93 protein-coding genes, 4 tRNA genes and 2 pseudogenes (1 of these 99 only partly in view) are annotated in these 89,259 nt (G+C 57.8%); 41 read left to right on the forward strand and 58 right to left on the reverse strand.

All coding sequences use genetic code 11. The features are described 5' to 3' along the window. Nucleotides 1-313, reverse strand: partial view of a toxin-activating lysine-acyltransferase gene (locus ABJD00_RS20730; protein WP_413830740.1) — the 5' portion only. 203 nt of this gene lie to the left of the window's left edge; the window shows 313 of its 516 coding nt (coding positions 1-313); it begins with the start codon at nucleotides 311-313; the stop codon falls past the left edge of the window. Between the two features lie 552 nt (nucleotides 314-865). Between ABJD00_RS20730 and ABJD00_RS20735 the strand changes: the two genes are divergently transcribed. Continuing rightward, nucleotides 866-1,837: a hypothetical protein gene (locus ABJD00_RS20735; protein WP_413830742.1), complete on the forward strand. Its 972-nt coding sequence runs from the start codon at nucleotides 866-868 to the stop codon at nucleotides 1,835-1,837. Between the two features lie 167 nt (nucleotides 1,838-2,004). Here the strand turns inward: ABJD00_RS20735 and ABJD00_RS20740 are convergent, their stop codons facing one another. The 3 genes from ABJD00_RS20740 to ABJD00_RS20750 form a co-directional block, all read right to left on the reverse strand. After that, nucleotides 2,005-2,847 carry an alpha/beta fold hydrolase gene (locus ABJD00_RS20740; protein ID WP_413830744.1) on the reverse strand — a complete coding sequence of 281 codons (843 nt, stop codon included), beginning with the start codon at nucleotides 2,845-2,847 and terminating at the stop codon, nucleotides 2,005-2,007. A 136-nt stretch (nucleotides 2,848-2,983) separates the two neighbouring features. Then, nucleotides 2,984-3,253, reverse strand: coding sequence for a DksA/TraR family C4-type zinc finger protein (locus tag ABJD00_RS20745; protein ID WP_413830746.1), 270 nt, complete (start codon nucleotides 3,251-3,253; stop codon nucleotides 2,984-2,986). Between the two features lie 45 nt (nucleotides 3,254-3,298). After that, nucleotides 3,299-4,291 carry a Gfo/Idh/MocA family protein gene (locus tag ABJD00_RS20750; RefSeq protein WP_413830748.1) on the reverse strand — a complete coding sequence of 331 codons (993 nt, stop codon included), beginning with the start codon at nucleotides 4,289-4,291 and terminating at the stop codon, nucleotides 3,299-3,301. A 144-nt stretch (nucleotides 4,292-4,435) separates the two neighbouring features. Here ABJD00_RS20750 and ABJD00_RS20755 point away from each other — a divergent pair, with 144 nt between their 5' ends. Further along, complete coding sequence (locus ABJD00_RS20755) at nucleotides 4,436-4,975, forward strand: hypothetical protein (RefSeq protein WP_413830750.1); 540 nt, start codon at nucleotides 4,436-4,438, stop codon at nucleotides 4,973-4,975. Nucleotides 4,976-5,044: 69 nt separating this feature from the next. Here ABJD00_RS20755 and rpoH read toward each other — a convergent pair whose 3' ends face one another. Together rpoH and ABJD00_RS20765 are read right to left on the reverse strand one after the other, a co-directional pair. Beyond that, nucleotides 5,045-5,941 carry an RNA polymerase sigma factor RpoH gene (gene rpoH, locus ABJD00_RS20760; protein WP_413830752.1) on the reverse strand — a complete coding sequence of 299 codons (897 nt, stop codon included), beginning with the start codon at nucleotides 5,939-5,941 and terminating at the stop codon, nucleotides 5,045-5,047. 255 nt (nucleotides 5,942-6,196) lie between these two features. Beyond that, entirely contained in the window at nucleotides 6,197-7,219 is a 1,023-nt protein-coding gene (locus ABJD00_RS20765; RefSeq protein ID WP_413830754.1) for an RluA family pseudouridine synthase, read from the reverse strand. Between ABJD00_RS20765 and ABJD00_RS20770 the strand changes: the two genes are divergently transcribed. After that, nucleotides 7,209-7,508 carry a DUF6476 family protein gene (locus ABJD00_RS20770; protein WP_413830756.1) on the forward strand — a complete coding sequence of 100 codons (300 nt, stop codon included), beginning with the start codon at nucleotides 7,209-7,211 and terminating at the stop codon, nucleotides 7,506-7,508. The two genes, ABJD00_RS20765 and ABJD00_RS20770, sit on opposite strands and share 11 nt — an antisense overlap. A 236-nt stretch (nucleotides 7,509-7,744) precedes the next feature. Here the strand turns inward: ABJD00_RS20770 and ABJD00_RS20775 are convergent. Beyond that, a tRNA-His gene (locus tag ABJD00_RS20775) sits at nucleotides 7,745-7,821 on the reverse strand. Nucleotides 7,822-7,864: 43 nt separating this feature from the next. Next, a complete protein-coding gene (locus ABJD00_RS20780; protein ID WP_413830917.1) occupies nucleotides 7,865-8,347 on the reverse strand; it encodes a GNAT family N-acetyltransferase in 483 nt (160 codons plus the stop codon). A gap of 78 nt (nucleotides 8,348-8,425) precedes the next feature. Here ABJD00_RS20780 and ABJD00_RS20785 point away from each other — a divergent pair, with 78 nt between their 5' ends. Then, nucleotides 8,426-8,614 carry a DUF6324 family protein gene (locus ABJD00_RS20785; protein ID WP_413830758.1) on the forward strand — a complete coding sequence of 63 codons (189 nt, stop codon included), beginning with the start codon at nucleotides 8,426-8,428 and terminating at the stop codon, nucleotides 8,612-8,614. 26 nt (nucleotides 8,615-8,640) lie between these two features. Here the strand turns inward: ABJD00_RS20785 and ABJD00_RS20790 are convergent, their stop codons facing one another. Both ABJD00_RS20790 and ABJD00_RS20795 read right to left on the reverse strand, forming a co-directional pair. Next, entirely contained in the window at nucleotides 8,641-9,432 is a 792-nt protein-coding gene (locus tag ABJD00_RS20790) for a hypothetical protein (protein WP_413830760.1), read from the reverse strand. Between the two features lie 163 nt (nucleotides 9,433-9,595). Further along, a complete protein-coding gene (locus ABJD00_RS20795; protein WP_413830919.1) occupies nucleotides 9,596-10,039 on the reverse strand; it encodes an MmcB family DNA repair protein in 444 nt (147 codons plus the stop codon). Nucleotides 10,040-10,172: 133 nt separating this feature from the next. On the opposite strand from ABJD00_RS20795, the pseudogene ABJD00_RS20800 reads away from it, so the two are divergent. From ABJD00_RS20800 to ABJD00_RS20820, 5 genes and pseudogenes are all read left to right on the forward strand, one after another. Next, nucleotides 10,173-11,448 (forward strand): annotated as a pseudogene (locus ABJD00_RS20800) (hypothetical protein). Continuing rightward, nucleotides 11,445-12,200: a hypothetical protein gene (locus tag ABJD00_RS20805; RefSeq protein WP_413830762.1), complete on the forward strand. Its 756-nt coding sequence runs from the start codon at nucleotides 11,445-11,447 to the stop codon at nucleotides 12,198-12,200. Before ABJD00_RS20800 ends, ABJD00_RS20805 begins: the two are co-directional and overlap by 4 nt. Before the next feature lie 97 nt (nucleotides 12,201-12,297). Further along, nucleotides 12,298-12,618, forward strand: coding sequence for an ArsR/SmtB family transcription factor (locus ABJD00_RS20810; protein ID WP_413830764.1), 321 nt, complete (start codon nucleotides 12,298-12,300; stop codon nucleotides 12,616-12,618). Beyond that, nucleotides 12,615-13,034 carry an SRPBCC family protein gene (locus ABJD00_RS20815; protein ID WP_413830766.1) on the forward strand — a complete coding sequence of 140 codons (420 nt, stop codon included), beginning with the start codon at nucleotides 12,615-12,617 and terminating at the stop codon, nucleotides 13,032-13,034. Before ABJD00_RS20810 ends, ABJD00_RS20815 begins: the two co-directional genes overlap by 4 nt. Beyond that, complete coding sequence (locus ABJD00_RS20820; protein WP_413830768.1) at nucleotides 13,034-13,462, forward strand: hypothetical protein; 429 nt, start codon at nucleotides 13,034-13,036, stop codon at nucleotides 13,460-13,462. Before ABJD00_RS20815 ends, ABJD00_RS20820 begins: the two co-directional genes overlap by 1 nt. Before the next feature lie 328 nt (nucleotides 13,463-13,790). Here ABJD00_RS20820 and ABJD00_RS20825 read toward each other — a convergent pair whose 3' ends face one another. Continuing rightward, on the reverse strand, nucleotides 13,791-14,387 hold the full coding sequence (locus ABJD00_RS20825; protein WP_413830770.1) for a TetR/AcrR family transcriptional regulator: 597 nt from the start codon (nucleotides 14,385-14,387) through the stop codon (nucleotides 13,791-13,793). 107 nt (nucleotides 14,388-14,494) lie between these two features. On the opposite strand from ABJD00_RS20825, the gene ABJD00_RS20830 reads away from it, so the two are divergent. The 7 genes from ABJD00_RS20830 (at nucleotide 14,495) to ABJD00_RS20860 (ending at nucleotide 20,622) form a co-directional block, all read left to right on the forward strand. Further along, entirely contained in the window at nucleotides 14,495-14,782 is a 288-nt protein-coding gene (locus ABJD00_RS20830) for a hypothetical protein (protein WP_413830772.1), read from the forward strand. Nucleotides 14,783-14,879: 97 nt separating this feature from the next. Next, the gene (locus ABJD00_RS20835; protein WP_413830774.1) at nucleotides 14,880-16,166 is read left to right on the forward strand and encodes a homoserine dehydrogenase; all 1,287 of its coding nucleotides are present in this window, start codon (nucleotides 14,880-14,882) and stop codon (nucleotides 16,164-16,166) included. Between the two features lie 33 nt (nucleotides 16,167-16,199). Next, the gene (glpX, locus tag ABJD00_RS20840; protein WP_413830776.1) at nucleotides 16,200-17,168 is read left to right on the forward strand and encodes a class II fructose-bisphosphatase; all 969 of its coding nucleotides are present in this window, start codon (nucleotides 16,200-16,202) and stop codon (nucleotides 17,166-17,168) included. Between the two features lie 106 nt (nucleotides 17,169-17,274). Beyond that, nucleotides 17,275-19,014: a single-stranded-DNA-specific exonuclease RecJ gene (recJ, locus tag ABJD00_RS20845; RefSeq protein ID WP_413830778.1), complete on the forward strand. Its 1,740-nt coding sequence runs from the start codon at nucleotides 17,275-17,277 to the stop codon at nucleotides 19,012-19,014. Nucleotides 19,015-19,102: 88 nt separating this feature from the next. Continuing rightward, nucleotides 19,103-19,177: transfer RNA gene (locus tag ABJD00_RS20850), tRNA-Glu, on the forward strand. Nucleotides 19,178-19,253: 76 nt separating this feature from the next. Then, a complete protein-coding gene (locus ABJD00_RS20855; RefSeq protein ID WP_413830780.1) occupies nucleotides 19,254-19,421 on the forward strand; it encodes a DUF6538 domain-containing protein in 168 nt (55 codons plus the stop codon). Between the two features lie 958 nt (nucleotides 19,422-20,379). Beyond that, nucleotides 20,380-20,622: a hypothetical protein gene (locus tag ABJD00_RS20860; RefSeq protein WP_413830782.1), complete on the forward strand. Its 243-nt coding sequence runs from the start codon at nucleotides 20,380-20,382 to the stop codon at nucleotides 20,620-20,622. Between the two features lie 197 nt (nucleotides 20,623-20,819). On the opposite strand, the gene ABJD00_RS20865 is transcribed toward ABJD00_RS20860, so the two are convergent. The 8 genes from ABJD00_RS20865 to ABJD00_RS20900 form a co-directional block, all read right to left on the reverse strand. Then, nucleotides 20,820-22,238, reverse strand: coding sequence for a PucC family protein (locus ABJD00_RS20865; RefSeq protein WP_413830784.1), 1,419 nt, complete (start codon nucleotides 22,236-22,238; stop codon nucleotides 20,820-20,822). 104 nt (nucleotides 22,239-22,342) lie between these two features. Then, nucleotides 22,343-22,669 carry a light-harvesting protein gene (locus ABJD00_RS20870; protein WP_413830786.1) on the reverse strand — a complete coding sequence of 109 codons (327 nt, stop codon included), beginning with the start codon at nucleotides 22,667-22,669 and terminating at the stop codon, nucleotides 22,343-22,345. A gap of 12 nt (nucleotides 22,670-22,681) precedes the next feature. Then, nucleotides 22,682-22,837, reverse strand: a complete 156-nt coding sequence (gene pufB, locus ABJD00_RS20875) for a light-harvesting antenna LH1, beta subunit (protein WP_413830788.1) — start codon at nucleotides 22,835-22,837, stop codon at nucleotides 22,682-22,684. A 395-nt stretch (nucleotides 22,838-23,232) separates the two neighbouring features. After that, nucleotides 23,233-24,051 carry a diguanylate cyclase domain-containing protein gene (locus tag ABJD00_RS20880; protein WP_413830790.1) on the reverse strand — a complete coding sequence of 273 codons (819 nt, stop codon included), beginning with the start codon at nucleotides 24,049-24,051 and terminating at the stop codon, nucleotides 23,233-23,235. Nucleotides 24,052-24,266: 215 nt separating this feature from the next. Beyond that, the gene (locus ABJD00_RS20885) at nucleotides 24,267-24,854 is read right to left on the reverse strand and encodes a heme NO-binding domain-containing protein (RefSeq protein ID WP_413830792.1); all 588 of its coding nucleotides are present in this window, start codon (nucleotides 24,852-24,854) and stop codon (nucleotides 24,267-24,269) included. Nucleotides 24,855-24,958: 104 nt separating this feature from the next. Continuing rightward, on the reverse strand, nucleotides 24,959-26,521 hold the full coding sequence (locus tag ABJD00_RS20890) for a trimethylamine methyltransferase family protein (protein ID WP_413830794.1): 1,563 nt from the start codon (nucleotides 26,519-26,521) through the stop codon (nucleotides 24,959-24,961). A gap of 86 nt (nucleotides 26,522-26,607) precedes the next feature. Continuing rightward, nucleotides 26,608-27,348, reverse strand: coding sequence for an HAD family hydrolase (locus ABJD00_RS20895; protein WP_413830796.1), 741 nt, complete (start codon nucleotides 27,346-27,348; stop codon nucleotides 26,608-26,610). Further along, nucleotides 27,345-27,623, reverse strand: coding sequence for a DUF3572 domain-containing protein (locus ABJD00_RS20900; RefSeq protein ID WP_413830798.1), 279 nt, complete (start codon nucleotides 27,621-27,623; stop codon nucleotides 27,345-27,347). Before ABJD00_RS20900 ends, ABJD00_RS20895 begins: the two co-directional genes overlap by 4 nt. A 101-nt stretch (nucleotides 27,624-27,724) precedes the next feature. Here ABJD00_RS20900 and ABJD00_RS20905 point away from each other — a divergent pair, with 101 nt between their 5' ends. Next, on the forward strand, nucleotides 27,725-29,122 hold the full coding sequence (locus ABJD00_RS20905) for a diguanylate cyclase (protein WP_413830800.1): 1,398 nt from the start codon (nucleotides 27,725-27,727) through the stop codon (nucleotides 29,120-29,122). An 88-nt stretch (nucleotides 29,123-29,210) separates the two neighbouring features. On the opposite strand, the gene ABJD00_RS20910 is transcribed toward ABJD00_RS20905, so the two are convergent. From ABJD00_RS20910 to ABJD00_RS20925, 4 genes are read right to left on the reverse strand one after another with little or no spacing between them, the layout of a single operon-like run. Further along, nucleotides 29,211-29,693, reverse strand: coding sequence for a periplasmic heavy metal sensor (locus ABJD00_RS20910; RefSeq protein ID WP_413830802.1), 483 nt, complete (start codon nucleotides 29,691-29,693; stop codon nucleotides 29,211-29,213). A gap of 2 nt (nucleotides 29,694-29,695) precedes the next feature. Next, nucleotides 29,696-30,064 carry a hypothetical protein gene (locus ABJD00_RS20915; protein ID WP_413830804.1) on the reverse strand — a complete coding sequence of 123 codons (369 nt, stop codon included), beginning with the start codon at nucleotides 30,062-30,064 and terminating at the stop codon, nucleotides 29,696-29,698. A gap of 5 nt (nucleotides 30,065-30,069) precedes the next feature. Beyond that, nucleotides 30,070-30,660 carry an RNA polymerase sigma factor gene (locus tag ABJD00_RS20920; protein ID WP_413830806.1) on the reverse strand — a complete coding sequence of 197 codons (591 nt, stop codon included), beginning with the start codon at nucleotides 30,658-30,660 and terminating at the stop codon, nucleotides 30,070-30,072. Between the two features lie 56 nt (nucleotides 30,661-30,716). Further along, nucleotides 30,717-31,166: an EF-hand domain-containing protein gene (locus ABJD00_RS20925; RefSeq protein WP_413830808.1), complete on the reverse strand. Its 450-nt coding sequence runs from the start codon at nucleotides 31,164-31,166 to the stop codon at nucleotides 30,717-30,719. Between the two features lie 218 nt (nucleotides 31,167-31,384). Between ABJD00_RS20925 and ABJD00_RS20930 the strand changes: the two genes are divergently transcribed. Both ABJD00_RS20930 and ABJD00_RS20935 read left to right on the forward strand, forming a co-directional pair. After that, the gene (locus tag ABJD00_RS20930; RefSeq protein ID WP_413830921.1) at nucleotides 31,385-31,777 is read left to right on the forward strand and encodes a DUF983 domain-containing protein; all 393 of its coding nucleotides are present in this window, start codon (nucleotides 31,385-31,387) and stop codon (nucleotides 31,775-31,777) included. 52 nt (nucleotides 31,778-31,829) lie between these two features. Beyond that, nucleotides 31,830-32,528, forward strand: coding sequence for an NUDIX hydrolase (locus tag ABJD00_RS20935; RefSeq protein ID WP_413830810.1), 699 nt, complete (start codon nucleotides 31,830-31,832; stop codon nucleotides 32,526-32,528). Nucleotides 32,529-32,530: 2 nt separating this feature from the next. Here the strand turns inward: ABJD00_RS20935 and ABJD00_RS20940 are convergent, their stop codons facing one another. Both ABJD00_RS20940 and ABJD00_RS20945 read right to left on the reverse strand, forming a co-directional pair. Next, nucleotides 32,531-33,433 (reverse strand): EamA family transporter, encoded by a 903-nt coding sequence (locus tag ABJD00_RS20940; RefSeq protein WP_413830812.1) that lies wholly within the window; start codon nucleotides 33,431-33,433, stop codon nucleotides 32,531-32,533. A gap of 16 nt (nucleotides 33,434-33,449) precedes the next feature. After that, nucleotides 33,450-34,379, reverse strand: coding sequence for a fatty acid desaturase (locus tag ABJD00_RS20945; protein WP_413830814.1), 930 nt, complete (start codon nucleotides 34,377-34,379; stop codon nucleotides 33,450-33,452). 110 nt (nucleotides 34,380-34,489) lie between these two features. Here ABJD00_RS20945 and ABJD00_RS20950 point away from each other — a divergent pair, with 110 nt between their 5' ends. After that, complete coding sequence (locus ABJD00_RS20950) at nucleotides 34,490-35,350, forward strand: helix-turn-helix domain-containing protein (protein WP_413830816.1); 861 nt, start codon at nucleotides 34,490-34,492, stop codon at nucleotides 35,348-35,350. Between the two features lie 64 nt (nucleotides 35,351-35,414). On the opposite strand, the gene ABJD00_RS20955 is transcribed toward ABJD00_RS20950, so the two are convergent. The 5 genes from ABJD00_RS20955 to ABJD00_RS20975 all read right to left on the reverse strand — a co-directional run bounded on the left by ABJD00_RS20955 (nucleotide 35,415) and on the right by ABJD00_RS20975 (nucleotide 40,292). Further along, on the reverse strand, nucleotides 35,415-36,161 hold the full coding sequence (locus ABJD00_RS20955) for an SDR family oxidoreductase (protein WP_413830818.1): 747 nt from the start codon (nucleotides 36,159-36,161) through the stop codon (nucleotides 35,415-35,417). Beyond that, the gene (locus ABJD00_RS20960; protein ID WP_413830820.1) at nucleotides 36,158-37,630 is read right to left on the reverse strand and encodes a carnitine 3-dehydrogenase; all 1,473 of its coding nucleotides are present in this window, start codon (nucleotides 37,628-37,630) and stop codon (nucleotides 36,158-36,160) included. Before ABJD00_RS20960 ends, ABJD00_RS20955 begins: the two co-directional genes overlap by 4 nt. After that, a complete protein-coding gene (locus ABJD00_RS20965) occupies nucleotides 37,627-38,145 on the reverse strand; it encodes a hypothetical protein (RefSeq protein ID WP_413830822.1) in 519 nt (172 codons plus the stop codon). Before ABJD00_RS20965 ends, ABJD00_RS20960 begins: the two co-directional genes overlap by 4 nt. An 8-nt stretch (nucleotides 38,146-38,153) precedes the next feature. Continuing rightward, nucleotides 38,154-39,065, reverse strand: a complete 912-nt coding sequence (locus ABJD00_RS20970; RefSeq protein ID WP_413830824.1) for a 3-keto-5-aminohexanoate cleavage protein — start codon at nucleotides 39,063-39,065, stop codon at nucleotides 38,154-38,156. A 183-nt stretch (nucleotides 39,066-39,248) separates the two neighbouring features. Next, nucleotides 39,249-40,292 carry an aldo/keto reductase gene (locus tag ABJD00_RS20975; protein WP_413830826.1) on the reverse strand — a complete coding sequence of 348 codons (1,044 nt, stop codon included), beginning with the start codon at nucleotides 40,290-40,292 and terminating at the stop codon, nucleotides 39,249-39,251. Nucleotides 40,293-40,473: 181 nt separating this feature from the next. On the opposite strand from ABJD00_RS20975, the gene ABJD00_RS20980 reads away from it, so the two are divergent. The 4 genes from ABJD00_RS20980 to metG all read left to right on the forward strand — a co-directional run bounded on the left by ABJD00_RS20980 (nucleotide 40,474) and on the right by metG (nucleotide 44,780). Next, on the forward strand, nucleotides 40,474-41,061 hold the full coding sequence (locus ABJD00_RS20980; RefSeq protein WP_413830828.1) for an ImuA family protein: 588 nt from the start codon (nucleotides 40,474-40,476) through the stop codon (nucleotides 41,059-41,061). 64 nt (nucleotides 41,062-41,125) lie between these two features. Then, entirely contained in the window at nucleotides 41,126-41,710 is a 585-nt protein-coding gene (locus ABJD00_RS20985; protein ID WP_413830830.1) for a YceI family protein, read from the forward strand. Nucleotides 41,711-41,772: 62 nt separating this feature from the next. Then, a complete protein-coding gene (locus tag ABJD00_RS20990) occupies nucleotides 41,773-42,996 on the forward strand; it encodes an MFS transporter (RefSeq protein WP_413830832.1) in 1,224 nt (407 codons plus the stop codon). Nucleotides 42,997-43,067: 71 nt separating this feature from the next. Then, on the forward strand, nucleotides 43,068-44,780 hold the full coding sequence (gene metG / locus ABJD00_RS20995) for a methionine--tRNA ligase (protein WP_413830834.1): 1,713 nt from the start codon (nucleotides 43,068-43,070) through the stop codon (nucleotides 44,778-44,780). 1,082 nt (nucleotides 44,781-45,862) lie between these two features. On the opposite strand, the gene ABJD00_RS21000 is transcribed toward metG, so the two are convergent. From ABJD00_RS21000 to ABJD00_RS21010, 3 genes are all read right to left on the reverse strand, one after another. Then, nucleotides 45,863-45,948, reverse strand: a tRNA-Leu gene (locus ABJD00_RS21000). A gap of 44 nt (nucleotides 45,949-45,992) precedes the next feature. Continuing rightward, a complete protein-coding gene (locus ABJD00_RS21005) occupies nucleotides 45,993-46,547 on the reverse strand; it encodes a tetratricopeptide repeat protein (protein WP_413830836.1) in 555 nt (184 codons plus the stop codon). A 51-nt stretch (nucleotides 46,548-46,598) separates the two neighbouring features. Continuing rightward, nucleotides 46,599-47,099 carry an Lrp/AsnC family transcriptional regulator gene (locus ABJD00_RS21010; RefSeq protein WP_413830838.1) on the reverse strand — a complete coding sequence of 167 codons (501 nt, stop codon included), beginning with the start codon at nucleotides 47,097-47,099 and terminating at the stop codon, nucleotides 46,599-46,601. Between the two features lie 82 nt (nucleotides 47,100-47,181). Between ABJD00_RS21010 and putA the strand changes: the two genes are divergently transcribed. The 3 genes from putA (at nucleotide 47,182) to ABJD00_RS21025 (ending at nucleotide 51,764) form a co-directional block, all read left to right on the forward strand. Then, nucleotides 47,182-50,592 carry a bifunctional proline dehydrogenase/L-glutamate gamma-semialdehyde dehydrogenase PutA gene (putA, locus tag ABJD00_RS21015; protein WP_413830840.1) on the forward strand — a complete coding sequence of 1,137 codons (3,411 nt, stop codon included), beginning with the start codon at nucleotides 47,182-47,184 and terminating at the stop codon, nucleotides 50,590-50,592. Between the two features lie 78 nt (nucleotides 50,593-50,670). Beyond that, a complete protein-coding gene (locus tag ABJD00_RS21020; RefSeq protein WP_413830842.1) occupies nucleotides 50,671-51,405 on the forward strand; it encodes a rhomboid family intramembrane serine protease in 735 nt (244 codons plus the stop codon). Further along, nucleotides 51,402-51,764, forward strand: coding sequence for a GFA family protein (locus ABJD00_RS21025; RefSeq protein WP_413830844.1), 363 nt, complete (start codon nucleotides 51,402-51,404; stop codon nucleotides 51,762-51,764). The genes ABJD00_RS21020 and ABJD00_RS21025 overlap by 4 nt, the downstream gene beginning before the upstream one ends. Here ABJD00_RS21025 and ABJD00_RS21030 read toward each other — a convergent pair. Then, the gene (locus ABJD00_RS21030) at nucleotides 51,761-52,546 is read right to left on the reverse strand and encodes an inositol monophosphatase family protein (RefSeq protein ID WP_413830923.1); all 786 of its coding nucleotides are present in this window, start codon (nucleotides 52,544-52,546) and stop codon (nucleotides 51,761-51,763) included. The genes ABJD00_RS21025 and ABJD00_RS21030 overlap by 4 nt on opposite strands. 127 nt (nucleotides 52,547-52,673) lie before the next feature. Here ABJD00_RS21030 and ABJD00_RS21035 point away from each other — a divergent pair, with 127 nt between their 5' ends. Next, nucleotides 52,674-53,711 carry an NADP-dependent oxidoreductase gene (locus ABJD00_RS21035; RefSeq protein WP_413830846.1) on the forward strand — a complete coding sequence of 346 codons (1,038 nt, stop codon included), beginning with the start codon at nucleotides 52,674-52,676 and terminating at the stop codon, nucleotides 53,709-53,711. 2 nt (nucleotides 53,712-53,713) lie between these two features. Here ABJD00_RS21035 and ABJD00_RS21040 read toward each other — a convergent pair whose 3' ends face one another. Next, nucleotides 53,714-54,619 carry a LysR family transcriptional regulator gene (locus tag ABJD00_RS21040; protein ID WP_413830848.1) on the reverse strand — a complete coding sequence of 302 codons (906 nt, stop codon included), beginning with the start codon at nucleotides 54,617-54,619 and terminating at the stop codon, nucleotides 53,714-53,716. Nucleotides 54,620-54,709: 90 nt separating this feature from the next. Between ABJD00_RS21040 and metF the strand changes: the two genes are divergently transcribed. Together metF and ABJD00_RS21050 are read left to right on the forward strand one after the other, a co-directional pair. Further along, complete coding sequence (gene metF / locus ABJD00_RS21045) at nucleotides 54,710-55,567, forward strand: methylenetetrahydrofolate reductase [NAD(P)H] (protein ID WP_413830850.1); 858 nt, start codon at nucleotides 54,710-54,712, stop codon at nucleotides 55,565-55,567. Between the two features lie 136 nt (nucleotides 55,568-55,703). Next, nucleotides 55,704-56,183, forward strand: coding sequence for a PaaI family thioesterase (locus ABJD00_RS21050; RefSeq protein WP_413830852.1), 480 nt, complete (start codon nucleotides 55,704-55,706; stop codon nucleotides 56,181-56,183). Nucleotides 56,184-56,226: 43 nt separating this feature from the next. Here ABJD00_RS21050 and ABJD00_RS21055 read toward each other — a convergent pair whose 3' ends face one another. The 3 genes from ABJD00_RS21055 to ABJD00_RS21065 form a co-directional block, all read right to left on the reverse strand. Then, nucleotides 56,227-57,318 (reverse strand): DUF2235 domain-containing protein, encoded by a 1,092-nt coding sequence (locus ABJD00_RS21055; RefSeq protein WP_413830854.1) that lies wholly within the window; start codon nucleotides 57,316-57,318, stop codon nucleotides 56,227-56,229. Beyond that, nucleotides 57,296-59,593: a xanthine dehydrogenase family protein molybdopterin-binding subunit gene (locus ABJD00_RS21060; protein WP_413830856.1), complete on the reverse strand. Its 2,298-nt coding sequence runs from the start codon at nucleotides 59,591-59,593 to the stop codon at nucleotides 57,296-57,298. Before ABJD00_RS21060 ends, ABJD00_RS21055 begins: the two co-directional genes overlap by 23 nt. 81 nt (nucleotides 59,594-59,674) lie before the next feature. Beyond that, nucleotides 59,675-60,433, reverse strand: a complete 759-nt coding sequence (locus ABJD00_RS21065; RefSeq protein WP_413830858.1) for a DUF3592 domain-containing protein — start codon at nucleotides 60,431-60,433, stop codon at nucleotides 59,675-59,677. A gap of 101 nt (nucleotides 60,434-60,534) precedes the next feature. Here ABJD00_RS21065 and ABJD00_RS21070 point away from each other — a divergent pair, with 101 nt between their 5' ends. Beyond that, entirely contained in the window at nucleotides 60,535-63,582 is a 3,048-nt protein-coding gene (locus ABJD00_RS21070; protein WP_413830860.1) for a valine--tRNA ligase, read from the forward strand. Between the two features lie 115 nt (nucleotides 63,583-63,697). Here the strand turns inward: ABJD00_RS21070 and ABJD00_RS21075 are convergent, their stop codons facing one another. Next, nucleotides 63,698-64,495: a crotonase/enoyl-CoA hydratase family protein gene (locus ABJD00_RS21075; RefSeq protein ID WP_413830862.1), complete on the reverse strand. Its 798-nt coding sequence runs from the start codon at nucleotides 64,493-64,495 to the stop codon at nucleotides 63,698-63,700. A 125-nt stretch (nucleotides 64,496-64,620) separates the two neighbouring features. Between ABJD00_RS21075 and ABJD00_RS21080 the strand changes: the two genes are divergently transcribed. Both ABJD00_RS21080 and ABJD00_RS21085 read left to right on the forward strand, forming a co-directional pair. Continuing rightward, the gene (locus ABJD00_RS21080; protein ID WP_413830864.1) at nucleotides 64,621-65,724 is read left to right on the forward strand and encodes a pyridoxal phosphate-dependent aminotransferase; all 1,104 of its coding nucleotides are present in this window, start codon (nucleotides 64,621-64,623) and stop codon (nucleotides 65,722-65,724) included. A 40-nt stretch (nucleotides 65,725-65,764) separates the two neighbouring features. Continuing rightward, a complete protein-coding gene (locus ABJD00_RS21085) occupies nucleotides 65,765-65,998 on the forward strand; it encodes a hypothetical protein (protein ID WP_413830866.1) in 234 nt (77 codons plus the stop codon). 329 nt (nucleotides 65,999-66,327) lie between these two features. Here ABJD00_RS21085 and ABJD00_RS21090 read toward each other — a convergent pair whose 3' ends face one another. From ABJD00_RS21090 to ABJD00_RS21125, 8 genes are all read right to left on the reverse strand, one after another. Beyond that, nucleotides 66,328-66,861 (reverse strand): hypothetical protein, encoded by a 534-nt coding sequence (locus tag ABJD00_RS21090; protein ID WP_413830868.1) that lies wholly within the window; start codon nucleotides 66,859-66,861, stop codon nucleotides 66,328-66,330. A gap of 351 nt (nucleotides 66,862-67,212) precedes the next feature. Next, complete coding sequence (locus ABJD00_RS21095) at nucleotides 67,213-67,398, reverse strand: DUF3237 family protein (RefSeq protein WP_413830870.1); 186 nt, start codon at nucleotides 67,396-67,398, stop codon at nucleotides 67,213-67,215. 345 nt (nucleotides 67,399-67,743) lie between these two features. Next, on the reverse strand, nucleotides 67,744-68,802 hold the full coding sequence (dctP, locus tag ABJD00_RS21100; protein WP_413830872.1) for a TRAP transporter substrate-binding protein DctP: 1,059 nt from the start codon (nucleotides 68,800-68,802) through the stop codon (nucleotides 67,744-67,746). Between the two features lie 32 nt (nucleotides 68,803-68,834). Further along, on the reverse strand, nucleotides 68,835-70,307 hold the full coding sequence (locus ABJD00_RS21105) for a TRAP transporter large permease (RefSeq protein ID WP_413830874.1): 1,473 nt from the start codon (nucleotides 70,305-70,307) through the stop codon (nucleotides 68,835-68,837). A gap of 1 nt (nucleotide 70,308) precedes the next feature. Further along, nucleotides 70,309-70,893, reverse strand: a complete 585-nt coding sequence (locus ABJD00_RS21110) for a TRAP transporter small permease (RefSeq protein ID WP_413830876.1) — start codon at nucleotides 70,891-70,893, stop codon at nucleotides 70,309-70,311. 125 nt (nucleotides 70,894-71,018) lie between these two features. Further along, nucleotides 71,019-71,531 carry a flavin reductase family protein gene (locus ABJD00_RS21115; RefSeq protein ID WP_413848712.1) on the reverse strand — a complete coding sequence of 171 codons (513 nt, stop codon included), beginning with the start codon at nucleotides 71,529-71,531 and terminating at the stop codon, nucleotides 71,019-71,021. Next, on the reverse strand, nucleotides 71,531-72,421 hold the full coding sequence (locus ABJD00_RS21120; protein WP_413830880.1) for an aldo/keto reductase: 891 nt from the start codon (nucleotides 72,419-72,421) through the stop codon (nucleotides 71,531-71,533). Before ABJD00_RS21120 ends, ABJD00_RS21115 begins: the two co-directional genes overlap by 1 nt. After that, the gene (locus ABJD00_RS21125; RefSeq protein ID WP_413830882.1) at nucleotides 72,421-73,575 is read right to left on the reverse strand and encodes an LLM class flavin-dependent oxidoreductase; all 1,155 of its coding nucleotides are present in this window, start codon (nucleotides 73,573-73,575) and stop codon (nucleotides 72,421-72,423) included. Before ABJD00_RS21125 ends, ABJD00_RS21120 begins: the two co-directional genes overlap by 1 nt. Before the next feature lie 106 nt (nucleotides 73,576-73,681). Here ABJD00_RS21125 and ABJD00_RS21130 point away from each other — a divergent pair, with 106 nt between their 5' ends. The 4 genes from ABJD00_RS21130 (at nucleotide 73,682) to ABJD00_RS21145 (ending at nucleotide 76,287) form a co-directional block, all read left to right on the forward strand. Beyond that, the gene (locus tag ABJD00_RS21130) at nucleotides 73,682-74,392 is read left to right on the forward strand and encodes a GntR family transcriptional regulator (RefSeq protein WP_413830884.1); all 711 of its coding nucleotides are present in this window, start codon (nucleotides 73,682-73,684) and stop codon (nucleotides 74,390-74,392) included. An 11-nt stretch (nucleotides 74,393-74,403) separates the two neighbouring features. After that, nucleotides 74,404-75,510: a Gfo/Idh/MocA family protein gene (locus ABJD00_RS21135; protein ID WP_413830886.1), complete on the forward strand. Its 1,107-nt coding sequence runs from the start codon at nucleotides 74,404-74,406 to the stop codon at nucleotides 75,508-75,510. A 170-nt stretch (nucleotides 75,511-75,680) separates the two neighbouring features. Beyond that, nucleotides 75,681-75,926, forward strand: coding sequence for a glycine zipper 2TM domain-containing protein (locus ABJD00_RS21140; RefSeq protein WP_413830925.1), 246 nt, complete (start codon nucleotides 75,681-75,683; stop codon nucleotides 75,924-75,926). Further along, nucleotides 75,832-76,287 carry an EF-hand domain-containing protein gene (locus ABJD00_RS21145; RefSeq protein WP_413830888.1) on the forward strand — a complete coding sequence of 152 codons (456 nt, stop codon included), beginning with the start codon at nucleotides 75,832-75,834 and terminating at the stop codon, nucleotides 76,285-76,287. Before ABJD00_RS21140 ends, ABJD00_RS21145 begins: the two co-directional genes overlap by 95 nt. Before the next feature lie 119 nt (nucleotides 76,288-76,406). Here ABJD00_RS21145 and ABJD00_RS21150 read toward each other — a convergent pair whose 3' ends face one another. The 4 genes and pseudogenes from ABJD00_RS21150 to ABJD00_RS21165 all read right to left on the reverse strand — a co-directional run bounded on the left by ABJD00_RS21150 (nucleotide 76,407) and on the right by ABJD00_RS21165 (nucleotide 79,195). After that, nucleotides 76,407-77,018: an MliC family protein gene (locus ABJD00_RS21150; protein WP_413830890.1), complete on the reverse strand. Its 612-nt coding sequence runs from the start codon at nucleotides 77,016-77,018 to the stop codon at nucleotides 76,407-76,409. Nucleotides 77,019-77,110: 92 nt separating this feature from the next. Beyond that, nucleotides 77,111-77,539, reverse strand: coding sequence for a GFA family protein (locus ABJD00_RS21155; protein ID WP_413830892.1), 429 nt, complete (start codon nucleotides 77,537-77,539; stop codon nucleotides 77,111-77,113). A 72-nt stretch (nucleotides 77,540-77,611) separates the two neighbouring features. Continuing rightward, a pseudogene (locus ABJD00_RS21160) lies at nucleotides 77,612-77,887 on the reverse strand (family 1 glycosylhydrolase); the annotation flags it as partial. 99 nt (nucleotides 77,888-77,986) lie between these two features. Next, on the reverse strand, nucleotides 77,987-79,195 hold the full coding sequence (locus ABJD00_RS21165; RefSeq protein WP_413830894.1) for a pyridoxal-phosphate-dependent aminotransferase family protein: 1,209 nt from the start codon (nucleotides 79,193-79,195) through the stop codon (nucleotides 77,987-77,989). Nucleotides 79,196-79,444: 249 nt separating this feature from the next. Between ABJD00_RS21165 and ABJD00_RS21170 the strand changes: the two genes are divergently transcribed. Continuing rightward, nucleotides 79,445-81,226 (forward strand): ABC transporter ATP-binding protein, encoded by a 1,782-nt coding sequence (locus tag ABJD00_RS21170; protein WP_413848704.1) that lies wholly within the window; start codon nucleotides 79,445-79,447, stop codon nucleotides 81,224-81,226. Here the strand turns inward: ABJD00_RS21170 and ABJD00_RS21175 are convergent. Then, entirely contained in the window at nucleotides 81,223-81,891 is a 669-nt protein-coding gene (locus tag ABJD00_RS21175) for a TIGR04283 family arsenosugar biosynthesis glycosyltransferase (protein WP_413830898.1), read from the reverse strand. The genes ABJD00_RS21170 and ABJD00_RS21175 overlap by 4 nt on opposite strands. Before the next feature lie 66 nt (nucleotides 81,892-81,957). Here ABJD00_RS21175 and ABJD00_RS21180 point away from each other — a divergent pair, with 66 nt between their 5' ends. Further along, nucleotides 81,958-82,704, forward strand: a complete 747-nt coding sequence (locus tag ABJD00_RS21180; RefSeq protein WP_413830900.1) for a YgfZ/GcvT domain-containing protein — start codon at nucleotides 81,958-81,960, stop codon at nucleotides 82,702-82,704. Between the two features lie 46 nt (nucleotides 82,705-82,750). On the opposite strand, the gene efp is transcribed toward ABJD00_RS21180, so the two are convergent. After that, the gene (efp, locus tag ABJD00_RS21185) at nucleotides 82,751-83,314 is read right to left on the reverse strand and encodes an elongation factor P (RefSeq protein ID WP_108838302.1); all 564 of its coding nucleotides are present in this window, start codon (nucleotides 83,312-83,314) and stop codon (nucleotides 82,751-82,753) included. A 221-nt stretch (nucleotides 83,315-83,535) separates the two neighbouring features. Here efp and ABJD00_RS21190 point away from each other — a divergent pair, with 221 nt between their 5' ends. Further along, complete coding sequence (locus ABJD00_RS21190; protein ID WP_008228933.1) at nucleotides 83,536-83,856, forward strand: DUF6280 family protein; 321 nt, start codon at nucleotides 83,536-83,538, stop codon at nucleotides 83,854-83,856. A gap of 78 nt (nucleotides 83,857-83,934) precedes the next feature. Here the strand turns inward: ABJD00_RS21190 and ABJD00_RS21195 are convergent, their stop codons facing one another. The 4 genes from ABJD00_RS21195 to ABJD00_RS21210 form a co-directional block, all read right to left on the reverse strand. Continuing rightward, nucleotides 83,935-84,513 (reverse strand): cobalamin biosynthesis protein CobQ, encoded by a 579-nt coding sequence (locus ABJD00_RS21195; protein WP_413830903.1) that lies wholly within the window; start codon nucleotides 84,511-84,513, stop codon nucleotides 83,935-83,937. 46 nt (nucleotides 84,514-84,559) lie between these two features. Beyond that, the gene (locus tag ABJD00_RS21200) at nucleotides 84,560-85,846 is read right to left on the reverse strand and encodes a hypothetical protein (protein ID WP_413848702.1); all 1,287 of its coding nucleotides are present in this window, start codon (nucleotides 85,844-85,846) and stop codon (nucleotides 84,560-84,562) included. Nucleotides 85,847-85,920: 74 nt separating this feature from the next. Then, nucleotides 85,921-87,351 (reverse strand): TolC family outer membrane protein, encoded by a 1,431-nt coding sequence (locus tag ABJD00_RS21205; protein ID WP_413830907.1) that lies wholly within the window; start codon nucleotides 87,349-87,351, stop codon nucleotides 85,921-85,923. Nucleotides 87,352-87,399: 48 nt separating this feature from the next. Continuing rightward, entirely contained in the window at nucleotides 87,400-88,053 is a 654-nt protein-coding gene (locus ABJD00_RS21210; protein WP_413830909.1) for a protein-L-isoaspartate O-methyltransferase family protein, read from the reverse strand. A 155-nt stretch (nucleotides 88,054-88,208) separates the two neighbouring features. On the opposite strand from ABJD00_RS21210, the gene ABJD00_RS21215 reads away from it, so the two are divergent. After that, nucleotides 88,209-88,282 (forward strand) — tRNA-Cys (locus tag ABJD00_RS21215). A 68-nt stretch (nucleotides 88,283-88,350) separates the two neighbouring features. On the opposite strand, the gene xerC is transcribed toward ABJD00_RS21215, so the two are convergent. Beyond that, a complete protein-coding gene (xerC, locus tag ABJD00_RS21220) occupies nucleotides 88,351-88,986 on the reverse strand; it encodes a site-specific integrase (protein WP_413830911.1) in 636 nt (211 codons plus the stop codon). Nucleotides 88,987-89,259: the final 273 nt, after the last annotated feature.

The following is an 89,259-nucleotide window of genomic DNA, read 5'->3' on the forward strand; positions in this document are numbered from 1 at the left end:
ACCATAGATGCTCCCCGGAATTCCACTCCTTGGCCCTCGGGGGGCGGTGGTCGGTAAACATTCTGGATGAAACGCGCTGCGACAGGCGGGCCCAGATGAGTGCGGCACACGGCTGGTTGTTCGACGTGCGAAAAATGCGGACAGATTTATGTTCTATGGCTGGCAGGAATAATCGGTTTAGAAGCTCTGCCGAATAGGATTTGTGAAGCGGACAATGCGCCGCCAATAGCGACAACGCACCATAAGTCGCCATGCTCTCAGGCAATGGCGTGTCGGGGAAATCTCCCTTTTTATTAACGTCTTGGATGAGCATTGATGCCCTCCGTAGATGTAAACAGGTGATCTATGGCGATGTGACCACGAGTGCGCTCAACGGAAGTCATAGGTGCCATTGGAGGCTTCAATTGGGCAAAGCCGTGTCCATTGTTTGCGATTTGGAAACAGACAATGTGCGCAAGGCGGGGAGATCCAAACATTTTCAAGGAACCGCTTGCTCCCTTCGGGCTCGACGCGTCGGACCCTAAATTCTGGGACAAAGGGTTGTCGAATATCTCCGGCTTCATTGACGAACTGGAGGCGATGGGAGACTAAGCGGCGTTCAGCGCCTTGCATTCGAACGATTTAAGAATGCGGCGCCCGGCTTGTACGTAGCTCGCAGGACAGCAGTAAAAATCGGGGGATAGTTCAAAAATCCCTTCCTGCGCATGTTCTCCAAATCGATACAGACCCTCGCGCGCCGCGAATGTGCTTTCGCTGTGCTCTCCATGTTCGTTCTCGTCGCACATCTCCTTTGGCAAAATCAGTTGACCTAGGGTCAGGCATTTGCTGACACTAGCCGTTACATTGCCGATGGAGTTCCAAAACCATGGATTTGAAAAAGCTGTTGAAGGGCGAGTCGCCAAAAGACAGTCTCAAAGCGTTGCCGAAAAAACTGAAAGAGGGCGCGCCGATGCATTTCGCTTATATCGAGGCAAAGGCATCAGACTTGCCCGTTCTGATTTACAGCAAGATGAACTTGAATGTTAAAGATGCGACGATGGGCGTGATCGAAAGAAAAGGCGACGTGATCATTCTTGACCCCACCAAGGGGCGACTTACCCAATCTGACCTGAAATCGCTTAATGCTGGTTTAAAAAAGGCGAGTGTTAACAGTGTGACGTTTTCTTTGCCCGATCCGATCTACAACACGACGGATGCCGTGTCCGACAGCAACTACCAGACTACGGACATCCCAGCCGACGACAATTACCAGACAACCGACATACCAGCCGACAACAACTACCAAACAACCGAAATACCAGCCGACAACAACTACCAGACAACGGACATTCCGGCGGATGAAAACCCCTACGGCACAGCGATACCGGCAGAAAACGATGACGACGCAGCTGCGCGAAATGAAGCAACTGCCAAGGCTAAGCAAATCGCAATAGCCTGGCAGGGTTTGGTGGCCTATGAACTTTCAGAATTGAAACTGAACAAGGCAGAGACCGCTTTTGTAACGCGTATGGAGCAAAGCCTGTCTTCAGACCCGCCAAATATTGACCAGGCGACAAAAATTCTTCGCTACTTCAATGCACGCGTTAAAGATGACAAACCAAGGCAACTCAAACAAGCATTCGACAAAACCATTCGACCTCAACTGCCTGTTATGCTGCCAAAAATTGCGCAATTCCGCGGATTTGAAGATGGTAGTTCGCGTTACAAGGACCTCATGGAATTGGAACAAAAATTCGATGAAAGCCTCGCAGCAAGCCCTCCGGATTTGAAATCCGCGAAATCAATCAGCGCCTTTCTGTCGTCCAACTTCCAAACAGTTAAGAAAACAGACGACTAGGTTTTGTCGCGAGGTCGCTTTGCCTCGTTGCCTGTACCTTCAGAAATAGACCGTGTCGCTCAAGACCGGTCTTTTGACCAAAGTATGCGGGTGCATTTGAAACTTAGGATCGCGTTTCCATTGGACGGCACGTTTAGGCACAAACCTTTATTGGATCCGACGGCTTCTCACGTAGCCATAAACCCTCGCATCACGCGCTCGGCACCTTCCGGATCATCGCGGTGCGCCCCATGTCCGCAGCCTTCAAACATCTCAAGGGTCGCGTTTTGGCCCACCGCCTTCGCGATGTCCTCTGAACAGATCGGCGGCGTCACCGGGTCCAACGCACCACCCATCACCAACGTCGGGCAGGTGATCTGCGCCAGCTCAGGTCGCATATCCATGCCCATCATCTCACCAGTAAAGAAATGCACCGCAACCTCCGGGCGCTCGATCGCGCGACCGCGAAATGTGGGTGCGCCCGGATCATAAGACTGCGTGTAGTGGGGCAGACATGTCTCTCCATAGACCTCATAGCGTTCCAGTGACGGTGCCGAGAAAAAGGCATGCGATGCCTCTGCGGCCGCGTCCCCGCCAAGGCGGCGCATCATATCTACTGCTGCGTCCAACCGGAACTGTGCCGCCGTGGAGGACAGAATAACTTTGGATGGCCCTTCGGGATGACGCGCAGCGTAGTGCATCGCCACCATGCCGCCAAAAGACTGACCAAACACAACTGGCTTTTCGATGCCCAAAGCCACACAAAACGCAGCAATGTCATCGGCCCACTGATCCAGTGTCCACGTCTCAGTGTCTCCGGTCGAACGGCCACAGCCCCGGTGATCCAGATAGATCACCTGATGGGTGTCCGCGAAGCGGTCAAAATAGGGGCGCAGCGTGGTATGATCATAGCCCGGTCCGCCATGCAGAACCAACAGCGTGGGCCGCTCCTTCATCGCGTCCGGCGTCAGTTCCAACCCGGTGCCAATCACGTCAAAAAAGATTCGCGCGGTCTCAAGTTCGATGAACATTCAGTGTCACTCCATCTGGCGAATTTTGCGCCCGGGACCGGTTAGTTCCCGAGCCGGAAGTCTTAACAGTACATGAACACGCCGCTGTAACCCATTGAAAATACGTGTCCGGGGGCATGTCCCAGCGTGGGACACCTCACTTCAACTGGGAATCCTTACTGCCCCGTCTGTTTATCCCGCGACGCCGCTGAAAGGCCGCGTCTCGTTCGGTCACACAGTCCACGCACAGCTTCACACCCGGAATAGCCAAGCGCCGCGCCTCAGGGATCGGCTCCTCACATTCCGCGCAGAATTCAAGGCTCTCACCCACCGGCGCCCGCCGCCCCTTCATCCGGGCCAACTCGTCTGAAATCGATGCTTCTATCTGCTCGGACACCGCGCCGTCCTTGGCCCAACCACCCGCCATGATCTCTCCTTCATCTCGCCGGCAAATCTCTCTCCAAAGAACCGTTCACCCACCCCGCGCCTTCGCGAATACCGCGTCAATCATGCTTTGCGTCCCCCGCGCATCTTCCAGATGCCATGGGTACGCCGCCCCGTCGCGAACATGCGCCCCAAAGGCTTCAACCTGCCGCACATATTGGTTCACACCGGGAAACCGCTGTTCCGTGATCGCAGGGGGTTGATCTGCTGACCCTGCATTCTTTTGCAATTCCAACCGCGCCGTCCCAAACACACCTGCATTGAACGGGGCCGTCATCTTGATCACCCCTTCTGTGCCAACAAAAGTCATCTGCTGAAATGGATGCATCCGCATGGAGTTGACCCAGTGTGCCGAAAAGGTTGGAAACCGGGCCGAGACCCGCGCCAGCACGTCCACGCCGTTTTCAAAATCCACATCTGCATGGGTGATCGTGTCAGGTTCTTCCCCACTCAGCCAGCGGGTCGCCCCATAAGTGTAAACCCCGATATCAGGAATGCCGCCGCCGCCCGTGTCGGGCTTGTTGCGCACGTTTCCAGGGTCAGACGCATTGTCGTAACAAAACAGCCCCTCGACATGAACAAGCCGACCGATCTCGCCCTCCTGATAGAGCGCGCGCGCATGCTGCCACTGGGGATGGTGCACGATCATATAGGCTTCGGTGGCAAAGCACCCCGAAGTATCGCGCGCCTCGATCAGTGCGGCGTATTCCGATGCCGCCATCGCCATCGGCTTTTCACACAGTACATGTTTCCCGGCGGCAAGCGCTTTCAGGGACCACTCCACATGCAAATGATTGGGCAGAGGAATGTAAACCGCATCAATGCCCGGATCAGCCAGCAACGCCTCGTAACTGTCATGCACTTTCAGGCTGGGGCAAAACGCCTGGAACCCTTCTGCCTTTTCCACAGACGACGTCGCAAGGGCGACGAGTTCGGCCTCATTTGCCGCATGAATGGCTGGCGCCATGTGCTCACGTGCAAATTTTGCGGCGCCCAGTATTCCCCATCGAAGTGCTTGCATCTGTTCAAATCCTCACTGTCCGGATCAAATTACAAAGGCCAGTTGATCCCAAGTCCACCAACAAGACGCGGTGCGTCTTGTCATAGTCGCACTATACCTTACGGTGGTATCCAGCCAACACAACCGCAATAGGGAGCGACCTACATGACCAGCCCAAACCATTTCAAAACAAGGGTGTTGTCCGTTTTTGCAGCGATCGTGACTGCATCCGCAACACTGGTGACAGCGCAACCTTACGACTTCAAATCCACTGAAGGCACTTGGAATATCTTCGTCAATGAAGCCACCCAAGGGTGTTTCATGGAACATGAATCCGATCAGGGTATTGTCATGCAAATCGGAACCGAAGCTGCGATGCTTGGGACTGGGCCGAATGACAGCTTTGGGTTCGTCGCTATCTATGTTCCCGGCGAGCGCCCGGCAGACGTCAATCCAGAAGAGGTCGTCGTCGTTAACATCGGACCAAACACATATGCCGGGGTCGCATCGACCGTTGAGCGGGACGGATATTACGGTGGCGTTATTGTGTCTCGCGACCAGACGCTTGAGTATGACCTCAGAGAGCGTTTGAGCATGGAGATCGCCTCGTCCAGTGGCACTACTGTGACTGTGAACCTCGCTGCTCTCAAAATTGGTCCCGGGCTCGACGCGGTGGTTGCTTGTCAGCGCGGCATCACCGGATAACAGGATTCTCAGACACTAAAAAAGGCCCCGCACATTTTGCGGGGCCTTCAAATCTTGCAAAACCCTAGATTAAGCCGTGGCCATCAATCCCTTGGCCTTCGCGATGTCGCGCATCTTTTTTTGCAACTTTTCGAAGGCACGCACCTCGATTTGACGGATGCGTTCACGGCTGACACCGTATTGTTCTGACAGATCTTCGAGCGTGATCACCTTTTCTGCCAGACGGCGCTGGGTCAGGATGTCTTTTTCCCGATCATTCAGCACTTCCAACGCCTCCGCGAGCATTTCACGTCGCACTTCCAACTCGTCGCGCGCCTCATAGTCGCCCGCCTGATCAGCACTTTCGTCCTCCAGCCAGTCCTGCCACTGCATGGAGCCTTCGCCCTCGGAGCCGACAGTCGCGTTCAGCGACGCGTCCCCACCGGACAAACGGCGGTTCATGCTGATGACTTCAGTTTCAGTCACACCAAGATCGGTCGCGATGCGCGCCACGTTTTCTGGGCGCATGTCGCCTTCTTCCAAGGCGCCGATCTTGTTCTTCGCCTTACGCAGGTTGAAGAACAGCTTTTTCTGTGCAGACGTCGTACCGAGTTTCACCAAGCTCCAGGACCGCAGGATGTATTCCTGTATCGATGCGCGAATCCACCACATCGCATAGGTGGCAAGACGGAAGCCTTTTTCAGGGTCAAAGCGTTTCACCGCTTGCATCAGGCCCACATTGGCCTCGGAAATCACTTCGGCCTGCGGCAAGCCGTAGCCGCGGTAGCCCATCGCGATCTTGGCCGCGAGGCGCAAATGTGACGTCACCATTTTGTGGGCGGCGCCAGTGTCTTCTTTTTCAACCCATGCCTTGGCCAGCATGTATTCTTCTTCAGGCTCCAGCAGCGGAAACTTGCGGATTTCCTGCATATAACGGTTCAACCCACCTTCGGGCGTGGGTGCGGGCAAATTTGCATAATTGGCCATGTATTATCCCTCCTGTGTACCCCATCCCTTACGAGGATGTTTATGGGCTTAACATCTATATGGGTGCGCTAACGGCCCCCTTCAAGGGCAAAAGCGATTGAGAAGAAAATGCCACGTTTACAGGGGCACCGGTAGCCATAGCACTGTGTTTTCACGCGCATGTGCTGTTCATTTCAGAATTGGCACATTTTCGGAATTTCGCGTTGTGTACCGACCAGTTTCTAACTCAAAATGTTACAAAACCGGAGTGACGTTTCAGACTAGGACGTCCAAGAGAGTCTGAAAATCGTGCGGCAACGGCGCCTCAAAGCGCATGTTTTCTTCGGAAACCGGATGTACGAATCCCAATACCGCAGCGTGCAGGGCCTGCCTGCCAAACCCAGAAACAGCCTCCGTCGCCGCCTCGCTTAACGCCCCACGCGCCAGTTTACGCCGCCCGCCATAGACCGGATCGCCCACCAATCCATGCCCGGCATGGGCCATGTGCACCCGGATTTGATGCGTGCGCCCGGTTTCCAGCCAACATTCGATCTGGGCCAGTACCTCCGGCGTGCCGTACCGGGCGACCAAACGTGCGCGTGTGACGGCGTGACGCCCCCCTTGAAAAAGCACGGCCTGACGTTGCCGGTCTGTCTTGTGTCGCGCCAGTTGCGTGGTCAGCTTCAACACGTTCCCGGTTTCAAAACTGGCCCCCTTGATCCCGCGCAGGCGCGGGTCATTGGCGTCCGGAACACCATAAACCAAGGCGCGATAATAACGCTCAACTGTGTGAGCAGCGAACTGAGCGGCAAGACCATGATGAGCCGCATCGGACTTGGCGACAACCAGCAACCCACTGGTGTCCTTGTCAATACGATGCACGATACCGGGGCGTTTCATGCCCCCTACTCCGGACAGGTCATCGCCGCAGTGATGCATCAGCGCGTTGACCAATGTACCAGACGGTGACCCCGGTGCTGGATGCACGACCATGCCCGCTGGCTTGTTGACGACAATCAGGTCTGCATCTTCATAGACGACATCGAGCGCGATTGCTTCTGGCAAAATATGACTTTCCTGCGCCTCTTCGACCACAACCCCAATCACAGCACCTGCCGCCACGCGGGCCTTTGGGTCAGAGGCGGCGACTCCATCCACCATCACCGCACCATCGGCAATCAGCCGCGCCAGTCGAGTCCGGGACAATGCCGCCCCCTCTGGCACGTCGCGTGCAATCGCCTTATCAAGACGTGCAGGCGGATCATCCGCAATAACAAAGGACAGGTGGTTGGACGACATCGAGACCCCTCTTGAACCGGCAAATCTGCGGTTCCTGCGCCGACTTGTGACCGTGTTGACGGTCATAATGATTGGCGGCGTTGTAACCGTGGTCTCACTGCTTGTCATCCGCCTGAATGGTGACCCGGCGCCGCTGCCATTGCCCGAACAGGTTACATTGCCCGACGGTGCGACCGCGACAGCGTTTACGGTGGGCTCAGACTGGTTTGGCATCGTTACGAAGGATGATCAGATTCTGATCTATGATCAGGTGACCGGGACGCTGCGTCAGACGATTGTACTGGACTAAAGCAGTTGCTGCACTGTCAGACGTGCGCGGTGGCAGAAACCGTCTTCAGAAACAGGCTATCAGATGGACGTTTGGGAAATAATCTGTGGGTCGGCAGGTGGGCGCATTTGCCGGCAGGCAAACAGTTCGGCCAAACGACGAAATCCTAAATTTTAAGGATCAGCTGTGTAGGACTGCGGGTTTTCTTCAAAAACACTCTTGTCCCACTGTCACCATTCGCTTTGCGAAAAGTGCGGTGGTACCACCTCCTGGTCTCGAACCAGGGACCTCTTGATCCACAATCAAGCGCTCTAACCTACTGAGCTAAGGCGGCACTGACGCTCAAATACTCTCGAGTATGCGCGATTGCAAGAGCGTCAAAACCGATAAATCCACGTCTGCTCTATCAGATCCTGACCAAATGACCGGACCGGGTGCGACTCTGTCAACGTCCAGCCAGCCCGCCGGTAAAGCGCGCAAGCCGCACTGTGACTTTCATGGGTCCAAAGCTGCATCCCTGAATATCCCTTGTCCCTAGCGAACCCCATGCATTGTTCCAAAAGGCGTCGCCCGACACCTTTGCCACGCGCCTCTGGCACCAGTAGAAACAGGCGCAGTTTGGCCGTCTTTGCATCAAGGCGCACACAAAAGATGGACCCAAGTCGCTGGTCGCCTTCAGCGGCAATCCAACCCCGTTCACAAGCCGGATCATGTGCCGCGCAAAAGGCATCAAGGATACTGCGGACAAGTGGGCCAAACGTATCATCAAAGCCCTCGTCGCGCGCATAAAGGGTGGCGTGCCGCTCAACCAGCCAGTCTTTGTCGGCAGATTCAAAGGGGCGCAGGATCACATTTGTCATGGCCAGAACTGTGCACGGCGTCATCTTGCGTTTCAAGGCGACAAACGCTAGCAGAAAACGGTCATCCCGGAGGCGCATATGGGTATCAACAGCGAACGCGACATCGAAGCCAACATGCAGATCGGTCCGACCGATCAGGGCATGGTGCGCATCTTCATCGAATCCAAAGGCGTGGAAATCCCCATGGATTTTGACCCGGACGAGGCGAATGAAATCGCCGACGAAATCCGCGCTGCGGCCAAGGCCGCCACGGCCATGCGTCGCTAAGTCAGCACGGCGATTTGCACGATTAACTAGGTTCCCGGCGCCATCAAGGCAGCTTGATCGATAAGTGCCGCCTGATCTGTGCGCATCGCGCCCTGACCGGGATTGTCGAGATCAGTGATGATTGTCAGAATGGCCGCAAAGGTTAAAACCAGTGCAAACGTCGGATAGATGTTACGCCCACCACTGTTCGCGGCCAGAAACCCGGATGCAGCCATGCCGATTGCCGCCAGCACGTACAGACACACCCATATTTCTGTTGGAATAGTGCTGCGGGTCCCAAAAATGACCCGAACCGAATGAACGTCGATCACCTCATTGATCGATTGCACGAAGTAGCCAGAAATTGGCGTCGGCGCGCTTTGCGCGACTTCCGTCGCAACGGCCCACAGCGCAGCTTGAAGAGCTTCGGACTCCGAAATGACTTGATCGACTTCTGGGTCGGTAGAACTGAACGCGTGGGTTACAATCCTAAGATCGATATATTGCCGCAGTAATTCTCTGGCCTCTGACCCTTTTGGCTCGGGCAATAGGTCCGTACGAAGATACGCAGTTCCAATAGCGTTCGCCTCGATTAATACGGTTTGCCTGCGATCCTCAAACCGCGCGTTAACCATGCTAAATGTGAAGGCTAGCAAAAACCCTGTCAGGCTGAGCAACGCACCGACCGTAATCCCGATCGACGGTCCTTCCACTTCGCCGGACCGCTCAAAGCTGCGCGCGCCCACCGTCCACCCTGTGTAGACAGCGATGCCGATAAAAACCACTGTGACCGAGAAATATGCCCAGAGAGGTAGAAATTCCAATGGATTGACGGACATCGCGGCTGAGGCCTTTTTGGGTGATAACGGTCTTTTTGTTGACCAATGCGCAACCCTCCGTCAACCGTATCATCCACATCTTGGTCACATCCTGTGCCCGCATGAGAATTGCGCAACACCTGCCCTGCAGCGAAAGCGCGTGTCTGCAAGCTTTGCCCGTTAGCTACCAGCCGAGCCCGGCTCCCGGATCGCGCAAGCCTTGCAGGCGACGCGCCGCGTGCTTGGCAAAGATGTGTACCATCGCTTTGCGTCGGGCCGGCGCGAGCTTGTCTTCGTCGCCCACTCGGATAATTTCAGCGTCATAGGCGTCTGCGATGATTAACCCACTGTCTTCAGGCAGCAGATCGACCGGAAAGTCGGCGTCGACTGCCCAAAAGAACCGATCACACCACTCCAGATACCCCTCCCACTTGGAATCACCAACGAAGTCCGCGCGGCTCGACTTGCACTCAACCACCCAGATTTCTCCCTTGGGGCCAAGCGCCATCACATCAACCCGCAAACCACGGGTCGGCACCAGCTCTTCCACGGTGACCCAACCAAGGCTGGCCAAATGGCGCGACACGCCGCGTGCAAGCAATTGACCGGGCATCAGGTCGGGCACCATAGGGGCAGGATCACGCGCATTTCGCATGAAAACAAATATGAACAAAACCTGAACAAAAGCAAGCGCACGTCCCGAACCCTTGGCGTCAGCGACCCGCACCACTACCTTATCTCCAACCAACCGGGGGACAGATATGACAGACGACACCCGCTCCGATGCGGCCCAAGCGCGCGGCGTACGCTACGCACGCGAGCTTGAAGGACACCTTGGCTGGCTGGACACGTTTTCGGGCACGGCACTTGGGGTGCTGGCCACCGCCTCTGGCATATACACCTATCTTGGGGTTTCTTCTCTGCTTGACGAAAACGGGGCTATGTCCGTCTTTGCGGCCATCGCCTATTCGGTGGCCGTATCGGTGGGCATCTTCGTCTTCTGGTCTTACATGATCCGCCTTTTTCCGGCCGTGCGCTCGGCGCGCGCACGCATCGGTCTGATGCTGGCCATGGGGGCTGGATCACTTGCAATTGTGGCCATGTCCTCATGGCTCAATGCTGCGGCCCTTGCCGGATCAGCTGCCGTTGAACAGCATTTGGCCAAGACCGTTCAAGACTATCAGGTCAGCCTTGAGCGCGCATGAGGTCGCACTGACCGGCCAATCGCTGGAACGCGATGTCGCGCGGGTCCGCCAATCTTTCGAAGACCTCTCCGAACAAGAAGCCGCAGGCTCCCTGTCCGGTCTTGCGGGTCGCGGCGCTGTTTTCCGGGTGTTGCGCCAGAAATCTGCGGAACTCTCGGGGCTTGAGGGTCAAATCAGCGCGCAGACCCCACTGGTTGAGGCCGCCTTTGCCGAAGGCAACGCGATCCTGTCGCGCATGCGGGCCCTGACCGTCGAACCCGGCCCCGTCGAGGCACGAAGCGTTGAATTTTCAGAACAGGCCGTGCGCCTAGCAGGCCTGATTACGCAACTGCGCCAGCTCTCCGTTGCGCCCCTAGTCGAAAGGGCGGCTCAGGACCTCGCCGCCTCGGTTGTTCTGCCCGAACTTGATGGCAGCACAACTGAAGGCCGTGCGGATCAGGCCGCGACGATCACCTCGGTGCTTGAAGTGTTGGCCCAGCGCGCCAACACTCTAGAGCGCGCCGCGCAAACCGTTCAGGCCCTGCAACCGGCCGGCGATGTAACCTACACGCCAATCTCTTCGGCCGATGCTGTCATCCTTTATGCCCGCAACTTCGTACCTTCGTGGGCCGGGGCTATCGCCATCGACCTTTTGCCGGCGGTGTTGGTCTTTATCCTCGCGATCACCCAATCGGCCATCCGAGGAGGGCGCGAAGGGGCGGCCATCGAAGACACGCTGACACTGGCCGAATTGCGCGCCGCAATGGCCGCGATGCGCGACGTCGAAAACACGCTGCACGAGCGTGACCAGCCGGAACCACCGCGCCCTCTGCCTCATCGGGCAGCCGAATGAATTCGGGCACAGGCAAAGAACGCGGTCCCGTCGCGCGGGTCCTTATGGGCATCCTGATCTTCCAATTGGGCCTTGGAGGATTGCTGGTGCTTGGCGATATGCAAGGGCTGCGCCTGCCTCAGTTTGGACCAAACGCGCCGCGCCTCACAGAACCCGTTCGCCCCGGGGATCAACGGCGCACCTTTCGCCCAGACCGGGATCGACCAGTCGTTCAACCCGCACGCGACCCCGGGCAACTGCCCAAAAGATTGGTACTGAGCGCAACGGGCGATGGCACCTACCGGTTGGAAGGCGCTATCGGCGACGGCGACGCGGCACGGCTGATCAGCCTGATTGACGCTGCTGATCCTGCACCCGAAACATTGATCCTGCAATCTCCGGGTGGCTCAGTCGCTGACGCACTGGCTCTTGGTCGCCACATCCGCGCCGCCGGGATTGCCACGCAAATGCTGGCAGGGGAATACTGCTATTCGGCATGCCCTTACGTGTTGGCCGCGGGGGTCACCCGAGACATCGATCCCGACGCCTACATTGGCGTGCATCAGCACTACTTCGGGGAAAAGACGTTCCTGCCCGCAGCCTTCGCGGTAGAAGATATTCAGCGCGGTCAGGGCGAGGTCATGACATATCTGGATCAGATGGGAATCAACCCCCTTTTGATGCAGCACGCACTGACCACGCCACCAGATGAGATCTATGTTCTGCTTCCCGAAGAGCTGGAACGATACGGTTTTATCGATACTTCTGAATAACTTAGATGGCAGAACTTCGGGCGCATTCGCTGGGGTTGACATGATACCAAAAGGTTTCGCATTATTATGATACCAAAAAGTATCACGTTGCGAGACCATGCCCGACCAAACCCAAAACGCCTTTCGCGCCCTTGCCGATCCGACCAGGCGCGACATCATGCGATTGCTCAGCGCCAACGCGCTGACCATCGCCGAAGTCTCCACTCATTTCGACATGACACGCGCCGCCGTCAAAAAGCACCTGACCGTGCTCAATGACGGCGGCCTCATCACTGTCGAAGCCCGCGGACGCGAACGGATCAATCAGATCAACCCCTTAGGCCTCGCGCCAGTGCTCTCTTGGCTCGAATTCTTCGACCACTTCTGGGACGACCGCCTTGCCGACCTGAAAACTGCCATCGAAAAGGACATCCAATGACCGACACCACGCTGAACAAAACGATCTATCTCAAAGCCCCACGTGAGTTGGTCTGGGACTATCTCACCCAACCCGAACATCTCGCCAAGTGGTTCCACGCTCCGAAAACGCCAATCGCTGCGGGTGAAAAGCTGGAGATGTTTGGCACGACCAGCGGCGATTTGTTGATCTGGGGCGAAGTGATCAAAGCGCAAAAGCCTGACTATCTTGAATACACGTTCACAGTGGGCCCAATGGGCGATGCGGTCAGTACGGTCCAATGGACGCTCAGTGATGTGCCCGGCGGCACTCAATTGTCGCTGAAACATGAAGGCCTGCCCCAAGGTGCGGAGGCCTTCGGTCTCACGCTCGCTCTGGACAAAGGTTGGGACGACCACCTCATGCAAATGCGTGGCGCCCTACACGGAGATAACTGATGGACTATAGCGCAAGCATTTCGACAACTGTGCCGCCCGAAAGGGCGGCGCAAGCGATCACAGACGATCTGGAACAGTGGTGGTCCACCCGGATTGAACAGCGCACAAACGGATTCACCACACGGTTCAACAACAGCCATGCGACATTTCACTTTGAACCCGGGGCAAACCCATTATCCTTTGAATGGAAATGTACCGACGCGCATATGATCATAGAGGATGTCGAGGACGCAGCCGAATGGGTTGGCACAAGCCTCCTTTGGCAGATCACGCCAACTGAAACAGGGTGCAAAATCCAGCTAACTCATGAAGGCCTCGGCCCCACCCTGCCCTGCTTTGACGTGTGCCGGCGCGGGTGGCAGCACTTCTTCGAAACCAGCCTGCGCGACCACCTGAATTCAAACACAGGTGCACCCAACACCACCTAACGCTAAATGCGTCGGGCCCCTTCTCTGTTTCCAAAATCCTCTCTGAAGGGCCGGTCAGCCACAGGCACAATTGCCACACTTGCCGCGCCGATACACACCGCCTATCTAGCGCAGTGACGGGTTCTGCCCTTCTCGTGACAGGTTGCATTCCGGTGGCCTTAAGCAATTCCGAGGGCGCTGGCTCTGTCCGGATCCTGGTCCGGTTACCTGGCACCCACCTGTACATACAGGTCCTCGGGAATGAGAGAACCAAACGGATGTGGTGGTTCCCGTCGCTCTTCACCTGCAATACCGGGTCGGTGGGTGGGCGCCTTTAGGCCCGCAGGGGCTAAACAGTCCCACCCGGCGACACCATTCGACGCACCATGTCCCAGTATTGATCCTGCACAGCGCGCAAACTCAGACGGCCTTCGGGGCGAAACCACGTGGTCACACCTGTGAGCATGGCAATCACAGCCAAGGTGGCAACTTTCGTATCCTGGACTGAAAAAACGCCTTCTGCTGCTCCTGCACGCAGAATGCTCTCCAACGCCGTTTCGTAACGACGGCGCAGCCCCTCAATTACTGCAAAATTGTCAGACTCGAGGTTTCTCAATTCCATGTAGGCGATGAAAACCGCATCCGGGCGTTCATGATGAAAGGCGATGTGAAACCGCACAAAGTCTTCCAGTTGCATTTCCGCCGGAGCATCGGAGTCCATCGGCAACGCCTCCAGCAACTCCTCCATGTGGCTGCGCATCAGGTCAAACAACAGGCTCTGTTTGTCCGGCGTATAGTTGTAAAGCGCACCCGCCTGCACCCCAACATCCGCCGCAATCTGGCGCATGGACACGGCGGCAAATCCGTGGCGGGCGAACAAGGCGAGGGCTGCGCTTCGAACGCGCGGTCCGGTGATATCAGAATGTGATCCAATGGTACGGGGCATAGGGTCGCGTTTAACTGAACAACCGTTCAAAACCAAGCGGCGCTTGCGCAAGACGGCCCCTTCGTGCATCCTTTTTGAACCTGCTGCCTTTTGCGGACACCTGCCACGTGATACGCGCCACATCCCTTTTGCTGTGCTTGACGCTTGCCGCCTGCACGCAATTCCCCGAATTGGACGGCACGGTTGCGCCGGACCTTAAGGATGCCGATTTCCCAAAACTCGTTCCGCTTGAACCACTTTTGATTGCCAGCGCCCCCGTTGTGGCAAACCCGGTCCAGACCACGCAGTCGCTGGACGGGCGCATTGCTGCACTCCGCGCCCGGGCCGCTGACTTGCAACAACGCGACGTTATCGACGCAGACACCGAACGCAAGCTAGAGGCGGCACGCAACTGAGCCTGCGCACGGCAGGGTAATTGCACCCCATCCCAGAACCCGTTACATCGCGAGAAACCGCCCGAAAATCGGCGCGCATGACGAAAAGGACACCCACATGAACGCACCCCTGCGCCTTGGCATCGCCGGATTGGGAACTGTCGGCATCGGCGTCGTCAAAATCGTTCGCCAGCATGCCGCCATGCTGTCCATGCGCACGGGTCGCGATATCACAATCACAGCCGTCAGCGCGCGCAGCCGCGACAAGGATCGCGGTTTCTCTCTGTCCGCATATGCATGGGAAGACGACCCCGTTGCACTGGCAAAACGGGATGACGTAGACGTCTATGTCGAACTGATGGGCGGGACCGACGGCCCGGCCAAAGCGTCGGTCGATGCAGCCATTGCCGCCGGAAAGAACGTCGTGACCGCCAATAAGGCGATGCTCGCCATCCACGGCCAGTCACTGGCAGAAGATTCTGAAAACGCTAATGTTTCTTTGCGATACGAGGCTGCTGTGGCCGGGGGCATACCTGTGATCAAAGCCCTGAGCGAGGGGCTTGCCGGCAATGACGTGACCCGCATCGTTGGCGTTATGAACGGATCGTGCAATTACATTCTGACCCGCATGGAAAGCGCGTCGCTGAGCTACGAAGACGTCTTTGCCGAAGCTGACGCCCTTGGATATCTCGAAGCCGATCCGCAACTGGACGTGGGCGGCATTGATGCAGCGCACAAATTGGCCATCCTGTCTTCTATCGCATTTGGAACACAGGTCGACTTTGACGGAATTGAGCTTGAAGGCATCGAACGGGTCAGCATTGAAGACATCCAGCACGCAAACGACATGGGGTTCAAGATCAAGCTTCTGGGCGTGGCGCAACGCACGGGGCGCGGTCTGGAACAGCGCATGATGCCCTGCCTCGTGCCCGCGACCTCTCCTATGGGACAATTGCAGGGCGGCACCAATATGGTCGCTATCGAAGGCGACGCCGTCGAACAGATCGTGCTGCGTGGACCCGGCGCTGGCGAAGGGCCGACCGCCTCTGCCGTGATGGGTGATGTCTGCGATATCGCACGTGGCACTCGGCTGCCAGTCTTTGGGCAACCCGCGGCCTCGCTAAAAAAGGCCGAACGCGCCGCGTCGGTCCTGCCCGCGCCCTATTACCTGCGCATGGATCTGGTCGACAAACCCGGAGCGCTTGCAAAGATCGCCACCGTGCTGGGTGATGCAGGCGTCAGCATCGACCGGATGCGGCAATATGCACACGAGGATACCACGGCTCCCGTGCTGATCGTCACCCACAAAACCACCCGTGCCGACCTCGACAACGCAATTGAGGCAATGAAAGCCACGGATGTGTTACGTTCCGACCCCGTTGTTTTGCGCATCGAATCCGTCTGAGCGCCCTGTTTGATCACGAAAAGGACTTTTGCCATGACCACCCCCTCCATCTTTCAGGACCGCATGCTCTCGCTTGGTCTGGCCCGCGTTTCCGAGGCCGCCGCATTGGCGTCTGCCCGTTTGGTTGGGCACGGTGATGAAAAGGCCGCCGATCAGGCCGCTGTGAATGCCATGCGCGAGCAATTGAACATGCTCGACATTGCAGGCGTGGTTGTGATCGGCGAAGGCGAGCGGGACGAAGCACCGATGCTGTTCATCGGCGAAGAGGTTGGCACAGGCAACGGGCCCGGCGTGGACATCGCGCTCGACCCGCTGGAAGGAACCACACTGACAGCCAAGGACATGCCGAACGCCCTGACTGTAATCGCGATGGGTCCACGCGGTTCAATGCTGCACGCACCAGACGTCTATATGGACAAGCTGGCGATTGGGCCGGGCTTTGCTGCGGACACCGTGACCTTAGAAATGACACCGGCCGAGCGGGTGGCAGCCCTTGCAAAAGCTAAGGGGTGCGAAACGTCGGACATCACAGTCTGCATTCTTGAACGCCCCCGTCACGAGGCGATGATCGAGGCCGTGCGGGCCACTGGCGCGTCGATCCGTTTGATCACTGACGGCGATGTCGCGGGCGTGATGCATTGCGCCGATCCCTCAACAGGCATCGACATGTACATGGGCGAAGGTGGCGCGCCCGAAGGTGTGCTGGCCGCTGCAGCCCTCAAATGCATGGGCGGTCAGATTTATGGTCAGTTGCTGTTCCGCAACGACGACGAAAAAGGGCGCGCGGCCAAGGCAGGGATCACAGACCTGAACCGGATCTACAGCCGCGACGAAATGGTCACTCAGGATGTGATCTTTGCAGCGACCGGCGTCACCTCTGGGTCTTTGTTGGCCGCCGTTCACCGCGAACCCGGGTGGCTCGAGTGCGAAACGCTTCTGATGCGCTCCAAGACCGGTTCGGTGCGGCGCATCAACTATCGCACGCCAGTTCACACGGTCTGACCGTCCACGGGCGTCGTGCGTTCAGCTACCTTGCGCCTTATCTGAGGCGCGAGTTGAGCTACGCACCTCGAGCGGGAGTTTATTTGGCGAGATGAAGGAGGACGCTGTGGCGTTTCTGGGTGTGGAACAATCGCTGAGCGGGCGCACATGGGTTGGCCCTTCAGCCGATATGGCCAGGACGGCTGAGGCGCTGGCGCAACAGACCGCCCTACCCCAGCCTGTGTGCCAAATTCTTGCCCGTGCGGGTATCGATGCAAACGCCGCGCAAGACTACCTGGCCCCGACATTGCGCGACCTGATGCCTGACCCGCGATCTTTACGCGACATGGAACAGGCTGCGACCCGAGTTTTGCACGCCATCTCAAGTCGCGAACGCATTGCGATTTTCGCCGACTACGACGTTGATGGTGGCAGCTCTGCAGCCCTTCTGGTGACGTGGCTGCGCGATCTGGGGCGCAGTGCAACGCTCTACGTGCCGGACCGGATCGATGAAGGCTATGGACCCAATGACGCCGCCATGGCCGCACTCGCCCGGGATCATGACCTGATCATTTGTGTGGATTGTGGCACCCTGTCTCATGACCCCATTGCGGCGGCCAAGGGCGCGGATGTGGTGGTTCTGGATCACCACCTCGGCCTTGAAACGCTCCCCTCCGCCCATAGCGTCGTCAATCCCAACCGACAGGACGAAGACGGCACTCTGGCGCATCTGTGCGCCGCTGCCGTAGTGTTTCTGATGCTGGTCGAAGCCGGTCGCCAGATGCGCGAAGTGGGCAAAAAAGGCCCGGATCTGATGGCCCTTCTCGATCTTGTGGCCTTGGCCACTGTGGCCGACGTCGCCCCATTGGTGGGCGTGAACCGCGCCTTCGTACGCCAAGGGCTGACGGTGATGGCACGGCGTAGCCGTCCGGGCCTCGTGGCTCTGGCGGATGTGGCTGGCATGGACACAGCGCCCACGCCCTATCACCTTGGCTACATGCTCGGTCCGCGCATCAACGCTGGCGGGCGTATCGGGCAAGCCGATCTGGGCGCACGCCTGTTGTCGACAGATGATCCGCACGAAGCCGCAGCTCTTGCTGAACGACTCAACACACTCAACTCTGAACGGCGCGATATCGAGGCGTCGGTCCGCGCCGCTGCGCTCAGCCAAAGTGAGGAACGCGGACAGGACGGCGCGCTGGCATGGGCGTCAGGTCCCGGCTGGCATCCGGGCGTGGTCGGAATCGTGGCATCACGCCTCAAAGAGGCGACCAACCGCCCCTCAATCGTGATCGGGGTCGAAGATGGAATTGGCAAAGGATCAGGACGGTCAGTGTCCGGAATTGATCTCGGTGCGCCTATCCAACGGCTGGCCTCAGAAGGGTTATTGATCAAAGGCGGCGGGCACAAAATGGCCGCGGGCCTGACAGTTGAAGAGGACAAGATAGAAGCAGCCATGGCCCGCTTGTCAGATCTGCTGGCGAGGCAAGGGGCTGACGCACTGGGACCTGCCGATCTGCGCCTGAGTGGCGCTTTGATGCCAGATGCCGCAACTGTGCATTTGCTGGAACAAATCGATTCCGCGGGGCCATTTGGCGCTGGCGCACCAGCGCCGCGCTATGCCTTTGCGGCCATGCAGATATCTTATGCTAAGCGAGTGGGTGAATCGCACCTGAAACTCTCTTTCGGTGCACGCGGAGGCTCTCGAATTGATGCCATCGCCTTTGGCGCTTTTGATGGCCCTCTGGGTCCGGCATTGATGGATCACGGAGGTGCAGCCTTTCACCTTGCGGGGCGCCTTGAAGTCAATTCATTTCGGGGAAAGGCCAGCGTGCAATTGCGGCTTGAAGATGCAGCGCCCGCCTGAAGCATGACGAGCCCACAATCTGCGGCGGATGCGATTTTTCCGCTTGCGCCCGATATCCCGATTGCCTAAAGACCCGAACACAGTTTGTGTCCCGTTCGTCTATCGGTTAGGACGCCAGGTTTTCAACCTGGAAAGAGGGGTTCGATTCCCCTACGGGATGCCATTGCATCTTAAGCCCTTAAAAGCATTGACTTTCCCACTTGGGCCCACCGGTTTGGGTACAAAAGGTGCTTTTTGGCATGGTTGACTACTTCATAAGACGCGGCAGTACATGGCACGTGAAGGTGGCGATTCCTAAGGATATTCAGTACGCCTTTGGTGGCAACCGAGCGTTCAAGATATCGCTCAAGACCTCTGACAAACTGCAAGCAAAAGCGTTGTCTGCACCGCTGGTGATCAAGTTCTAAGATCAAATAGCCAACCGTACCATAAAGGACAACCACGGACCTAAAGTCAGTCTTTGAGATCCTCGACCAACGCATCTATGAACTCGAAGATAAAACTCAGGTCAACACAGTGCTAAATGCAGAACTAGACCAACAGCGATCACTACAAACGCACGTCTCTCAGGTCCTCATTAACGGCTGAACGAGACATTTTGGGGAGGGTCGAATAAGTATGAAAACAAGGCCCTCCGCGAAATCACTCCCTAATGAGTAAAGAAACCATCTGAGTTCCCCTGTTATATCCTCTAGAGGTACCTGGGGTTTACCTCAGGCATCACTCAACACGGTTCTCAGGTGTCCCGAGGTGAATGGGGAGCGAGAACCTGTATCCCTCTCTTCAATCTTATCGATCTAAGAACCCTCATGGGTATCGTTGGGCACTCCGCGAGCAGACCCTAGAGAACAGACAGACATGAGATCAATACGCAAACTTTAGCCGTCGCCGCCTCGTGAATTCTCAATACAGGTTTCTTCCGACACCTTTCCAATACAAATCTTGGTCCCACCTGTCTGTGTATCGAGAACGAGATACGTCCCATCCCCAGATTCTTTTAGGACCTGATACCGTCCGTCGTCAGCAATTGTAGGACTAGCCATCAATACCAATGCGACTGATAGGTATTTCATTTATTCGAACCCCTCTGGGACATTCATTTCTTTGCGTTATTGATGCTCTCAATACTTCATAACCTCATAACCTATCCACTCCAAAATTGGCCGCAGGCCCCTCCCAGCAGGCTAGTCTTGGGAAATCTGGTCGATTTTGAACGCTGAAGGTCCCTCTAGGTGTGGATGAAGCTCGCAAGCGTTCGTTTTTTGCTCGTCCCGGGGCTGCAAATGCGCACTTAAAAAAATCGAGTGCACAGAAGTGCGCAAAATGCGATTAACCCACGAATTTGGCAGTCAGGGAGAAGACCAAATGAGTGAACAACTGAAACACCTCCGCCGAGTAGACACGTTGATGGCAGCCGACAACATTGCCGTGACGGCCATCAAATACACCTTTGATGGTGATTTGGCAGACAGCCCCAACCAAGACGCCGCGGCCAGAGCACACGCGCTCTTTCCAGCCTACCTGCAAGCAGCCGCACAACAGATCGCTGCCGAAGACATTGCCTCTGCATTGGCTGTGAAAGAAGACTCGATTGCTGACAAAGCATGATCATGACAATCCGGCGATGCCAGCCTGACTACGGCGGCGGTCCTTTAGGGGTGCCGTTTCCATTTTCCCACACTTGTAAACGAGTGTTTCGCCAAGCGGGCGAATGAGTGCTGCTGATGGAATCTATGCTGCGCTAACCCGTCAGGATGGAAGCCGGCTATTCAAGTATCCGTGTCGCCGGCTCCGCGTTTTCTCTTTCAGTTTGAGCGTGCGAGCACAGCGCTAGTGTTCGCCTTCTTTCGCATCCTGACTACTGGAAGCAAAAGCGCGACAGCTGCGGCTAAAAACAAAACTTCAACTATGAAAACAAAAGTGTAGGGCGTTTGCGCTGTAACACCGACCGCACCATTCCAACCCACGATGATGTCGCGCACGATACCCGCGCTAGCGACACCGATTCCGGCGGCTGTGGCTTGCACCGCGCCCCAGGACCCAAGCGCCAGACCGATCCGGTCGCGCGGTGCGTGACGGATTGCGCCAGTAAGTGTGGCATGTCCAAACAGCCCGGCTCCAACACCAGTCGCAAGCGTGCCCAGAAGAAACAGCGGAATGCCCGCCCCTTGGGACGAGGCGATGATGGCGAGGAATCCAGGGATGCCCGTCGCAGCGCCGATCAGCGCGTAACGCTCTGGTGCTGCGCCCTGCCCCAATGCACGCGCAGCCAGACCAAAGCCAATCAGGGTGCCGGCAGCCAATAGGGCTGTCAGTTTAGTGGTACTCGCAACCGACAGACCAAGCGCTTGTCCCCCATAGGGCTCAAGCAACACATCGGCCATGCCAAAGCCAAACGTGCCCACCGCAATTACGATGAGCAGACGCATCATACCGGGCGTGCGCATCATCGCACCCATGGCTTCACCAAATGCCACAGGTGCTGCAACTTTCATTGCTTGGGCGCGGTTGCGGTCGCGGGGCTCTTGTTGCCACAGCGCGATCAGGTTGAGGGTCACCGTCACCACGGCCGCACCCTGAATCACCTGAATCAGGCGACCCGGGGTGTAGTTTGCGAGCAGAGCACCAAACACCAGGGCGCTGATCATCATACCAACAAGCAGCATCACATACATAAGGCCAACGATCTTGGGTTGATCTTCCGTCGGCACAAGGTCGGTCGCGAGCGCAAGACCGACCGTCTGCACCATATGCACGCCTGCACCGACAAGCAGAAATGACAAAGCGGCCGAACTAAATCCGAGCCAGCGTGGTGCATCCACAGCCTCGCCATAGCCTGACAACACCAGCAACGCGAAAGGCATGATCGCGAAGCCGCCAAATTGTAGCAGCGTACCCTTCCAGATGTAGGGGACGCGCCTTAGTCCAAGAGCAGACACATGGGTGTCCGACTTGAACCCGATCAGCGTGCGCAAAGGCGCAAATAGCAAAGGCAACGCCAGCATCACCGCCACAAGGGTCGCAGGAACCGATAGTTCAACGATCATAACCCGGTTGAGAGTGCCAACGAGCAGCACAAGGGCCATGCCGACAGTCACCTGAAACAGGGACAAACGCAGTAGGCGAGATAAGGGAAGATCTGGCGTGGCGACATCGGCAAAAGGCAGATAGCGGGGGGCGAGAGCCACCAGCTTGCGGGTTGCGAAGGTACGATAGTCGAACATCGTCTAAATGCGCCACAAGTGTGTCGTCTCCGCACAAAGCTGCGCGGCGACGAAAAATATGAATAAATTCAGCCCGCAGACACGGGGCAGCGGGCTGAATATGTCTACTGCGTTATCGCAGCGTGCAACTCTGGTGGCTGTAGAATCGCTTTAACAGGCGTTCCGTCCTCCAGAATGATCGTCACTTCGCGTGAACCGTCAGTGGCAGGAACCACATAAGATGCCTTCGCCACACCAGTGTCCGCATCAGGGATCAACGCCGCGGATGCATCTCCTGCGCCCAGCTCTTGGCCGGACAGGAAGTCGGACACCCAACTGGTGTTGCTGAGAACAGCTACGTGCACGGCAAAAGAGCCTACTGCAACCGCGCTTAGAAAGAGGGGAACACCCACCGTTGGTTTTACAACCAACCACATTTTCGCATTGTTCATATCAGTGCCTCCCTATCCGAGCCAAGGGGTCGACGCCGCGACCAGAATATGCGCCAGCAGGGCAATCGCGCCAAATACGCGTGTCCCGTCGATGAGGTAGCTATGCACCTCTTCTGCTTCTTCGAGCGTCAGGCCGGTCGGCCAGACTTTATCTTCACTTATCGCCACGTTCATTCCTCCGTGTGTTAAAGCCGGGGTCGGTGGGACAGACCATTTCGTGCCTTGGTCCTTGCACCTATAAACGCACACTGTATCCCCCACTCTGTCAGCATTATCTGACATATTCAAGTGTAAATCTAAATTGACACTTGCAAAATGCTGCTAGTCGGCTCGGTAAATTCATCTCAAAAAATCAATGGGCAAAGCGGCGAAGCGCGATGTATAAAGCGCTGTAACGCTTAAACAAACCTGCTTGGATCAAATTAAAACTTAAGCAGCTTCATCGACTCGCGACAGAGTCAGAACACTGATTTGGGTGCGCACTCGCCTTTTGAACGGCAACATCGCCATCAAAATGAACCGATTCTGAACTTGGTCGAAACCATTAGCCAAACAGGGCCGGTTTATCTTTGCGCCGAAACCTCGGGAGCGGCGGGATCATTTGCACTCTGGACCTCGTTCCGTAAGGAAGGGTTATACACCGTTTGACGCCCTCTCCCTCCATCTTTGGAGGCGTATAGGGCGACGTCAGCGTCATCCATGATCTCGGCCACAGTTTTCGAAGAATCGGGATCGAAAACCGCCATTCCGATGCTGCCAGATATTCGGCACATGTCGCCCTGATACGGCATGGGGCGGGACAACTGTTCAATGATGCGCTGGCCAATACTCTCCAACACGTCCTGTGAACTTGCAAAAGGCAGGATAATCACAAACTCATCTCCGCCTATGCGTGCGACCGTATCGCAATCGCGGGTCTCCTCCACCATGGTCCGGGCCACATTCTGGAGGACAAAGTCACCCGCGGCATGCCCAAGCGTGTCGTTGACGGCCTTGAACCAGTCCAGGTCGACCTGCATCAATCCAAAGCGTGTGCCCCAGTCCACGTAGCGTGTCAGAACATGATCCATCGCCCGGCGGTTCTTGAGGCCAGTGAGCGTATCGGTGAAGGCCTGTTCTTCAGCGGCAATCATGGCGCCTTGTAAACGCAGGTTCAGCTTGCGAGAGGCGTCCATCGCCGCGGACTTTGCTTCGACCAGGTACAGCATCTCAATAGCCAGGTCTGTGGTGGCAAAATCTGCACTTGTCAGCGCAAAGTCGGCCACCGCGTCCACGATAGAAATCCCAAAAGACAGGTTCACAATACTGAGCCCGGACAGCGGCGCGGGCATCAATACACCTTTGATTTCGGTCTGAGGTGCCGCGCGCAACTGAAGGTGCATTTTGATCCCGGCACTCGCGCGCAAATCGCTGATTTTCTCAATAGCCCGGGGACGCTTAAGGTCAAAAATGTTGAGGAATTACTCTCCGACGAGCGTGTTATCGGGGCGAAGTTTCTGCGCGGTCGGCCCCGCATGCGCAATCAAACCCGTGTCTGAGAGCACCAGATGCATCGGGCACAAAACGTCCAGAGTCCGGGTGAGTTGGTCGAGGCCCGTCATACTGCACGCGCGCCCAACTCAAATGAACGCCCTTCCGCAAATTCTGTTTCGATCAACGTGATTGAAATCGTTTCGGTCCCGTTGCCTGAACCGGCATGTTCCAAAACGGCCAGGACGCCATAATCGTCAGCCATGGCCCTCAAAACACCCATCATGACGTGCCCATACCCCTCAATCGAACTGGTGCACACAAGGCTGAACTGACCGGGCGCAAGGTCCCGCAACTCAAGCGCTGGCAAGTTCAAATCTGAAACAGCCAGCCGCGCACGATCTGGCAAATCATCCAGCGAATGCAGGAATTCAACGAAATCAAAACCACCAAAACGCAGCAAGCGCCTCAACGCCTCCACTTTGGGGTGCGACACAAGATACGTGCCAATGTCTTCCATGACCTCGTCACGTTCCCGCTTTAAGGCACGGCTGACAGCATCCAACAGTTTCGGTGTGACCTCATCATCATAGGTCAACATGGACTCGAACTCGACGAAGCCCAGATCTGCGTTACGCGCCGCCTCGACCCATGCTTCAGATCCGTAGCTGTCGACGACAAAGCACTGTATTGCCCGATTGATTAGCCCATGCATGACGGTGTGATCCCAAGTCCACGTCAGCAGTGTTGGACAACAGGACTAAACAATCCTCTAACAAATCGAGTTTTAGCTAGTTTTCCTTGCGGGTAGCAGGCCTTCTAAAAGTCTGTTGGTGCTCCGCCTTCGGATTTGCGCCGCGCAACGAAATCAGCCAATTCCTCGCGGATCGCCTCGTCCATCGTCGGCGCTTCAAAGTTGGCAATGATGTTCTTGAACATCGTATGCGCCCGCTCCTGGGTCCATACGCCACCGGCTGCTTCCCATCCTTCGTAGTTTTTCCAATCGCTCAGGAAGGGTTGGTAAAAGGCCGTCGCATATCGATCCTGGGTATGCTGAATGCCAAAGAAGTGGCCGTCATTGCCGACCGACTTGACTGCTTCCAATGCAATCTCGTCAGGGCCGGTCGCTGTCAGAGAGGGATCCAGATAGCGTTGAATTTGCTGCAAAACCTCACAATCCATGATAAATTTCTCCGGGCTTGCAATCAGCCCGCCTTCCAGCCAGCCCGCAGCGTGATAGACCATGTTAGTGCCCGATTGCACCGCCGCCCACAGACTGTTGGACGTCTCCCACATGGCCTGCCCGTCCGGAACATTCGCAGCACAGACACCGGATGAGCGCATGGGCAGCCCGTAAAACCGCGCCAACTGCCCTGTCATCTGTGTGGCGCGCATATATTCGGGTGTGCCAAAGGCAGGGGCGCCGGACTTCATGTCGACATTGGATGTGAAGGTCCCAATGGCACAGGGCGTGCCGGGGCGGACGTATTGGAACAACGCAATCGCACACAACGCCTCAGCAATCGACTGCGCCACGGCCCCAGCCATGGTCACCGGCGCCATAGCACCTGCCAGCGTAAACGGCGTCACCACCACTGCCTGACCACGACGCACAAGACGCAGGCAGCCGTCGATCATGGGATGATCATGTTTCAGCGGCGAGGTCGAGTTGATGTTGGTGTACATGCGTGGCGTCGCTTCGAACTCTTCATCCGACAGCCCGCCGGCGATGCGCACCATTTCCATCACATCCTCGACCCGCTCCTTGCCAAGGGAATAGGCGTGCATGACCTTATCCGTCAGTGTCAGCTTGTCATAAACAACGTCCAGATGTCGGATAGAGGCATGTATGTCGACCGGCTCGACCGGGTAACCGCCGGCAAAGTGGATACAGTTGAAGTACTGCGTAAGTTTCAGCAGGTTGGCACACATTTCGCGCGTGCCAGGCACCTTTGTGCCCAACTCCATATCCCAATAATTGGGCGGCGAGGACACGTTTCCAAAGGTGAGATGTCGTCCCCCGATGGTGATCTTGCGGTCAAGGTTGCGGGGGGTCAGCGTGAATTCGGACGGTGCCTTTCCCACCATCTCCATTACAAACTCGCGGTCCATGCGGACGATGTCGCCGTCGACCTGACAGCCCGCCTCGCGCAGAATACCCAACGCTTCTTCATTCAGAAACTGAACGCCGACTTCCTCGAGGATACGCATCGCGCCGTCGTGGATCGCCTCCACACCTTCAGAGCGCAAAGGTTCCACAGGCGGGTCGATCATGACCGGGGGATTCCATGGCATCTGTTCGATTACTGCGCCACCACGCCGGGCCGCCGCCCCCGCCCGTCCGCCGCCACGTGTTTTGCGTCTGGTGTCGGTGTCGGCCATGGATTGTCCCCTTCGATGCAGTTCGCCCCTAAGACACATCACCCAACGCGCCACGACATTGCCGTTTGCGACGGTACATGTCGTTTTTAAAGGTGGGTACGTCTATCCGGCGAGACCGCTTGCAATTGATCAAGCCAGTTTGGGATATGGCCAATATTCGGCAAAACCACTTCAGCATGCGGCGACAAGTCCTCAGCGCTGGCCATCCCCGTCAGCACCGCGATACAGCGCATGCCCGCTGCACGACCAGCGTGCAGATCATGCAGGCTGTCGCCAACCATGATGACGCCTTCGGGGGGCAGGCCAGTGACCGCACAAAAGGCCAACAGCTGACCCGGCGCCGGCTTACCGCCATGGCCGCTGTCAAAACCGGCAACAAAGTCGAAAAGACCGGTGACACCAGCCGCATCAAGATGGGACCGAGCGGGAGCTTCGGCGTCATTTGTGGCCACGCCTAGGGCCAATCCACGCGCCCGCAAATCGTTCAAAAATGGCACGAGAGGGACTGCTTCGGCCTGTGGCGCTGCTCCCGCTTCGGCGTTCAGCATGGTAAGCAACTGAACTGTGGTCAGTTCCGGCAATTGCGGCGACAGGGCCGCGGCGACCTCGCCAGCGGTGCCCGCGATCACGATGGAATCTTGTGCAAAGCTGCGGTTGTCCAGATCAAATCCGATGGCAGCACCCAAGCTGCTGGCACGGGCCACATCACCTTCGCTAACGCGCAACAAAAAGGAAGCCGCCCATGCCTCCCACGTGGTGGCAAAATCAAACAGGGTGCCATCCTTGTCAAAGATGATGCCATTAATCGGGGGGGTGAATGCACTCACGTCCAATGCACCTGATCCCCGCCGGGCAGCATCATACGCGCATGCATCGGCTGGTCATAGGCCAGACTGGCGGAATCACAGAACTCTCGGACCCAGTTATCGTCCATCATGACAAAATCCAAAAGCGCACCCAGAAAGCCAGGATCGGTGGCCCCTGCGCGCACATCTGCCTCACTTGCACCTGTTTCGCCAAGAAAGACAGGCAACAACTCTTCGTTGCCTGCCATCCAGGCTAGGGCCTTCAGTCCCACAACTTCGGCGGATTCTTGCGACATTCCCACTACAAATGAACCTCCTCTCGGCATTGGAAACCCTTTGTTAACCTAAACGAACAAATAACGAATGCACAGAACCTGTAACGAATTGGACATGCCTCATGCACGGTAAGATCCTTGTCATCGATGCCATTGCAACCAACCGCATCATGTTGCGCGTCAAGCTAGAGGCGAGTCATTACGAAGTGATGCAAGCCAACAGCATTGGGGCAGCCATGACTGCGGTTGCTGAATCGGTGCCTGACATGATCATGTGTGCCGATATGTTGCCGGATGGAAATCCACGGCGCCTTCTTGCCCGGCTGCGCAAAGCGGGCCTTCAAGGCAAAGTTCCAGTGATTGTTATGGCCGCATCCGGGGCCCCTCTGGACCGGCAGAGTCTGTTTGAGGCGGGAGTCGAAGATGTTCTGGATCGGCCGATTGATGATGTTTTGTTGCTTGCACGCACACGTAGCGTATTGCGCGCCTATGCCTCGGCCAGCGAATGGACTCTGAGGGACGACACGTCGCGCGCACTAGGGCTCGCCGAACCGAGCGCGAAATTTGGTCCACGCCAACAGGTCTGTATCCTTGCTGAACCTGACATCCGCATCGACGAATTACGAGACACCATTGCCCCTTTGATGTCAGCGCACGTGGCGGCTTGCGCTCCATACCAAGGCATTTATAGCGACGTAGGTGGCGTGCCGGACGCATTTGTTTTGCCCGTCAACCGTGACAAAGCGGCGAACATGTTGGGCCTGCTGGCAACACTGCGCAGCCACGCCGTCACACGTCACAGTGCTATCGTTATCTTGCAGATGGACACTGATCCACGCCTCGGCGCTCAAATGCTCGACATGGGGGCCAACGACCTGATGGCCTTTGACCGGGTGCCTGCCGAACTGGCCTCGCGGCTCGAGACGTTGATGACACGCAAGCGGATGTCAGATGCATTGCGCGACACCCTGAGGTCAGGAGTAGAGGCCGCCGTGACCGATCCGCTGACAGGTCTGCACAATCGTCGCTACGCGATGCCCTATCTGTCCCGGATCGCCGACCGTGCCAAAAAATCCAAAAAACCATTCGCGGTGATGGTGGCCGACATGGACCACTTCAAGCAGATCAATGACACTCACGGACATGCAGCCGGCGACGCCGTCCTCATCGAAACGGCCCGGCGATTACATGAAAACCTGCGCAGCGTTGACCTTGTGGCCCGGATCGGAGGAGAAGAGTTTCTAATCGTGATGCCCGGTGCCGGCCTGTGCAATGCGCGCAAGGCCGCCCAGCGCCTGTGCCGCATGATCCGGGACACGCCCTTCGAGATACCGGGCCTTGGCACACAGGTCCTCACCGCCACGATTTCGATAGGTTTGACAGTCTGCGATCCAGATCAGAAAAACACGCACACATTGCCGATGACGGCCGAAGCTATGCTGGATCGGGCAGACAAGGCGCTTTATGGCGCGAAGGCCGAAGGACGGGATCGGGTGACCTTGCTGCGCCCGGCGGCATAACGGAGGCATACGCAACCTGCTGCGGGAGCCCACCAAAACCAACTGAAGGACGCGCCAAGGCCTTGTTCAAGTGTAGGTGCCAGGGATTTTAGTTCTTTCCCTTCTTCGGACGGCCATTCCGGTTCAGCGCCTCTTGCATCCGGTCAGTATAGGCTGCGCGTTCTTCGTCGCTTAAACCGGAGACAGCCTCGAGCCACGCCGCTTGCGCCGCAGCCTGCACGCGAGACACGCCGTCGCCCTGACGGAGCAGCACCGCCTCAACGGCGGTTGCGTCAAATGGGGTTACCTTCAAGGCCTTTATCATATCCCGGTATTCTTCACGACGCGCACGTCTGTCGGGCAGGCTGTCATCATTGCGCACAGCCCCAAACACATCGCGGCGCAGATCGCGCGGTAAGGCCAGAACATATGGCATCGCATAGCCCATCGCTGGCGCACGCCCGGCCATCGGCCCACCACGCAGCACAAACCCGGCAACCAAGCCGGCAATACAAAGGTTTAACGCCAACGACAGGGCCAGAACGATCTTGACCCACAGCGGGCAGCGTCTGGTTTCGGTCTCTTCTTGCATGATCAGCCTTCTTCCATGTCCCAGCCAAAGGCATCAAGGCTGCCGGGGCTGTCGTAATAGGTCTCGTAGGTCATCGTCCAAGGGGTGGAGACCCCCACACTGTCAAGACCGCCAAGGCCCACAACAAACCCAGTGGCCGCAGCGGCAACAAGACCGCCCACTGCCATCCACCCCCCGATGCCTTCCACGATCTGACGCCACCAAGGCGCTTTTGCCAATTGCCCACCGGGTGCGGGCAACATCGCATAGGCTTCCTCCATGACGCGCGCCTTTAGGTCATCCGGAGTCTCTGGCACGGGCGTGCGAGCCAGGTCATCCAACATCCCATCGATCCAAGCGTCGTCTCCGTCGCGATTTGGGGCCTTGGTCATGTCCTTCATCCTTCTTCATATCCAAGGGCAGCAGCCTGCCCTTTAAGTGCCGCCGCAAGGGCGCGCTTGCCACGGGCCGTCAGACTTTCGACCGCTTCAGTGCTGATGCCAAGGGCTTCAGCGATCTCCGGGTTCGCGGCACCTTCAAAATGGCGCATCGTGACTGCGACCCGCTGACGCTCTGGCAAGGCAGCAAGAGCGATGCGCAGCGCATCTCGGCGGGCCTCGTCCTGCATCCGGATTTCCACGGACGGAGTCGGGTCCTCGGGTTCGGCCACGACATCCAGCGGCATCGCGCCACGGCCACGCTTGCGAAGGCGATCGGTGCACAGGTTGGCCACCACGCGGAACAACCATGTGGTCACCTTTGCCTCGCCGTGGCGCCATTCCGGAGCCACACGCCACAGGCGCATCATGGCCTCCTGCGCGACATCTTCGGCTTCGCCCGAATCTCCCAGCATCCGCATGGCTTGCCCGAAGGCGCGCGGGGTCAGGCGTACCGTCAACAAACGGGCCGCACCGGCATCCCCACGTGCATAAGCCGCAAGCAGGTCAGCGTCATCCGTTTGCGGATCGGTATCAAGGGGCATGGCCATCAGGTCCGGGCTATCCCTGCCCCGCCCCTTTTTGCAAGGGGCGGGACGAGGCCTGCTCAGTTCTTGTTGCGTTTCTTGCCTGCGCGACGTTCTTCCATCTTGGCGCGGGCCTCCTGAAACTCTTCCTCAGAAATGCCACCGCTGCCATCTGCATCGAGACGATCAAACATGCGGGCCGGATCGCGGCGCGGGTTTTTCAACTCTTCTGCGGACAACTTGCCGTCGTCATTGGCATCCATCCGCTCCATCATGCGGGCCGCCCGGTCGCTTGCGCGCTCCTGACCTGCGGCTTCCAACTCAGCAAGGCTCAGGAAGCCGTCACCATCCGTGTCAGCTGTTTCAAAACGCGCCTCACCCTGCGCTTGCAGTTCGGACAAGGTCACCTCGCCGTCGCGGTCTGCATCCAGAGTGGCAAAGTCGGGACCGCGTTCGCGGGCCATGGCGGACAGCGTGGTCAGGCCCACAGCAGCAGCGGCGACGGCGGCGATAAATGTTGTACGTTTCATGTGTCTTTTACTCCGTTTTTACCTCAGGGCGGGCTGGCTTTTCCAACCGCGCCATACCCATCAAACGCAGCCCGTCGCACATTCCGTCGAAAAAAGTTTTGGCGCCCAAAAAGCGCGACATCGGGACGCAAGGACAGAATGCGCCATTCCAAATGACTGCATGCCGTGGCTAGGTCGCGCAATGGCATCGAAGGACAAGGTTCGTGCAAACCGACCCCATTTCAAAAAATCCCGAAACTGACGCAACCCAGCGCCCAGTGCGTCCCGCGTTGTTTCGTGGCTGGCGGCGCACCTGTCCGCGCTGCGGTCAAGGACGGCTGCTCAAAGGGTATCTGGCCGTGGCCGACACCTGCCCTGTATGCAAACTCGATTATTCGCACCACCGTGCAGATGATGGGCCGGCGTACCTTACGATCCTGCTGGTGGGGCACCTAATGGCACCGCTTTTGCACTTCACCTTTGTCAGATGGCGGCCTGAACCTCTGGTGCTGTTCACAATATTCGCGGTGGGCTGCGTGGCGCTGTCGCTTTACCTGCTGCCCCGACTCAAAGGGGCGATCGTCGGGTTTCAATGGGCGCGCGGCATGGGCGGGTTTGCTCAAAACGGCTGATCAGCCTAGGCTGCCCGGACGTGACATTGCAAATGACAGGACGCCGCGCCGCATGGCCACAGAGATAGACAAGACGCAAGTGCGCGACGCCGCGACCGTGATCGTTTTGCGTGATCGGAGAACGTCGCCGCGCATTTTAATGGGACAGCGCGGGGCGAAGGCTGCGTTCATGCCCAACAAGTTCGTTTTTCCCGGCGGTGCGGTGGACGCCGCTGACCACCATGTTCCACTGGGCACGACACTCGCCGACCCCAACACGGACCGTCTGTCCGAGGACAGTACACCAGGGCTTGCCCCTGCTCTGGCAGTTGCCGCAATCCGCGAACTGTTTGAAGAAACCGGGCAGGTCCTAGGTACACCCGGCGAGTGGGACGCTCCCCCAACCGATTGGCATGGATTTGCAGCCACAGGTCATCTGCCTCATGCTGAACCATTGCAGTTCGTATTCCGCGCCCTAACACCACCCGGTCGCCCGCGCCGGTTCGATGCTCGGTTTTTCCTGATTGATGCAGACGATCTGGCCTCTGAACTCGACGACTTTGGCCAAGCCTCAGATGAGCTATCTCACCTTCAATGGGTCGGTCTGGACGAAGTGCGTAGTTTCGACATGCCCTTCATCACCGAAGTGGTGCTGAGCGAAATTGCGGCCCGGGTGCAGGATCGCACTCCACCCGCCAGCGTGCCCTATTTCCGAAATGACGACGAAGAAAGCCTGTTCCTGCGCCTTCGCGGCACGCCGATGCGGGACTAGGATCAGATCACAACAATCAACATCAGGATCGAGCTCAGCAAAACCGCCATCCCGGCCCACTCCCGGGCACTGATTGCCTCACGAAAGACAAGCGTGGAGGCCAGCGCACTCAGGATCAACTCCACTTGCCCCACCGCATTCACATAGGCCGCGTTCTGCAAGGTGAAGGCGGTGAACCAGCAAAAAGATCCCAACATCGACATCAGGCCGACCCAAACCGCAACGCGGCGCGCGCCCCAAACGGCAGTCACCTGCCCCGGATCGCGCCATCGCAGCCAAATCACCATGGCAACCAGCTGCATCGCCGTCACCGCAGACAAGGTCAGGCCAGCGCGCGCCAGCGGATCCTCCAACCCAATGCTGAGGGATGCACCGCGATAACAGACGCCGGAGACGGCAAACAGCAGACCCGCGCCAAGGCCCAGAGCCACAGACCGATTGGCCAGATCGCGCAAACGCACACGCACAAGGTCCGGCGGAGCGGACAACAGCAAAACGCCAACCAACCCAAGGCCGATGGCCGCAAACCCCAAAACAGAAACGGAGTCGCCCAAAACGACCCAACCCACCAGTACGGCCTGCATCACTTCGGTCTTTTTAAACGTGATCCCGACAGCAAAGTTGCGCGCTTGAAACAGACGCACGGTAGCGACGGTCGCAAGGATTTGCGCAAGACCACCACAAGCCCCGTACACCCAGAACTCGGGCCTGAACCGGGGCCAGTCCTGCCCAGTTTGCGCCATGTAGATCACGATCAGCACCGCAACCAGCGGGGCAGAATACATGAACCGGGCCAGCGTCGCCCCGCCCGCACTCAGCGTGCCCAGTGACAACTGCCGTTGCAGCATGAAGCGCAACGTCTGAAACAGCGCTGCTGCGACAGTGATAGGAATCCAAAGGGTCATACCCCGCTATGGGGGATCAGCGCCACCGCGACCAGAGGGGATGGACCACCTTGTCCTTTGCAGCAAACAAGTGACGCGCAAAAACCTCGCCATAAGACCGATAGCGGTACCCCTCATTAAGCGCCAGATAGCGCGTGGCATTTGCTCGATACATGCCCGGCAGGCGATACCAGGGCACCTTTGGGTGCATGTGGTGCACGACATGCAAGTTGTTGTTCAAAAACAGAAACGCCAGCAGCCCACGATCTTCCACGATGACAGTGCGCGCCCGCGCCAGCTTGTGGGCCTGATGCTCGAGAAAGGTGCGGATTTTGAGGATGGACAACGCGATGTAGCAGGCCGCAAGGTACGCCCCGAACGAAATAGGCGCGGCCCAGACCGCAAACAAAACCAGCGCCACACCGGGCAGGTGCCAAAGCCAGCCCTTGGCCACGTGCCAGTCTCCGCCCCGGATGGCGCGCCAATCGTCGCGCATGAACACATATTGCGAGATCACAGGCCCGATCAGCATCCGCCCGGTCAGCGTGTTGTTGACATGCAAAAGCAACTGCACCACGCGCGGTAACCGATCCCAGACAGCCGGATCCAGATAGTTGGTCTCCGGATCGTCATAAGGGTCCGTCAGGTTTTCATCTCTGTGATGGGCAAGATGCGTATCCCGAAACCTGATGTAAGGAATGAAGAGCAAAGGCGTGACAATCACCAACGCTTCATTGGCCAAACGGGACGAAAACGGGTGACCATGCAGCACCTCGTGGCTGAGGGACGCATGCAACACTAGGGCCAGCGCCAACATCAAAACCGCAAGCGCCGGCGACCAGTCCGAAACGACAAAAACAGCCACGCCCAATACCCCCATACATCCCGACCACAGTGCCAAGGTGCCCCATTCCACTGCCTCCAGAAATTCAGAACGCAGAGGTCGGGCGGTGGATGTGGGGGGCATGATGACGGGGGTCCTTTCAAACGTCTGCCACGGACCCTAGCCACCCGTCCGCTGCGGGCACATTCTGAATATCGTTAACAAATCCGACATTCTGTGATTTATATCACCATATGAGTACTATTATCGACAAACGCGACCGTGCGGACCGGTTCCGGCGCAGGCTTGCCCGCGCCATGCAAAGCACAGGGATCAGTCAAAGCGCACTGGCCCGGCAAATCGGCGCCGACCGCTCCACCGTGTCTCAGGCGCTGGCAGCCGGAGGTGCCCGCTTGCCCGGGGCGCAAGTTGTCGGGGCGTGCGCCCAAGCACTCGGCGTCTCGACTGACTGGCTGCTCGGGCTTTCGGATCGGCCCGAAAGTGCAGCGGCCCTGACCGCAGCGGCCCTCACCCTGACCCAAGCCCCCCGCGCACTGGTAGATGAACGCATCTTTGGCTGGCACCAGGAAGCGGCGGGTTACAAAATCCGCCATGTGCCTGCTGGCCTGCCCGACATGCTGAAGTCGCAGGACATGCTGGAATGGGAATACTCACCGCATCTCGGAAGGACCACCGCGCAGGCCATCAACGCCTCCCGTGACCGGCTGAACTGGATGCGTGCTGCGCAATCTGACTACGAAATCGCCATGCCGCTCTACGAGGTACAAAGCTTTGCCGCCGGCACCGGATACTACGAAGGGCTACCCGCCCAAACGCGCGAGGCACAACTCAATCACCTTACCGACCTGACCCGGCAACTGTACCCGCGACTGCGGGTCTACCTGTTCGATGCCCGCCGCCTCTATTCCGCCCCGATCACCGTCTTTGGTCCGCTGCTCGCCGTGCTCTACACTGGCGGACACTACATGGCCTTTCGCGACCGCGAACGGATCGAAACACTGTCTCTACATTTTGACGAACTGGTGCGCGAAGCGCGGGTAAGCGCACGCAATATCCCAAACCATCTGGACGGTTTACGCAGCTTGATACAGTGACTTCACTCCGGGGTCGGAGGGTGGGCACATTTGCCAAAGGCAAACAGAGCATCCACCGACACCATCACACCTTAGGATCAGGGTTCTCCGTATGCCCATCCACAGCGATGATCTGCCCGGATACCATACGCGCCGCATCCGAGGCCAAGAACACAGCCATCTGCGCAATGTCCTCAGCCTCAACAAAGGAACGCATGGACGTCCCGGCAGCATAACCGTCATAGACTTGATCACGGGTCATTCCTTTGGCGGCAGCCTCGCGGGCCAGCACCCCTTCCATGCGCGGCCCCTCAACAGCGCCAGGACAAATCGCATTTGCTCGCACACCAAACGGGCCTGCTTCCATGGCAACCGTCTTCATCAAGCCAATGATGGCCCACTTGGCCGCACTGTACGGTGCGCGGTTGGGATAGCCGAATTGCCCGGCAGTGGATGAGGTAAAGACAACTGCCCCTTGCCCCGCCGCCTTCATGGGGCCCAGCGAGTGCTTGGCTGCCAGAAACGCACCCTCAAGGTTGACGGAAACGCACCCGCGCCAATCCGCAAGGTCCACATCCTCGACCTTGGCCGTTGGCCCCGCGATGCCAGCATTTGCACATAGAACGTCCAACGCGCCCACTTCGCCCATAACCTCGACCAACCGGGCCTCATCGACCGCATCGCAGTGACGCCCAGTGATGCCCTCTGGCAAAGCCTCAAGCGCCACGGCGTTTACATCCGTCACCCAAACCTCATCTCCACGATCGGCAAAGGCACGCGCCATGGCCAAACCGATGCCCGAAGCACCGGCAGTGATCAGCACCCGGCTCATGGACGTTGCCCAACAGCGCGCCCCGCGCCTTCCGGCATCGGGAGGTCGGCGTGGGCCGCTGCAATGCGGTCAAGGGCGGTGACAATGGCAGGCGACGGCTCAGACGGACGGCGGGTCTCAAGGCTCACATGCAGCAGGAAATGCTCGCCCGTGGCCAGCAACCGATCGCCCTCAAACATCTCGTGAAACAGGTGCAGCTTCTTGCCCGCTCCCACCAACACTTGCGTGCGCACTTCGATGGTGGCACCCGCCAACGCCTCGTCCACATGGCGAATATGCGTCTCGGCGGTAAAGTAGCTGCCCCCGGTCGCGATGTATTCTGCATCACATCCAATCAGGGCCATGAACCGGTCCGTTGCATCGCCAAAGGCCTGCAGATAGCGGGCCTCGTTCATGTGGCCATTGTAGTCCGTCCAATCGAGTGGCACCGCGCGGCGCACCGTCAGGATTGGGGCCGACACGTCTTCGAGATCGTCCGCATGCGCACCCAGTACCGTGCCTTCACGCAATGCAGCCTCATGAGCGTTCATCACTGCACCCGCGCCCCAGTTGTTGGCCTTGAGTGCGCGCATCATGCCAACCAGATTGTCGTCACGCGCAGCCAGCATTTGGGAAATACTCATGTGGCCGGACTGTGCATCGGATTGACCTGCGATCAAATCAACCAGTTCATCTGTGAACTCCGGTACGTCCATCAGCTTGGTCCAGGGCCATTTCAATGCCGGGCCAAACTGCGCCATGAAATGACGCATCCCCGCCTCACCGCCTGCAGTGCGATAGGTGTCAAACAGCCCCATCTGCGCCCAGCGAATGCCAAAGCCCATGCGGATCGCCTCATCGATCTCTTCGGTCGTGGCAACACCATCTTTGACCAGCCAAAGAGCCTCACGCCAAACGGCCTCTAGGAAACGGTCGGCGATATGTGCGTCGATTTCCTTGCGCACCCGCAACGGAAAGTGGCCCAGAGTGCGCAAAATCCCTTCGGCCTTTTCGACAAGGGCGAGGTCAGTCTGGGGCGACGGTACAACCTCGATCAGCGGCATCAGGTAAACCGGGTTGAACGGATGGCACACCATGATCTGACCCGGGCGAGCCGCGCCCCGCTGCAACTCGGAGGGTTTGAAACCACTTGTGGACGATCCGATGATCGCATCCGGGGGGCAATGGGCCTGCACTGAAGCCAAAACGGCATGTTTGATCTCAAGACGCTCGGGCACGCTCTCCTGAATCCAGTCAACGCCGGATACAGCCTCTGCCATGTCATTGTGAAATGTCAAAACCCCCTCTGGCGGTAGGGCCACATCCGTGAGACTTGGCAACGCCCGGCGCGCCTGCGCCAAGACAGGGGCAAGTTTCGCATCTGCCTCCGGGTCCGGATCAAACACCCGCACATTCCACCCATTAAGCAAGAACCGGGCAGCCCAACCGCCCCCGATCACACCGCCGCCGATGATTGCTGCCGTTGTCATGGCATCCCTTTCCAGTCTTTCGTTCTATATCCGTTGAAATCCAGCACCTGACGGGCCGCCGCAACTTGATCGGCGCGCGCACGTCCGGGACGCGTCGCGACAAAGCCGAACTGCCCGTCCGGATCGCCGATGGCTGCTGTCTGATGATCGGGGTCAATCCAAACGATCCAGAGGGTACGCGAGGCACCGTTTGCATAGTCGATCTTGAAAATACCCGGTGCGAGTTGTGTGATGGCCCCGGCAGACGTATCGCGCCATTCGGTGCTGGCACGGGCGACCTCAAAGCTGCGCAAATCCCACGCGCCACCAGCCGTGTCGACCACCTCCCAGCGCCCGTCAAAAAGGGCCGGGTCAAAGCGAGAGATTGCACCGATCGGCACGGTGGGATTGCGCAACAGCGATGGGTCAGATCCAAAAAGCGCCGCATCGCTGCACGCAACCAGTGTTAGCGACAGGATGGCATATGCACCAAATCGGTGCACAGTCTGTGCACAGGTTGTGTACGCCCCGTGCATCGCCTTCCTCACCCCTTGGGCGCCCGTTTCACCAACCCAAGCTTTTCGCGCACTTCTTGCGGGCCAATTACCCGCGCCCCCATGTTTTCGATGATGGTGCCCGCACGTTCAACAAGTTGCCAGTTCTGTGCCAATTCGCCTTTGCCCAGCCAAAGGTTGTCTTCCAACCCGACGCGGACGTTGCCACCCGCGAGCACTGCAGCCGCAACATAGGCCATCTGATTGCGCCCCAAACCAAAGGCCGAGAATGTCCAATCGTCAGGCACATTGTTAACCATCGCCATAAAGGTATTGAGGTCATCGGGCGCGCCCCACGGCACACCCATGCACAATTGCACCAGCGCCGGAGAGTCCAACACACCGTCACTAACCAATTGTTTTGCATACCACAAATGACCCGTATCAAAGGCCTCAATCTCGGGCTTGACCCCGAGAGCTGTCATCATGGACCCCATTGCCGTCAGCATGCCCGGCGTGTTGGTCATCACATAATCAGCCTCAGCGAAATTCATTGTTCCGCAGTCAAGGGTGCAAATCTCGGGCAGGCATTCAGCCACGTGCTGCACCCGCTCGGCAGCACCAATCATGTCTGTGCCCTCGACCGGCGGCATCGGTTTTTCCGTAGGGCCGAATACCATATCCCCCCCCATACCAGCCGTCAGGTTAAGAACCATGTCGACTTCGGATTCCCGAATGCGTTCAGTGACTTCTCGGTAATAACCCAAGTCTCGGCTCGGCTTTCCCGTCTCTGGATCACGCACGTGGCAGTGGACAACCGCTGCCCCCGCTTTGGCCGCCGCAATGGCGCTGTCGGCGATATGCGCCGGGCTCCGCGGGACATGGGGACTGCGATCCTGCGTACCGCCAGAGCCGGTTACGGCACAGGTAATAAACACCTCACGGTTCATAGCTAGGGGCATGGGTGGCATCCTTTCTCGTGTTTTGAACACTTTCGCGATCACACGAGGATACGCCACCTCAAAAGCGTCTTTCGACAGAGAAAAAACGATGTTTCAAGGATCGCCAAGCCCCTTCAAGGGCCGTCTCACCTCAAAGACTTCATCTCGCCGAAAATGCTCCGCCCAAACGAGCGGAGAAAACGCTTAATACGGCATCGGATGGGCGCGTTGGGCAGCCGTGATTTCAGCCAACACCTCATCGCTCAAAGTCACATCGGCGGCTCCAAGGGCAACCTCAAGCTGGTCCATGTCCGTTGCGCCGAAAATGACCGAGCACATGAAGGGACGCGTCATACACCATGCCAAGGCCATTTGGGACGGATCAAGCCCATGGCGCGCTGCGATATCCAGATAGGCGTCAACAGCTGCAAAGACCCGGTCCGTCTTGCGCCCACCCATATCGCTATTCAGCGACATACGGGAGCCGTCCGGCACCGCAACCCCTTGATATTTGCCAGTCAAAAGGCCCGTCGCGAGCGGAGAAAACGCAAGCAAACCAACATCTTCATGCACACTCATCTCGGCCATGTCGGTGTCATAGAGGCGGCAGAGCAGGGAATACTCGTTCTGCATCGATGCCACACGTGGCCCGCCTGTCCGCTCTGACGCGGCAAGCCACTGGCATGTGCCCCACGCACTTTCGTTGGACAAGCCAAAGGCGCGGATCGTACCACGGTCCACCTCAGCCTGAAGCGCGCCAAGGCAGTCTTCCATGTCCTGACGTACCGCGACGGGGTCGGGGCCAGTCGGGTCATAATCCCAATTCTTGCGGAACATGTAGCTGCCGCGATTGGGCCAGTGAAACTGGTAAAGGTCGATATAGTCGGTCTGCAACCGACGCAGCGATCCCTCCACCGTTTCCCGAATCGTTTTGGACGAGATCGGCGCGCCGTCCCGCACGTGGCGCATCCCTTCGCCGGAATGCTTGGTCGCGACGATCCAGTCATTGCGGGCACCGCCGCGTTCGAACCAAAGGCCAATGATATGCTCGGTCCGTCCGATGGTTTCGGCGCTGATCGGGTTGACTGGATACATTTCGGCCGTATCGAGAAAGTTGATGTCCGCCTCAAGCGCACGTTCGATCTGTGCGTGCGCCTCGTCCACGGTGTTCTGGGTTCCCCAGGTCATCGTCCCAAGGCACAGCGCAGAAACCTCAATATTGGTCCGTCCGAGTTTACGTCGATCCATGCCCTGTCCTTTCACGTCGTTGGTTGGGGTGACCCTAACCGGCACACCGTTACGGGCAAGCGAATTTTCAGCGGTATGAAAGGCAAATGCACGTTGAGAACAAATAAAGAACATGTATAATGGAAGTATGCCAGTCTCCCATCCCCTTTTGCAGCGCGGCCCTGTGCGCGATGCGCCCTGCATGACCCTTCTGCCGCAGGGTGAACAGCACGGGCTGGGTCATGGGCTGGCACTGGGGCGCGTGCATGAGGGGTGCGGGCCGGCGCGCCATCGTCTTGCGCTTTGGCTTGCGGCACAGGCCACGGGGCCGGTGATCTGGATTGCGCCGGATTGGGGCGCAGACCGGCTGAACCCTTGCGGGATGATGCCGTTTATCGACCCTGCCCGCCTCACATTTGTACATCCTAAACGGGCCGAGGATGTGCTGTGGAGTATGGAGGAAGTGCTGCGCACAGGTGCGGTGGCTCTTGCTGTGGCCGACCTGCCCGGCCTGCCGGGCCTGACAGCGGTGCGGCGGATGCATCTGGCGGCAGAAACCGGGGGCAAGATGCGTGGGCGCGCGCCCTTGGGCCTGCTGTTGACGCCGGGCATGGGCGGCGCGCAAGGGGTGGAAAGCCGCTGGCATCTGGCCCCGGATCACAAGACGTCGGCGGGGGCCTGGACGCTCAGGCGGTTGCGGGCACGCACCGCACCCGAAGCCGCCTGGCATGTCGCCAGAGCAAAAGGCGCACCCCTCCCGCGCATCACAAATGCAATAAAAGCCGCGTGAGGGATGTATAGAATGCAACGCTGAGGTGTTAGCCCTGCATCAACCCCTCCAAAGGAGACGACCCATGCACCGCCGACACATCCTCGCCCTTGGGCTTGCCGCCATCGCCGCCCCCACTTGGGCCGCGCCCACGCCCTACCGCCTAAACGGCGCAGCCTCGACAATCACCTACACATTCACACTGGAAGGCACGCCCCTAAAAGGCACGGTACCCATCGACCGCGCCGACCTGCAGATTGACCCCAACAACCTCGAGGCCTCGACCGCCGACGTCACAGCAGACGTGCGGCGCGCAAAGACCGGTCTCATCTTTGCCACCGAAGCCTTGAAATCCCGCAGTGTTCTCGCGGCAGACGACTTTCCACTCGCCCAGTTCCAGTCGACCAAAGTCACCCTTGGCGTACGTGGGCGCATCTCGGAAGGGGCAACGATTGAAGGCATGCTGACCCTGCGTGGCGTGACCAAACCGGTTCGGTTTGATGCCCAACTGTTTCGAGCCCCCGGCAGCGCCGCTAATGACCTAAGCGCTTTGCGGGTCATCCTGAACGGCAGCATAAATCGAGCGGATTTTGGCGCAGTTGGGTACGCTGACCTGGTTGATGACACCGTCGCCATCGAAATCGACGCAAATATCGAGGCAACAGGGTAAACCGCCCCATTTTGTCGGAAATGGGCAAGGGATGACGGGCCAATCAGGCTAGGTGCTGCCTTATGCGTATGCTCATCTCTTTCGCGGCCCTGTTTCTGTCTGTCATTCTGTTGCAACTCAGTTCTGGTTCGCTCGGGCCACTCGATGCACTGTCCGGATTTGCCCTCGGGTTCAGCACGCAAGAGATCGGGATTCTTGGTTCAGCACACTTCTTTGGCTTTTTCATAGGGTGTTGGTGGGCTCCGCGCCTGATGGGAAGCGTTGGTCACGCTCGCGCCTTTGCCGCCTTCACGGCATCGGGCGCCATTGCGCTCATTGCACATATGCTAATTCTCGATCCGACGGCTTGGGCTGTCATGCGGATCGCCTCGGGCATGTGCGTGGCGGGGTGTTACACCGTTATCGAGGCTTGGCTGCAGGCAAAGGTCACCAACGAGACACGTGGGAGGGCCATGGGGGTCTATCGCGTGGTGGACATGGGGGCTTCGCTGACCGCACAGCTTGTGATCAGCGTGCTCGAGCCAGCCAGCTATGTCAGCTACAACATCCTCGCAATCGTATGTTGTGCCGCACTGCTGCCACTCACTCTAACGAAAGCAAAGCAACCGGAAACGCCAACCTCACCACGCCTCAGACCCCGGCTTGCCTTTGAACGCTCGCCCCTAGCGGTCTTTGGAGTAATCGTTGCCGCCCTTTCCAGCGCGTCTTTTCGAATGGTTGGGCCCATCTATGGGCAAGAGGTGGGTTTGAGCACGGCACAGATCGCCTGGTTTCTGGCGGCCTTCGTATTGGGCGGGGCGCTCGCGCAATACCCAGTCGGCTGGTTAGCGGACAAGTTTGACCGGCGTTGGGTTCTGATATGGCTGTCAGTCGCAGCGATGCTCAGTTGCGGGATCACGGTTTTGGGCTCTGAATTTGGAACATTCGGGATCATGGTGACCGCCTCATTGTTCGGCCTGACAACATTCCCGATTTATTCAGTGGCCGCCGCCCACGCCCATGACTTTGCCGAAAGCTCCGAACGCGTAGAACTATCTGCAGCACTCATGTTCTACTTCGCTGTCGGGGCCATCGCAGCACCGTTCACGGCATCTGCTCTGATTGACGCCTATGGTCCCTCAGCGCTCTTTGCGATGATTTCGGTTGGACACGGGCTGTTGATCGTTCTGGGACTGGCCCGGATGCGCGCTCGCAATACGCCAACCGAGCGGACACGCTATGTATATGCACCGCGCACATCCTTTGTGATCGGACGCTTACTGGGGCGCAGTCGCGAACAGGACTAGGGCAGTTTCAGGGTCTTTTCCCTGCCCCGCCGCACTGCTAGACGGGGCGCACTCATGCAAAGGCCCCGTTTATGCAGCGTCACCTGATCACCTCTGCGATCCCTTACATCAACGGGATCAAACACCTCGGCAACCTGATTGGCAGCCAGCTGCCAGCAGACCTGTATGCTCGCTACCAGCGCGCACGCGGGAACGAAGTCCTGTTCCTTTGTGCAACGGACGAACATGGCACGCCTGCAGAACTGGCCGCGGCCAAAGCGGGCAAGCCGGTGGCTGAATACTGCGCAGAAATGCACGCTGTTCAGGCCAAAATTGCCGATGGCTTCCGGCTGTCCTTTGACCATTTTGGCCGCTCCTCCTCTCCTCAGAACCACGCCCTGACCCAACATTTTGCCGGGCGGCTGGCAGATGCGGGGCTGATCAAGGAAGTTTCTGAAAAGCAGGTCTATTCCAATGCAGACGGGCGCTATTTGCCGGATCGCTACATCGAGGGGACATGCCCAAATTGCGGGTACGACAAAGCGCGCGGGGATCAGTGCGAAAACTGCACCAAACAGCTCGATCCGACCGATTTGATTGATCCACGTTCGGCTATTTCTGGCTCAACCGATCTGGAGGTTCGCGAGACCAAGCATCTCTACCTGCGCCAGTCCGCTTTAAAGGATGATCTGGATGCCTGGATCGACAGCAAATCAGACTGGCCAGTTCTAACGACCTCAATTGCCAAAAAATGGTTGCATGACGGGGACGGATTGCAAGACCGCGGGATCACACGCGATCTGGACTGGGGCATCCCGGTGCGGCGCGGCGACAAAGATTGGCCGGGGATGGAAGGCAAAGTCTTCTACGTCTGGTTCGACGCACCAATCGAGTACATTGCCTGCGCGAGCGAGTGGGCGGATGCCAACGATGGCGCAGATTGGGAACGCTGGTGGCGCACGGACAAGGGTGCCGTGGATGTGCGCTATACCCAGTTCATGGGCAAGGACAACGTCCCGTTTCACACGCTTAGCTTTCCGGCGACTATTCTTGGCTCGGGAGAGCCGTGGAAAATGGTCGATCACCTCAAGTCGTTCAACTATCTGAACTACGACGGCGGTCAGTTTTCGACCAGCCAGGGACGCGGTGTGTTCATGGATCAGGCGCTGGATATTCTGCCCAGTGACTACTGGCGTTGGTGGCTTCTCTCCAACTGCCCGGAGACGTCAGATTCCGAATTTACATGGGAACTTTTTCAGCAAGGTGTGAACAAAGACCTCGCCGATGTGTTGGGTAATTTTGTCAGCCGCGTTACCAAGTTCTGCCGATCAAAATTCGGAGAAATGGTGCCCGATGGTGCAGAATTCGGCCCTCAGGAAGCTGATTTGATCACTGATCTCGACGCACGCATCGCCCGGTATTGTGGACTCATGGACGCCATGGAAGTGCGCAAATCAGCGCAAGAGCTTCGTGCAATCTGGGTTGCAGGCAATGAATACCTGCAAGTCGCGGCACCGTGGGCGACGATCAAGGAAGATGAGGCAAAAGCCGCAATGCAGATCCGAGTGGGGTTGAACTTGATCAACCTGTATGCCGCGCTGTCTTCACCCTTCATTCCTGATGCTGTGGCGACTTTGCAATCGGCATTGGGGATCGACACGCATGACTGGCCTACAGCCGCCAAAAGCGCGTTGTGTCAGCTGCCGCCCGGTCATCAGTTCTCGGTTCCGGATAACCTCTTCGGCAAAGTTACTGATGAACAACGCGAAGGCTGGCAAGAACAGTTTTCAGGCCTGCGTACCTAGTCAAGGGATACGGGTCAGAAATTCGTGACGGGATTGGGTTCCAATGCCAGTTTAGGGCTACTGATCAGGAAAGAAGCGGTCTCCCGCTTTCGCGAGATGACCGCCGCAACCTTAATTCAGTGGTTTGTCGGCAACGGTCGGCGCAGGCCTCTGAAAGTAGGCTTCTGTGTTTCAAGCCTCACAAGGGGTTCCCATCGGCTCCCACACCGAACCCGACTAAGACAGTTTTGCTCCCGAAACATCAAAACTCTTCCCAACCCGTATCAATGTCAGGATCACCCTGTTCATCGACTGCCAAATGCGCGACGGACTGCTGCGCATCGAAACCGAGGAGGAGGAGCGCCTCACCGCGCACCTACACTCTGACGCTCAGCAAACCCGCCCGTTTCGCCTCGGCCTTGTCACGTAGCCGTTTTTTTTTGCCTGCACTCAGTGATGGCTTGGGGCCGACCAACCTATCCAAAAGGATAGTGGACCTATCCCTAAGCTCGTTTGACGCAACTGAAGCAGTCACGCATGATTTTCGTGTTGTAAGTGGGAGCTGTAGCTCCGGTACCCCAGTAATCATGACCAGCTAGATTGATTACTGGGTGCCTCCACATACAGACCCGATTGGGCAAGTAACCCGCATGCGTAGCTCGTCGTGTGGGGGCGGTATTCGGTTCACTCACCAAACCAAAAAACTCCGTTACCCTCAGGGAAATCGAGACCCCCACTAAAGATAGCGTAACTTCGACTATCGTTTTCATCGACTAGACATCTAGAAACAATCTGTTTCTCGAACTCCTGCGCCAAGGAATAGCGATCATCCTCGCGCCAAAGACCGGCGCGCAATTCAGTGGGGGAAATGGATAAACTGTCCTTGCGCGAACATCTCAAACGGGTCTGCTCAAAAGGGTATCTTAAACAGCCGTTCCTGTCGGGGTTTCCGTTGACCCGATGACGCAAACTTGCACAAAATGTAGCCCCATCCATCTGTGCATTACTACATGTAGATAGAGTATAGAACCGCAAATGGGGATCAAAGTTGGGTGCAGTTTTATCTGAAACCCTCTATTTATATTAACATAATGAAGTTCAAGTGGTGCGGGCGGTGGGACTCGAACCCACACGGGCATACGCCCTCCAGATTTTAAGTCTGGTATGTCTACCATTCCATCACGCCCGCACATCGCCTTGTTAGGCAATCACGCCGTGCACCTCAAGCCCGTGTCAGATATCTTCGCCAACTGGACCCAAAGGGGCACCTTTGGCCAACAAGGCGCGTTCGGACAGCCATGGGTTGTTTTCAAGCGCCTCTAGCATCTGCGCGCGGGCTTCTTCCGTGCGGCCCAGGTTCATCAAGGTGAGCGCGCGCCCGGATTGGGCGCCCACGTGATCAGGCGAAAGCTGGAGTGCGGCATCCAGATCGATCAAAGCCGCTGCAAAATCCTCCGTTAAAAAGTATGAAAACGCGCGTTGATTATACCCCTCGGCGTATTCGGGGCAGTACGTGACCAACCGGTCAAATGACGCCACCGAGCCGGCAAAATCATAACTGCTTCGTTGCCGCATGCCCTGATCGAGCGCTTCTTGTGCTGCTGCATCCGGCGCCATCAACCAAAGCTCCCACATCTGTCCCGATATGGGCTGTGCCGCCCGTTCGTCCGGGGCCGCGCGTATCTTTTCGATCAGCGCGGACAAGGCAGCCGTGTTATCCGGCGATGGCGGGCAAGTATCAGCCCATGCAGGTGCCGACAGAAAGGCAAGGATCAAGAGCGGTTTCATCACCGATATGATGGTGCACTTATCGCATGGGTCAACTCTACAATGCCTGGATCAATCAATTCCGGGCAACATCACTTCCTTGACCGCTTCCATCGCGACAAAAGTCGAAGTCGCCGCGACATGGGGCAAAGCAGACACCACATCCCCCAAAAATGCACGGTATTGAGCCATGTCTCGGGTGCGCACCTTGAGCAAGTAATCAAAGTTGCCCGCAATCATGTGGGCTTGCTCAATCTCGGGTACGTTTTGCACGGCTTCATTGAACGCACGCAAGGCGGTTTCGCGTGTGTCTGTCAAACGCACTTCGACAAATGCGACGTGATCCAGACCCAGCGAAATAGGATCGAGCAAAGCACGATAGCCCATAATGATCCCGGACTTTTCCAGCCGTCGCAACCGGGCTTGCGTCGGGGATTTAGACAGACCAATGCGCGCGGCAAGGTCGGTGATGCTCATCCGGCCATCCTCAGCCAGCGCGGCAAGAATCGATTGGTCAAAGGAGTCGAGCCCAGACAGTCTCTTTTCTTGCTTTGATCCCGAATTTCCACGCATTTGCTCCGCTCCTTCCTTAAAATTAGATAAAATAGACCGCTCAAACACCGATATACTGATCAAAATGGGAAAGGACAAATACATGGCACGTGACGCGCAATTGGATATGGTACGCACCATCGACTCTGGCATGTACAGCGCGCCAGAACCTGTGCTGAGAGAATTGATCGAGATTGCCAGCCTGTCGCCCGACGACCGAGAGGCAATTTGCAACGATGCAGCACAGTTGGTGACGGCCATAAGAACGCAGGCGGCACCGGGATTGATGGAGGTATTTCTGGCAGAATATGGCCTGTCCACAGACGAAGGGATCGCGCTCATGTGTCTGGCCGAAGCCCTGTTGCGCGTCCCGGATGCTGACACAATCGATGCATTGATCGAAGACAAGATCGCGCCCAGCAATTGGGGCAAACACCTGGGCCATTCGACGTCATCGCTGGTCAACGCCTCGACATGGGCATTGATGCTGACTGGGCGTGTACTGGATAATGACCAACCCGGTCCAATCGGCCATTTGCGTGGCGCGATCAAACGCATGGGGGAACCCGTGATCCGCGCCGCCGTCTCTCGCGCGATGAAGGAGATGGGCCGTCAGTTTGTGTTGGGCGAGGACATCGATGCCGCCATGGACCGCGCCGCTGGAATGGAGGCAAAAGGGTTCACCTATTCCTACGATATGCTGGGTGAGGCCGCGCTGACCGAAGCAGATGCGCGGCGTTATCACTTGTCTTACTCGCGCGCGATTTCGGCTATTGCGCGGGCGTGTATTCGCGATGACATCCGCGAAAACCCTGGGATTTCGGTGAAACTGTCCGCCCTGCATCCGCGCTATGAACGCGCACAGGAAGAAGCCGTTCTACGCGATCTGGTCCCACGTTTGCGTTCCCTTGCGCTGCTGGCGAAATCCGCTGGCATGGGCCTGAATGTGGATGCCGAGGAAGCAGACCGCCTGTCGCTCAGCCTCGAAGTGATCGACGCGGTGCTCGGGGACGATGCCTTGGCGGGCTGGGACGGGTTCGGGGTCGTTGTTCAAGCCTATGGACCACGTGCAGGCACGGTGATCGATACGCTCTATCACATGGCACAACGGCATGACCGCCGGATCATGGTGCGGCTGGTCAAAGGCGCCTATTGGGATACCGAGATTAAGCGGGCTCAAGTCGAAGGGGTCGAAGGGTTTCCCGTCTTCACGCGCAAGGCTGCGACGGACGTCTCCTACATCGCGAATGCGCGCAGGTTGCTGGGCATGACCGACCGCATTTACCCACAATTTGCGACCCATAACGCCCACACTGTTGCGGCAATCCTGCATATGGCTGGCGACCATCCTTATGAATTTCAACGCCTCCATGGGATGGGCGAGGCTCTGCATAACATCGTGTTGCGCGGGCTTGGCACGCGCTGCCGTATTTACGCACCAGTTGGCGCGCATCGCGACCTGCTTGCTTATCTCGTGCGCAGGCTTTTGGAAAATGGGGCCAACTCCAGCTTTGTGAACCAGATCGTCGACGACAGTGTTCCGCCCGAGGTGGTGGCCGCCGATCCCTTTGACGCGCTAAGCGACAGCGTTGTGACGATACCAGACGGGCCAGCCCTGTTCTTGCCGGAACGGCCCAACTCGCGCGGTTTTGACATCACGAATGTAGAAACACTGGCACAGATCAATGCGGCCCGAGATGGACATGAAACGCATCGTTGGAAGGCTATGCCACTCACAGTCCTATCAGCGCGCGGCACTTCGCGGGCTGTCGCAAACCCGGCCGACTCGGATGACACCGTCGGCAGCGTCACGGTTGCAACCACAGACATGGTGGACCACGCTTTTCAGGATTCAACACCATGGTCGGTGACGGCATCGGAGCGCACACGCATCCTGAACGCTGCCGCTGACCTTTTCGAGGCGCGGTTTGGCGAGGTCTTTGCCCTGTTGGCACGCGAGGCAGGCAAAACACTGATGGATGCCGTCGCTGAATTGCGCGAAGCGGTGGATTTCTTGCGCTATTACGCGGCCCAAGCGAACGGTCAGGCCCCAGCTGGCACGTTCGTTTGTATTTCGCCGTGGAATTTCCCACTGGCGATCTTCACGGGCCAGATCGCTGCGGCTCTTGCCGCAGGGAACGCTGTTCTGGCCAAACCCGCTGAGCAAACCCCACTGATCGCGCACCTTGGCGTTTCACTGATGCATGAGGCGGGCGTGCCGGTCTCAGCCTTGCAACTGCTGCCGGGAGATCGAGAGCTGGGTGGGGCCCTCACGGCACATGGTGGTGCGAGCGGTGTCGCCTTTACCGGGTCAACCGAAACAGCTTTGCGCATCAGGGCGAGCCTCGCTGAACACGCGGCGCCTGGCACACCATTGATTGCTGAAACAGGTGGGTTGAACGCCATGATCGTGGACAGCACGGCCTTGCCCGAACAGGCAGTACGCAGCGTGATCGAAAGCGCGTTCCAATCGGCCGGGCAACGCTGTTCGGCCCTGCGCTGTCTCTATGTTCAGGCCGACATTGCGCCTGCCTTCAGCGAAATGCTGATAGGCGCAATGGAGGCACTGAACGTGGGCAACCCATGGACCCTTGCAACAGATATTGGACCAGTCATTGATGAGGTGGCGCGCGCAGGGATTGAGGCCTATATCGCAACCGCCACGCAAGAGGGACGTGTGCTGCACCGCCTCAAGACGCCAGAGTCCGGCACATATGTTGCCCCTGCCTTGCTGAAGGTAAACGGGATCGCGGATCTGGAGCGCGAAGTCTTTGGCCCTGTCCTGCATCTGGCAACCTTTGGGGCAAGCGAACTGAATGCAGTGATCGACGACATCAATGCCAGCGGCTACGGACTGACCTTTGGATTGCACAGCCGGATTGACGACCGTGTGCAGCATGTTTCGGATCGGATTGTGGCGGGCAATGTCTACGTGAACCGCAACCAGATCGGTGCCATCGTGGGCAGCCAACCCTTTGGCGGCGTTGGGCTTTCAGGGACGGGTCCAAAAGCGGGTGGCCCTGACTATCTGTCGCGGTTTCGCGGCGCGCACCCCGCGCTTGTGGCAGGATCATGGGACGCTGAGGCTCCGTTGCCCACATGTCCAAGTCGGCCCAAAGAGCCTCTTAACAGTACTCCTCTGCCCGGCCCGACTGGCGAGTCAAACGTACTGAGCCACGCAAGCCGCGCCGCGATTCTGTGTGCCGGGCCTGGCGCCGAAACTGTGGCCGCGCAAGCAGAGGTCGTCGCGTCCCTGGGCGGCGTCGCCGTTCAAGCCAGCGGTGCCATTCCAGATGGCGCGCTGACATCAGGCCCGGCTTATGGTGGCGTGATTTGGTGGGGAGACGCGGCGACGGCACAGACACTCGAACGCGACCTTGCAGCACGTCGCGGTCCGATCATCCCGCTGATCACCGGGATGCCTGATCGTGCGCACGCCACTTTTGAACGGCACGTATGCGTTGATGTGACAGCCTCAGGTGGCAACACCGCCCTTTTGGGTGCTGCAAGCTGATCGAAAAAGGGTACGGAAACCCACACGGTTTCCGTCTCTGCCCTTGACGCGCTGCACGCCCCGACCAACTGTGTGCGGATGTTTCCAATCCGTGATCATAACCCGTCGGGGCGCATTCCTTATGTGACGTACATGCTGATGGCCGCCAACATTGGCATTTTTCTCAGCTATGTGGCCCTGTTTAACGACCCAAGCGCGCTAAATGGGTTCTTCTTTGTGTATGCGGCGATCCCTGCGCGGATCAGTGCAGGTGACGGGTTTGGCACACTTATCAGTTCCATGTTCCTGCATGGCGGGTGGATGCACTTGATTGGTAACATGCTGTTTTTGTGGATTTTCGGGGACAACATCGAAGATGAGATGGGACATATCCCCTTCCTCATCTTCTATCTCGTTGCAGGGATCGCGGCGGGTTTGATACAGGTGATCTCCGCCCCCGGATCGGACATTCCAACCGTTGGCGCCTCAGGAGCCATCGCAGGGGTTATGGGCAGCTACCTGTTGCTCTTTCCCAAGGCGCGCGTGGACATATTGCTGATCCTTATCATCTTCATCCGCATCTTTCCGATCCCCGCATGGATCATGCTGGCGGTGTGGTTCGGAATGCAATTCGTGGGCGGCATCGGCACTGACGTGTCGGCGGGCGGGGTCGCTTACTGGGCACATGCAGGTGGATTTGTGGCCGGGCTGGTGCTGACCCTGCCCCTGTGGCTCAGACGCGGCGGGGTCGGGTTCTGGCGGCGTACCCATGGGCATCCGCCCCATCCTGAGGCGGTTTACGCATCCTCCCGCATCCCAAAGGTGCGCCGATGAAAGCGTCCTGTCATTGCGGCGCCGTCGTGCTTGAAGTGACGTTGCTCGACGGGCTGGAGACCGCCGGACGCTGCACCTGCTCGTTCTGCCGCCGTCGTGCAGCACCGGCTGTCGTCGCCCGGAAGGGCGATGTTCGCGTTGTGCAAGGCACGGACACGCTGACGTTATATCAATGGGGTACGCAAACGGCGCGGCATCACTTTTGCAAAATCTGCGGCATTTACATGTACCACAACCAGCGGGCCAACCCTGACCACATCGGGGTCAACATGGGGACGCTCGACGGAGTAAACCCCTCCGAACACGAACCGATCCCGTGGACAGACGGGATCAATCACCCGTCAGATCGCAAGCCTTAGGCGCGTATGATCTTTGCGAGTTGTGGAAACATCGGCTCGTTGGCGCAAATGATCTCGCCATCTTCCAGAATGTCGTTGCCGGGTGTCAACGGCTCGGCAAACGCGCCCGCTTCTTTCACGATCAGCAGACCTGCGGCAATATCCCAAGCATTCAGACGACGTTCCCAATACCCATCATAACGGCCTGCGGCCACATAGGCCAAGTCGAGCGCAGCGGCACCGAACCGGCGAACACCTGAGCAAACGGGCATCAGGCGGGCCAGTTCCTGCAGGGTTTCCGGGAGATCAGAGCGGCCACCAAACGGCAAGCCGGTCGAAAACAGCCCCTCGATCATCTTGGAACGTCCGGACACCCGCAAACGGGTGTCGTTCATGAAGGCGCCCTGCCCTTTTTCAGCAAAGAACAGTTCGTCCTTGGCCGGATCATACACGACCCCAGCCACAACCTGTCCTTTGTGTTCAAGCGCAACAGACACAGCCCAATGCGGCAGCCCGTGCAAAAAGTTCGTGGTACCATCCAGCGGATCCACGATCCAGCGGCGGGTGGGGTCTTCGCCCGGCTCTTCACCGCCTTCTTCGGCCAACCAGCCATAGGTGGGTCGAGCCGTACGCAATTCTTCTTTGATGATGGCCTCGGCAGCCAGATCGGCCTTGGAGACGAAATCTCCGGCCCCCTTCATCGACACTTGCAGGTTCTCGACCTCGCGAAAGTCCTTGGCCAGTGACCGACCCGCTTTGCGCGCGGCTTTGATCATGATGTTCAGGTTTGCGCTGGCGGCCATTGGGGTGCTCCGAAACGTGATGATGGGATCAAAGGCTGCGCTATACGCCGCATGTGCTACCTTGCCAAGGGGCACGCGACCCTGCACGTTCGGGTTCACGCCTTCAATCACAAGGAATGAGACAAAGATGACGGACCAGATGCAGTACATCACGCTGGCCAGCCGCCCGACTGGTGCGCCGACACCCGACAATTTTGCTTTCGAAAAAGCCCCCATTCCTGATCCGGGGCCCGGCGAAGTCGTTGTGCGCGTCCATTACATGTCACTCGACCCTTACATGCGCGGTCGCATGGATGCGGGCAAATCTTACACCGCGGCCACTCAGATCGGTGAAACAATGGGCGCAGGTGGCGTTGGCGAGGTGATCGCCAGCAACGCTGAAGGCTGGAGCGCCGGCGACTTCGCCCTTGGCATGTTTGGCTGGGCAAGCCACGCCGTGCAACCTGCTAAGGCATTGCGCAAGCTGGACCCGAACGTGGCGCCACTGACTGCGACGCTTGGGGTTTTGGGCATGCCCGGTTTTACCGGCTGGCACGGCTTAATGGAATACGGACGGCCCAAGGCAGGCGAGACACTGGTCGTAGCCGCCGCCACCGGACCTGTCGGGTCTATGGTCGGGCAACTTGCCAAATCGCTGGGCCTGCGTGCCGTTGGCATCGCAGGCGGCGCAGATAAATGCGCACTTGCCACAGACACCTTTGGCTTTGACGCCTGCCTTGACCACCGCGCCTATCCGGATGCTAAATCCTTGCGCGCAGCGCTCAGCGACGCCTGCCTCAACGGCGTTGACATCTACTTTGAAAATGTAGGGGGCAAAGTGCTGGAGGCCGTGATGCCCTTGATGAACGCATATGGCCGCGTGCCGGTCTGCGGAATGATATCATGGTACAACGCGGGCGGTCTTGGCGCGGGAGCAGAGGCGACAATGACTGTGCCCGCTCTCTGGCGTGGTATCCTCGTGAACCATCTCAGCGTGCAAGGCTTTATTATCTCAGACTTTTTCCACCGCCTGCCCGAGTTCATTCAGGACGTTGCGCCAAAGGTGCTGAATGGCCAGATCAAGTACATCGAAGATATCACCGAAGGGCTGGAAAACGCACCAGACGCGTTCATTGGACTTTTGGAAGGGAAAAACCTCGGTAAGCTGATCGTCAAGCTCGTCTGACGTCACACGTTTTGGAGCTTCCGCGCCTCGATCCGGGCCAATTCGATCAGTTTTTGCATGTAAGGCTTGTCACGCTCCTCGGACCGAACGGCCGCATAGAGGCGTCGGGTCAAACCTGACTTGGTCAAAGGCCGGGTGATGTAGTCGCTGGAGTACTTCACCTCGCGCACCACCCAATCGGGCAGCACGGACACACCGCGGTTTGAAGCGACGAGCAACAGGATGACGGCCGTCAACTCGGCTTGGCGCACCGCAGCTGGTTCTACCTTGGCCGGGATCAGCAACTGACTGAACACATCCAGACGGGTGCGTTCGACCGGATAAGTGATCAGCGTCTGCTCGCGGAAATCCTCAGCGTCTATGAACGCCTTTTTAGCAAGAGGATGGGTCGAGGCCGCCACAAAAACTGGCGCATAATCAAAGAGTTCTACAAATTCCACCCCGGGTAAATCTTCCGGATCGGAGGACACAACGAGATCCACTTCTTCCTTCATCAACGCAGGAAGCGCATCAAATGCCAGACCAGGGCGGATATCCACGTCCACATCCGGCCAAGTGCGGCGAAACTGCTCAAGCACGGGAAACAACCATTCGAAACATGCGTGGCACTCAATCGCGATGTGCAAACGCCCGGAGGAGCCGTCCCGCAACGAGGTGAACTCAGCTTGCAGTGCTTCGACCTGCGGCAACACCTGTTCTGCCAGCCGCAACAACCGCATGCCAGCGGCCGACAGCTTGAGCGGCTTGGACCGGCGCACGAACAATTCGACACCAGCCTGATCCTCGAGCCCCTTTACCTGATGGCTCAGGGCGGACTGGGTGATATGGAGCCGATCCGCCGCACGCGCCAGTCCACCGGCCTCGTGAATGGCCTTGATCGTGCGAAGGTGCCGGAACTCGATATGCATACAGGACTCATGTTAATGATGAGAGTTATGAATTTGCTTCAACATACTGCGCTGGTCATACTGGATGCAACCCGCTTAGGAGCCCATCCAATGACCGCCCTGTCCTTCGAGACCTTTCCGCCCAAGTCGCTTAACGCATCTTTCCATCTTTGGGAGACTGTCAAATCCTTGACCGCCCTCGATCCCCGTTTTGTGTCTGTGACCTATGGCGCAGGTGGTTCAACACGCGAACTGACACAGGAAGCAGCGCAAACGTTGCGCAAGACATCAGGCCTGCGGGTGGCGGCTCATCTGACCTGCACAGACCAAAGCCGCGCCGACGTTCTGCGCGTAGCCGAACGCTACAAAGCATCTGGCATCAGCGATATTGTTGCATTGCGCGGTGACGCGGCCAATGGCGGCACGTTCGCTCCACACGAAGACGGCTTCGAAAACAGCGTCGCGTTAATCGAGGCACTTTCCAAACTCGGTGGGTTTACGATTCGCGTGGGCGCCTACCCTGACAGCCACCCGGATGCGGCATCCATGGCGCAAAACATCGACTGGCTGAAGGCCAAGATCGACGCAGGCGCGCACGAAGCCATTACACAGTTCTTTTTCGAGGCGGACACGTTCCTGCGCTTTCGCGATGCCTGCGCAGATGCCGGTATCACAGCACCGATCACGGCAGGCATCCTGCCGATCAGCAACTGGGCGAGCGCAAAATCCTTTGCGCAGCGCTGCGGCACGCCCGTCCCTGCCGACATCGCGACGTCCTTCGAGCGGGCAAGGCGCGACGACCGCGCCGATTTGTTCGCGATGACCCATTGCGCTGACCTGTGCGACACACTGATCTGCGAAGGCGTCGACGCGCTCCATTTTTACACACTCAACCGGCCGGACCTTACGTTGCAGGTCTGCCGTGCTCTCAGTCTTGTGCCGGCGGCCAACATCCGCAACGTGGCCTGATCCACCCTTATCTTGCATTGAAAAACTGCAGGCGGGACTCGAAAGGCAGGTACTCCACCCTTGCAATCAATCCCACACTAGACCGATCAGTCTAGCTAATATACGCTCGCGGCGATACCCCCTGCCGGAGAGCCTTATGCCCATTGCCACCTCGCCATCTGACCTGCTGAGCCAGGATGAATTGTTGTCCATGTCTGGCTATGATTTCATGAAGGGCATTCTGAATGGCACCCTGCCCGGGCCACCGATTGCAAGCACGATGGGCTATGCGCTGCATGCCGTCTCGGATGGCAAAGTTACCTTTCGCGGCACTCCGGAATTCAATGTCACCAACCCGATGGGGACGATTCACGGAGGGTGGTATGGAACGCTTCTGGACAGTGCGATGGCCTGCGCTGTTATGACCAAAGTACCCGCCGGTTCAGTCTACACAACGCTGGAATACAAGATCAACATCACCCGCGCGATCCCGCTGGGGATGGAAATCGACTGCACCGGCTCGGTCGATCATTCCGGACGCTCCACCGGGGTTGCCACAGGCGAAATCCGCGGAACGGCCGATGGCAAGCTCTATGCTACGGGGTCCACAACCTGCATCATCATGAAACTCAAATGAGGGACGGAGGGCGGGGCGTTTTTGAACACGCCAAAGGCGGTGTTCAAAGAGCGTCCGCCCCCCGGTTCCGTCGCTTTGACATCCAATCCGACCAGCTTTGGGGTCCGGGCGCTTGCGCGACTGAAGGATGCACGCGTTCTGATGGATCAAGTCCCACCTTGCGCGGCCTGCGTGTAATGAACCAGCGGCCAAACCCGCGAAATGTACCGGTAGAAGGCGCGGTGGGGTCCTGAACGATCCCCTCAGACCAACCCGATGGCAAAGGCAAATCACATCCCTCGGCCTGCTCCACCATCCAAACAAACGAAATATTGGAAAGTGGGCGCGCCGCATTGAACCCGGCCAGGTGCCCGCCCACGTCACCATGGGTGCCACGAAACCACATTTGAACCAGATGTCCGTCCCAATCCTTTGATGTGTCCCACATGATCGGGGCATAGGCCACGCGGGTCTCGTTGCGGGCCAGCGCGTGAAAGCCGCGCTTGACCGACTTGCCCAGCGCATGGTTGTGAAACGCATGGCGCGGGGCGCTCAGGCGCCACAGATACGGCATGTTCAGGCCGAGCGACTTCACCGTGTCCCACGCCCCGATCATCTCGATCTCAATCGATTCATGACAATTGTTGCGCGCAAAAGTGCGTGCTGCATCCCCGTCTGGCGTACATTCGTAGTGGCGATACACGTCGCGAATATTTCGCACGGTCGCCGCATCGCTGCGCAACAGCCCCACGCGGTCGATCACCCCAGCCAGTGATCGCACCGCATAAGCGCCGCGCGAATAGCCAAACAGGTAAATCTTGTCACCAGGGCGATAGCGTGAGGCCAGATAGCCATAGGCCCGCCTGATCTGGCGATTGATGCCTCGCCCAAACAACACGTCCCCGGCACGGCGCCATTCGGACCACTGCAAGCCCGGTTCGTAATACAGTGAGACCTCGTTGCCGACCTCACCAAGCAGTTTGGCCAACAACCCGGCATTCGTTTCGTCCCCCGGTTCAAGAGACGACATAGTACCGTCGATGATGATCACATGGATGGTTCGTCCGCGGGTAGGCGGATCTACTTGGGCCGCGCCTCTGCCAAACCGGCCTTTCAGCCAGTTTGCAATGGTCCTATTCAGCCGCGATTGCATCATCCTTTAGCAATTCCCAAACCTTGAGCGGCGTGAATGGCATATCCACTTGCCGCACGCCGCGTTCCCACAGCGCATCCTGTACCGCATTGGAGACTGCCGCCAACGCGCCGACAGTTCCGGCCTCGCCGCAACCCTTCATGCCCATGATGTTGGCTGTGGATGGCACCGGTTCTGACGTAAACCCAATCATGGGTACGTCGTCGGCGCGGGGCAAGGCATAGTCCATGAACGTTGCTGTGAGCAGTTGGCCATCTTCATCAAAGATCACATGCTCTGTCAGCGCCTGACCAAGGCCTTGAACCACCCCGCCATGCACCTGACCTTCGGCCAGCATCGGATTGATAAGATTACCAAAATCATCCACGACTGTGTAACGGTCACAAGTTGTCACGCCGGTATCCGGATCGATCACAACTTCCGAAACATGACAGCCGTTGGGGAAGCTGCGCGCCTCCAGTGCGACGCGGCGTTCGTGGACCAGCAGGTCGTCCCGGCCCTTCTCGCGGGCCATGTCGGCTACCTCCAGCATTGTAGGCGTCATGTTCGACCCATCGGCGCGGAACCGTTCATCGTCAAACGTGATCTCGGACGCGGGCACACCCATTTCGTCGGCCAGAAAGGCGGTGAACGCCTCAGTCATTGCGCTTATCGTGGCCAGCGTGGCGTTGTTCTGTGTCGTAACAGAACGCGAGCCGCCAGTGCCGCCGCCCGTCTTGATCAGGTCAGAGTCCCCCTGGACCACGTCGATCATATCGACCGGTATCCCAGTCTGATCGCTCAGGAACTGGGTATAAACAGTTTCGTGCCCCTGCCCGTTTGATTGTGTGCCCACATAAATGTTCACGCGGCCCTCATCGGTGTATTCAACCTTGGTCGTTTCCGCAGGATCGCCCAGAATACTTTCGATATAGTAACAAAGCCCCATACCACGCAGCAGGCCCTTTTCTGCATCGGCTGCCTTGCGCGCTGCAAATCCGGGGATGTCCGCCTCGGACTCGGTCCGGGTCAGCACTTTGTTAAAGTCACCCACGTCATAGGTTTCGCCCGTTGTCGTATCGTAGGGAAACTGTTCGGGTTTGATAAAGTTGATGCGGCGCAATTCCAGTGGGTCGACGCCCAACTCACGCGCGGCGCGATCCATGGCACGTTCGAGAATATAGATCGCTTCGGGTCGCCCAGCACCACGATAAGCATCCACTTGTGTGGTGTTGGTATAGTATCCAATCGAATGGAAGTAGGTGGTCTGCACGTCGTAGACACCCATCAAAACTCGGGAAAACAGCTGCGTTTGAATAGCTTGTGCAAACTGCGAGTTGTAGGCGCCCATGTTGGCCTCGGTCTTGACGCGGTAGCCGGTGATCTTGTTGTTCGCATCAAACGCCAGTTCGGTCAGAGAGGTCAGATCGCGGCCCGCATTGTCACTCAGCATCGCTTCGGTGCGTTCGGACATCCAGCGCACCGGGCGTTTTAGGTCGCGTGCAGCGTGCGCCAAAACGAAGTATTCGGGGTACATCATCCCCTTCATGCCAAACCCGCCACCCGTATCCGGGTTCGTGACCCGGATCATCTCGGCATCCACGTCCAACGCTTTGGCCAATTGCCCCTTAGGGCCCCAAACGCCCTGCCCGTTGATCGCGATATGCAGGCGATCCCCTTCCATTTCAGCGTAACAGCCGCGTGGTTCCATCGAATTGACGATAATCCGGTTGTCACCCACATCGAGTGAGACAACGCGGGCCGCAGCGTCAAAGGCAGCATCAGTCGCGTCTTTGTCCCCCATGTGCCAATCGTAGGCGACGTTGTCAGGCGCTTCGGCGTGCAATGTCTGGCCTCCGGCGGACATGTCCATCTTGGCGGGCAGATCGTCGTAATCCAGCATGATCATCTCTGCCGCATCGCGGGCCCGTGCCAACGTGTCAGCCACGACCATGGCAATCGGTTCGCCGACAAAGCGCACTGTATCGCGCGCCAGCATTGGGCGTTCGGGGGCCGCCCCTTGTGACCCATCCCGGTTTTTCATGGTGGCCCCGTCCATGCCAACATTCATGCCAGCTGCCTCAAGATCAGCTAACGTGTAGATCGCGTGCACACCGTCGGCCTCTTTGGCGTCGCTCACATCCAGGTCGGTGATCGTTGCATGCGCAGCAGGAGAGCGGAATACAAAGCACTGCAACGCGCCCTCAGGTGCGATGTCGTCCACATACCGTCCCTCACCGGTCAAAAACCGAATGTCTTCACGGCGGGTGACGGGTTGGCTTTTTCCGAACTTGTCCATGGGGGCGCTCCTGCAAAATCTGCGGCATCAGTTGGCTGCGAAGGTAGCGGATGTGCATCCCGTGTCCAGAGCCAGATACGACTAACGTTTGCTGACTGACGGCACGGTTGTAGCGACCTTGCGAGGCCCAACGTCACCAACCCACCACATACGCCCCGCGACGCCCCGAAACACCTCGACCTGTGTACCGACGGGATAGGCTTCAAACGGTGCCCGAGCACCACGGGTCATGCTGTTGCCCGCACGCCCTTCACTGTCCACCCATTCAAGCGCATATGCAGTGCTGCTTTTGTGTCTCGCTTTGCGCAGACCGGTCACTGTGACGTGCTCAACTGCTCCAAATTTTCGGGCCCGAATAGCATCAACCGCCTTGCTCCCTTTCCACCACAACACCCCCAGCGTCGCGATCCCAATGGCTAGGGACACCCATCGCATGGTGCGTCCATCCCTCATCGTCTCCCCAATATCGAACTCGACCCTGCGCGGTGCTTCTGGCAGGTAGCGCACATCTCTGAGCGAGCCGATGTCCGAGGTATCGTAGACATATTGCCGAACCTCTTGCCGGACTTCCACGACCTCATCCATCGCTTCAAAGCGCATAGTCAGGTAGTAATCTATCTGCCAACGATCATCGCGGCGGACACGCTGCTGTTGGCGATCAATCACTTCGCCTGTCGTTTCAACGCCGCGAGAGGCAAATGCCAACCCATTGCGCATTTCGTTCATGCTGATCAGCGAAAAAATCACCGTGAACACGGCCAGAAACACGGGCAAGATCCCGCCCGTGCGCCGCAACATGCGCCAGAATCCCGGTGAAGGCCCATTTGTGAGATCGCTCATGGCAGCACGCTAGCCCAAGGCTGCCACACCCAAAACCCCCCTTTCCTTCAGTAAGACACGCGGCTATCTCACGGGCCAAGAGACAAAGGGGGCCAAACGCCATGGCACTGGAAAAATTCAACGCGGCCGAAGTTGAGGTACGCATCTATGCGGACTGGGAAGCACGGGGCTGTTTCGCCGCCGGAGCGAACGCGCGCACGGATGCGGCCAGCTACTGCGTGATGATCCCGCCCCCCAACGTCACTGGCGTGTTACATATGGGCCATGCCTTCAACAACACGTTGCAGGATATCCTTGTGCGCTGGCATCGGATGCGCGGCTTTGACACGCTTTGGCAGCCAGGCACGGATCACGCCGGGATCGCTACGCAAATGGTGGTCGAGCGGCGTCTTGCTGAAAACCAAGAACCATCGCGCACTGAACTGGGGCGCGAAGCCTTCACCGCGAAAGTCTGGGAATGGAAGGCCGAAAGCGGCGGAACTATTGTATCCCAACTCAAACGGCTTGGTGCCTCCTGCGACTGGTCCCGCGAGGCCTTTACGATGTCCGGCGCCCCGGGCGCACCAGAGGACGTGGCCAAGGGCAACTTCCACGACGCCGTGATCAAAGTGTTCATCGAAATGTTCAACAAGGGCCTGATCTATCGCGGCAAGCGGTTGGTGAATTGGGACCCACATTTCGAAACCGCGATCTCGGATCTCGAAGTCGAGAACATCGAAGTTGCAGGACACATGTGGCACTTCAAATACCCGCTCGCCGGGGGCGACTCCTACACCTACGTTGAGAAAGACGAGGACGGAAACGTCACACTTGAAGAGACCCGCGACTACATCTCAATCGCCACAACCCGGCCTGAAACCATGCTGGGCGATGGGGCTGTGGCCGTTCACCCGTCGGATGAGCGTTACGCGACAATCGTTGGAAAACTATGTGAAATTCCCGTTGGCCCCAAAGAACATCGCCGCCTGATCCCGATCATCACAGACGAATACCCCGACCCCGATTTCGGAAGCGGCGCGGTGAAGATCACTGGCGCGCACGACTTTAACGACTACCAGGTGGCCAAGCGCGGCAACATCCCGATGTACAACCTGATGGACCCCCGCGCCAACATGCGCAAAGACGGCAAACCATACGCCGAAGAAGCGGCAGTGGCCCAGAAAATTGCGAATGGCGAGCAAGACTTTGACGAGACCATGATTTCACTCATGAACCTCGTTCCGGACGAATACCGCGGGCTGGATCGGTTCGAAGCCCGCGAACGCGTTGTCGCCGACATCACCGCCGAAGGTCTGGCTGTGATGGAAACCGTCACCTCCACGGATGAGGACGGGAACGAGACCTCGCAAACCCGCCCATATGTTGAAAACAAACCGATCATGCAGCCCTTCGGCGACCGCTCCAAAGTGGTAATTGAGCCCCTGCTGACGGACCAATGGTTTGTAGATACGGACCAGATCGTCGGCCCTGCTCTTGACGCCGTGCGCAACGGCGACGTCAAAATCATCCCGGAATCTGGGGAAAAGACCTATTTCCACTGGCTTGAAAACATCGAACCCTGGTGCATCTCGCGCCAGCTGTGGTGGGGCCATCAGATCCCCGTCTGGTACGGGCCCAGCGTGACCCACAACGTCAACGACGACGGCACGGAATCGGACGAATGGGACATTACCAAGCCAGTGCACTTCTGTGCGGCCAGCTTAGACGAAGCGCTGGACCTTGCGGCGGAATACTATCCTCAAACCGGCGCGCGGGGCTTTTTCGTCGAAGAAGAGGCCAAGACACCGCAGGAGTCCATCAGCCTAGAATATCAGGAAAACGGACAACCGATCCGGCTGTGGCGCGACCCGGACGTGCTCGATACGTGGTTCTCGTCCGGCCTATGGCCTATCGGCACGCTCGGCTGGCCCGATGACACGCCCGAACTTGCCAAATATTTCCCCACCTCCGACCTGATCACGGGTCAGGACATCCTGTTCTTTTGGGTGGCGCGGATGATGATGATGCAGTTGGCCGTCGTGGATCAAATCCCTTTCGACACCGTCTATCTGCACGGGCTGGTCCGGGACGCCAAGGGCAAGAAGATGTCCAAATCCACGGGCAACGTTATCGACCCGCTTGAACTGATTGACGAATACGGGGCCGACGCGTTGCGGTTCACAAATGCGGCGATGGCTTCGCTTGGTGGTGCCCTGAAACTCGACACCCAGCGCATTGCTGGTTACCGGAACTTTGGCACCAAACTGTGGAACGCGGCCAGCTACGGAGATATGCGCGGCGTATTTGACGTGGCTTACATGGACGCCGTGCCCGAAACACAGCACCCGCTGAACCGCTGGATTAAGGGCGAGATAGCCAAGACCCGTGAAACTGTGGATGCCGCCCTCACTGACTACCGATTCAACGACGCGGCAAACGCCCTCTATGCCTTCACCTGGAACACATTCTGCGACTGGTACCTCGAATTTACCAAGCCGATCTTTGACGAAGGCACGGAAGAGGAAATCGCTGAAACCAAAGCCACCTACGCATGGGCGCTCGATCAATGCCTGATCCTTCTGCACCCGATTATGCCATTCATCACAGAAGAGTTGTGGGGCAAGAAAGTGCGTCCCAAGTCACTGATCCATGCTGACTGGCCCGACTACACCACTGATCTGGTCGATCCAGCGGCGGACACAGAACTCAACTGGGTGATCCGACTGATCGAATCCATCCGTTCCGCGCGTGCACAAATGCACGTGCCTGCAGGCGCCTACGTTCCACTGGTGGTCAAAGGGTTGGAACAGGACGCGCGCGCCGCTTACGATCGCAATGAGGCATTGATCAAACGTTTTGCGCGTCTGGAAAGACTAAGCGAAGTGGAAGAGTTCCCAAAAGGCACAGTTGCCCTCGCAGTGTCAGGCGGCACCTTCGGTTTGCCCCTGGCAGATGTGATTGATGTTGGTGAAGAAATCGCAAGGCTTGAAAAAACCCTTGGAAAATTGGGTAAGGAATTGGGCGGCCTGCGCGGACGCCTCAAAAACCCCAAGTTCGCCGCCAGCGCGCCGCCTGAAGTGGTTGAGGAAACTAAAGCAAATCTCGGTTTGCGCGAAGAGGAAGAGGCAAAGCTGACCGAAGCACTTAACCGCCTCAAAGAACTCGGCTAGCCCTTCTCTGATTCAGAAAAATCCCGGGGGAGGCACGAAGTGCCGGGGGCAGAGCCCCCAAAATCGCATGCCTCTATCCCCAATGGCCGGCTAAGCGCTTCACTTGTGCGCCCTATCAGTCAAACACCGGAGCGCGTTTCTGAAAAGTTGCGGCAACAACTTCCATTTGGTGAGGTTTGCCCAGCAATTGGCCCTGCACACGGCTTTCCTCCAAGAGCACTTCATCCGCATCATGCGTTTCAGCGTATGCGATCAGAGCCTTGGCAGCGCGCAACGCTGAAGGGGACTTGAGTACAAGGCTCTCGGCCAAAGCCATCGCACTTTCGACGGGGTCATCGGCAACCTCAGTGATCAATCCCCACGCCTCAGCGCGGTTGGCTTCAATCGGCTCGGCAGTATAGGTCAGGCGCCGCAAGACGTCGCTGCGCACCAGACGCGGTAGCAGGACCATGCCCCCCATGTCCGGCACGATCCCCCACTTCATCTCCATAACCGCAAACTTTGCATCAGGCGCTGCGATCCGAATGTCCGCACCCAGAGCCAGTTGCATCCCCGCACCATAGCAAACACCGTGGACCGCTGCGATCACAGGTACGGGGACACGCGTCCACACCATCGCAACCTCTTGCCACTGGTTGGTTTTGCCCTGCCCATGAGTGCGCGGCATCAGCAAGTCGTTGGGATCTTTGCCGATCATCGCGCCAAGCCCGCCAATATCGATCCCAGCACAAAATCCCCTGCCCTCGCCCGAAATGACGCATGCCCGCGCATCACTTGCAGCGACCTCATCGCCCGCCACAATCAGAGAGTCGATCATCGCCTGATCCACCGCATTCATCTTGTCGCTGCGCACCAGTCGGACGTGGGCGATGTGGTTCTCGTAGTTGACGCTCACACGGGTCGGATCGATCATCGGTCTTTTCTCCTTTTCCAACCTTACCCAAGCCTATGGTTGCCGTGCGATCCAGTAAAACCTTGCGGCATTTGAACGTTTGCGCGTGCTTGCCCCCGGCGCACACCCACGCTACCCCTCAGGGCATGACAGATCTTCGACTGACCGCCCTCGCCGCCAGCCTGCCTTCCACCGTGCCCTTCGTCGGCCCCGAAACTCAGGAACGGCAGCTCGGCACGCCATTCCTTGCGCGCCTTGGTGCAAATGAGAGCAACTTTGGTCCGTCCCCCAACGCTCTGAAGGCAATGGCCGCATCGGATCTCTGGAATTACGGCGATCCAGAAAGCTTTGAGTTGCGCGCCGCCCTTGCCGCGCATCTAGACGTCAGCCCTGGCAACATAATGATCGGCGAAGGCATTGATGGCCTCTTGGGATATCTGGTGCGCCTGTTTGTCGGACCGGGCGACGCAGTTGTGACCTCTGAAGGAGCCTATCCTACCTTTAACTACCACGTCGCAGGCTACGGCGGCGAATTGCACAAGGTGCCTTACACAAACGATCACGAAGACCCCCGCGCCCTGTTCGCCAAAGCGCGCACCACCGGAGCCAAGCTCGTTTACCTTGCCAATCCAGACAATCCGATGGGCACGTGGCACAATGGCGAAGTCCTTGAACGTGCGCTGGATGACCTACCCGAAGACTGTCTGTTGGTACTGGACGAGGCGTATATCGAGTGCGCGCCAGCCGGCACCGCACCCGACATACCGGCCGACGACCCGCGGGTGATCAGGCTGCGGACCTTCTCCAAGGTTTATGGGCTGGCCGGCGCCCGGGTCGGGTACGCCATTGGAGCACCTGACCTCATTGATGCGTTCAATAAAGTGCGCAACCATTTCGGGATGAACCGCGCAGCGCAAGTCGGTGCGCTGGCTGCATTGGCAGATCATGCCTACCTCGAACAGGTCCGCGAACAAGTTGCCGCCGCGCGCGCCCGCATAGCCGAGATCGCGCAGCACAACGGGCTCACCCCCCTGCCATCTGCAACAAACTTTGTCGCGATTGATTGCGGACAAGACGGCGCGTATGCCAAGGCAATTCTGGATGGATTGATCGCACGCGGTGTGTTCGTACGCATGCCCTTTGCCGCCCCCCAGAATCGCTGCATTCGCATTAGCTGCGGCACGAAACGTGATCTCGACATTCTTGCAGAGGTCCTTCCCGATGCCATGAAGGATGCGCAAAAAGGCTGACAGCGGAGGCCTCGACATTATAACTTAAGATGTCTGCATCATGTCCGAGGCCGTCATGAACAACAAACCTGTGGGTCGAGCGCCCAATTACACCAATGCCTGCATCGCCATGTTCGGCGTCAACATCACTTGGGTGTTGGTGGTCATCTGGGCGTTTTGGGGTCTTGTTGCGGCAGTGTTGCTCGCCATTGGGGTCAACCATTTGATGGAACGGATCCGCGTCTGGGCTGCAGCTCGGCATGCCGCCTCGATCCGAAGGGGCAAACACATTTAGGTTTCCCACGCTTGGACAGCTTGCGTGTGGCACGCGTTTCGGTGGGTTACGCAGACGACTTAAGCAATTGTTTAGAATATTTCCCAAGAGGGTGTTGCGGATCTGATCGGCCCGGCTGCTTGGTTGCTGGAGATTGGTTTTGAGAAAGGCGCCGAACGGCAGCTTGGGGCCCAAACACTCAAAAAAAGAACCCCGCAAAACTGCGGGGTTCAAATCTGCGGCTCCGAAGCGTTTGCCTTTTTCCTTAATCCAAACGGCTGTTCAAGGCGTTGAAATGTGCAATTGGCATGCACAGGAACAATACATCCGCTTCGCAGGTCGTCAGGCGTTTAGCCTGATATGCCATCGTTACACTTACGTGCCTCTTCGACGGCTGCGCTAACACCTGTCAAATCAACCTTGATTGGTTGCTTTGATTTTTTGGGGAATGCGGTTAGTGTTCCCTCCTGCATGATAGCGTTTACCATATTGTCGTCCTTGATGACAAAGTAGGCACCCTTGTAATCACCACGCAGTTCTTTGCTTTTCATACCGCGTGCCCGGCCGTCGAATACAAAACCATTGATATCAATTTCGACCTTCTGGCGGTTCTTGATATCTACATCGGCCAACGTGAATACGCCGATATACGCATGTTTTTTGTTTGGTTTAAGACCAAGCTGGATGGCATGTCCAAAGTCATCTGTGCGTTCAATCAAACAAGCTTGGCGCTCTGCATCGATAAAGATGTTCCAACCTTCAACTGGTGAACCGTATACAGCAAACCCGTCTTCCGAGCCCGGAATGGGGTCTGCGGCGTTTGCTGGCATCGCAAAACTCATTGCGGCGATACAGGCACTTGCGGTAATTTGCATTATCTTCATTTTAGGCTCCAATTCAGGAAAGGACCAAATCATGGCCGACTTTGGCTTTGAGCCCAACTCGGTCATTGTGATTTAACGCTGCACGCGCTCGCAGCTCGAAAGTGTGGCATGAAGGAAGATCTATATGCTGCAGCGCAATAGGCAGTCATTCTCACAGGTCACAGTAGAGATGAGGGTGACTTCATTCTGGGGTGAAGATGCTCACCGTTCCAAGATACGGTAAAATCAGGTCAATTCGAAACGCGTAATCTGGACCGATTGTTGAAACCACAGACCGACACCAACATAAAATGCTCAATCCACCCAGTCCTATCGCAAATCACCCGTTTCCAGCCGAGTTTCGGTCCGCCTTTAGTAGATAGCCGGACCTGCCTCTTCGCCGCGCGCCACAGCATCAAGCACCTTTTCCGGACCGTGGCGTGATCTGTAGTTGATGATCTCGATGACGGCTCCATCATCGGTCTCCTTCTCGTAGCGCGTATCGAATTCGGGAAATCCGCCATCAAAGATAGTTTGCCATTCGGCACCCACATTCAAAATTTGCCCTTACAGACGCGCTCTAGCAACCGAACCACCTACGATTGAAATTATCAGCCGATGCCCGGCGCGGCCTGCGCCCATTTCGCGAAGATCTTCTAGTTCTTCATGCAGCGTGCAGACCTTGGCTAATGTTGGTGTCGTCAAGTCCAACCTAAAAGCCCTGAATGGGGCTAACAATAAATCACCCTAACGATGTGTAAGTATTGCGGCTATGTCCAATCGGAGGCCTGTACAGTTTGGGCGGCCAAGACGGGTGGGCCGTTTGTCCAGCAATGCCGACAAAGAAAAAGGCCGCCCCGAACCGGAGCGGCCTTTCGTTGGCTGGGCAATATGCCCACCCATTTACTTCAGATCGGCGTCGCGGGCCGCATTCACGTCCGCCTCTGCTTCGGCAACGGCCGTTTGCAGCGCTGTTAGGATCTCTTCCCCACGCGCCACGTTGCCTTTGAACCAGTCATTGACCGGTGCCGCCGCTGCCGCGAAGGCCGCCTTTTGCTCGGGTGTCGGCACATACAGATCACCACCACCAGCTACGAACTCTTCGTATGCAGCGATCGACTTGCGCTTGGGCGAGGCGAATGTGGCCTGTTGCAAGGCATAGAAGCCGTCAACCACGACGCGGCGCATGTCTTCAGGCATCGCCATGAAGTTCTGGTTGCTCATCCACCACAGGGCGCCCATGTAAGCGTGCCCGTCCAGTGTCACGTACTGCAGGCCCGCATCTGGGAATTTCATGCCCATGATGTCGGTGATCCCGTTCTTGGACCCTTCCACAACGCCCGTCTGGAACGATGTGAACAGTTCAGGCCATGGGATCGGCGTTGGGGACGCGCCTAGTGCCTTGACCAGTTCCTGTGGCAGGTCAGCGACCACGGTGCGGATTTTCAGCCCGTCCATGTCCGAAGGTTCAGCCACACGGCGTTGCGTATTGGCAAAGTTGCGCCAGCCGCCGGTGTTGCCGATGGTCATCAGGCGGATCGCGTCACCGGAGTCTTCCAGCGCCATGTTGCGCATCGTACGTACGAAGTCACCTTGCAGCACATGCTCCGCAATGCGGTCGTCCGCCATCAGGTAGGGCAGATCCAGAACCTGCACATAGGGGAAGATGCCCGACGCTCCGCCGGAGGTGGAGATATAGACGTCAATCGAACCGTCCGCGACGCCCTGCAGGCATTCCGCACCGTTGCTACACAATTGCGTGCCGATGAACAGCTCCACGGCGATGGCGCCGTTAGAGGCCGCTTCGACATAGTTCTTGAAGACGACAAGGCCGTCATAGTCTTCGTCATTCTCGTTCGAGTTGGCAGTTGCGCGGATCGTGTACTCCTGCGCAGTCGCCATCATGGCAGAGCCCGCAACAAGTGCGGCTGCCGTGAGGGTTTTGAGGGTTGTGTTGAGCATCTATTTGGTTCCTCCCGTTATGTCTCAATCATTTAGTTTACGAACCCCGTCAGGCGGGGAATGGTCATGGAAATGGCCGGCACGTATGTAATCAGGAAGATGACAGCAATTTCGACCGCAAGGAAAGGCAGAATAGCCTTTGCAATCGTTTCTACTTTTTCCTGACTGACAGCAGCAGCCACGAAGAGCACCAGCCCCATGGGCGGCGTGGCGAGGCCAACGGTGAGGTTGACGCTCATGATGATGGCAAAGTGGATAGGATCGACGCCCAGATCGGTAAAGATCGGCGCAAGGATCGGCCCGAGGATGATAATCGCCGGGCCTGCGTCGAGGAACATGCCGACAATGAACAGCAGCAGGTTGATCAGGAACAGCAGGATCAGCGGGTTTTCCGAAAGGGTGAGGATGTAGTCCGCGAGGATCTGCGGCGCGTAGGACAACGACACCACCGTTTTGAACGCCATGGCCGCGCCCACCAGCAGCAGAACGATGGCAGAGGTCAGACCCGCCCGGCTGAGGATATCCGGAAGATCACGCATCGACATAGTCCGCAGCACGAAGAATGCGACAAAGACGGCGTAGGCCACGGCCACCGCAGCGGCCTCCGTCGGTGTGAAAACACCCCCAAGGATACCGCCGAGGATCAGCACAGGCGTTTGCAAAGGCACGATGGCCCGTTTGCAGATCGTGCGAAATTCGGAACTGACCATGGTGCGCAGGGCCAGCATCAGCGCGTGAGCAACCGCGATGGAGCCTGCGAGAGTGGCCCACTGCATCGCCGCCGAACCAGCGGGCAGCGGGGCAACGGCCCAGATCAAGAGGCCAATGTTCAAGCGAACGAGCACGAAGGAGGTCCACTTTTCCAGTGGTTTGAGTTCTACCCCGTCGAACTCTACCCGCTTGGCGGCGGGCAGGTCGTAGCGATCGGCTGTCATGCGGATCATCACCATCAGGCCAACACCAACGAGGATGCCGGGTACGATGCCCGCAAGGAACAACGCGGCGACGCTTTCGCCCATCACGTAGGCGTAGATGATCATGATGCCCGATGGCGGAATGATCGGCCCGATGACGGAACTGGCTGCGGTGATCGCAGCGGCGTAGCGACGTGTGTAGCCCTCTTTCTCCATCGCGGGCACCAGCATGGAACCCAAAGCAGATGTGTCGGCCACGGCGGACCCGGAGAGCCCTGCGAACAGTATAGAACTCAGCACGTTCACCTGCGCCAGACCGCCACGCAGGTGGCCCATGAGCGCTTGGGAAAACTGAACGAGCCGGATGGTGATCCCGCCCTTGTTCATCATCTCACCGGCAAGCATGAAGAAAGGAATGGCCATCAGCGGAAAGCTGTCCATGCCGTTGTAAACATTGCGGTAAAGGAGGGTGATGTCCTTTTCCTGCCCATTGAGCCAAAGCAGCAAACCGGGTGCTGCCAAAAGGCCAAAGAACACCGGCAGACCGATCAGAAGGAACAGAAGGAAAAGCGGCAAGAACCAAATCAGCATGTCATTCGCTCCCCGCGGCCATGTCGCCCATATCAAGTTGCGGCAGGCGATCCCCGCCCCCCATCATCGTCACAAGGCTGCGCAGGATGAGCTCGATGTTCACGACGAACAGCAAAACAACCCCGACCAGCAGCGACAACATCATCCAGCTGCGTGGAACGCGGAACCAGCCGTCAAAGGTTGGCAGGTAAAGTGAGGCGGTGGCGAAACGCCCGCCAAAGCCTGTGACTTCGCTCCATCCGATTTGCACGGCGACAAAAAGGATCAGAACCGAAACCAGGAGCAGGATCAGGGACAAAACGGCAGCAACCCGGTCTGACATGAACCCTGAAATCATGTCGAGGGCCACAAACCCACCGCGCCGGAACGCTGTCGGGGCCATCAGGCCGGTCATCCAAAGCATGCAAAAGCGCGCAGCCTCGTCCGGCCAAGGGAGCGCGTTGTTGAAGACGTAACGCGCTACGACTTGAATGAGGATGGCCACCACCATCACCGCAATTGCGACAATACCGATTGCGCGCCCAATCTTGAGCACGAAGCCAATCACAGCCCCCATCGGTGCAAGCACCGCCAGCAGTAAGCCCATGAGGGCCCTCCCTTTTGTCGTGGCCCGCCGGTTTTGATCCGTCGGTGCCGAGTGTGCGCGGTTTTCCCGCGCAATTCTTTCATGTGCCCGCGTTTTAAGGCGGTGCGTTTTTTTTAGTGCTGGCGTTAGTCTGCCAGTGTTCCAAAGCCTCCACCGAAGAAGGTGAGCGGTGCGCCGTCGCGCATTTGTGTCCGCTGAACTTGCCCCACGACAATCACGTGATCGCCAGCATCATGTGCCGCCACCCTGCGGCACTCAAAGCGCGCGAGGCAATGGTCCATCAGCGGAACGCCGTCCGCGTTCACGGCATGTGCGATGTCCTGCAAGGCGTGTGCGTTGCGCGCGACTTGTGTGCACAGATCCTGCTGTTCTGCCGCCAGCACGTGGATGGCGTAGTGATCAGCGGCGTCAAAATATGGAAAACGGCGCGCGGCGCGGTCCACGGACCAAAGCACAAGGGCCGGGTCGAGCGAGACTGAGGAAAAGCTGTTGGCGACGATTGCCACAGGCCCGTCTGTGCTGGCCGCAGTGATCACAGTGATCCCGGTTGCGAATTTACCGAAAGCGTCGCGCAGCTGACGCCCAGAGCTTTCGTCGGGCGTGAAATTCGTGGGTTGGCTGGGGTCTTGCATTGTCATCATGCCACCTCGTGTCCAAGAGCTGCCTCATAAAGGCGGAACCATGTGGGCCGATCCAGTGTGACTTTGGTCGCGTCACCGATCCGCTTGATCCGGTCCAGATTGTTGGTGCCCATGACGGGCAGAATTTTGGCGGGGTGCGCCAGCAGGAAAGCCACGGCGATAGCGGCGCGGTCGACCCCATTTGCCTCGGCCAGTTCATCCATGACGCTGTGCAGTTTGTCAGTGCCCGACATCAACCCACCGCCGCCCAAGGGCGACCACGCCATCAGATGATGCCCGTGGCGCTGGTGAAAGGCGAGGTCGCCGTTGGTGAACGGGTTGATTTCTCCCAGGCTCATTTCGATCTGGTTAGTGACCAGCGGCGTTTTCATCGCCGATTGCAACAATTCCCAATCATAGGGGCGGAAGTTCGACACGCCGACTGCGCCGACCTTGCCCGATTTCACCGCCTCATCCAGCGCAGCTCCGGTTTCATGGTGGTCCATGAACGGGTCTGGACGGTGGATCAGCAGCACGTCGATATGGTCTATGCCCATGTCCCGCAGCGAGTGATCGATGCTGGACATGATATGCGCACGGCTGGTGTCGTAGTATTTGACCGGCGCGTTTTCGTAACGACCCACGGGGGCCACGATATCGCACTTGGTCACGATCTCCATCTGCGCCCGCAGACTGCTGTCGGCCTTTAGTGCTTGGCCGAGAATGGCCTCGGCGACATAGCCGCCATAGATGTCGGCCTGATCAAAGGTCGTGATTCCTTGATCAAGGCAGGCGTGGATTTTGGCCTGTACGTGGGCCGTCGAGGTGTCAGTGTCATCGCCCAAACGCCACATGCCGTAGACGATGCGCGATAGGGTCAGGTTGTTGGTCAGTTGGACGCGTTCCATTAGCGGCGCTCTCCTGCGGCGAGGGGTGTTTTGGGTGCACTTGCGGGCACCCTGCCATAAGCATGGGGCAGCGAGCAGGTTTTCAAGTGCGGCATGACGCGTGCGCCGAAATGTTTTGCTTCTTCGAGGTGTGGGTAGCCCGAGAAGATGAAAGCCCGGATGCCCATTTTCTGGTAGTCTTCGATCTTGGACATGACCTGATCGGTGGACCCGACGAGGGCCGCACCGCAGCCTGATCGTGCCCGTCCTACCCCAGTCCAAAGCCCCGGTTCGACATAGCCGAATTTGTCCGCCAACTCCCGCGCCTTGGCCTGATGCGCCACGCCGAGAGAGCCAGAGTCGAGCCCGCGTTCGCGGATCAACTGCCCGTATTCGTCATCGAGTTTGGACACGATGTAATCTGCGTACTCGCGCGCTTCGGCTTCGGTGTCGCGCACGATCATGTGCACGCGCAGGCCGTAATCCAGCGTCCGGTTGTATCTTGTGGCCACGGCATTCACATCGCGCATCCGGCCTGCAAGGTTTTCCTTGGGCTCAGGCCACATTAGGTAGACGTCGCAATGTTGGCCGCACAGTTCGAGAGCGGAGGGTGAATACCCCCCAAAGTACAATAGTGGCCCGCCCGTTTGGTAGGGGCGCACCGGATCGGTGGTGAGGCCTTTGAAGTTATAGACTTCGCCTTCGTAATTGATCTCGTCCCGCGTCCAGGCCTGTTTGAGGATTTCCACGACTTCGCGCGAGCGCTGGTAGCGGTAGTCGCTTTCTTCCTTTTCGCCGGGGAAGTCGGACGAGATGATGTTAACCGTCAGCCGCCCTTCGAGCATGTGATCGAGCGTTGAGATGGTGCGCGCCAACATGATGGGCTGCACCTCGCCGCAGCGCACCGCCGCAAGCAGGTTGATCTTGGATGTAATCGGCGCGCATCCGGCCACGAAGGACAGCGTGTCCTGCCCGACCTGATAGGACGAGGGGCACAGGATGTTGCGAAACCCTTGCGCCTCGGCCTCTTTCACGATGTCCGAGCAATGCGCCCAGCTGGACCGAAGATCGCCATCGGGCACGCCCAGAAACTGGTAATCGTCCGAGCAGAGGGCTGAGAACCATGACACTTCTGCCGCGTCGAGATCAGGGGATGTGATGGGGACGATTGTCATATCTCGCGTGGCCTTGCTTGTGGTCTGACTTCCCTCTTGCTAACACGTGTCATTGATGTAGATCAATGGTGTATCAATTTTCACGTCTGCAATGAGAAAGGTCCCCGTGGCCCAGACCAAAACCTCCCCTCATGCGCTGCCGATCTATGTGCAGATCGCCGAGCTGTTGACGCGCGATATCGTCGCCGGGCGGCTGATTGACGGCGAGCGTCTGAAGCCCGAACGCGAAATGGCGACCGAGTTGGGTGTCAGCGTCGGGACATTGCGCAAGGCCCTGCGGGACATGGGCGAAAAGGGGTTGATCGAAGCAGTTCAGGGGTCTGGCAACTATGTGCGCAGCAGCGGGGATACGGGCACCGTCTATGCGATGTTTCGCCTTGAGTTGCTGGAAGGTGGCGGGTTGCCCCGCGCCGAGGTTCTGTCGCTGGATCATACGGAGAAGCCTCGCGATTTGCCCGGTTTTGGCACTTCGCAACGCGGCACGCGCATCCGCCGTTTGCGCACGTTGAATGACACAATCATCGCGGTGGAAGAGATTTGGCTGGATGCGGATGCAGGTGTGATCGAAGAAACAATGATTTCCGAATCGCTCTATGCCACATATCGCAAGGCGCTGGGTCTTTGGATTTTGCGGGCCGAGGACCGGATGAGCCTGAGTGCCGTTCCGGACTGGGCCCCGGACACCTACGCCCCTCGCCCGGGCGATACGGTTGGGTATATCGAACGGCTTAGCTGGTCGGACCGCCCCGATGCCATCGAATTTTCACGCACATGGTTTGACCCCGCGCGGGCGGTCTATGTGCAACGACTGAAGTAAGGAACGGCCCTATGGCACAACTTGTGAATTACGGCATCATTGGATGCGGCATGATGGGTCAGGAACACCTGCGCAACATCGCGCTGCTGCCCGACACGGCTGTGACTGCGATCTTTGAGCCTGATGCCGACATGGCCGCCAAGGCCCACGCGATTGCGCCGGATGCCATACTGGTCGACAGCGTCGCCGCATTGCTCGCCGTTGAGGCGTTGGATTGCGTTCTCATCGTCAGTCCGAACTTTCGCCATGTGGAACAACTGGAAGAGATTGCGGCGACGCGCCCCTTGCCCTTGCTGGTCGAGAAACCGCTGTTCACAGATCCAAACGACGTGGCCAAGCTGGCTGCATTCCGCGACGCCTACCCTGCCCCTGTCTGGGTCGCGATGGAATACCGTTACATGCCTGTGATCAGCAGCTTTCTGACCCATGCCGCCGAGGCCACGGGCGGGATCAAGCAACTCTCGATCCGCGAACACCGTTTTCCCTTCCTTGAAAAGGTCGGCGACTGGAACCGGTTCAATCGGTTCACGGGTGGGACGTTTGTCGAAAAATGCTGCCACTTCTTTGATCTGATGCGCCACACGCTGGGGGCAGATCCGGTACGGGTCATGGCCTCAGCCGCCCAAGCGGTGAACCATCTGGACGAGACTTATGACGGCGAGACGCCCGACATCATCGACAGTGGCTATGTCATTGTGGATTTCGAGGGCGGCACGCGGGCGATGCTGGAGTTGTGCATGTTCGCCGAAGGCGCCGCCTATCAGGAGGAACTGTCTGCCGTCGGCCCGGCGGGCAAGATCGAAGCCTTTGTGCCCGGTCCGGGTCGGTTCTGGCCTGCCCATCTGGGTCCGGCTCCGGTGGCCAAACTGGTGACATCTCCTCGGTCACCGCAGGGGCCGGTTACGCATGACATTCCTGTTGATCCCGCACTTCTGGATGCGGGGGATCACAATGGATCGACGTTTTATCAACATCAGCGGTTTGTGGCGTTGGTGAGAGGCGAGGCGGACAAACCCGAGGTGTCGCTCAGTGATGGTTGGGCAGCGGTCGCTCTTGGGCTTGCCGCTCAGGAAAGCACGCGAACGGGTGAAGCGGTGGACCCAAGGCGTTGGATGTAGGGATCGGATTCGACCCAAAACGCGCTTGTGCGATGTCTCGCCTTGCTCCTCGCAAGCTAAGGGGCACGATATCTTAGCTTGATCAATCCATGTGCTCTATGCAGCATGGCATCATGGCTAGGACAGTGTTTGATCAAGGCAAGATCGAACCAATGCAGAAAGGAAAGAGCATGAAGAAGATATACACAGCAAGTGCGCTGTGCTGCGCAGTTATTCTGCAAGCCTGCGCGCCAGCCGCGACACCACAACAACAAGCTCAACGCCAGCACAATATTGCGTGCGCCACGGGAACGATTGGTGGTGCCTTGATTGGTGGGGCAATTGGCAACCAGTTCGGTGGCGGCACTGGGCGAGACATCTTTACAGCAAGTGGTGCAGGTGCAGGTGCTCTCGCTGGTCAAGCATATGCCTGCTAAGAAGGGGATGATCATGATTTCTAGAACAATAGCGGCGTGTCTGGTTGCTTCGTTTGCCACGGCTTCATTCGCGCAGCAGTCTGGCCTGAATGAAAGCCATCTAAATGCTCTGGACAAGGATGGCGACGGCGCGATCTCTCAGAGTGAGTATTCAGATTTTACCGTATTCGCTTTCAAAAAGATGGATACCGATGGCGATGGCGCGTTGTCGCCGGATGAAGTGGACGACCATGTGGTCGGCGATGCATTTAAAATTCTGGACGACGACGGAGACGGTTCTGTGTCGGAGGCGGAATTTTCTAAACAGATGCAAGAAGACTTCTCTACCGCCGACAAGGATGGTGACGGTCAACTAAACTGATTTTGAACAGGCGGTCGCTTTGTAAAAGAGGCCGCCTGTTTTGTTTTATGCGAGGGGTTTTCAAGCGGCCCAGTTCCATATTGATGCTACTGAAACCCGTTTGTTGAGCGCGGAAACTGTTACTGTGTCGCGCGCACGCAACTGTAGCTTTGACCGTTTGGATCGGGGTCTTTGTATGTGGCCACGTCCCCTTTGGTCCAAATAGACCGTCCAAAGCTGCCTTCGTACGCAGAACCCGAAGCTGTTCGGACCAACTGGCCCGTATCGATGCTGTCCCCTCGTTCAAAGCGAACACTGGGGACTTCGGTATCGAAAAAGTATGTCACGACCTCGTTGGCTGGATTTCCATCACAGGTCCAAATGACGATGGCTGACGGTTCTTCAAGCAACCACTGGCCCACCAATTCCCCCTCGCGGCGCAGATAAGCCGCGCGGATGCAGTCGGTTGGGTCGTCGGATTTCCAACATTCGTCTCTGCCCTTGATCAAGCCCCGTTGTGTGGCGCGCAAATCCTTTTCTGCCTGACTGCTGCCCGTATCGAGTTCCCTGATCGCTTTGACAGCCGCTGCATAGCGCGCGGCGATAAGGCGATCCAATCGTGCCAGTTCCGTATTCTCGCAAATCAGCGTCTCTGTTGAACTTTCGGCTTTGGCGCAATCAAACGAGGGAGCATTTTCGCTCATGGCAGGGCTCGCCAACATAATCACGCTCAGTGTGAGAGATCGAAGCATCAGCTTATCCTTTGGCAAACGTTGGGTCCGGTTGTGCAACAACCCTAGCGAATGGGTTGATTTGGGCAACCAACCTGTTCCGGTTCCAGCTATCACTCGGCGAGGAATTCGCCGCTGCCTCCCCAGTCTTCGGGCATGTCTTTCAATTTGGGCAAGCCGTCTCGAATGGGGAGCACCGCATTTTCATAGTTGAGATGCACGGATGGCTTGAAGTCGAGATCAGACAAGAGACCCGCGAATATATCGAACAACCCGGCACCAGCCAAATCCACCCCAACCAGGCCGTTGCACACCTCGCATGAATAGACGCCCCCTTCGGGCAGATTGTTTTTTAAGTAGCGCCTGAGTTTGTCCTTGCCGGACGTAAAGCGAACTTGGGTTCTGGGCCAAAGAACCGGCGCACTTATCGGGCTGCCGGTGCGACTCCGGCACGAGTTACAATGACAGTAACACTGAACCAGAGGCTCGCCCTCCGCCTCTAGTTTTACCGCTCCAAACGAACACTGTGCATGGTAGATCATTTCTTTTCTCTTTGTCCTGCAAACGCGTTTTGCAAATTGGCACACAAACACGTTTGGACCTAGGGCAGCCCGTTAGAAATTCGCAGCGTTTAGCCGCAGCGTTTGCCGTGAGAGCCCTACCCCGCCAGCACCTCTTTCATTCCAGCTTGCCTTTGGGATCTGTTCCAGCGTTTTGAAATCCACGTGCACCATGCCGAACCGTTTTTCATAGCCCAGCGGCCATTCGTAATTGTCGAGCAGAGACCACACCATTTAACCTTTGACCGGGACACCTTTGCCGGTGGCATTGCGCACAGCAGACAAGTGGTTGTTGAAATAGGCGATGCGGGCGACGTCATCGACCGCGCCATCCGCCCGATTCCTGAAATCGCTCAGCACCAGGCACCGAACCCACACTGTGCGATTGATCACTAGGGCAAAGAGTAGCGCCCAACCGGCTCTGGCTCATCACCTTGTGGCGATCACCCCTGCAGCCGCCTCCAAAGCGCCCGACCCGCGCGGGATGTCCAGCGCGGCCAGACCGCTTTCGATGCCGCCCAGCAGGCCCATGATCATGTGCCCGTTGACGTGCCCCATATGACCCAGACGGAAGAATCCATGCCAGGAAGGATCGCCCGGAGGCGCCATGCCTAAACCAATGCCAAGTGTCAGCCCGATGTTATGCTCGACCCAATCTCGCAACGCCGTCCCGTTTGGCGCGCCGAGGCGTAGCGCCGTCACGGCACAACTGCGATTGCTGTTGTCCGCCACGTTCAGCTCGAGCGGCCCATCCTGCGACCAGATTTCGCAAGCAGCCCAGATCGCACGGGCCAAACGGGCGTGCCGCGCCCAGACCGCCTCGATCCCTTCCTCGTGCAGCATATCGAGGGCCGTGCGCAGCCCGTAAAGGTGATGGGTCGGTGCAGTCCCATTCCAATACATAAAGAATTCTTCCGGGTTGGCGCGCGGGGTCCAGTCCCAGTACCGGCTAACCCGTGGCATGGATGATCGGACCGCGGCGGCCTTAGCGTTGAAGAACACAAAGGCCATGCCGGGAGGCACCATCAGCCCCTTTTGGCAGCCCGCCACCATCATGTCGACGCCCCATGCATCCATTTCGAACCTGTCACACCCCAGCGACGCGATGCAATCGGCCATTAAAAGGGCGGGATGCCCGACCGCATCCAAAACCGCTCGCAGCGCGGCGATGTCGTTGCGGATCGACGTGGATGTGTCCACGTGAACCGCCAGAACCGCCTTGATCTTGTGGCCCACGTCAGCGCGCAGCGTCTCTGCGATTCGGTCCATATCCATTGGATCACGCTTGCCGAAGTCGAGTGTTTCAACCTCGGCCCCAAGACCAAGCGCCATATCCGCCCATCCATGGCCAAAGCGCCCCGTTGCAGGCACCAGAACTGTTTCTCCCGGCGCGATGGTGTTGGCCAATGCTGCCTCCCATGCTGCATGACCATTGCCGATATACATCGCGACATCGCCACTTGTGCGCGCCACCCGTTTGAGATCTGGTACGAGGCTCGCAGCGATATCCACCAGCTCACCTGCATAAATGTTTGGCGCTCCACGATGCATCGCGCGTAGAACAGCGTCGGGCATCACTGACGGACCCGGAATGGCAAGGTAGTCGCGACCAAAGCTGGCGATTGGGGGCGTGGACATGCGTGTCTCCGACGAATTGCGATCTCGCGGACACTAGCGTGCCGCAGCGCGCCGTCAATCGCCCTCAATGCTTGCCCCGCAGGTTCGCCCGAGATACACCACGAGGACAGGTAAATCATCGGAGCACGGCCGAGCGCCGTCAGTAGCCCACGCGTGACCTCTCCTTCCACTTCAGAAGCACCACATATTGCGTCCTGGCCGCTGCTCAAATGGCTATGGGGCTCGTACCTGAAAAAGCACACAGGCATCATGGCGGTCGCTGTATTTTTCATGTTCGTCGAAGGATCGATGGTCGGTGCGCTCAGCTACATGATGCAGCCGATGTTCGACGACGTGTTTGTGCAGGGCAATGGGGGCATGCTGCTTTGGGTTGCCGTGTTGGTTGTCGTGATCTTTGCTGTGCGCGCTTTTTCTTCGGTCATTCAGAAACTCCTTTTGACTCGTGTCGCGCTGAAAACAGGTGCGGCGTTGCGCATGGATTTGCTGGACCGGATCATGCTTCAGGATGGGGCTTTTCATCAGGTTCACCCGCCCGGTTTTTTGATTCAGCGGGTACAAGGTGACGTAGACGCCATTGGAACAGTGTGGCGGGCCATCATCACTGGTGCGGGGCGCGACCTGATAGGTCTTATCGTGCTTTTCGGTGTCGCCATCAGTGTCGACCCGATCTGGGCCCTGCTGGCCTGCGTCGGGATTCCACTTCTAATCTTGCCTGCGGCCTCTGCGCAGGGCTATGTCCGCCGCCAAGCACGAAAATCCCGCGATCTGGGGGCCAATCTGTCAACCCGTCTGGATGAAGTCTTTCATGGCATCGTGCAAGTCAAGCTGAACGCCTTGGAACGGTATCAGGCGCGCCAGTACCGTTCGCTCACCCAACGCTTTGTACGCACCCAGACCAAAACTGCCTTGGGCAGCGCTGCCATTCCGGCCATGGTCGACATCATTTCGGGCGTCGGGTTCATGGCCGTGATCCTATACGGCGGTTCTGAAATCATTTCCGGCGACAAGACCATCGGCCAGTTCATGACTTTCTTCACCGCTATGGGCTTTGCCTTTGACCCGATGCGCCGGTTGGGTGCTATATCGGGGCTCTGGCAGACGGCGGCAGCTTCCATCGAACGTGTCAAGGAACTGCTGGATGCGCCCCTTGCTCTGACATCGCCAAAAAACCCCAACACACCTCCAACTGGCGTGCCTGAGATCACGCTGGAGCACGTTTCGCTGTCGTACGGCGACACGCGCGTCCTCAAGGACGTGTCGTTCACCGCCCGCCCTGGAGAAACGACAGCGCTGGTCGGCGCGTCCGGGGCAGGCAAATCTTCGATCTTCAACCTGTTGACGCGCCTGGTGGATGCTCAAGAGGGTCACGTCAGGATTGGCGGTGTCACCACTCAGGAAATGAACCTCGACGACTTGCGCGGACTCTATTCGGTTGTCACGCAAGAAGCCCTGTTGTTTGACGAAACCCTACGCGAGAACATTTTACTTGGTCAGAAGGACATCCCCGAAGAACGTCTTAAAACAGCGCTGGATGCGGCGCATGTCACTGATTTTCTCGACAAGCTGCCGGATAGGCTTGACACCCATGTGGGACCGCGTGGGTCAGCCCTATCAGGCGGGCAGCGCCAGCGCGTTGTCATTGCCCGCGCTCTCTTGCGTGACACGCCTGTACTGTTGCTGGACGAGGCGACATCGGCCCTTGATGCGCAATCCGAAAAAGTGGTCCAGAATGCCCTTGATCGCCTGTCTGCAGGACGCACGACGCTGGTGATCGCGCACCGACTGTCCACCATCCAAGGCGCGGACAAGATCGTTGTTATGGACCGAGGCGAAATCAAAGATACCGGGACACATGAAGAATTGCTGGAAAGAGGCGGCATCTACGCCGACCTGTATCGGCTGCAGTTTAAGGACGGAAAAACCGTGATTGATGGCGCGCGCGCGCGCGCGATTGTTAACGACCATCCGGGTGACTCGACGGCGGGGCACGGTTTACTGGCCCGCCTGCGCGCGCGTTTACTGGGAGATTAACGACGGTAGTGACGGGCCAGCGTGGCAACGTCTGCCCCTGCAAAATAACGCGCCTGCGTCCATAGGTTTCGCGCGCCGCGCCTGACCCACCCTTGCTTGCGGAACTTTGCGCTGCAGGTGATGGCTTGCGCGTCCAGTGCGATCAGGTGTCCTTTCAGCGCACGAACCATGGCCACATCCTCCATCAAGGGTATGTCGGCATACCCTTCAACATGCGAATAAAGAGCACGTGGGATCAGCAGGCCCTGATCCCCGAATGGCAAACCAAAAAGACGCGCTCGAATGTTGGCCCAAGCAGCGACCGTGCGTCCGCCTCTGTCGAACCTCAGTTGGAAATAGCCTGCTTTCTGGATGTCCAAATGTGTGCCGACCGCATTGGTCCATCCGGGACTGAGCACCGTGTCGGCGTGCAGAATTAAAAACCAGTTGGCTCGCGCCTGCGCGCATCCGCGCCGCAACTGCCCCCCACGCGAGGCCGGTCCCGTAATTATGTGTGCACCCCACGCATCGGCCTGCATGAGAGTTTCGTCTACCGACCCTCCGTCACTGATGATCAGTTCGGCAATCAGACCGGCTTCCAATCCCTCCATTAAAGAACTCAGACATGCAGGCAAGGTTTGGCCAGCATTGAGCGTCGGGATAATAACTGACAGTGGTGCAGGCACGCGTGCCCCCTTTTTCCGGTGCATGAGACTGTTATATGACATGTGAGTTTAGCGAAAGGAACGCTGATGTCCGAACGCCATGTTTTCCGCCTCTCGGGCGGAGATACCCGGAATTTCATGCAGGGTCTGGTCACCAATGACGTTAACGGCATTGACGACGGGCTGGTATATGCCGCGTTGCTGACACCGCAAGGCAAATACCTTGCTGATTTTTTCCTGAGCGCGGCGGGTGATGATGTGCTTCTGGACGCAGCCGCGGAGCAGGCAGACATGTTACGCATGCGCTTGAGCATGTATAAATTGCGGGCAAACGTGACGATCGCAGATGCGAACCTGTTTGTGCATCGTGGCCTTGATAATTGCCCACCGGATGGCATGGACGACCCGCGCAATCCCGCCTTAGGTTGGCGGGCATATCGCTCAGAGCCACAAGTCGTCGATGACGTTGATTGGCAAGCGCTTCGTGTCACCCACATGATACCTGAAACAGGTATCGAACTGACACCGGACACCTTCATCCTTGAAGCGGGGTTTGAGGCCATCAAGGGCGTGGATTTTCGGAAAGGGTGCTATGTCGGACAGGAAGTCACCGCTCGGATGAAGCACAAGACGTCCTTGCGCAAAGGGCTGGTGCAGGTGGTTGTGACAGGTGAAGCGACCCCCGGCACGCCCATCATGTTCGGAGATAAATTGGCCGGCACGTTGCTGAGCCGGCATGCAGACCACGCCATAGCCTTTCTTAGGTTTGACCGGGCCCAAGGACCAATGACAGCGGGCGGGGCAGACGTTGTTTGGAAAGGTGCCGGAAACTGAGGCAGTTTCCGGTCAGAATCCAAGTCTGACATTGGCGCGCTTTGGATCAGGCGCGTTCAGAATAATCCATGGTCTCGGTGTTCACGACGATGTCTTCGTCCTGCCCCACAAACGGCGGCACCATAACTTTTAGACCATTGTCGAGCGTGGCAGGTTTGAACGAGTTCGCTGCTGTCTGACCTTTTACGACGGGCTCTGTCTCGACGATCTTGCACACGACTTTTTGGGGCAGTGTCGCGTTTAGGGCTTCGGCCTCGTGAAATTCGACGACGATTGTCATTCCGTCCTGCAGAAATGGGCGCCGTTCCCCGAGAATTTCGGATGGCAGTTCGATTTGCTCGTAGGTGTCCGTGTCCATAAATACGAGCATACCGTCGTTTTCATAAAGGAACTGCTGATCTTTCTGTTCAAGACGCACGCGTTCGACTTTGTCGGCACTGCGGAAGCGCTCGTTTAGCTTGGACCCATTGCGCAAGTTGCGCATTTCGACCTGAGCAAATGCTCCGCCTTTTCCGGGCTTTACGTGGTCCACCTTGACCGCAGCCCACAGACCACCGTTGTGTTCCAGAACGTTTCCCGGGCGTATTTCGTTTCCGTTGATTTTAGGCATGTGTCAAAACCATGGCAAAAGGTTGATGAAAAGTTGTTGCATCCTATATCTCGGGTATGGATGCCCTGCAAGGCAACCAGATGCAGTGCTGCGCCCGCAGCGAGGTATGCAAAAAACGCAAGGGTGTTATGCAAATAGAGGGTGTCCGAATCGACTAAGATAGGTCATAACGAGCGTCACGCCGAAAAAGACAAGAGCAAGAATAAAAGAAAGGACGACGAATGAAAGACTTCGTTGACGGCACAGCCTTTAATAACGAACAAGGCAACCGTGCACGTAAACTGTTTGCAGCCGTGGTGTTGGCAGCGCTTGATGACGCCATCGCGGATGACAAGAAATATGGCAATGGTCCAGAGCAGATTGCCCGCTGGGCGCGTTCGCGCGATGGGCGCGAAGTGCTGAGCTGTGCCGGGATCGACCCCAACGAGCGGGTTGTCACCGGGCTGATGGATTTTGTTGGCAAAGGCGTCCGTACCTCTGTCGCGCTGAGCCGTGAAGAATCCGAGCGTCGTAATGCCGCTCAACAGGCCGAAGCGGCCTGATAAAACCAAACTCTGCTGTTTCTGAAAACGCGCCCCTCTGCCGGGCGCGTTTTCTTTTGTATGGAAGGAACGTGGCGCCTAACTGTCCACAAAGAAAAATAGCCACTGCCGCACTATCCAAAACTCGGCCAATAGCAGCACGCCCGTGAGCAGAGCGGCCCACAGCGGTACTCGCCGGGCCCACAGCATTCCGGCCGCGAAAAGAGCCAGGCCGGCTTCAAGCGGAGCAACCCACCCTGCCCCTTTTGTGCGGTCCCAGTAGCTGATCGGGCTTTCAAACACCCACGCGGACACTGGCCAAAAGTGGGGCCGCCCGTCATCGTGGTGCAGTGGAAAGTCGAGCAGCAGATGCAGGACCGCAGATCCCGTCAACGCAATGGCCCAAGGCGCCTGTCGCCATAGGGCAAGACCCAGAAGTGCGCCCCACAGCAAGAATGTGTTGTCGATCGCAAAGACTGTTTGCCACACATCTGAAAAGTACAGCTCGTTGAACACACGCATAGGCGGGATCGACAGGATAAACAGCGCGGTCCCCGCCATCACATAAAGCGACAGATCAGGCAGCAATGCACCGGCAAAAGCCGCAAGAATGATCCGTGAGTGTGCTGGGCGGCCAAAGACTGCGGCGCCAATCAGCAAATGTGCAGGTGTGTTCAACGCATTGAACCGGACAACGGGCGGCGAACATCGCCCGTGGAACAGATCATTCGAGGTCTTGAGCCGCCAGTGCGCGGTGAATCTCGCGCCTCACCAGTTTACGAACATTCCGGGTGATCCGTTCTCCCAGCGCGCCCTGCAACTCTTCGCGAACAATATCGCTGATCAATTCGCGAAGGGCCTCTTCGTCCAGCACGTCATCGTCCGAACCAAATAGAGCTGCAGGCGCAGCATCGGCCGCAGTATCCTGAGAGGCCGGCGCGGCCTCCTCCGGCGTGACGTCAGACTCGCCTTGTTGTGGACCTTCGGTCTGGACAGTATCGGCCACTTCGGGCTCAGGTTGAGCCTGCTCTGCAACAACACTTTCATGAACCTCTGGAGTCGCTTGCGCTTCAAGATCCGCGTCTAAATGAGTTTCCGCCTTTTCGACCGTCGCCGCCGGATCAGATTGATCTGCAAGGTCACCCTCGGGCTCAACATCTTCCCATTCCATCGCTGGCGGTTCGGTGCCTGCGTAGGCGTCCGTACCCAGATCATCCGGCTCGAACTGATCGCGCCGTGCACCAACCAAAGTTTCCAACGCTGCGATCTTTTCGCTCAGGGTTTTTTCTGCGGGTTCAGGTGTCGCAGCCACCAGATCGCTTTCATCAAATTCGATTGCCGACAGCGCGTCTATCTCGCCCGCATATTCATCGTCATTAGAGGTGTCTTCGGTTAGAGACCCTTCCGGTGCACCTGCCTCTTCAACCTCAACAGAGATATCCAATGCCGCCAGGTCGTCCAGCTCACTGGCCCAGTGTTCTGGAACAATGGAGGTGTCAGATGCATGGTCAACCGACGTCGCCTCTTTCAGGTCTGGCGTCGTTCGATCGTCATATTCGTCCTCGTGGTTCGTTAAGACCAACGGCTCGTTCAGTTCTGTCTCGTTCAGCGGCTCTGCGACGTCAGACGCCTCTACGGCGGTCAGATTGGCAGACAACTTTGCCACGACGGCGTTCTCATCCGCTGGCACAAACCCGCTCTGTCGCACGTTGATGCCCTCAGGTGCAGAGCGCTCCGAGCGAAACGCGGCTTCAGCGAATGTCGACAAGGTATCATTTTCCTCGTCCTGCACATCGTCTGCGAAAGGCGCGTCTTCGAATTCAGTCTCATCCTCATACCCTGCTTGGTCAGCATCATTCTCTTCGGGTACACGCAGCGAAGGGGTCAGGACCAAACGGTCACTCGGGGGTTGTTGGACGGTCGCGGAACCGGGACGCCCGTTGTCAGACACCAGACGTCGAATAGACGCTAGAACGTCCTCGACATCGGTGTTGGTCATCGGATCAGACATTCTTTTTACCACTCATAGCCTCACTGCGCAGTCTAGCCCGCGCATAAGAGTCGCACAACACTGTGCTGAAAACCTTAATCAGTTGGTTTCAGGGCTCTCAGCACCTTATCAAGTTGCTGCCCTTGTTTTGAACGGTTGGTGGGCGCGTTCTTGACCAGATTATAATATGCTACCGGATCATAAATCTGCACTGGCAGCCCCAACCTTTGCGCGGTCAACAAGCCCATCGATTCGAGAACCTGATACGAAGCGACATATTGATCGACTTGCGCAGAAATCCGGGTCGTACGAGCATCCAGTAGGTCCTGTTCCGCGTCCAGCACGTCCAGCGTAGTACGCGCGCCCAAAGTCGCTTCTTCGCGCACTCCGTCAAAAGCCACCTGCGATGCACGGACTTCCTCTTCGGAGGCAATAATGCTTGAACGCGCGGCCACCAGATTGGAAATCGCGATCACGACGTCCTGTTGCACATTGTGCCGCACCGTATGGAGATTGCCGCGAGAGGCATCTCGAACAGCCACCGACCGACGTTCGGCAGCACTCAATTCGCCACCCCGATAAATCGGGCCTGTCACGTTCACACCGACGGTGCCAATCTGTGAATCGCCGCTACCGGAGTTCAGGTCTTCATCGAAACCTAGCGTGCCGCGCAGGTTGACCGTTGGCAGTTTGGCTGCGACCGCGGCTGTAATAAGCAACTCATTGGCTGCAATCTGTCGGCGAGCCTGTTCCATCTCCGGATGCGTACGCACTGCAACCCCTTGCGCGCTCGGTACATCCGTCGTGGTTTGTGGCAGCCGCGGAATTGCAGTCAAGCGGCCCGGCTGACGCCCAGTCGCATTGGCGTATTCGGCCTGCGCTTGTACCAGATCACGTTGAGCAGCGGCCAGGGCACTGCGTGCGCTTGCCACAGCGGCTTCGGCCAACGCCACATCCGTACGCGTCACCTCGCCCACTTCAAACCTGTCTTCAGCAGCGCGCTGTTCTTCTTGCAGAAGGCGCAGGTTGTTCTGGCGCAATGAGACGAATTCCTGCTGACGGAATACGTTGAAAAAGGCGACGGCCGCCCGCAGCAGCACGTTTTGCTCGATCGTCAGCAATGTCGCCCGTGTGGCCAACACGGTTTCCTTGCTCGCCTCGATACGGGCGGAATCTGCGCCGCCGTCAAAAAGCTGTAGCGTCAAATCCAAACCAACGGCCGCGGTGGTCGACCCCGCATCTCGCTGAATTCCACCTGAAGCGAAAGACGTTGAATCGCCAAACTGTCGCGTGAAATCTGCCGACCAGCCAATGATGGGGCGCAACGTCGAAGTCGCAATCGCTACATCTTCGTCCGCTGCCCGCAAAAGCGCGCGGTTTTGGTCCAGCAACCCACTGTGGCCATAAGCCCCAACGAGGGCGTCGGCCAACGTGTCCGCCTGCGCTATAGGGGCTGCAAGGCCCGCAATGACTACGAAGGCCGTGGCGTTGCGCCACCAGATCCGGCTTTTTCCTACCTTGCTCATGCTCTCTGTCCCCTGCTGCCCATTGGTCTGCGCCATGTTTGGTCGCACTCAGAACTCAAACGCCACCTGTTTCTCAAAACCGGTCAAGACCGGAGCCGCGGCATTGAAAGAACGCCGCCAAGTCATGCGACCGTCAAGCTTGTAGCCGATGCGTACCTCGCCCAAGGCACCGTCCATGAACAGGCATGCAATTCTGCCGCCTTCCTTGAGTTGGCCAATGATCTGGTCCGGAACGTCACCGACCCCGCCCTGAACCAGAATCACGTCGTACGGCCCATGTTCTGCCGCGCCCTCGCTCAATGTTCCCGCCCGCACGATCACATTGTCCATGCCCGCCGACATCAGACCTTCTTCTGCGTCGCGCGCCATGTCGGCGTCTTCCTCCAAAGCGACAACGGCCACAGCCATGTGGGCAATCACCGCGGCCGAATATCCATAACCGGCTCCGATATCGAGGACGAGTTCATCCTGGCCGATATTCAGAGCGTCGAGCATTTTGGCCAAAGTGCGCGGCTCAAGCAGCACGCGCCCGCCCCCAAAGTCGAGGTTTTCACCCATATAGGCCGCCTCGCGCTTTTGAGACGGTACAAAGTCTTCGCGCTGTACCGACAACATTGCGTCTATAATAGGAAATTTAGTCACATCCGATGGACGGACCTGCGTATCGACCATCATTGTACGGCGGGCGGAAAAGTCTGTCATTGCAGCTAAACTCGTTCGTTCAGAATCCTCACACCAGATGTGCCACATCCCGCGCCCATGAGCAACGCAGGAGCGTAAGCGTTCTCAGCATTGTTGCGCGCCCGCACTTGCGCGTGATTGGGAGATCGGCTATCGCATCGCTCGCACCATAGGAAGGCGAGTTGGCGGAGTGGTGACGCAGCGGATTGCAAATCCGTGTACACCGGTTCGATTCCGGTACTCGCCTCCAATAAAATCAATGACTTGCGTCATCCTAACTCTCCTTCACTGCCATTTTTGAAACAACCGTTGAAACTTTCACGTTTCGGTCTTGCTTCGTTCCATTTGGTTTCTTGCCTCTTGAGCGCGCTTCGCGAGCTCTCTTTGCCGGATCGGCCCACCGTACTTTTTCAGCATCTCAACGCCTGAGTGACCTGTGACAGCCTTGACCATCTCGTCATCACATCCTGCCAGATACAGCTCGATCGTCGCGTTTTTCCTTAGCCCGTGCGTTTTGTAGTAGCTCGCCTTCTCGTGCTTCATCTTCCTTTTGATGGTACGCATTTCCTCGGCAACTATACGGTAGCTCACTGGTCGATCCTTCGCGTCGGTCACAACAGTGCCGTCTGTTCGCGCGATGCCTTCGAGATGGGTTTTCAGTCGGTTGGTAAGCGGGATCCACAACGGCTTGTCGGTTTTACCCTGCGTAAAATCGAAACCTTCATCGGAAAAGTGCTCCCACTTCATCTTCACGACATCGCCAATGCGTTGGCCTGTACCAACGCAAAGCTCGTAAACCAGCCGCGCCCTCTTTGAAGCCAGCGCTTCGAACTCGGCACGAACATCGTCTGGCCAAGGCTCCCAGCCGTCGCTCTGCTGCTTAAAGAGCGGGATGCCCTTCGCCGGGTTGCCATGCTCTTTCTTGATAAAGCCAATCAATCGCGCGTGGTTCATCAAGACGACCATGACCTGAACGAGATAGTTGGCTTGCCTCCTATGATCCGCATTGGCGCGGTGCAGTTCGTAAATGTGATGGGTTTCGATCCTGGCCGGGTCTTTCTCGGCCCAGATCTCACGAATGTGGCTGTGTCGGTCGTCAGAGTTTTTGGAACCAATGGCGACCTAAACTAAGAGAGAGTTTGGCTCATCTTGTTGGTTTGATTATGCGGCGCGTTGTCTGTGTTGCAAGCGGCGCGCTTCGAGCGTCTTTCGTTTGATCCTTTCCCT

It is taken from the genome of Tateyamaria sp., from assembly GCF_039945315.1.
Taxonomy (GTDB): Bacteria; Pseudomonadota; Alphaproteobacteria; order Rhodobacterales; family Rhodobacteraceae; genus Tateyamaria.

What these genes read in the sequence shown, in the direction of transcription:
- ABJD00_RS21200 (WP_413848702.1), bottom strand. Translation starts at nt 85,846, where the DNA reads ATGTCTGATCCGATGACCAACACCGATGTCGAGGACGTTCTAGCGTCT.
- ABJD00_RS20960 (WP_413830820.1), bottom strand. Translation starts at nt 37,630, where the DNA reads ATGACAACGGCAGCAATCATCGGCGGCGGTGTGATCGGGGGCGGTTGG.
- ABJD00_RS21110 (WP_413830876.1), bottom strand. Translation starts at nt 70,893, where the DNA reads ATGGGCTTACTGCTGGCGGTGCTTGCACCGATGGGGGCTGTGATTGGC.
- ABJD00_RS20900 (WP_413830798.1), bottom strand. Translation starts at nt 27,623, where the DNA reads ATGTCGCAAGAATCCGCCGAAGTTGTGGGACTGAAGGCCCTAGCCTGG.
- metF (WP_413830850.1), top strand. Translation starts at nt 54,710, where the DNA reads ATGACCGCCCTGTCCTTCGAGACCTTTCCGCCCAAGTCGCTTAACGCA.
- ABJD00_RS21105 (WP_413830874.1), bottom strand. Translation starts at nt 70,307, where the DNA reads ATGCTGATTTGGTTCTTGCCGCTTTTCCTTCTGTTCCTTCTGATCGGT.
- ABJD00_RS20880 (WP_413830790.1), bottom strand. Translation starts at nt 24,051, where the DNA reads ATGCACCTTCAGTTGCGCGCGGCACCTCAGACCGAAATCAAAGGTGTA.
- ABJD00_RS20785 (WP_413830758.1), top strand. Translation starts at nt 8,426, where the DNA reads ATGGGTATCAACAGCGAACGCGACATCGAAGCCAACATGCAGATCGGT.
- ABJD00_RS20795 (WP_413830919.1), bottom strand. Translation starts at nt 10,039, where the DNA reads ATGGTGCCCGACCTGATGCCCGGTCAATTGCTTGCACGCGGCGTGTCG.
- ABJD00_RS21075 (WP_413830862.1), bottom strand. Translation starts at nt 64,495, where the DNA reads ATGATCGATCCGACCCGTGTGAGCGTCAACTACGAGAACCACATCGCC.
- ABJD00_RS20990 (WP_413830832.1), top strand. Translation starts at nt 41,773, where the DNA reads ATGCGTATGCTCATCTCTTTCGCGGCCCTGTTTCTGTCTGTCATTCTG.
- ABJD00_RS21115 (WP_413848712.1), bottom strand. Translation starts at nt 71,531, where the DNA reads ATGACAATGCAAGACCCCAGCCAACCCACGAATTTCACGCCCGACGAA.
- glpX (WP_413830776.1), top strand. Translation starts at nt 16,200, where the DNA reads ATGACCACCCCCTCCATCTTTCAGGACCGCATGCTCTCGCTTGGTCTG.
- ABJD00_RS20940 (WP_413830812.1), bottom strand. Translation starts at nt 33,433, where the DNA reads ATGACCCTTTGGATTCCTATCACTGTCGCAGCAGCGCTGTTTCAGACG.
- ABJD00_RS20890 (WP_413830794.1), bottom strand. Translation starts at nt 26,521, where the DNA reads ATGGCCGACACCGACACCAGACGCAAAACACGTGGCGGCGGACGGGCG.
- ABJD00_RS21010 (WP_413830838.1), bottom strand. Translation starts at nt 47,099, where the DNA reads ATGCGTGGAAATTCGGGATCAAAGCAAGAAAAGAGACTGTCTGGGCTC.
- ABJD00_RS20985 (WP_413830830.1), top strand. Translation starts at nt 41,126, where the DNA reads ATGCACCGCCGACACATCCTCGCCCTTGGGCTTGCCGCCATCGCCGCC.
- ABJD00_RS20805 (WP_413830762.1), top strand. Translation starts at nt 11,445, where the DNA reads ATGAATTCGGGCACAGGCAAAGAACGCGGTCCCGTCGCGCGGGTCCTT.
- ABJD00_RS20820 (WP_413830768.1), top strand. Translation starts at nt 13,034, where the DNA reads ATGGACTATAGCGCAAGCATTTCGACAACTGTGCCGCCCGAAAGGGCG.
- ABJD00_RS21085 (WP_413830866.1), top strand. Translation starts at nt 65,765, where the DNA reads ATGTCCGAGGCCGTCATGAACAACAAACCTGTGGGTCGAGCGCCCAAT.
- ABJD00_RS20885 (WP_413830792.1), bottom strand. Translation starts at nt 24,854, where the DNA reads ATGCATGGGCTAATCAATCGGGCAATACAGTGCTTTGTCGTCGACAGC.
- ABJD00_RS20910 (WP_413830802.1), bottom strand. Translation starts at nt 29,693, where the DNA reads ATGCAAGAAGAGACCGAAACCAGACGCTGCCCGCTGTGGGTCAAGATC.
- ABJD00_RS20735 (WP_413830742.1), top strand. Translation starts at nt 866, where the DNA reads ATGGATTTGAAAAAGCTGTTGAAGGGCGAGTCGCCAAAAGACAGTCTC.
- ABJD00_RS21055 (WP_413830854.1), bottom strand. Translation starts at nt 57,318, where the DNA reads ATGATGCAATCGCGGCTGAATAGGACCATTGCAAACTGGCTGAAAGGC.
- ABJD00_RS21170 (WP_413848704.1), top strand. Translation starts at nt 79,445, where the DNA reads ATGGCGGTCGCTGTATTTTTCATGTTCGTCGAAGGATCGATGGTCGGT.
- ABJD00_RS20955 (WP_413830818.1), bottom strand. Translation starts at nt 36,161, where the DNA reads ATGAGCCGGGTGCTGATCACTGCCGGTGCTTCGGGCATCGGTTTGGCC.
- rpoH (WP_413830752.1), bottom strand. Translation starts at nt 5,941, where the DNA reads ATGGCCAATTATGCAAATTTGCCCGCACCCACGCCCGAAGGTGGGTTG.
- ABJD00_RS21155 (WP_413830892.1), bottom strand. Translation starts at nt 77,539, where the DNA reads ATGATCTACCATGCACAGTGTTCGTTTGGAGCGGTAAAACTAGAGGCG.
- ABJD00_RS20860 (WP_413830782.1), top strand. Translation starts at nt 20,380, where the DNA reads ATGAGTGAACAACTGAAACACCTCCGCCGAGTAGACACGTTGATGGCA.
- ABJD00_RS20755 (WP_413830750.1), top strand. Translation starts at nt 4,436, where the DNA reads ATGACCAGCCCAAACCATTTCAAAACAAGGGTGTTGTCCGTTTTTGCA.
- ABJD00_RS21025 (WP_413830844.1), top strand. Translation starts at nt 51,402, where the DNA reads ATGAAAGCGTCCTGTCATTGCGGCGCCGTCGTGCTTGAAGTGACGTTG.
- ABJD00_RS20750 (WP_413830748.1), bottom strand. Translation starts at nt 4,291, where the DNA reads ATGCAAGCACTTCGATGGGGAATACTGGGCGCCGCAAAATTTGCACGT.
- ABJD00_RS20905 (WP_413830800.1), top strand. Translation starts at nt 27,725, where the DNA reads ATGCACGGTAAGATCCTTGTCATCGATGCCATTGCAACCAACCGCATC.
- xerC (WP_413830911.1), bottom strand. Translation starts at nt 88,986, where the DNA reads ATGAACCACGCGCGATTGATTGGCTTTATCAAGAAAGAGCATGGCAAC.
- ABJD00_RS20965 (WP_413830822.1), bottom strand. Translation starts at nt 38,145, where the DNA reads ATGCACGGGGCGTACACAACCTGTGCACAGACTGTGCACCGATTTGGT.
- ABJD00_RS20740 (WP_413830744.1), bottom strand. Translation starts at nt 2,847, where the DNA reads ATGTTCATCGAACTTGAGACCGCGCGAATCTTTTTTGACGTGATTGGC.
- ABJD00_RS20790 (WP_413830760.1), bottom strand. Translation starts at nt 9,432, where the DNA reads ATGTCCGTCAATCCATTGGAATTTCTACCTCTCTGGGCATATTTCTCG.
- ABJD00_RS20765 (WP_413830754.1), bottom strand. Translation starts at nt 7,219, where the DNA reads ATGTCGTCCAACCACCTGTCCTTTGTTATTGCGGATGATCCGCCTGCA.
- ABJD00_RS20835 (WP_413830774.1), top strand. Translation starts at nt 14,880, where the DNA reads ATGAACGCACCCCTGCGCCTTGGCATCGCCGGATTGGGAACTGTCGGC.
- ABJD00_RS20970 (WP_413830824.1), bottom strand. Translation starts at nt 39,065, where the DNA reads ATGCCCCTAGCTATGAACCGTGAGGTGTTTATTACCTGTGCCGTAACC.
- ABJD00_RS21040 (WP_413830848.1), bottom strand. Translation starts at nt 54,619, where the DNA reads ATGCATATCGAGTTCCGGCACCTTCGCACGATCAAGGCCATTCACGAG.
- ABJD00_RS21070 (WP_413830860.1), top strand. Translation starts at nt 60,535, where the DNA reads ATGGCACTGGAAAAATTCAACGCGGCCGAAGTTGAGGTACGCATCTAT.
- ABJD00_RS21050 (WP_413830852.1), top strand. Translation starts at nt 55,704, where the DNA reads ATGCCCATTGCCACCTCGCCATCTGACCTGCTGAGCCAGGATGAATTG.
- ABJD00_RS21140 (WP_413830925.1), top strand. Translation starts at nt 75,681, where the DNA reads ATGAAGAAGATATACACAGCAAGTGCGCTGTGCTGCGCAGTTATTCTG.
- ABJD00_RS21125 (WP_413830882.1), bottom strand. Translation starts at nt 73,575, where the DNA reads ATGACAATCGTCCCCATCACATCCCCTGATCTCGACGCGGCAGAAGTG.
- ABJD00_RS20980 (WP_413830828.1), top strand. Translation starts at nt 40,474, where the DNA reads ATGACCCTTCTGCCGCAGGGTGAACAGCACGGGCTGGGTCATGGGCTG.
- ABJD00_RS21190 (WP_008228933.1), top strand. Translation starts at nt 83,536, where the DNA reads ATGAAAGACTTCGTTGACGGCACAGCCTTTAATAACGAACAAGGCAAC.
- efp (WP_108838302.1), bottom strand. Translation starts at nt 83,314, where the DNA reads ATGCCTAAAATCAACGGAAACGAAATACGCCCGGGAAACGTTCTGGAA.
- ABJD00_RS21065 (WP_413830858.1), bottom strand. Translation starts at nt 60,433, where the DNA reads ATGAGCGATCTCACAAATGGGCCTTCACCGGGATTCTGGCGCATGTTG.
- ABJD00_RS20975 (WP_413830826.1), bottom strand. Translation starts at nt 40,292, where the DNA reads ATGGATCGACGTAAACTCGGACGGACCAATATTGAGGTTTCTGCGCTG.
- ABJD00_RS20810 (WP_413830764.1), top strand. Translation starts at nt 12,298, where the DNA reads ATGCCCGACCAAACCCAAAACGCCTTTCGCGCCCTTGCCGATCCGACC.
- ABJD00_RS21090 (WP_413830868.1), bottom strand. Translation starts at nt 66,861, where the DNA reads ATGAAGATAATGCAAATTACCGCAAGTGCCTGTATCGCCGCAATGAGT.
- ABJD00_RS21020 (WP_413830842.1), top strand. Translation starts at nt 50,671, where the DNA reads ATGTTTCCAATCCGTGATCATAACCCGTCGGGGCGCATTCCTTATGTG.
- ABJD00_RS21060 (WP_413830856.1), bottom strand. Translation starts at nt 59,593, where the DNA reads ATGGACAAGTTCGGAAAAAGCCAACCCGTCACCCGCCGTGAAGACATT.
- ABJD00_RS21030 (WP_413830923.1), bottom strand. Translation starts at nt 52,546, where the DNA reads ATGGCCGCCAGCGCAAACCTGAACATCATGATCAAAGCCGCGCGCAAA.
- ABJD00_RS20780 (WP_413830917.1), bottom strand. Translation starts at nt 8,347, where the DNA reads ATGACAAATGTGATCCTGCGCCCCTTTGAATCTGCCGACAAAGACTGG.
- ABJD00_RS21210 (WP_413830909.1), bottom strand. Translation starts at nt 88,053, where the DNA reads ATGACAGACTTTTCCGCCCGCCGTACAATGATGGTCGATACGCAGGTC.
- ABJD00_RS21150 (WP_413830890.1), bottom strand. Translation starts at nt 77,018, where the DNA reads ATGCTTCGATCTCTCACACTGAGCGTGATTATGTTGGCGAGCCCTGCC.
- ABJD00_RS21135 (WP_413830886.1), top strand. Translation starts at nt 74,404, where the DNA reads ATGGCACAACTTGTGAATTACGGCATCATTGGATGCGGCATGATGGGT.
- ABJD00_RS20815 (WP_413830766.1), top strand. Translation starts at nt 12,615, where the DNA reads ATGACCGACACCACGCTGAACAAAACGATCTATCTCAAAGCCCCACGT.
- ABJD00_RS20950 (WP_413830816.1), top strand. Translation starts at nt 34,490, where the DNA reads ATGAGTACTATTATCGACAAACGCGACCGTGCGGACCGGTTCCGGCGC.
- ABJD00_RS20935 (WP_413830810.1), top strand. Translation starts at nt 31,830, where the DNA reads ATGGCCACAGAGATAGACAAGACGCAAGTGCGCGACGCCGCGACCGTG.
- ABJD00_RS21035 (WP_413830846.1), top strand. Translation starts at nt 52,674, where the DNA reads ATGACGGACCAGATGCAGTACATCACGCTGGCCAGCCGCCCGACTGGT.
- ABJD00_RS20825 (WP_413830770.1), bottom strand. Translation starts at nt 14,387, where the DNA reads ATGCCCCGTACCATTGGATCACATTCTGATATCACCGGACCGCGCGTT.
- ABJD00_RS20745 (WP_413830746.1), bottom strand. Translation starts at nt 3,253, where the DNA reads ATGGCGGGTGGTTGGGCCAAGGACGGCGCGGTGTCCGAGCAGATAGAA.
- ABJD00_RS20865 (WP_413830784.1), bottom strand. Translation starts at nt 22,238, where the DNA reads ATGTTCGACTATCGTACCTTCGCAACCCGCAAGCTGGTGGCTCTCGCC.
- dctP (WP_413830872.1), bottom strand. Translation starts at nt 68,802, where the DNA reads ATGCTCAACACAACCCTCAAAACCCTCACGGCAGCCGCACTTGTTGCG.
- ABJD00_RS20925 (WP_413830808.1), bottom strand. Translation starts at nt 31,166, where the DNA reads ATGAAACGTACAACATTTATCGCCGCCGTCGCCGCTGCTGCTGTGGGC.
- ABJD00_RS21120 (WP_413830880.1), bottom strand. Translation starts at nt 72,421, where the DNA reads ATGGAACGCGTCCAACTGACCAACAACCTGACCCTATCGCGCATCGTC.
- metG (WP_413830834.1), top strand. Translation starts at nt 43,068, where the DNA reads ATGCAGCGTCACCTGATCACCTCTGCGATCCCTTACATCAACGGGATC.
- ABJD00_RS20945 (WP_413830814.1), bottom strand. Translation starts at nt 34,379, where the DNA reads ATGCCCCCCACATCCACCGCCCGACCTCTGCGTTCTGAATTTCTGGAG.
- ABJD00_RS21005 (WP_413830836.1), bottom strand. Translation starts at nt 46,547, where the DNA reads ATGAAACCGCTCTTGATCCTTGCCTTTCTGTCGGCACCTGCATGGGCT.
- ABJD00_RS20855 (WP_413830780.1), top strand. Translation starts at nt 19,254, where the DNA reads ATGGTTGACTACTTCATAAGACGCGGCAGTACATGGCACGTGAAGGTG.
- ABJD00_RS21205 (WP_413830907.1), bottom strand. Translation starts at nt 87,351, where the DNA reads ATGAGCAAGGTAGGAAAAAGCCGGATCTGGTGGCGCAACGCCACGGCC.
- ABJD00_RS21080 (WP_413830864.1), top strand. Translation starts at nt 64,621, where the DNA reads ATGACAGATCTTCGACTGACCGCCCTCGCCGCCAGCCTGCCTTCCACC.
- ABJD00_RS21180 (WP_413830900.1), top strand. Translation starts at nt 81,958, where the DNA reads ATGTCCGAACGCCATGTTTTCCGCCTCTCGGGCGGAGATACCCGGAAT.
- ABJD00_RS20915 (WP_413830804.1), bottom strand. Translation starts at nt 30,064, where the DNA reads ATGACCAAGGCCCCAAATCGCGACGGAGACGACGCTTGGATCGATGGG.
- putA (WP_413830840.1), top strand. Translation starts at nt 47,182, where the DNA reads ATGGCACGTGACGCGCAATTGGATATGGTACGCACCATCGACTCTGGC.
- ABJD00_RS20920 (WP_413830806.1), bottom strand. Translation starts at nt 30,660, where the DNA reads ATGGCCATGCCCCTTGATACCGATCCGCAAACGGATGACGCTGACCTG.
- ABJD00_RS20870 (WP_413830786.1), bottom strand. Translation starts at nt 22,669, where the DNA reads ATGAACAATGCGAAAATGTGGTTGGTTGTAAAACCAACGGTGGGTGTT.
- ABJD00_RS21165 (WP_413830894.1), bottom strand. Translation starts at nt 79,195, where the DNA reads ATGTCCACGCCCCCAATCGCCAGCTTTGGTCGCGACTACCTTGCCATT.